Genomic DNA, 115,343 nt, shown 5'->3' on the forward strand with positions numbered 1-115,343 from the left:
AAGACCCCTTGAAGACGACGAGGTAGATAGGCTGGGGGTGGAAGTGCAGCAATGCATGGAGCTGACCAGTACTAATCGGTCGAGGGCTTATCCAAGATATGCAGGTTGTAAGTCGCACATTTCGTTTCGGATCTAGTTTTCAGAGAATAAACTCTGAATATGCGCTGAACCATTCATCCACACAGTCGTGTCGGACCGAATGGAACGCGAATGCATTTGTTACACAAATGCTCGTTTGGTGGCGATGGCGGAGGGGTTCCACACGTACCCATCCCGAACACGACCGTTAAGCCCTCTAGCGCCGATGGTACTTGGACCGCAGGGTCCTGGGAGAGTAGGACGCCGCCAAGCGAACTCTTTCATCATACATAGAAAACAAGCTATGCATGTTAACGTTGTAGGATGAATTGCATTTGCGATGCAAATGCATGATATTCCCTGATAGCTCAGTTGGTAGAGCACTCGACTGTTAATCGAGTTGTCACAGGTTCGAGCCCTGTTCGGGGAGCCATTAAGGCCCGTTGGTCAAGGGGTTAAGACACCTCCCTTTCACGGAGGTAACAGGGGTTCGAATCCCCTACGGGTCATAGCTATATTTATTAGCTTAAAAAAGGGATGAGAATCCCAAAGGTTCGTCGGAGGATAAACTTCGTTAGCAATGGCTTCGCAGTCTCGAACGAAGTGAGAGTATCCCCTACGGGTCATATATGGAGGCTTAGCTCAGCTGGGAGAGCATCTGCCTTACAAGCAGAGGGTCGGGGGTTCGAACCCCTCAGCCTCCACCATATAGATTTTTAAATAACGACGCGGGGTGGAGCAGCCCGGTAGCTCGTCGGGCTCATAACCCGAAGGCCGCAGGTTCAAATCCTGCCCCCGCAATTATACTTTCTTTTTGAGAAAGTGATCTGGAACCGTGGTGTAGTTGGCCTAACATGCCTGCCTGTCACGCAGGAGATCGCGGGTTCGAATCCCGTCGGTTCCGCCATTTTTATCTTATTTACCGCTTGCGGACGTGGCTCAGCGGTAGAGCATCGCCTTGCCAAGGCGAGGGTCGCGGGTTCGATTCCCGTCGTCCGCTCCAATATTATTTGCGCCCTTAGCTCAGCTGGATAGAGCGTTTGACTACGAATCAAAAGGCCGGGAGTTCGAATCTCTCAGGGCGCGCCATTATAACTTTATACGCCGGCGTGGCGGAATGGCAGACGCGCTCGACTCAAAATCGAGTGGGAAACCGTGGAGGTTCGAGTCCTCTCGCCGGTATAGATAACGGGATGTAGCTCAGCTTGGTAGAGCACCTGGTTTGGGACCAGGGGGTCGCATGTTCAAATCGTGTCATCCCGATCTCAAAAAAGACGGACTATCTGTAAATAGATAGTCCGTCTTTTTATTTATGAATTGTGTCCTAAGCAATAATAACCTCTTAATTCATGACAACCTTTAATAAGGAATAGATATAGCTTCATCCTGTTAGTGCTCAGGCGCAGCGCATTGCTGGTGCCTGAGGTTGATTTTGCATAAACCCCAGTTCTTTCGGTCACAATAGGTTTAAAAAGTGATAGAAGGGGTTCATGTGAACACGTTTAACTTCAAAAAACAATTTAAGAGACGCTGGCGCCGGTGGAAACGAACAGTGTGGATGACTGCAGCTTTGGTTGCCGTAGCTATACTGGCTTACAGTGGTTTGCCGATTTCTTCTGCGATCGAGCGTTTACTAACGACCAATTTCAGTGAGGCTGTATCCGTAATGGGACCTGCTACGGGTGAACAAAGGTCTGAGCATGAAATTCAGACTTTGATGGAACAACTCGGGTCTGATCCGGACCGTTTAACGAGTGTTGTATTGGAGACGCAATATATCTGTGGGGTAGAAACGGAACAATTAGGTAAGATGGCGATTCCTCAATTGAAGATGCTGCTCGTTCAACATCCGGATTGGGATGCTCAGGTTGAATCGGCAGAAGTGTTACGCATTAAGCAGCATGTGGATGATCTTTCTCCATTATGTAAAGAGCAGGCGTATATTAGCATAGATGCTGTGGGTAATCTCAACCTTTATGAAGGACGACCCACAGAAGAGAAAGTTATCCGTACTTTTTTTCAAATGGACGTAGGCACGTTGGAGACTTCATTGCCTGAAGGTGTGTTGGAGCAATTGCAGCAGGGTATCCGTATCCAGGACAAGGATGAGTATGACAGTGTAATCTCTACGTTCAGCGATTATGCGGTGCATGAGGCCAATAAAGAAATCCGTTAATGGTGGATAAAAAAACAGGCTGATCTGGATTGAATGTATTTGTTTACATCGCGTAGAGGAGAAGTTCCTGATCGAAGGACATTCACAGATTTACAACATACGAAGTGAAACGAAGGACATCGAAAGATGTCCTTTTTGTCGTTCCATGACCGAAATACCTATATAGGACATAACGATTGTAGGTTATTCATGAATTCAGGCGAGTATATGAAAGGACAAAGTTTTTCCTGCCGTAGGGTCTATCTTTTGTTATAATGAAATGAACGATACATATGTTCGCTTTTGTAAGGGAGAGATGGATTTGCGTTTTTTGGGAATTGACCCGGGGATTGCGATTGTCGGTTTTGGTTTTGTGGATAAAATCGGCAGTAAGGTAACACCTGTACAATATGGCTGTATTCAGACAGAAGCTCATACCCCTGAAGAGGAACGGCTACTTCATGTATATGAGGGCATGGTACAGCTGATTGATAAATATAAACCGGACGCGGTAGCGCTGGAGAAACTTTTTTTCAATCGTAACGTCACAACAGCGATGTCTGTCAGTCAGGCTAGAGGTGTCATGGTACTGGCTGCTGCCCAGAAGGGACTGCCTATTGCCGAATATACGCCGATGCAGATTAAGCAGGCGATTGTTGGATACGGAAAAGCGGAGAAGCGGCAAGTGCAGGAGATGGTCAAAATGTTTTTGCGTTTGCAGGTGATTCCGAAGCCGGATGACGTAGCGGATGCTTTGGCTGTAGCAGTGTGTCATGCACACTCATATACATTAAATTCCAAGTTGAATGAGGTATTGCGAAAATGATTGATTTTCTAAGAGGACAGTTCGTACATCTGGAGAATGAATATATTGTGCTTGATGTGCATGGGGTTGGTTATCGTGTATTCTGTCCGAATCCTTTTGCATTTGCGAAGCAAGAAGGCGAAATTATGGTGTATACCCATCACCATGTACGTGAAGATGCAATGTTGCTGTTTGGTTTTGCCACTCGTGAAGAACAGAAGTTATTTCGCAAGCTGATCGAGGTATCAGGTATTGGACCCAAAGTTGCTCTGGGTATACTTGCTGGCGGTACGCCGGACCATGTCGTGACTGCAATTTATCAAGAGAATTTGACGTTCCTGACCAAACTGCCTGGGATTGGTAAGAAAACAGCGCAGCGCATGATACTGGACCTTAAGGACAAATTGGATGGTTTCGGTGCTGCCACGTATGCAACAGGTTTGTTTGCCCCTCCTTCGGAAGAAGCAGGAAGCGGCTCTGCCTGGGATGAGGCACGTGAAGGTCTTAAGGCGCTGGGTTATACCGACAGTGAATTGGATAAAGTATGGCTCAAACTGAAGAAAGGTGTTACTTCGGCCGATTCTGTTGATGTGTTGATGAAACGGGCACTGCAAATGCTGTTTACGGGATAATTAATTTTGCCTCTATAATAGAGCAGTAAGCCGCATAAAAAAGGTAGGGATGAACATGGATGACCGGATTATTTCCGCGAACCTGATGATGGAGGATCAAGCTGTGGAGCTGAGCCTTCGTCCCCGGTATTTGAATGAATATATCGGGCAGAACCAGGTTAAGGAGAATTTGAAAATATACATTGAAGCCGCCAAAATGCGTAATGAGGCGCTTGATCATGTGTTGTTATATGGGCCGCCTGGACTTGGTAAAACAACACTTGCCAATATCATTGCCAATGAATTGGGTGTTAACTTGCGCACAACATCGGGACCAGCGATTGAACGCCCAGGTGATCTGGCTGCGTTGCTCACAAACCTGCAAGAAGGGGATGTCCTGTTTATTGACGAGATTCATCGTCTTCATCGGACGGTAGAAGAAGTGATGTATCCCGCAATGGAAGACTTCGCGTTGGATATCATGATCGGAAAAGGCCCAAGTGCCCGCTCCGTACGTCTTGATTTGCCATCGTTTACGCTGATTGGTGCTACAACCCGTGCAGGCTTGCTGTCTGCGCCTCTCAGAGACCGGTTTGGTGTCATCAGTCGGCTGGAGTTCTACACGGTGGATGAGCTGGCCTACATCGTCTCACGGGCATCAGAGATTCTAGGAGTGGAGATTGTTGGTAATGCCGCCGAAGAGATCGCATTGCGCTCCCGTGGGACACCGAGGATTGCCAACCGACTGCTAAAAAGAGTGCGTGACTTCGCCCAGGTACGGGGGGATGGTATCATCACACAGGCTCTGGCGGAAGAAGCGCTGCAACGTCTTCAGATTGATCCGCGCGGTCTGGACGAGATCGATCACAAGATGCTCAAATCAATGATTAACAGTTTCCGGGGAGGCCCGGTGGGTCTGGATACGATTGCCGCTACGATTGGTGAAGAGAGTCAGACCATTGAGGATGTCTACGAGCCCTATCTGTTGCAGATTGGCATGCTTCAACGTACACCGAGGGGCAGAATTGTAACGGACCTGGCCTATCATCATCTGGGTTTGCCAGTTCCACCGAGAGACGCCAAATAATTGTGATTATATATCAATGAGATTCATCTTAATATACAACTTGGGACAAACATGAGAGGAGACTGATTGTGGGGAAAGCAATACAAACAAAGAAGTGGAGTCGGCGTTTGAAGGTATTGGCCGCAGCTTTGTTGACGGTAGGATGCCTGCAAGTGCCTGTGTATGCCGCTGAAAGTGATGGACAGATGATCCGGGTAGCCATGTTTGCGAACCTGGGAAGTACCTATAAATCGACTACACCACTGATTACGCTTGAGTCGAGTGGGAAATGGAATATCGGTTCGGCAAGCGGGGCAAGTATAACTCTTCCAGCAGGACAAATCCGTTTCAGTGCGGATGGATTCCGCGTCAAAGTGTTGGAAACAGCAGATTTCAAAACGGCGGCAGCAGCCGCAAAATTGTTGCAGGCCACTAGTGATAAACCGTTGTTGTTTACAACGTCTCTGAATGGTAAGGCGACCTATCAGCTCTACACCGGAAACTATGCAACAGAAGCGTTGGCTGGACAAGCGGTAGCACGTGTACAAAAAGTGGCTGAAACCCAACTAGGTGGGCAAAAACCAGCGGTGACGGGCAGCAAGCGTCTGTCTGCAGGAGTCTACAGTTCACTTCAAGAGGCAGAAGCGGCACAAGCATCCCTTTCATCGGCAGGAGTTAGTTCTTATACGGCTCTTCAACTGGATGGAGGGAGTCAAGGGTACGCCGTATGGGTGGGTGAAGCGTCATCAGATGCTGATCTGTCTGCATTCAAAAAGAGTGTGGAAGCCAGTGTTCCAGGGGTAAGCCTATCTCCCGTAAACAGTAATAGTGCTGCGCTTATCATCCGCCAGGATGCGGGGTTAAGCACGGATACACTTAAAACAGCCCCTCATTACACCATTGCTGGAAGTGAAGCCATAGCCTTTGTGCAAGGAGACGGCAGTGGAATCAAAGTGGTGGAGCGTTCCGGGCGGACGTATCGCGGTGACATGGAAATTAGCATTGTAAGCGGCGATTTGGCTTTGGTTAATGTAGTTCCACTGGAGCAATATTTATACTCTGTTGTTGGTGCAGAAGTTTATTCATCCTGGCCAGCAGAGGCGCTGAAAGTACAGGCTGTCGCTGCACGGTCTTATGCGCTTCAACAGGGAGACCGTTTCAAAATTGCTAATGTCGTGGATACCACGCTGAGTCAGGCATACAACGGAATGGGTTCAGAAAATGATAAAGTCTCCAGCGCGGTTGATGCCACCTCTGGAGAAGTCATCAAGAGCGGTGGTAAAATCGTGGAAGCTGTATTCTCTTCCAATGCAGGCGGACAGACTGCACATCCTTCCGAGGTATGGAACGGAGGCGCGGGGGTGTTCAATAATGTGGATAGTCCTGGAGATACATCGGCCCAAGCTGGATTACAGACATGGTATCATGTGCTGTTGAGTACAGGAGTCAGCGGATATATCCGCGAAGATAATGTAAAAGAATTAACGACCAAAACGGATGCGGGTTTAGCCAAAGTGACGGTTACTGCCCAAAATACCAATGTGCGTCCCGTTCCGTTAATTCAATCCAATGTTGAACCGGTAGCGAAAATGAATCCAGGCAACGAAGCTGTTGTTCTGGCCAAAGTACCGCAATCCAATGATTATGCTTGGGTAAGAGGACCGTTCACGTCAGCCCAGTTGGTTAAAACCCTGCAGGGTAAAACGACTTCTACTGTTCCATCCTCGATCTCAACGCTGGAAGTGACCAAGCGCGGGCCTTCAGGAAGAACACTTGAAGTTACAGCCAACGGCCAGCCTATGACGGTCAAATATGCAGATACATACCGCTCTGCTTTAGGTGGATTACCGAGTACTTTATTTGATATTGCAGGGACCGGAAGTTATACTGTATTAGGCGCTGACGGCAAAACAGCAAGCAAAACCGGCTCACAGGGGGCTACTGTACTATCTGCTTCGGGCACAGGAACTTCATCCAGTAATGCTCTTGTGGTTATGAGTGGTGATGGTCAAGCCCGAGCTGTAACTCAGGGCCAAAGCTTCATGTTCATCGGTCAGGGCAACGGGCACGGATTGGGCTTGTCCCAATGGGGTGCCAAAGGCATGGCAGATGAAGGGTATGATTACCAGGCAATATTGAAACACTATTATCAAAATGCGACTATTGTTAAGGAATGAATCTAATATGAATGTGAACTTATATGATTTTGAATTGCCGGAGCAATTGATTGCACAGACGCCACTGCTTGACCGCACGGCGTCCCGGTTGCTTACCTTGAACAAGGAGAGCGGTGAGGTTAACCATCACACGTTCCCTGATATTATCGACTTCCTTCAGCCAGGAGATACACTGGTTCTGAATGATACACGTGTGATTCCAGCGCGTTTGTTCGGAACCAAAGAGGACACGGGGGCAAAGGCGGAAGTACTCCTGCTCAAAAACGTGGAGGGCGATCGTTGGGAAGCTCTGGTTAAACCAGGCAAGAAGCTGAAAGCTGGTTCGGTCATCATTTTTAGTGACGAGCTTAGGGCAGTCATTGATGAAGAAGGCGAAATGGGCGCGCGTTTGCTTACATTCTCCTATGATGGGATCTTTCAAGAGATTCTGGATCGTCTGGGTGAAATGCCGCTGCCTCCTTATATCAGAGAGACACTGGATGACCGCGAAAGGTATCAAACGGTATATGCGAAGCATGAAGGATCGGCCGCTGCGCCGACAGCAGGATTGCATTTTACAGATGAACTGCTGAACCGGATTCGGGATAAAGGGGTTAATGTAGCTTTCATCACGCTTCACGTTGGACTCGGAACATTTCGGCCCATGTCGGTTGACAATGTTGAAGAGCATGTCATGCATGAAGAATACTACTCTTTGTCTCAAGAGACGGCAGATCTGATTAATGAAACGAAAAAACGTGGCAACCGTATATTTGCTGTAGGAACGACAAGTTGTCGAACACTTGAAACGGTGGGGAGCAAGTTTGAAGACGGGCAGTTGCAAGAGAGCAGCGGCTGGACCAAAATCTTTATCTATCCGGGATATACGTTCAAAGTGATTGACGGGATGCTTACGAATTTTCATCTCCCCAAATCCACGTTGGTCATGCTGGTTAGTGCGCTTGCGGGAAGAGAACAAATCATGCATGCATACGAGGAAGCGATTAAAGAACAATACCGTTTCTTCAGCTTTGGCGATGCCATGTTGATTTATTAAGATGTGAAGGTATTACGATTAATTTTTAGAGGATGATTAAAACCAATGGCAGCAATTACGTACGAACATATCAAAACCTGTAAACAATCCGGAGCCCGTTTGGGACGTGTACATACACCTCACGGTATTATTGAGACACCAACCTTCATGCCTGTAGGAACACAGGCGACGGTGAAGACGATGAGTCCCGAAGAGCTGAAAGAGATGGATGCACAGATCATTCTGAGCAATACCTATCACCTGTTCCTGAGACCTGGACATGAAATTATTCGTCAGGCAGGCGGCCTGCACAAATTTATGAACTGGGATCGTCCGATTTTGACTGATAGCGGCGGGTTCCAAGTGTTTTCCCTTAGTGAGATGCGCAAAATTACGGAGGAAGGCGTTAACTTCCGCTCCCATCTAAACGGAGACAAAAAATTCCTTTCGCCTGAAGTGGCAATGGAAATCCAGAATGCACTGGGCTCCGATATTATGATGGCATTTGATGAGTGCCCGCCGTATCCGGCTGAGTATGAATATGTGAAAAAATCACTCGAAAGAACGAGCCGCTGGGCAGAACGTTGTCTGGAAAGTCATGCTCGTCCGAATGATCAAGGGTTGTTTGCCATCGTACAGGGAGGCATGCATGAAGATCTTCGTCGCCAGAGCGCGGCAGATTTGACTTCCATGGATTTCCCGGGTTATGCTATTGGTGGACTGAGTGTTGGAGAACCGAAACACTTGATGTATGGAGTATTGGATTACACAGTTCCTTTGTTGCCATCCAATAAACCACGCTATCTAATGGGGGTTGGTTCACCCGATGCATTGATTGAGGGATCGATTCGCGGAGTGGACATGTTCGATTGTGTTCTGCCTACCCGAATTGCCCGTAACGGAACAACGATGACCAGCCAAGGACGTCTGGTAGTTCGTAATGCCAAGTTTGCAACCGATTTTGGGCCACTAGACCCTGAATGTGATTGCTATACTTGTCGTAACTATTCAAGAGCCTATCTGCGTCATTTAATCAAAGCGGATGAAACGTTTGGCTTGCGTTTGACGACCATCCACAATCTTCATTTCTTGCAGAATTTGATGCGCAATGTGCGTAAAGCCATAATGGAAGATCGTTTGCTTGATTTCCGGGATGAATTTTTCGATCAATATGGTCTTCATGACAATGACAAAGGTTTCTGATCAGGTTTTTGCGGAACCGCAGTAACAAGTATGATCTGTACGTATAGTCGATAAGGGGGAATTTTACATGTTTCAGGCAATGACTGCATCAGCAACTCCAGCTGGCGGTGGAATTGTATCTTTGATTGTACCTTTGGTACTCATGGTTGCAATTTTTTACTTCTTGATGATTCGTCCACAGAACAAAAAGCAGAAGCAACGTAATTCGATGTTAGGTCAATTGAAAAAAGGCGATAAAATTGTTACAATCGGCGGTCTTCACGGAACGATTGCTGAAATCACGGATGATGTGGTTGTATTGCGTGTAAACGATGTAACTAAACTGACATTCGATCGTAATGCGATTAGCAGTGCAGTTGCACGTGAAACGGCTGAATAAATCATAGATGTTCAAAAGCCTGTAAGGCTATGAGTACGTTTGCAGCGTATTCTTCATTATCAGAGAACTGGATCTCCATGGAGACCCGGTTCTCTTTTTCTTTTTCTCAAATAACCGTTACACCCCGATCTTTTATGATCTTCGTGTGTTGACTCCAAATATTCCGCCTAGTGCAGAAATCAGGAATGCACTTGCAAGTTGCAGGCTGTCTTTCCAATTGAACGAGGCGTCGAGTGCAAGAAACCCAATCAGCAATACAATTAGTCCGTAGACGATTCCGGTAATACCTCCGTGGTACCAGCCTCGCTCACCTGACCTCTTGCCAGATACAAATCCACCAACCAGCAAGGACAAGCCATGAACAACGTACGTATACATGGAAAGATCCTGTTCCCGCATTCCGGTCATCCAGAGAAAGAAGGATAGAATCAGTGCGCCTAACATCATCCACACAAAAGCATGACAGAGGCCCGAAAGAATCGGGTTAGACATTCGAAATGAAACCATTCGGCGAATCAACTGCATGAAGCAACCCCCTTGTACAAGTTTGAAATTAATACAGTGTATGGTCAAGCCTTCCGACTTATGAACTGAATTTTCCATTAAATGAACGGATTATATTTGCATGAGCATGTAAGCATCAGGTCAAAATAGGGATTACGCTTCAGGTACCTGTATAAAATTCAGATCCGAAGGAGGAACCCTGTTGTGAATTTCTCAGATGTCGGAGCACATATCTTTCGAACCATACTCATGTACTTTATTGTCTATGGCTCTATTCGGATAATGGGTAAACGTGAGATCGGAAAGCTGTCCATGTTTGATCTGGTCGTATCCATTATGCTTGCAGAAATTGCGGCATTTGTCATCGAAGATATCAATAAGCCGTTATTCCATGGTATTGTACCAATGCTGACGGTACTTGTAGTGCAGATTGCCATGGCTTTTCTCAGTCTTAAAAGCCGTAAGCTTCGGTTGATGATTGATGGCAAGCCGACCGTGTTAATCTCCAAAGGTAAGTTACATCGAGATGAAATGCGCAAGCAGCGTTACAACCTGGATGATCTGCTACTTCAGCTTCGCGAACAGAATGTAGACAGTATTGGTGAAGTGGAATTTGCCATATTGGAGACCACAGGCAAGCTGACTGTTTTTCCGAAAGGTCAGAGTTCTTCAGGCGGCAACAGCCGCTCATCAGGTTCTGGTTCGACAGGATCTAATTCCAATCAAAAAGGGCGGAAAAACAAAATAGATGGGTTTGAAAATATCAAATATGAAGGGCTGCCATTGCCATTGATTATGGATGGCAAAGTTCAGGATCAGAACCTTGAACTGATTCAGAAAACCAGATTTTGGCTTAAAAATCAGATTCAGAACAAAGGTATTATGGACTTCAAAGACGTGTTTATCTGTTCCATCGATCATAACGAGAAAATTTATGTAAGTTCCAAAGATGATAAAGATAACTGATGTCTAAGAACGCCGTTTAAACCAGGAACCAATAATGGGAGCACGGGAAAGATCGTGAAAATCAATCATTTTGGTCCAGCCCATAACAATGAAATAAACGATCAGTCCAACAAGGGGCGCGAGAAGCATTCTGAGCCAAAACGGAAGCAAGGATCCAGTCTGTTCATAAATGACTAGAGTAGCGGCGCCCATGATGACCATACCAGTGCCTGTTTTGACCCAATCCATCAGCTTGAAACGGAACTGTAGCAGGCTGCGCACACTTCTTGCATGTAAAAGGGTAACGACCGTTGAATTCACACAAATGGCAATCACCGCTCCAAAAATACCGTATTCCGGCCGGGAGGCGAGTACCAAAATCAATGTAATTTTGATGACAGCACCAATAAATGTATTGAGCAGTGCCTTTCCCGGACGATCAAGTGCTTGAAGAGCAGCTTGAAGAGGAGCTTGAATGTAGATAAACAAAGCAAAAGGAGCCATGAGCTTAAGCATGCTTCCAATCGATGCATCATTATACAGGACAAGACACATCGGTTCGGCAAGCACATACATAAACACAGAAAATGGAGCACCTGTTACAAGTGCTAGCCGCAAAGCCTGATGCATCCGTTTATGAATGAGCGCACGATCGCCTTGAGCCGAAGCCTCAGACAATGAAGGGACAAGTGACGTGGCTAACGAGGACGTTAATGCTCCCGGTAATAGAAGTAGCGGGATAATCATGCCTTGTAATGCTCCATACTGGGCCGTGGCGAGCCCTTTGGAGATACCTGCAATAGCCAGACTCTGTGCGGTTACAATTGTCTCAGCGAGATAGGATAGGGAACCAACTAACCGCCCGGCAGTTACGGGTACGGAAATCGCGAGTAAACGACGAAGAAGTCCAGGCTCTGATCCGGTTGAGTTTTTTGAAATAGCAGGTTTGGGTTTGATTGGAGATTCGAGTATGGGCTGATGTTGATCCATATATTTCTTCTGTCTAGCATAGTTCCACAATAATACGAGCATACCGACGAATTCACCGACAAGTGCTCCCAGCATGGCTCCTGCTGCAGCTTGAGCAATTCCTCGGGGCAAGAGCAGCCAGGAAAACCAGATCACACAGATAATGCGAATGACCGTTTCTACGATTGATGAAACAGCCGTAGGCATCATGTTTTGTTTTCCCTGAAAATAACCTCTGTAGACTGCAGATACGGCGATGATGGCAATCATAGGGCTCATGCTGACAAACGTGTGATAGACCCTCTCATCAGTCAGAACATAACGGGTGACCCATGGAGCGAAGATAATGCACAGAAACATAAACACAACGCCAAGGGTCAGTGTGAAGCTCAGGCTGATTTGCAGAATCCGTTGGGGTGAATAACGGTTGGCACCTGTATCCGCTTCGGCTACAAGCTTGGCTACGGCCAATGGAATACCGCCAGTGATTAATGTGACGAGTACGATGAAAAAGGGATAGCTCAGTTGATAGATGCCAACACCTTCTGCACCGATGACCCGTGGCAGCGCAATGCGCGGGATGAACCCGAGAATCCGATTAATAATGCCTGCGGCGAGCAGGATCATGGCTCCCTGGATAAATGTCTGTTTCTTCAAGACTACCCCTCTTTCCCGGTTGGAGTACAGATATTCATAAACGGGACAAAGCCGTCGTTCTTCATCCTATGCCAGTCCAATATCTTCTCATGACAACTTGGACACGATTAACAAAAAGATCCATCACCAGCAAGAAGGAATATGATCGGGTAAAGTCGAATGATGTAATATTGATGCCGCATAAAGGCTTGGATGTATGAAGGGAGGCTCCCCGTTGGAAGAAATGAATGATGTGGAGTTGGAACAGTCTATAGAGATGCTCTGCCGCAGCAAAGCAGAGGAATTAAGGCTTGTCGGTTACGAATATGTCACCAGCAAAGATGTCTGGAATTGCATCAGTCATAAATATGAAAAGCAGGGCATTCCACCGCTTCACCAACTGGTGAACGACATATTGTCACTGAAAGCAACAAGCTTTATGAACTTTATGACCGTGTCTGCATACCGGGGGTCCTCTTTCTAACGAAAGGGATCTTTTTTGTTGGAAATTGACTGCTTTTTACGGCATCGCTATAATAGGAATATTGAGAACGAAAGGGGATCTAGGAACGGCATGAAAAGAATCGTCAGTTTCATTTTGGTCGTGCTTGTGACCGCAGGAGTTATGTTGGGCACAAGTCCAGGGCTGCTCAAAAATATACGCTTGGGCCTTGATTTAAAAGGAGGCTACGAGATCTTATATGAAGCAGAGCCGCTGGAACAAGGACAACAAGTCACCAAAGCATCTTTGGTGCAAACAGCAAAAAGTCTGGAGAGCCGTGCCAATGCGCTCGGAACAAGCGAGCCGGAAGTAACAACCGAAGGAACGAACCGGATCCGCTTGAAGCTGGCCGGGGTTACCGACGAGGCTGAAGTCAGAGCCAAAATGAAAGAACCTGCTGTCATGACCTTCCGCAGTAAAGCTGAGAATGACAAAGAAGGCGAATACACCAAAATCGAGCTTCGGGGAAATGAGTTCGTGGAGAATGGTGCCAAAGTGGTATTCAACCAGTTGAACGCACCGATGATCGATATTCAGGTTAAAGACAAAGCCAAATTTGCTGAAATCACCAAACGTTTGATTGGACAACCTTTGGCGATCTACCTGGATGATCAACTGCTATCCGCTCCAACCGTGCAGCAGCAACTGAGTGACGGCTCTGCGCAAATCACGGGTAACTACTCACGTGAGGAAGCCAATCAGCTTCGCGATACCATTAATTTGGGTGCGTTGCCGTTGAAACTGACAGAGAAGTACTCCCAAAGCGTTGGTGCAACGCTTGGTAAACTATCTTTGGACCAGACGATTAAAGCGGGATTAATTGGTTCCGTAATTATCTTGGTGTTCATGATTGGTTTGTACCGTATTCCGGGGATTATTGCGAGCTTTGCCCTGATTACACATACGTGGTTGGTACTTGCAATCTTCTATATGGGAGAATTCGTACTTACCCTTCCGGGGATCGCGGCATTTATCCTGGGTATAGGGATGGCCGTGGATGCCAACATCATCACGTACGAGCGGATCAAGGAAGAAATGCGCAGTGGCAAGTCGATATTGTCTTCGGTCAAAGCAGGAGGTAAACATTCCTTCCGTACGATCATTGACTCTAACATTACAACAATCATTGCCGCCGCTGTTATGTTCTTCATGGGTACAGGTGCGGTTAAAGGTTTCGCACTGGTACTGATTTTTGACATCGTGACCAGCATTATCACGAATATTTTCTTCTCCCGCTTCCTGTTGACCCTGCTTGTGCGGGCTAACGTGTTGAAGAAGCCTAAGTACTTCGGAGTGAAGGAGAGTGAAATTCGTGCGCTTTAATTGGAATTTTGATTATGTTAAAGGCAGTAAAATTGCCTATGCCTTTTCCATCATTTTGACGATTGCAGGTATCATCAGTATTTTGGCTCTGGGATTGAATTATGCGGTAGATTTCCGTTCGGGTTCTAATGTGGATATTACGGTATCTAAAGCGATCACAACGGAACAAATCAAGCCCATTGTTAGTGACCTTGGTGTTGACACAAAAGATGTTCATATTACACCTGGTGCTGATCGGGTTAACGTTCGTTTCTCGAACGTACTGGATGAAAATCAGGAAAGCAAGTTTAAGCAAGAGTTCACCAAGCTGGATTCAACCGCTTCTTATGAAGTCAACACGGTTGACCCGGAGATGGCTAAAGAACTTGAACGCAATGCCATATACGCGGTTCTTATCGCAAGTATCGGGATTATGATCTATGTAGCCATCCGATTTGAATGGCGGTTTGGTTTGGCTGCTGTAATTGCGCTCTTCCATGATGCATTTGTAGTGATTAGTGTGTTCTCGATCTTCCGACTGGAAGTGAATCTCACCTTTATTACGGCTGTACTGACCATTGTCGGGTTCTCGATCAATGATACAATCGTTATCTTCGACCGGATTCGTGAGAATATGCGGTTTGCTAAAAAGACTACGAAAGCCGATTTGCGTGAAGTAGTCAACCACAGTTTGGCGCAAACGATGACACGTTCCCTGAATACAACATTCACCGTGTTTGTCGCATCGCTCTGCTTGTTTATTTTTGGTGGAGAATCCATTCGCATGTTCTCACTTGCTATGGTCATCGGAACATTGTTCGGTGCATATTCTTCTATCTACATCGCCGCTCCATTGTGGCTGGTGCTCAAAGGTAAACAAACAGAGAAGCCTAAAGCAGCTGTCAAAGCATCCAACTAAACATTGTATTGTGAAGCCGCGTCTGCAAGGCGCGGTTTTGCAACTTTAGGTATAGTATTAAGGGGGCATTGTCATGACCAGAGAACGTTTCCCTTCTGTTCACGCTGCCACGTGGAGCGGGATCGCCGGGAATTTGACACTTGCAGTAATCAAGGCTGGGTTCGGTTATATGGCAAACAGCAAATCGTTGCTTGCGGACGGCCTGCACTCTGCTTCAGAAGCTGCTTCTTCATTGTCCGGCCTCTTTCCCTCGAAGTCTGTACAAACAAAAAGAAAGGCTCGTAGGGAGCGGTCAAAGGAACATTCACGTATTGCGAGACCTGGAATTTCGGTATTATTATCTGTGCTCATCCTTATGGGAGGCTTGCAGATCGCCATCTCCGCTTTGGGTAGTCTGTCTGGAGATGAACCAGAATCGCTAGAGAAGTATACCCATGCACTTGTGGTAGCTTTTGCAGCACTGGCTGTGAAAGAAGCAATCTTTCAATATCAATACCGATATTTCCGTAAACGAAATCAATCGCAGGCTCTGGCGTATGCACAGCAACATCGCCGGGCACTCTACTGTTCACTTATCGTCTTGGTCGGCATCGTAGGTTCCATGACAGGAGAAACGACAGGGTGGAGCATTCTTCGATATATGGACCCCGCAGCTGCATTGATAGCTTCCTGTTTTGTGCTTCACAAAGGGTACAGAATGATTGTGGATACCGTATATGGTTCACTTGTTCAGGAATTGGAACAGGAAGAAGCACTTGACTTCAAAGAGACGGTGCAGCGTGTATATGGCATTATTACGATTGAACATCTGGTAGCACGTGAACAGGAACATGATGTTACGATTGAACTGGTCATTAGTGTGAACCCTAGAATTTCCGTGCTCGAGGCACAGGAGATTGCGAATCGGGCGAAGACACTTCTCTTAACTCGTTTCAGTCATGTTAAAGAAGTACAGATCCAGGCTGTACCTTATGATCCTGGATATCCTTATAAATCCAATCATGAACTGCCAGATCCTGAAGCGACATTAATTCAGTAATGAAGCTTGGTCCAGTAGATCAGGAAAGGAGCGTTATCATTGCTTTATTCGCAATACCGGTGGAACACACCGAATATCGATCTGGAGGCGGCTGCGGGACTCTCGCAGGCGCTTTCCGTTTCATCACTTGTTGGACGTTTGCTGGTCAGTCGGGGGGTTCATAATGAATCAGAGGCAGAACAATTTCTGCATCCTGATCTGAATCAGATGCATGATCCTTATCTGCTTCTAGGCATGAAAGAAGCTGTGCCCCGAATCCAGCAGGCCATTGAGCGTGAAGAACATATTTTAATATATGGGGACTACGACGCGGACGGAGTATCCAGTACATCCCTGATGATCCATCTGATGCGCTATCTCGGTGCTTCTTATGATATCTATATCCCTCATCGTTCCAATGAAGGCTACGGGTTACACAATCATGCGTTGGATTGGGCTCATCAACAAGGAGTCTCGCTGGTAATTACGGTAGATACCGGAATTAGTGCGGTAGAGCAGATTGCTTATGCTGCAACACTGGGAATGGAAGTCATTGTGACGGATCACCATGAACCACCTGAAGTTTTGCCTGAGGCCTATACGCTCATTAATCCAAAGCTCCCGGACTGTCCTTACCCCTTTAAAGGGTTAGCTGGTGCGGGTGTAGCGTTGAAGCTGGCTCAGGCATTAATCGGAGAAGTGCCTGGAGAATGGATGGAAATTGCCGCTATTGGTACGGTTGCCGATTTGATGCCTTTGGAAGGCGAGAACCGGGTTATCGTCAGTTATGGTGTTGAGTCCATGCGAGGTACACGTCTGCCTGGTGTAAGTGCTCTGCTTGAAATTAGTGGCGTGGATCAAAGTCAGGTCACTTCAATCAATATTGCCTTTGCAATGGCTCCGCGTATTAATGCAAGCGGACGTCTGGATCATGCTGGCCGAGCCGTATCGCTGCTTACAACCGAGGATCTGGATGAGGCACATACGTTGGCGGGCCAATTGGATTTGCTAAATCGTGAAAGGCAGCAGGTTGTTGAGGGCATACTTTTGGAAGCGACAGCCCAGTTGGAGCAGAAAATCCAGCTTAACTCTGGAGCAGTGCCGGACGTCATCGTTTTGGCCGGAGAAGGCTGGAATGTTGGCGTTGTAGGTATTGTAGCTTCCAAGTTACTTGAACGATACTATCGACCAACGTTGATCCTGGGCATCGACCCGGAGAGCGGTGCTTGTAAAGGCTCAGCACGCTCCATAGAGGGGTTGGACATCTATGAGGCGTTAACGGCTTGCAAACACACGATGGACCATTATGGTGGTCATCCGGCTGCAGCAGGCATGAGCCTTCATCGTGATCAGCTAAAAGAACTGGAAGCCGGACTGAATGAGTTTGCTGCTTCCGTGCTGACGGAGGAAGACTTTGTTCCCCATCGTCTTGCAGATGACGAATGCAGAATCAGTGATGTGCCACTGCAGGTCATTCAAGAGATCGATAGACTCCAGCCGTTTGGCATGAGTAATCCTTCTCCTCGTTTTGTATTGCGCAATGTGACTGTAAAAGAAACACGAACGATGGGACGCGAAAAACGTCATCTGAAATTGGTTTTGGAGCAGGATGGTCAGCAACTTGAGACGGTCGCTTTTGGTAAGGGAGCATTGGCTGAGTTTCTGCCTCCAGGCTCCATCATTGATGTTATGGGCGAGTTGTCCGTTAATGAGTGGAACGGGATGAGGAAACCACAATTGATGCTGCAGGACATTCAAGTCCCACATGCGCAAGTTTTTGATTTGCGAGGAAGTACGGAGCCTCTGAACGCAATGAAGCAGTTCTTGAGTTCGCTTGAATTACATTTACGATACAAGTCAGGCTCTATCGGTGCCATCGTTCGGAAAGAAACGAATGTTTCCGAGGGAAATTCATTGTATGAACCGTGCCTTTGGGTATATGATAGAAAGGTCGGGTTGTTTCCATGCAATGCTGCCGCGCAGCATTATGGTCAGGAACAGGTCCGGACGTTATTTGTGTTTGATACGCCGGAAACCCCGGAACAACTTGATGCAATGCTGGCCTTATTCAGCGGAGCCGAGAATATCATCCTTCTGCACGGATCAGGCAACCGCCGAGATCGCCTTCAGATGCCCTCCAGAGAACTCTTCAAGCGTATTTATATGCTGGTGTCCAAATGGAGAGCTGAACCCGTGGAGGAACAAGAGATCACTCCTGTGCTCAGTCGTCAGTGTGGCTGCTCGCCGCGCATGATTACCATGATGCTGGATGTTTTTGAGGAATTATCGTTCATAACCCGAGAAGCTGGAAAGATTGTGTTTGTGGATAACCCACCCAAGCGTGAGCTAACCGCTTCGCGTCATTATCAGGCGCTTGAAAGCATGGCCGAGACAGAGCAGGTGATGCTGGATGCATCGACCCCTCAGCTGACACAATGGATGATATCCCGGATGAAGGGCGTATCTTAGATAGAAGTTGTGCTATTTATTTTAGGAGGAGATTATTTTGGATTTTAAAGATTATATTCGTGTCATTCCTGACTTTCCACAACCGGGAATCAGCTTCAAAGACATTACGACATTGTTGAAGGATGGAGAAATGTACCGCAAGGCGATCAATGAGCTGAAAGTAATGGTTTCGGATCTCAAAATTGACGTTATTGCAGGACCTGAAGCACGTGGATTCGTTGTGGGCGCTCCTCTGGCGTACGCTCTGGGTGTCGGTTTTGCTCCGATCCGTAAAAGTGGAAAATTGCCTGGAGAGACGATCGAAGTCGGTTATGATCTTGAATATGGCAAAGATACGCTTGCTATGCATACAGATGCGATCGAAAAAGGACAAAATGTCCTAATTGCGGATGATCTGCTGGCGACAGGCGGAACTATTGCTACCTCCATTAACCTGATTGAACAATTGGGTGGCAAGATTGTAGGTGCAGCATTCCTGATTGAGCTGTCTGATTTGAATGGACGTGCAAAATTGCCGGGAATTGATGTATTTACATTGATGAACTACTAGAATTCCGGCATTCGTTGCTGTTAATTCACGTGAACTGGATCTCCCGTTTCCCGGGAAATAATATACAGCATTAACTATTTGCAAAAAGAGCCTGTCCCTCAACCCATAAAGGTTAGAGAGCAGGCTTTTTGCGTTGTACGATGTATAAGATGAAGAATGAATAAACATTGTTCTCAGACCAGTCGGCAAGAAATCAATCCGGAGTTTTCTCGGTTAAAGGCTGTTTCTCCGTCTGATCATTCGACCAACTCAGTACTTCAAATAATTTAAACAACAAACTCAGCAGAATTCCGACGATGGTTGCCAGAGCCATTCCCTTGAGATGAACACCATAAAACGTGATCTCAGTACCACTGAGTCCGATGACAAGTACAAGGGTAGTGAGTAACAGGTTGGTCGGTTTGGCAAAATCAACTTTCTGTTCGACCAGAATACGCAAACCGGATGCCGCAATCACTCCGAACAGAAGCAGGGATACACCACCCATGACCGGGACGGGAATGTTAGCTACTAAAGCCGAGAAGGTTCCAGAGAACGAAAGCACAATCGCAATGACAGCTGCTCCGCCAATAACATAGGTGGAATAAACTCTTGTTAGAGCCATAACACCAATATTCTCACCATAAGTTGTATTCGGTGTGGACCCAACGATACCGGAAAGAATGGTTGAAACTCCGTTTCCGAGCAGGGAGCGATGCAGACCAGGGTCTTTGGATAAATCTTTGCCCACAATGCTGCTTGTTACAAGTAGATGTCCGATGTGCTCGACAATGACAACAAGTGCAACAGGCAAAATAGTGAAGATAACAGACCAGTCAAATGTCGGTGTCGTTACGGTAGGCAGCGAGATAAAGTCAGCGTTCGCTATATTCTCGGTCTTTACTTCACCCATAAAGTATCCAAGCACGTAACCGGATACAATCCCGATCAGAATGTGAATGATTTTGGGGAACCCACGAAAGGTTACTGCACCAATAACAGTGATACCGAGAGTAACCATGGCTAAAATAATCGGTTTGGCATGAGGCACCCAGTCGGGGTTTTCAGCAGGGTTTGAATTGATCAGACCAGCCATTCCGGCTGCCACAGGTACAAGCTCAAGACCGATTAGGGCAACAATGGCGCCCATAACCGCTGGCGGGAAAACAACATTAATCCAGCCTGTCCCCGCATACTTGACAATAAGAGCCACAATGCTGAAAACAACTCCTGTTACGATGAATGCTCCAAGTGCCATGGAGTAGCCATTACCCGGATGAGTAAGCAATACGGATTGTACAGGTGCGATAAAAGCAAAGCTTGACCCAAGATAGGCGGGAATCTTTCCTTTACAAATGAGTATGTACAACAATGTTCCAATACCGTTCATAAGCAAGATCATACTTGGGTCGACACCGAACAGGTTCGGCACGAGTACCGTGCTGCCAAACATGGCGAACAAATGCTGGAGACTCAGCAGTGAGCCTGAGCCAAGCGGCATTTTTTGATTAACCTGAATTTCACGTTGCAATGAATGTTCATCTCCTTTTTTCCGAAACACAAATCTTCAATATAGTACAGAGTTTCTCTTCATTTAGCAATAACATTTTTCCTCTAAGTATGGCGAAACCATTTTTATTTTGAGAGTTGATCCTTCTATTTCGGCAAATAACGGTAATAATACATAGTAAATGAGGACGATTTCCAACCCCTGATGAATATTGGGCAACATCTTTCGAGAATGACACAAAACGTATAAAAAAATTGGATATATGCTCTTATTCGTCAGTAGTTGACGGGAAACGGGCGAAGCGTCATAATTATAGGAAATTACTTTTACGGGGAACCTGTGTTGATATCATGTCACGGGTTCCATTTTGTATAGAAAGGACACGGAACAGATCAGAATGGGCATAGAGCAATTACTCGAGAAGGCCGGGGCATATATCAAAGAACCCGATCTGGTGCGCATACGTGAAGCTTACGAATTTGCTGATCAGGCCCACCATGGACAGACGCGAAAATCGGGAGAACCGTATATTCTGCATCCGCTTGCGGTTGCCGATATTGTTGTAAACATGCAGATGGACACCATCTCCATAATTGCAGCGCTTCTTCATGATGTAGTAGAGGATACTACGGTTTCACTTGAAGAAATCCGCAATCATTTCGGCAATACGTGTGCCATGCTTGTTGACGGCTTGACGAAGCTGGAACGTATTCAGTTCCGCTCCAAGGAAGAACAGCAGAACGAGAACTACCGCAAAATGTTCATCGCCATGGCGCAGGACATCCGTGTCATCGTGATCAAATTGGCTGACCGTCTGCATAATATGCGGACACTCAAGTTTCAGTCGGAAGAAAGCCAACGCCGGATTTCATATGAAACGTTGGAGATTTTCTGTCCGATTGCAAATCGTCTGGGTATCTCTGCGATCAAATGGGAAATGGAGGACATCGCCCTTCGTTATTTGAATCCGCAGCAATATTACCGAATTGCAAACCTGATGCACAAAAAGCGTGCGGAACGTGAGCAATATATTGATACGGTTATGGACGGTATTACGAGCAAGCTGGATGAGATGGGAATTCAGGCAGATCTGTCGGGTCGTCCTAAGCACATCTACAGCGTGTTCAAAAAAATGACAACGAAAAACAAACAGTTTAACGAGATTTATGATCTGCTTGCGATTCGTATTATTGTGGATAACATCAAGGATTGTTATGCTACCCTCGGAATTATACACACGTTATGGAAACCGATGCCTGGACGTTTCAAGGACTATATCGCGATGCCAAAGGCGAACATGTATCAATCTCTGCATACCACGGTCGTAGGTCCGAATGGTGAACCGACCGAGGTCCAAATCCGGACATGGGATATGCACCGCACCGCTGAATTCGGTATTGCTGCCCACTGGGCCTACAAGGAAGGCGCTGCGAACGGGAACAATTTTGAAGATAAAATTACGTTCTTCCGCGAGATCCTTGAACTTCAAAATGAAGCGCAGGATGCGTCTGAGTTTGTAGAATCCCTTAAAATGGATTTCTTCTCGGATCTGGTGTTTGTATTCACGCCAAAAGGTGAAGTTATCGAACTGCCTACTGGATCTGTTCCATTGGATTTTGCATATAGAATCCATACAGAGGTGGGTAATCGGACGATTGGTGCCAAAGTAAATGGTCGTATCGTTCCGCTCGATTATCATCTCAAAACAGGCGATATCATTGAAATTTTGACGTCCAAACATTCTTACGGACCGAGCCAGGACTGGCTTAAAATCGCAAAATCCTCTCACGCACGAGCGAAGATTAAGCAATGGTTCAAGAAGGAACGGCGCGAAGAAAACGTTGAAAAAGGACGCGACAGTTGTGAACGTGAACTCAAGCGCATGGGACTTGATCCATCTGCTTGGATGACTGACGATAAGTTGCAGGAAGCAGCCAAAAAGTATGCCTTCAATGATATTGAGGATATGCTCGCAGCCGTTGGATTCGGTGGCATTACGGCTGCACAGATCGTGACCAAAGCAACGGAGAAACTTCGCAAGGAGCAAGAAGAATCCAGCTTGCTTGAACTGAACTCCGAAATGCGTGAGCTGAAGCCTGCACCTGAACGCAAAAACCGTCCGACGAATGGCATCCGTGTCAAAGGCATAGACAATTTGCTTGTTCGTTTTGCGCGCTGTTGTAATCCTGTACCAGGGGATGATATTATCGGGTATGTTACACGTGGGCGCGGGGTTTCCGTGCACCGCAGTGACTGTCCAAATATTCCGTCCAGTACGGATGGGGAAGAAGCAGCTCGTGTCATTGAAGTAGAGTGGGAAGAGAATATTGAAGCCAACTACAGTGTGGATATTGAGATTACGGGCCATGATCGCAACGGCTTGCTCAATGAAGTGCTTCAGGCTGTTTCCGAAAGTAAAACCAATATATCTGCCGTCACAGGACGTACAGATAAAAATAAATTAGCATTGGTGCACGTCACAATTCTGATTCGCAATACGGAGCATCTGCATTCGGTTGTGGAACGGATCAAACGGGTGAAAGATGTCTATTCTGTGCATCGGATTATGCAGTAAGGAGCCTGTAAGATGAGGGTGCTTGTACAACGCTGTAAAGAGGCTCAGGTGACCGTTGGAGACGAGCTGACGGGGAGAATTGAATCCGGATTGATGTTGCTCGTGGGAATTACACATGAGGACACGGAGAAGGATGCCATCTATTTGGCAGACAAAATCGCTGGACTTCGAATCTTTGAGGATGAGCAGGAAAAGATGAATCTCAGTCTGATCGATGTGGGCGGGGCAGTATTATCAGTCTCACAATTTACATTGTACGGAGATTGTCGCAAAGGAAAACGCCCAAGCTTTGCAGCCGCAGCCAGACCTGAAGCGGCAGAATTGTTGTATGAAACGTTTAATCAGCTGTTACGGGATAGAGGAATTCTGGTTGAAACCGGACGTTTCGGAGCAATGATGGATGTGACTTTCACGAATTGGGGACCGGTGACTTTAATGCTCGAAAGCCCTGTTCGTCAAGAAACACATGCATAATTGATTGGGGAACAGGCCATAATGAGGGATAATTCAGTTCATTAACATAAAGATGATCAAAGGAGTATCCCACCCATTATGCGCCAATCCGTCAAGGAAACACGTTCCCGAATAGAACCTTTGCTTCTGCCTGGAAACCTGTATGAGTCCCTGAAGCTTGCCCGCGCTGCTGCCGAGTGTGCAACAACGATTTGGGCTCTTCAGGATTCGGACAAAGGGGAGCAGAGCCGTCTTCCGCGTGACTGAGTGCTGACCATTTGGAATGAATGAAAAGTCTTGATTCAATCATTGAATCAGGGCTTTTTTTGTTATGGAGCTTAACTGTTGCTGAATCGGATCGCCTGATCAAAGTCAAAATAATACAGGCTCGTCATGTTATAAACGGCTCTGGTTAGGGTAATAACAGAACGAGGCACGATGGCGTGCCAGGTTCTGTATTTATTACGGGCAATGAACAAGAAAAGTACACCATAAATTTCTGCGAATACCCGATTTCAAGAAATTTCGAACACGGAAAGGAGAACATACGTTATGAGTAAAGTTGCTTTTTTATTGGCGAATGATTTTGAAGATTCGGAAATGCAGGTTCCATATGATGAGGTGAAAAAAGCCGGACACGACGTGGAAATTATCGGCTTGAAGGCAGGAGAGACGCTGAAAGGTAAAGGTGGTAAAGCCTCCTATACTTCGGACAAAGCGATCGCTGAGGTCTCGGCTTCGGATTACGACGCAGTTGTCATTCCTGGTGGATCTTCTCCTGAAAATTTGCGTACAGACGCACATATCCTGAAATTCGTAACGGAGATCAACAGTGCGAAGAAACCAATCGCTGCGATCTGCCACGGTCCGCAAATTCTGGCAAGTGCGAATCTGTTGAAAGGTCGTACGATCACATCTTATCCACCGCTCAAGGATGATATGGTGAACGCAGGAGCAGAATTCAAGGATCATGAGGCTGTTGTAGATGGCAATTATATTACATCCCGGACGCCTGCCGATGAACCGGCATTTGTCCGCGAGTTGCTAAAAGTCATTTAAGGTACGGGCATACGTAAGTATGATCAGGTTGTAGGGTGAAGCTGGGAAGCTGGAACTTTCGATGCTTCGTATCACAATAGCGTTTATTCAGATAAAGGAGGGTTTGACATGACAAAACATATTCAGGCGTATTTTCGGACCGAGGACGAGGCGGAGGGAGCAAGAACTTCCCTTCAGACGTTCCGTACAGAGCATTTGGAAGTAGGGCAACTGGACAGTGCGGTTGGCAGAGACAAACGTATTTTGGTACCTCTGGTGCCTTATAACACAGCAGGTGGCGTAGGAACCAATGGGGCCATGGGTGTGGGCGCAGCTCCTGGGGTTCCCGCCAGTGAAAATGTAATCCCGATTGTCAGCAATGTGGATCGTGATACCGAGCGAGGTACCCGAGACAATGTTAATGAGGATGGCGATCTGCTGGATGCTGCGGATGTGTCCTCGGCTGATTATGATAATCTGCATTATGTTTTGTCTGCCAAAGTAAGGGATGAGGATTATGAGGAAATCATTCATAAACTTCGTTCCAACCAAGCTTATGTGGAAGAATTGAATTAATATGTAGTATGAAGCCCTTGCAGGGTCTGACTTTCATGTCAGGGCCATCTGCAGGGGCTTTTATAATGGAGAAAACAACAAATTATAAAGCGCTATCATTTTTGTAATATTACTGTAATATTAGTTACATAAGCCTTTAACATAGCCCGTTTATAATAACACACATGACCCCCTTTTTTTATATATCCTTTGAGCCTGCACACCGTGTGCAGGTTTTTTTTTGAGATGAGAATTTATATGTTTTGGGCGTAGCTTACCCCGTATTTAAATTTTTGCTAGAATAGAGAAATGGATTTAAATATTTTAAAGCGAATTGTTTTCATAGTTGGGCTACATTGGACGGTAAATCAAGCTTCCAGCGATTGGGCTCAGGCGAATCCGATCCTATGATTGAGAGTGTGAGGAATTCATCGCCAGAGTGTCCGTCATATTCCAGATGAACATATACTCGCTGAAACGGCCCCGCCCTTATATAAGAGCGGGGCAGCCGTTTCTGCTTATGGAAATTGTCAGTTATATAGAATGCCTCGTTTGAGAAGTGACACCTATAATGCTAATGCAACAGTATTCTCATGCGAATGGCTAGTGACAGATTTAAGGGGGAATTAGTTTTGAGTAAGGTTGGAAGAAATGATTTATGCCCATGCGGAAGCGGGAAAAAATATAAGAAATGCTGTCTGGGCAAGGAGTCCTCTGCGGTAGAATCCGTACTGCGGCTGATATCAACGGAGCAGCCTGTCCAGGAAGCCTCGATTCAGCCTGAGAGCAAACTGACCTTGACCAAGCTGAAAAAGATGGTGGCGCGCGAACTGAAATGGGAGCATCCGGCTCACGAACAGCTAGCCCTGCAGCTTATTGAGAACATGAGGAACCAATACGAGCGGGAGCTGATTTTGGAAGCTCTGGTGCTATGGAATGGCTATTCCCGTCAGACCCGCCCTACTGTGAAGAAGACAGGCTCGTTCTGTGCCGCAATCGAGTATTTGCTGTCCGAGGAATACGGCTTCAATGTTTCGAAGGCTGAGCTGGCCGTTAAATATGAGGTAACGACAGCAACGATCTCCCGAAAGGTTAAGGAAATGTTCAATTACATCGAAGAATACGGCATGGGCGGCGAAACGGACGAGCTGATGATTCTGAACAGCCCAGGCACATCGAAGGACAAAGCGCAGGCTCTGCTGTATAAGGCGATGGAAGCCAGTTCTTCCAAACGCAGAATACAGCTGGCGGAAACGGCACTGGAGATGTATTCTGACAGCTCTGATGCGTATCTTATTCTGGCTGAGGAATCGGACGTTGAGACTGATGCACGAGCTTACTTCAAGGCCGGAATCGCTGCTGGCGAACGCGAACTGGGCGAACTGTTTTTTGAGAAGAACAAGGGGGACTTCTGGGGGCTTCATGAGACTCGTCCATATATCCGGATATGCAAAAGCTACGCCGAATCCTGCTGGTTTGGCGGAGATGCCAAAGAAGCGGCACAAATCCTGGAGCATGTTTTGGAGCTTAATACGGAAGACAATACCGGAGCGCGTTACCTGCTCGCTGCTGTGTATTTGTACAGCAACCAATTGAAGCAGGCAGAGCATCTGCTGGAGAAGTATGGGGAAGGTGACGCCGCAGCCGCCTTTGCCTATGACCAGATCATTCTGGAGTATAAGAAGAACGGAATCACCTCCCAGCTCAAAATGCTGTACCGTGTGGCCCGGGGTGTGAACAAGCATGTGCCTGATTACCTGCTGGGTTTGAAGCGGCTGCCGCATAACCTCCCTGATTTTGTCGGAATGGGCGATTCCGACGAAGCGATTGAATATGTCATTATGCACTCCCGTCTATGGGCGAGTGTGCCGGATCTGCTGAAGTGGATGCTGAAACAATAGAGATAGAAGAAGGCAATAGAAGTTGGAATTCATTTGATGAATCCAGCTTCTATTAGCCTTGATTTTTGTGGACTCCGCATCCCGTACGGCGTGTGAGAATTTTTTTTAGTGCTATCTTTTTGTGTTAGCCCTTGACTTTAGCACTGCGGTTCATTACAATCAGAAAATAAATTAACTTTAAACGTTATATAATAACTTTAAACGATATAACTTGATGATTTGATGACGGGACCAAGTACTCCGTGCCCACATGACCAGAGAGGAATCCCCAGGCTGTAAGGATTCTCTTGATGAGCGGACGAATGACTTCCCCGAGAACAGACGGCGAACACATTGGATTTATATCTGATGGTCATTAGCTGGCCTGCGCAGGGCGTGCGTTATACGTAGAGCGGAATGATCTGTTTGATCGGATTGCCTGAAGCAATCTTGGATCATCAAATGATCACCTGAACGGCGAAAGTGTCAGGAATTCCGGAATGTGGGTGGTACCACGGGTGAATGTGTAAACACAATCCCTCGTCCCTTTGTTTGCTGTGTATACAGCGACAGGGCGAGGGATTTTTTTGTTATACAGAGAAAAATAGATGCTGGAGGGATGAAAGATGGCTTTTCAAAAACCGACTGGAACGCAGGACTTGTTGCCTGGTGTTGTGGAAAAGTGGCAGTTCGTAGAGGAAAAAGCGCGTGATCTGTGTCGCCGTTTTAATTACCGCGAGATTCGCACACCGATCTTCGAACAGACTTCTTTATTTGTACGTGGCGTTGGTGAGACAACCGATATTGTTGAAAAAGAAATGTACACCTTCAATGATAAAGGGGACCGCAGCATGACCCTTCGTCCGGAGGGTACAGCGGGTGTTGTCCGCGCTTATGTGGAAAATAAAATCTATGGCGAACCGGATGTGAGCAAGCTCTATTACATCGGTCCGATGTTCCGTTATGAACGTCCGCAAGCAGGTCGCCAGCGTCAGTTCCACCAGTTCGGCGTAGAAGCCATCGGAGCTCTTGATCCAGCGATCGATGCTGAAGTCATTGCACTTGGATATCAACTGTGTGTGGAATTGGGATTGAAGGATGTCAAAGTCGAGATTAACTCCGTGGGTAATCCAACCAGCCGTGCAGAATATCGCGAAAAATTGCTTGGATTCCTCAGACCGATGAAGGACAGCCTGTGCAAGGACTGTCAATCCCGAATGGAACGCAACCCGCTGCGCGTGCTCGACTGCAAAGTTGATCAGGACAAATTCGTAGGGGCACCGTCCATACTGGATAGCCTGGATGAAGAGTCATTGAGCCACTTTGCCAAGCTGAAAGAGTATCTGGATGATTTTGGCGTAGATTACGCGGTGAACAATCGTCTGGTACGCGGCTTGGATTACTACACATTGACTGCTTTTGAACTGAAAGCCCAAGGTATTGGCGCAATTGATACAGTCGGTGGCGGCGGCAGATACAACGGCCTCGTTGGAGATATCGGTGGACCGGATCAGCCTGGTATTGGTTTCGGTATCGGTCTGGAGCGTATTCAACTGATTCTGGAACACCAGAACATTGATGTTAGTTCCCTTGCCCCACTGGATGTATATTTTGTTGCTCTCGGTGAAGCAGCCGATCGTGAAGTCAACCGTCAGCTGTTCAAGCTCCGTCAATCTGGTCTGTCCGGTGAACGCGACTATCTCGGTCGCAAGATGAAAGCCCAGATGAAATCAGCCGACCGATTCAAAGCCCGTTACACTGCCATTCTGGGTGATGATGAGCTGGAGCGCGGGGAGATTGCCCTGAAGTCCATGGATACAGGTGAACAACAAACCGTGAAGCTCGATGATCTGGTAGCAGCTATACGCGGAAGTAAATAAGCACGAGTTTGAAACTGTAAAATAGCAACAATTGATCCGGCAAAATTACTGAGGTTCACCAATGTTTCCGATTAAACGGAAGTTGGCGAGCCAGAGGTAACATGCCTTTTCGAATAAAATCGTCTTCACGCAACCGCACTGTTGAAAAGCGGGCTCTGCCCGCCCATACAGAACGGAAATTCACATATGAGGAGTTTGGTTATGAAAAGAAGTCATCATTGCGGCGCATTAACACCCGCACACATCGGTGAGACCGTAACATTGAACGGCTGGGTACAGACCCGCCGTGACCTGGGGGGCGTACTGTTTATCGATCTGCGTGACCGCAGCGGAATTGTACAAGTTGTTTTCAACCCGGCTTACTCTGGCGAAGCATTGCAAATCGCTGACAGAGTGCGGAGTGAGTATGTTATCGCAGTAACGGGTAAAGTTGTTAAACGTGACGAAGAGACCGTAAACAAAAACCTGCCTACAGGCGAAATCGAAGTGCAAATTACGGAGATTGAAGTGCTGAACGCGGCAAAAACACCTCCATTCTTCATCGAAGATGGTGTGGAAGTCGACGAGTCGCTTCGTTTGAAATATCGTTACTTGGATCTGCGTCGTCCGGAAATGTTTGAAACATTGAAATTGCGTTCCAAAGCATCCAAAGTGTTCCGTGATTATCTGGATGGAGAAGAATTCGTTGAAGTAGAAACACCGATCCTGACCAAGAGCTCCCCGGAAGGTGCGCGTGACTATCTCGTACCAAGCCGTGTGCACGAAGGTGAATTCTTCGCCCTGCCGCAATCACCGCAAATTTATAAACAATTGCTGATGGTCGGGGGACTTGAGCGTTACTATCAGATCGCTCGCTGTTTCCGTGATGAAGATTTGCGTGCGGACCGTCAACCGGAATTCACACAAGTCGACATCGAAACTTCCTTCCTGCAACAGGATGACCTGCTGCCAATGATGGAAGAACTGATGGCCAAATTGCTGCGTGAAACGAAAGGTATTGAGCTGGAACTGCCTTTCCAACGGATTACGTATGCAGATGCAATGGGTAAATACGGTTCAGACAAACCAGATCTGCGTTTTGGCATGGAACTAGTTGAAATGAACGATATCGTAGCAAACAGTGGTGTGAAAGTATTTGCTTCTGTCATCGAAAAAGGTGGAGAAGTGAAAGTGCTGAACGCCAAAGGCTGTGGTACATGGAGCCGTAAAGAAATCGATGACCTCGGACCATTCGCAGCGCGTTACGGTGCAAAAGGATTGGCATGGATTCAAGTCAAAGATGGCGAGTTCAAAGGACCAATCGTGAAGTTCTTTACGCCAGAAGAGATCGAAGCAGTCAAAGAACGTACTGGCGCTGAAGAAGGTGACTTGTTGCTCTTCTCTGCTGACACCAAAAAAGTGGTTGCTGACGTACTGGGCGCACTTCGTCTGAAAATCGGCCGTCAATTAGGTCTAATTGATGACAGCAAATTCAAATTTGCATGGGTTGTGGACTTCCCGCTCCTTGGATATGATGAAGATGCCAAACGTTATGTCGCAGAGCACCATCCGTTCACACGTCCTAAAGACGAAGATGTACATCTGTTTGACACAGATCCGGGTGCCATTCGTGCTCAAGCCTATGACCTTGTTCTGAATGGTTATGAAGTGGGCGGCGGTTCAATGCGTATTTACAAACGTGATGTTCAGGAAAAAATGTTCGCTGCTCTAGGACTCTCTCCAGAAGTAGCCAACGAGAAATTCGGATATCTTCTCGAAGCATTCGAATACGGAACGCCACCACACGGCGGAATCGCTTTTGGTCTCGACCGTCTGGTGATGCTGCTGGCTGGCCGCACGAATCTGCGTGAAACGATTGCCTTCCCGAAAACGGCAAGTGCAACGGATCTGCTCATGAATGCACCTTCAGAAGTGGATAACTCCCAATTGGAACAACTTCACATCCGCGTAGCCCGTAAACCGGTGGCGGAAAAGAAATAAAGGAGGCATCGATTCTCAATGCTCCATCAATTTTCAAGAACAGAATTGGCAATCGGACCTGAAGGTCTGGACGCCTTGAAAAATAGTACAGTAGCTGTGCTCGGCATCGGCGGCGTGGGTGGTATTGCAGTGGAAGCTCTCGCCCGCAGCGGTGTTGGACGTATCATTCTGATTGATAAAGACGTAGTGGACATCACCAACATCAATCGTCAGATTCATGCTTTGACAACGACCGTTGGTCAGAAAAAAGCAGATCTGATGGTGGAGCGGGTGAAGCTCATCAATCCGGAGTGCGACGCGATTGCACTGAATATGTTTTACACGGAAGAAACGTATGAGGAATTGTTCAAGTATGAGCTGGATTATGTGTTGGATGCTTCCGACACGATCATTTACAAAATCCACCTCATCAAGGAATGCTTGAAACGGAAGATTCCGGTCATTTCCAGCATGGGTGCGGCGAACAAAATGGACCCGACGAAATTCCAGGTTGCGGATATTTCGAAAACGACCATGGACCCGATTGCTCGTGTTGTCCGTACGACACTTCGCAAAGACGGTATTAAAAAAGGCGTGAAAGTGGTCTTTTCAACCGAAAAGCCGCTCAAACCACGCGAAGATGTAACACAGAAAATCGTTCCCGAGAATGCGCCGGAAATTCGCAAGGCCAAACAGCCACCAGCGAGTAACGCCTTTGTTCCTCCGGTAGCCGGACTGATTATGGTCAGTGTGGCTGTCAAGGAACTGATCGAAATTGCAGAGAACAAGCAGCAGTAATCTGTTGTAAATGGAAAAGCGTAGGTACCGACAAGGTACCTGCGCTTTTTTGCATGGTCATCACATGCGGACAGAGATAGGGGGCAAAAGGATAATTAAAGCCGCAATAAAAAGAGGCGCAAAACCTTAACAAATGTCAGGGTTACGTGATGTACTTCAATCCCAAAACCGTGTATGATATGTGGTGCTGCGCGAAATGATGATAACTACATAGAGAAACGGCAGCTATATAAGATGAATATAAGATTTACACTAGAACGAAGAGGACAGAAAAAACCTGGAGAAGCGAAGCTAAAAGCTTTCTGAAAGAAAGCTGCTACGGAAGCATATACTTAGCCTTTATCAACGGATTGTTACCTTTTAATAATAAATTAATAAATCTGGGGATAACAGCGATCGAAAGGTTGTTCTGTCTGCGCAGTGGTAGAGTGTAAATACATTTGTTCGGCTTATATAGAGAGAGGGGAACGGAACGAATGAAACAAGGATGGATGACCAGACGCCTTGGCCTGGAGCCGGGAGACCAATGGAAGAAGGAAATTGTGGCGGGGGCCATTTCCTATTTTGCCGTGGTGTATATCATAATGGTCAATGCAACAATTCTGGCCGATGCCGGAATGCCGCTGCAGGCGGCTATGGTGGGTACACTGCTGACGTCCATTGCAGGTTGTTTGCTGATGGCATTTGGCGGTAAGTCGCCGATTATCGTTGTACCTGGCATGGGCATCAATGCATTTTTCACGTATACACTTGTGCACTCGATGAAATTGAGCTGGCAGGAAGCCTTGGCGGTTGTATCCGTCACCGGTGTGCTGTTTGCGGTCGTAGCCTTTACATCGTTATATAAAATGATTAGTGAGGCCATTCCGAAAAACCTGCAGCATGGCATTACGGTGGGAATTGGTCTGTTCCTGACGTTCATTGGTTTGCAAAAAAGCGGAATCGTCATCGCACATCAGACCACATTTGTGGCGATCGGACATTTTAATGATCCTGGAGTGATCACCGCCTGTGTTACTCTTGTGATCGCCTTGATTTTATTTATACGCAATGTACAGGGCGGGCTTCTGATCAGCATTCTGGCGGGAACAGGACTAGCTTATGTGCTTGGCGCAGTGAAGCCGGGTGATCCTGTGTCTGCCACAGAAGCATTGCATCAATACGGCGGTTTGTTTGCCCAGCTGTCATTCGCGAATCTGGTGGATCTATCGTTCTGGATTGCAGTATTTCTGTTGCTGCTGATTGTTGTATTTGAAAATATCGGCCTGATTACAGCTCAAACCCATCTCATTGGTCGCCCCCAAAGGTTTAAGGGCAGTTTGCGGGCGCTGTCAATCTCGAATATTTTTGCCGGAATTTTTGGCAGTAGCCCTACTGTAGCTGCAGCTGAGACAACAGCGGGCATAGCAGCAGGCGGGCGTACAGGTTTGACTCCGCTGGTTACCGCAGTGCTGTTTGGTGCAACGTTTTTCTTTATTCCACTGTTGGGTTATATTCCGGACAGTGCTATTGCACCGATTTTGATCATTATTGGCGGCTTGATGGTACAAAGTGTGAAGGATATGGATTTCAGTGATTTCACGGAGGCTTTTCCGGCTTTTCTGATCATGGTCATGATTCCATTTACGTATAGCATCGTGGACGGTATGGCATTTGGATTCATTGCGTATCCGGTAGCGAAGCTCGCGGCGGGTCAGGGCAAACAGGTGCCTAAAGTCATGTACGGCATTGCCATCCTGTTTTTGGCCAATTTCGTGCTGCATGGGATATTGTAAAAGACAGGAAACGTAATGTAAGTTCATACGTATGATCTCTGGTGAACAAAGGGGAGAACGGGGGAACGGAAATGGAAGAGCAACAACAGGCAGGTCAAGCTGAATCGAAAATAGGAAAAAAAGGATTCAAGGATTTTGTGAAGCTGATTGCTGCTACAAATCCACCAAAGCTTATTCTGATTATAGCGTTGATCCTGACACTCATTCAGACGACAGCCGGACTGATTGTCCCGCTGATGACCAAAGGCCTGATTGATGGGCTGACGATGTCTGCGCTGAACAAGTCCGTTATTTTCCTGCTGCTGGGGGCATTCGTTATTCAGGCCATCGCTTCAGGCATCAGCATCTATATGTTGAATTATGCAGGTCAACGAGTGGTTGCGACATTGCGAACGAAGCTGTGGAATAAGGTGTTATCCTTGCCGATGCCATATTTCGACCGGAATCGTACGGGTGATACGATGAGTCGAATCACGAATGATACAAGTCAGATTATGACGCTAATTGCGGATTATCTCGTTTCTTTTGTATCCAATATCGTTGCGGTTGTGGGCGGGGTAGCGTTGCTTTTCTATCTGGATTGGGTCATGTCACTCATTATTCTGAGTCTGGTGCCGCTAACGCTGCTGATCCTGTTGCCTGTTGGACGTAAAATGTACAAAATCTCCAAAAAGCAGCAGGACGAAATGGCAGGTCTTACTTCGGTGCTCAGCCAAGTCATTGGCGAGATTCGTTTGGTGAAAGCTTATGGAACGGAGAAACAGGAGGCGGAAGCAGGCGATTCCCGTATTGGGAAGATGTTTGCTTTTGGACTACAGGAAGCTCGGATTTTGGCGTTGATTGGTCCACTCTTTACGTTTGTCATGACGGCTGTACTGGTTGTTATTTTGGGTGTTGGCGGCATGCGGGTAGCTTCTGGATTGCTGTCTCCGGGTGAACTGGTCGCCTTCATTCTGTTGTTGTTCCAGGTGATTATGCCGATGGGGCAATTTACGACACTGTATTCACGTCTGCAAAAGGTTGTTGGTGCGACAGAACGCATTCAGGCTATTCTGGCACATGAAGAAGAACCGCGTCATAGCACAGCAATTGCTCCCAAGGGCAATGAGACGATTACATTCAACAACATGCATTTCTCTTATGTAACAGGGGAAGAGGTACTGCATGGGATCAATCTGACCGTTCCGGCCCGTAAAGTGACAGCCATTGTTGGGCCAAGCGGCAGCGGGAAATCAACCTTGTTCTCCCTGTTGGAGCAGTTCTATCTTCCGGGGTCGGGCAGTATATCGTATGGTGGACAAGCCATAACGGATTATTCATTAGCCTCCTGGCGAAGCAAGATTGGATATGTATCACAGGAGAGCCCTCTGATGGCAGGCACGATTAAGGAAAACATGACATACGGACTGGGCCGTGAGGCAAGTATGGACGAAATTAGACAGGCGGCAGATATGGCGTATTCCTCAGCTTTTATTGATAAACTGCCACAGGGCTACGATACGGAAGTGGGAGAACGCGGCATCAAGCTCTCCGGTGGCCAACGCCAACGGATCGCTATTGCTCGTGCACTGCTGCGCAGCCCGGACATTCTGATGCTGGATGAAGCGACGTCCAGTCTGGACAGCACCTCGGAACATGAAGTGCAGCAAGCCCTTTCCAATCTGATGGAAGGACGAACAACGGTTGTCATTGCACACCGATTGTCCACCGTCGTCGACTCTGATCAGATTGTTGTTCTGGAACAGGGCCACGTGACGGGAAACGGAACACATGCGGAGCTGATCAGTACACATCAAGTGTACCGTGAGCTGGCCCAGAAACAGTTTGTGGCACAGGATGGGAAGCCGGATTCTGAGCCGGAGTGATGAAAAGGATGACCGTTGTTCATCTGTTCTTTAACGAACAGGAACAGCGGTTTCTTTCACTTCTCTATCCGGGTTACTGTAGCTTTTTGTACATCAATATGATATAGTGGGTATCCTTTTGTGTCGTCAGTGATTGACTATGCAGAAAAACATATTCTTAGGAGGTAACTGAAACATGTCAGACAGCTTTCAAAGTGCCTATCAAGAAGAAGAGTACAGGTTAGAGCGAACGATGAAGGAAGTGGACAGTCAGCTGGAACGGCTGCAGAACATTCAGGTATACACCGGCCACGACTTCACAGAACAAGTGCTGGAGGCCGGACGTGAAGAGCGCCGCACCGCCTTGTCCAAGAGCGCGCAGCAACCCTATTTCGGACGCTTGGATTTCGAAGAACAGGGCAGTGGCGCACGGAAACCGTTGTATATTGGCAAAATCGGCGTAGACCGCGAAGAGGTGGGAGAGCATCCGCTCGTCATCGATTGGCGTGCTCCTGTCGCAAGCCTGTTTTACTCATTTACCGGAGGGGAAGCCTCCGCAACGTATGAAGCCCCGGAGGGACTCATCGAGGGTCTGGTTTATCTGAAACGAAACGTTGTTATTCGGCAGCGTATATTGGAACGTGTGGCGGATACGTACAATCGGGACAGTGACCAGCCAGCCGTATCGGATGAATTCCTGGTGTATCGACTGGGAGAGAACAAAGACAACAAGCTCCGTGATATCGTATCCACCATTCAGGCGGAGCAGGATCAGATCATTCGTGCGGCAAGAAACACCGCATTGATCATTCAGGGTGTGGCCGGTTCGGGTAAAACAACCGTCGCACTGCATCGCCTTGCCTTCTTGCTGTATCAGTACAAGGAGCAGGTATCTGCGGAGAAAATGGTTATTTTCGCACCCAACCATATGTTCCTGGATTACATATCGGATGTACTCCCGGAGCTCGGTGTAGGGGACATTCAGCAGCGTACATTCCCGGATTGGGCGATGAACCTGCTGGGGCTGGACCTGCCTTTGGCAGACACGTCGGAGACATTGAACACCTGGTTTGAAACGCCGGATGCACGTCCTGAGCTCAATGATGATGTGCCAGGGCGTTACAAAGGCTCGATCCGCTTCATGGAACTGATCCGGGAGTGGCTGTCCGGGATGGAAGAGGAATCCGTACCTGATATGGACTTCAGTCCATGGGATGGTGCAGTGCTCAGCAAAGCCGAGATTGAGAACTGGTTCGGGGAAGAGTACAAACATTATCCGCTGGCAAAACGCAAAGAGCGGGTTATGGCGCGTATTCACCGCTGGATTGAGATGGAGCTCAAGAAACCGTCCCCTGAAGCCGTTCGCAAAGAGCGTAAGAAGAAAGCGGCAACCCGTGAGAAGGCCTACGCCAAAAAATGGCCTCAATATGAACCGCTTACGCTGTACAAACAGCTGTTCAAGGTTGTTAAAGGCGGTTCGGTACCTGCCTCGCTCAGCGGGCTTATTCCCAAATTGGTGATGAAGCAAACGGCAGCAGATCTGAAGCAGGATATCATCCGTGAAGAGGATTTGCCTGCGTTGGTGTACATTCATACCTTGGTTCATGATATTGAAGGTTCGGAGCGGTTCGATCACATCGTTATTGATGAAGCGCAGGACTTTTCTCCTTTTCATGTGGCGTTATTGGATCAGTTTGTCAAAGGGCATTCTTTCACCATACTGGGCGATCTGTCCCAAGGTATTCATGAGTACCGTGGTGTTCATGCATGGGAAGAGATGAGTTCTTTGTTTCCAGAGGAACAGAATGCATACTTTGCATTGACCCGAAGTTATCGCTCGACAATGGAAATTATCGATTATGCCAATACGATTCTGGAGCGGGGCGTCAAGAGCGGGATTACGGCGATTCCTGTATTCCGGAGTGGTGATCCCGTACGGACATTGTCCTATGGGGGAGAAGGGCGCACAGCAAGCCTCGAACAGGCTCTGAAGCTCTTAACGGTCAAAGACTATCGCACAGTCTCTATTCTGACCCGTACCCTGCATGAGGCAAAGGAGCTTCACCATGAACTCCAGGCGGCAGGCTGGGATCTGAACTTGATTGACGGCGGTAAAAAACAGTACACAGGCGGTCACTCCGTTTTACCTGTCTATTTGTCGAAAGGCTTGGAGTTTGATGCAGTGATCGTAGCGGACGCGGATGAGAAACACTATTTGTCCAATGCGGGTGATGCGAAGCTGTTATACGTTGGCTGTACACGGGCATTACACGAACTGTGGTTATTCCACGATGGCCAATTGCCAGACTATGCTGCTGCAACCTACAATTCGGAAGGCGAGTCTGTTACCATTCAGGGTTGGCCTGATAGCGAGGCAGAGTGAACCCTTGTTGTTGAACATAGCATCAAAATTGAAAGAGCATGGTGCGGTTAAAGCACCATGCTCTTTTTGTTCATTCTCAGCAGATGTGTGTTAGTCCCGAAAGGAAAGTTGCAGTTTGGTTGCTGATCGTCTGCTGGTCAACTTGCAGGTGTGCGTTGGGTCAAACCCGGTTTATCTAAAACTGACTTATGACTGGCGGGATGGCGGTTAACCAGGAAAATGCCCAGACAGATCATTACCCCACCTGCACCCACAATCCAGCCGACATGCTCTTCCAACAAGATGAAGCTCGATAGCAGTCCAAACAGCGGCGCCAGAAAAAGAAAGGAACTGGTTTTGGCTGGATCCGTGTTTTGCAGTAAATAAAACCAGAGTGTGAACTGAATGATGGAACAGAAAATCGTCAGCCATACAAGGACAACAATGGACGTTGCATTGACGATAAAATGAGTCTGCTCTGTAAAGACGCTCAGTAGAAGCAGTACGGCGCCTCCAGCGAGCATTTGATAAGCGGTAAGCACAAATGTATCATAAGCAGCTCCCCAGCGTTTAATGAGCAACGTGGATACAGCAAAAGAGACAGCGCCGCCAAACCCAATCCACGTCCCAGGACTCAAGCTCAGATGGAATCCAAAGGTTAACGCCACTCCGACGAATCCAAGAATCACACCGGTCCATTGGCTAAAACGATAGGAAACACCATATAGAGCAGCACTCAGGATGATGACAAGCAACGGATTCGTAAAGGTGATAATGGCGGACTCTCCCGAACTGATCCAGTTCATGCTGTAGTAGGCACAGCCCATCACTCCCGCCGACTGGAACAGACCGATTACGGCGATTTGTATCCAATGTTTCCAGCCCACTGGCATGGAACGTTTTCTGATGATCCACGCTAGTAATGCTCCTGCCAATACATAGCGAAGTCCCATTAACAAAAAGGGAGGAGCATACATCATACCGATTTTGCCTACGGGAAACGAAGTTCCCATGATGAGTGTCGTAACAAGGATCAGAAACGTATATTTTAAAGGCTTCATCAGGATTCCTCCCTTTTACTTGCCGTGCTCATAACGTCTGACCACTATCAACTGTAATCAGTTGTCCGGTCATGGATGGTTGCTCCAACGCGGCGCACACCATATGTGCAATGTCTTCGCTTGTCGCTATTCGCTGCAATAATAACTCACCGCCCAGAAGATGCATCTGTTCTTCTTTTCCTGCCCACCAACGGGTCGCGACTGCACCCGGAATGATGGCGTTAACCCGAATATCGGGGGATAGCGCATGTGCCAATGACTTCGTCAAACCGTGTACTGCTGCTTTGGAAACGGCGTAAGGAAGGGAGGACCCTGATCCTGTGCTACCAGCTATACTGCCAAGGTTAACGATTGCGCCTTGGCCTGCCTGCTGCATTCCTTTCGCTACAGCTCGTGCGCAGTAGAACATGCCTTTAACATTGACGTCATATAGTTCATTCCATATTTCATCGGTTACGGCTTCCAGATCCTTCATTGGGATATGATGCGTAATGCTGGCGTTATTTACGAGTGCGGTCACAGGGCCAACTTTGTCAGTGATAAAGGATACCATTTGACGAACCTCGACATCGGAAGCAACATTGGCTCGAATTGCAAAAGCATGACCTCCCGCATCCAGAATATATTGTACAGTCTCTTCGGCCTCATCCTGGGAACGGGAGTAATTCACAGCGACGGTGGCTCCACGATTAGCTAGCAATATACTGGTAGCTCGACCTATGCCCGTACCGCCTCCGGTTACCAAAGCTACGGTGTTCGTCCAGTTCATCATCATTAACACTCCTTAAGTGAACTCAGCGAATAGGAAGTTGCTGTGTTCTGATCTACCCCGATTGTAGCTCGAAGCAGCTATACTGTATAATGATTGTTAATGGATTGGATATCATTTTAAATGATGTCTGAATGGATATAGTCATAGTTGGGAGGTTTACAATGGAGAGTGGGGATTTAAGGATATTTCAATGTGTCGCACAAGAAGGAAATCTGACCCGAGCTGCGGAGCGCCTCGGTTACGTGCAGTCCAATGTAACAGCAAGGATAAGACATCTGGAATCCGAAGTAGGGACACTGCTGTTTATCCGTCATAATCGGGGGATGACGTTATCTCCAGCAGGGGAGATGCTGCTGACCTATGCGGATAAAATTGTAGGCCTGCTCGATGAGGCTGGTAAAGCGTTGAGCTCTACAATTGAACCTTCCGGACCACTACGCATAGGCTCCACGCAGACCGCCGCAGCGGTACGTTTACCTGAGCTTTTTGCGAAATATTATAAACAGCATCCGGCTGTCTCCTTATCTTTGACTACAGGTAACTCCCAGGTGCTTATGGATCAGGTTATTGGGTATGAATTGGAAGGGGCGTTTATCGGTTGTTCATGTGATCACCCTGATATTGCTTCTACTCCCGTATTCGATGAAGAACTATTCGTTGTCTCCTCCGGTATGGGACCGGAAGACGAAGAACTCACCAGTAAACCGATTCTGGTCTACAGCATGGGATGTTCGTATCGTCAGATTTTGGAGGAATGGTTATCGGTTAGCGGTGTAACCCGTCCGGTTATTATGGAATTTGGGACCCTCGAAGCGATTATTAGCGGGGTGACATCCGGCATGGGAATTTCACTTTTACCCGAAATCGTCATTCGGAATCAGATCGAAAATGGATTACTGCGTAAGCACACACTCCCGGTAGGCATGAATCGGATGATGACTCATTTTATTACGCGCAAGGATGCCTTTGTCAGCAGTGCGCTTGGGGCATTTATGGGGATGCTGCCGCGGGAGTATGATATGATAGAGAATAGCGATTTATCAAGATTTCGTAAGGCTCAAGTAAAGGCAATCCGTTAAGGAAGTGATGAGCAATGGATTTATTTTCGTTTCAGCAAGATTCAGAACCTCAAGCAAGACTGCTCGCTGACCGCATGCGGCCAGAGCGGCTTGATGAATATATTGGGCAAGAGCACATTATTGGACCAGGAAAATTGCTTCGGCGCGCCATTGAAGCGGATCAGATCTCGTCTATCTTGCTTTACGGTCCTCCGGGATGTGGCAAGACGACACTGGCACATATTATTTCCCAGCATACCCAAGGGCAGTTTGTCCGTCTGAATGCGGTGGATGCTTCCGTCAAAGATGTACGTGAAGTCATCGAGCAGGCGCAAACGAACAAGCAGTTGTACGGAACAAAAACCATTTTGTTCCTCGATGAAGTACACCGCTTTAATAGTTCCCGTCAGGATGCGCTGCTGCCTGCAGTAGAGAAGGGCACGATCATTTTTATCGGTGCTACGACAGAGAATCCCTTTCATTATGTGAATGGGGCCTTGATGAGCCGTTCCACGCTGTTTCAGCTGGAGTCTTTGAACAAAGAGCATTCCCTGATTGCGATGCGCCGGGCACTGGCGGATGCGGATAAAGGTTTGGGATTCATGGATCTGCAGGCAGACAACGAGGCATTGGAGCATATTGCGACGATGGCGAATGGCGATATTCGGCGTGCGCTGAATGCCTTGGAACTTGCTGCACTGACCACACCGCCAGAGAAGGATGGCTCGATTCACATTACGCTTGATGTAGCAGAAGAATCTATTCGTCGTCCGATTGTGAAGGCAGATGAATCGACACAATATGATGTATTGTCGGCATTTCATAAAAGCATCCGGGGTTCCAGTGATGCAGCACTGTTCTGGTTTTTGTATGCGGTAGAGAAGCTGGGCATGGACCCGATGACGTTTATACGTCGTCTGATTGCAGCGAGCAGTGAAGATATCGGACTTGCGAATCCGCAAGCGATGACCCAGGCGATCGGGGCGCTGGATGCTTATCGCAATAATGGCTGGCCTGAAGCCAAGCTGAACATCGCCCAAGCAATCCTGTTTGCTGTTGAAAGTCCGAAATCCAATGCGGTGTACACTGCAATCTCAAAAGCGATGAATGCCATTGATGAGGTGAAATCGGCTGAGGTGCCTCTTCATCTGAGGGATACCCATTATTCCGGTGCAGTGAAGCTGGGACATGAAGGCTACCAATACCCGCATAATTATCCGGGCCATTACGTGAAGCAGGAATATTTACCGAAACAGCTCTCACGCCGTATTTTCTATGAAGCAACGGAACAAGGCAATGAATCCAAGATTCGTCTAAACCAGCAGCGGCGCAGAGAGCTGTAAGATCCATGACCCGGGAGATGCTTGAACGATGAAAGAAATATTCTATATTGGAATCGGTGGAATTTTGGGCACATTATGCCGATATGGGATACAGTTATGGATGCCAGCAGCCAATGAGGGCTTCCCTTGGGCAGTGCTGCTGATCAATGCCATCGGGAGCCTGTTTTTGGGTTGGTTCTTCACCATAGCTGTTCCCGGTAAAATAACGCCTCAACTTCGTCTGGCAATTGGTACGGGGTTTACTGGTGCATTCACCACATTCTCCACCTTTACTCTCGATATGGTCCGTTTATCCGAGGGAGGAATGTGGGGTAAGGCTGTTATATACCTCGTTGTGAGTGTACTCGCAGGGTTATTACTGTGTGCATTGGGGATTAAGGCTGGACAGCGAATGCTGGGTAAACCGACGCAGGATGGTGTTGCACCATGATCATCTGGATTGGTCTTGCAGGAATGCTGGGTGCGGTGCTTCGCTACAGTTTGGGTCGATGGATATCCGGTTCGCTCGGAACGGCCTTCCCATGGGGGACATGGGTCATTAATATCAGTGGTTCTCTGGTACTTGGATTACTCTATGGCTGGCATCAGTCAGCTTCAATCCCGGACGAAGTCTGGATGATTTGGGGGACTGGATTTTGCGGAGCGTATACCACATTCTCTACATTTGGATATGAGACCCTCGGTCTGATGGGACAGGAACGTTACTTAAGAGCAATTTTGTACGTTACCAGTTCGGTACTGTTGGGAGTTGCAGCTTCTTTTGCTGGAGTGTGGCTGGCTGCATAAGTGAAAATAATTATTTTTTTTGCAGGAAAAAGAAGGAAAAAAGCCATCCGTCATGGTATACATGAAAGATGGCTTTTGTTATAGGAATACAGGGTATTGTACAAAATCCATATGGGGATGGATTCATTTCGGTTATTGAATCTATTACAGCGCCGGTACAGGCACTTTTTGAACCTGATCAATCGTGCCGCCGCCGAGACACACATCTCCATCATAAAACACAACGGCTTGACCAGGCGTGATCGCTTTTTGCTGTTGGTCAAACTGTACATCCACGCTGCCATCTTCCTGCCATGTCAGGGTTACACCCTGATCTGGCTGACGATAGCGGAATTTGGCGGTACAACGGAATGGTACGTTAGGCATGTGTGCTGCACCTGCGATCCAGTTTACACCTGTTGCAGTCAGACCGGTTGAATACAGGCTTGCATGTGCATCGCCTTGAACGACAAGCAGTTGATTTTTCTCCAGATTCTTGTCTGCCACGAACCAGGGTTCACCATTACCGGAACCGCCAATGCCGAGACCTTGACGTTGTCCAAGCGTATAGTACATCAGACCGTCATGACGGCCCTTCACTTCTCCAGTTGCAATATCAACCATGTCTCCGCCTTTGGCCGGTAGATAGTTGCTCAGGAACTCTTTGAAGTTGCGCTCGCCGATGAAGCAGACACCTGTGCTATCTTTTTTCTTCGCGGTGTACAGGCCAGCCGCTTCTGCAATCTTGCGTACTTCCGGTTTTGGAAGATGACCAATCGGGAACATGGCTTTGGACAGCTGGTTCTGATTCAGTGCATTGAGGAAGTACGTTTGGTCTTTGTTACTGTCCACACCGCGCAGCAGTTTGAACGTTCCATCTTCTTCAATGAGGCGAGCATAGTGGCCTGTAGCCACATAGTCAGCGCCGAGATCCAGTGCTTTGTTCAGGAATTCGCCGAATTTGATCTCACGATTACACATGACATCAGGATTCGGAGTCCGACCCGACTTATATTCATCAAGGAAATAGGAAAATACTTTATCAAAGTACTCTTTCTCGAAGTTGACAGTGTAGTAAGGAATGCCGATCTGTTCGCAAACCCGGCGTACGTCCTCTGAATCTTCTTCAGCGGTACAGTGGCCGAACTCGTCCGTGTCATCCCAGTTTTTCATGAAAATGCCGATGACATCGTAACCCTGCTCTTTCAGCAGCAGTGCGGTGACGGAAGAATCGACACCTCCGGACATGCCAACGACGACCCGTGTATTTTCAATTGTTTTGGACATCGTTATCACCATTTCTCTATATAAATGTGTTTCGTTTCTATTCTAGCATAACCGGACTCAAGTTACGATACACCCGGCCAACTTTGGATAGTGTCCACCACAGGCGCACATTTTGGAATTTCGTCAATCTTTCTTTTCCATAAAGCATGCAGATATGTTAACATTAGCTGAGGGTTATGATCGGAATACGGAGGATTAGAGAGACTAGGCCTGTATTTTTCATATCCCGCTGTGGCGGATCCTGGAAAGACGGTCTTGGACCACATCCTGTTATTTTATGTTTCACAACTTGTTTTTTCGAAAATTGAAAGAGGTGACTCCTTTGAAAATATCGACAAAGGGCCGTTATGGGCTCACAATCATGATGGAGCTGGCAGCCAGAACAGGCGAAGGCCCTACATCTTTGAAAAGTATTGCCGAGCGCAACCAGCTCTCGGAGCATTATCTCGAGCAATTGATTGCTCCCCTGCGTAATGCAGGACTGGTCAAAAGTATCCGTGGCGCCTACGGCGGTTACATTCTGGCAGGCGATCCTGCTACCGTAACGGCAGGGGATGTTATTCGTGTACTGGAAGGTCCAATCTCTCCAGTGGATTTCACCGAGGAAGATGATCCGGCGAAGCGCGACTTGTGGTTGCGCATCCGTGATAGCATTGCAGAAGTATTGGATTCAACAACGCTGAAGGATCTGATTACATTCCAGGATCAGGAACAAAAAGATAGCTACATGTTCTATATCTAACATAGTTGATGATGAGCATCACAGACGACACACTAAAGCCCCCATATTGGGGGCTTTAGCCGTGCAACAAGCTACATTGTGATTCTTCCAATTCTACGATAGCCTGTGATAAACAGGATTTATGTAATCATGTGCTGAAGAAGGCACCGTTCTTGAGGCTGCCCTTCCGAAACGATGTAGTCAGAAGTTCTAGCGACGCTTGAGTGCTTCTATATCTGCTTCCATACGCAATTGACGACGGTTCAATATATCAATGCTGTGCTGATGGGTGTTTAATTCGGCGGATACTTTACGTTCAAACGTGATTTGAGAAACTTCGAGACGTTTGGTAACTTCCAGTGTCTCCAGAACGGCATGCTGAAGCAGAGGAATTTTTTTGGTTTGTTCCTCGATGGCGTCAAGTCTGCCATCCATGGTATCGAGTCTGCTATCCATTGTATCAAGCCTGTCTTCGATCTTTTCAAGACGTCCATCAATGTTGTCGAAACGCTTGTCCATTTGTTGAAGCTGATTCAGAATTTGACTGAGAACCTGATCACTCATGCCGATCTCTCCTTTTTGAATGGATATTAAACATTATACACGAAGATATGACACAATAGCATTTGTTTAAATTTTCAATTTTGCATCATAAAAATATGGAAGTCCAACCTATAACGGGGTGAAATCAATGAACAGAATATATTTGGATCACGCCGCATCGACACCTATGCACCCACAAGTCGCGGAAGCGATGATGAAAGTGATGACAGGGCAATATGGCAATGCATCAAGTATCCATGCCTTTGGGCGTGAAGCCAAACGGACCGTCAGTGGAGCAAGGGATGTCATTGCGGCGTCTTTGGGTTGTTTCCCAGACGAACTTGTATTTACCGGAGGCGGCACGGAAAGTGACAATCTGGCGATATTTGGCGCAGTTTCAGCGAGACAAGAACGAGGACGTCACATCATTACAACCGCCATTGAACATCATGCGGTACTGCATACTTGTCAGGAGCTGGAGCGACAAGGCTATGACGTGACCTATTTGCCTGTAGATGAATACGGAAGAATACATCTGGAAGAGCTGAAAGATGCCATCCGGCCAGATACTGTGCTGATCACCATGATGTATGCCAACAATGAAGTTGGCACAATTCAGCCTATCCGCGAAATTGGTGAACTGGCTCGTCAACATGATATTTTGTTCCATACCGATGCAGTTCAGGCTCTTGGCACCCAGGATATTTCCTGCAAGGAACTGCCGGTGGATCTGATCAGCTTTTCTGCTCATAAAATTAATGGCCCCCAAGGTGTGGGTGCACTCTACGTAAGACGCGGAATTGTGCTGGAAGCGAGAACTCATGGTGGCCTTCAGGAACGGCAACGACGGGCAGGTACCGAGAATATAGCGGGTATCACTGGCTTTGCGGAGGCGTTGAAAATATCAGAAGAACAAGCCGAGGCACGCCGTGAACATGATCTGGCATTGCGATTATTGCTGCTGGAACAATTGGAGCAGCATGTAGGGTCGGAGCATTTCCACGTCAACGGACATCCGGAATATACGCTGCCCAATATCCTGAACATCAGCTTTCCGGAAGTATCCACAGAGACGATGCTCATGAATCTGGATATGGAAGGCATCGCAGTTGCGAGCGGTTCGGCATGTACTTCCGGTTCCCTCGAAGTATCCCATGTGCTGAAAGCGATGAAGTTGCCAGAGACTTTTTTGCATTCCGCGATTCGTTTTAGCTGGGGAGTGGGTAATACTACGGAAGAAATCATGATAACCACCGAAAAAATTGGAACCATTCTTGGGCGACTGCGTAATAGAGCCTAAGGGGCTTTTTGCACATGGAACAGAAGGAGGGAAGAAGTTCCATTTCATCGGTTGGATAGAAGCGGTTTTGATGATCGGCGTCTGATTGCCACTCATCAACTTTGGGCATACCTAGCAATAGCGCCGCGACTATTTAATGATAAGAAGATGAGGGGGACCCTGCGATGAAGCTTCAGGAAATGATCGGACTTGCCGTTTTTGATGTTGAGGACGGGAAGCAGGTCGGTAAGATCCAGGATTTCATTGTGAATGACGATTGGAAAATTGAAGGCATTGAACTTGAAAACAAAGGCCTGTTTACCAGTCATGTCAAAATCGTGCAGTGGCAAGATATCGTTGCCTACGGCGAAGATGCCGTCATGATCCGTAATCAACAGGCTGTCCGCAAAACGGGAGCCGACGACATAAAACACACGTACCTCCTCGGCCAGTCTAAATTGAAGGAGATGTCCGTGCTCACCGAAGAAGGTTTGCTGCTTGGACGTGTCTCTGATGTTTATTTTGACCAGGAGTTGGGAAATACAATAATAGGGATTGAAATTACGGACGGTTTTGTGTCCGATTTGATTGAGGGCCGCAAATGGCTGCCATGTACAAGCGATATGTCTATTGGGGAAAGTGCCATTATGGTGCCGCCGCTGAGTGAACAGCGCTTGGAAAATGCCATTCATTCTGTTAATGGATAGGTGAATGAATATGAAATGTCCAAACTGTAGTTCCAAAGATATTGGGAAAATCGGTTCCCACCAGTTTTATTGCTGGGGATGCTTTATCGAATTAACAGTGAACGGTGAGAAAATGTCTGTATACCAAGTGGAAGAAGACGGCACGCTCAGTTCCCTTGATGATCTGTTCTTTGGGGAAGAGCTGCCGCAAGACTTCCCACATCTTCATGCTTCTTCTTAATAAGCAGCATAACTTCTTCTATATGCGGTTTCATGACAAAGACTGTCATTGAACGCTGTCATGAAATGATGACAGATGTATATAGCTGCGGTTACATAGTGGTTCAAGGGAACTTGTATGAATATATGCTACCCCGGATCACAAGATGCGTCTCCTTCATCATGAAGGGGGCGTTTTTTTTGTGCGTTAATAAATATTCCCTTCCTTACATATACTGACTTTCAGAGCCAGTCCAAAAGGGAGAGATGCAAGTGGAGCAATTAACCAAAAACAAGCTGTTCCGTTATGCCATCTGGCTGCTACTCGGATTGATTATCCTGTATTTTATCTGGCTGCTGCGGCCATTACTGCTTCATATATATGGATTTCTGAAAACAGTGCTGGCACCATTTATCGTAGCTCTCATCATATCCTATGTACTCAATCCGATTGTAAGCATGCTAGGAGGGCGTAAAGTCCCTCGAACCATTGCCGTGCTGTTAATCTATGCTTTTTTCCTCACCTGTATCGGCGTTATCCTGATGAATGTCATTCCGGTGTTGATTGAACAGTTGGAGGAACTGAACGAGCATATGCCGGAGCTGTCGATGCGTGCCCAGAGTCTGATGAACAATATGGATCACAAATTAATGCCGCCAAGTGTGCGCACAGGCATGAACAGCTGGTTTTTCCAGATGGAGGATCGGCTGACCCAGGGCATAACGAAGCTGATGGATAATATCGGGACAACCATTAATGTATTGTTCAACGTGTTTATCGTGCCATTTCTCATTTTCTATATGTTAAAAGATTTTGAGGTGTTTGAGCGTACGGTTGTAGCGTATCTGCCTCGCTCACGGCGCAAAGCCATTGTGTCGGTTATGAAAGAGATTGACACGGCTTTGGGAAACTATATTCGCGGACAGTTTATCGTCTGTGTGATTGTGGGCATCTTTGCCTACATCGGTTACATCGTCATTGATATGCCTTATGCACTGCTGCTCGCCAGCATTGTCGCTGTATTTAACATCGTGCCTTATCTCGGCCCGTTTCTTGGAGCTGCTCCTGCCGTGGTTATGGCGTCTACGGTATCGTTCAAAATGGTGCTCTTCGTTGTCATTGTGAACACATTGTGCCAAGTGCTGGAGAGCAACGTCATCTCCCCTCAGGTGGTGGGGCGGACGCTGCATTTGCATCCGTTGTCGATTATCTTCGCGCTCCTTGTGGGAGGCGAACTGGCGGGCATAGTGGGTCTCATTCTGGCGGTGCCGGTCTTTGCTGTTCTGAAAGTCATTGTGCAGCACTTTTTTGCATATTACATCAAACGAAGAACGGACTGACCGTAGCAAAGGTCTGCTCCTAAGGGGTGCGTTGACACCATATAGGCATATCGATATAATGGAGGGGTAAGTTTAGAACAAGAAATCGATGATGAAATGAAGTACGCCGAGGGTTCCTTTCCTCAGAGAATAGACTTCTTCGGATCAGATGTAATCTGAGCCCGATGGCTGGAAGAGTCTTGAAAGTTGAAGCGGCGGAAAGCTGATTTCGGAGTGCAGGACAACCCTGCCGGGAGCGACCGTTATTTCGCATCAACGAGGAGATTGTTTGTTTCATCTGCGGATGAACAGCAATAACCAGGGTGGTACCGCGATTACAATCGTCCCTGACTATCAGGGGCGTTTTTTGTGTTTATTTTTACTTGTTAACAACCCGGAGCGAATATGCACCGGACTATTATAATTAATTGGGGGCACTCCGTATGAAAGCCAGTGAAATCCGGTCCAAATGGATAGAGTTTTTTGCAAGTAAAGGTCACAAAATCGAGCCAAGCGCATCGCTTGTGCCTCATAATGATCCATCCCTTCTGTGGATCAATGCGGGCATGGCACCGTTGAAACCGTATTTTGACGGTCGGGAAAAACCGGAGAATCCGCGTCTGGCCAACTCCCAAAAATGTATTCGTACGAACGATATTGAAAATGTCGGTAAAACTCGCCGTCACCATACGTTCTTCGAAATGCTCGGTAACTTCTCCATTGGAGACTATTTCAAAGAAGAGACGATTACTTGGGCATGGGAATTTCTCACAAGCAAAGAATGGATCGGTTTCGATCCGGAACGTCTCTCCGTAACGGTATACCCTGAAGACGAAGAGGCCTTCAAATTGTGGAATGAAAAAGTAGGCTTGCCTGCTGAACGAATCATCAAACTGGATGAAAACTTCTGGGATATCGGCGAAGGCCCGTGTGGACCTTGTACCGAAATTTTCTATGATCGCGGCGAAGCTTATGGCAATGATATGAATGATCCCGAGATGTATCCAGGCGGGGAAAATGAACGTTACCTGGAAGTATGGAACCTTGTATTCTCTCAGTTCAATCACAACAAGGACGGTAGCTACACACCCCTTCCGAACAAAAATATTGATACAGGTGCAGGTCTGGAACGCTTTGCATCCATTCTGCAAAATGTGGATTCCAACTTTGACACAGATCTGTTCCAACCGATGATTCAAAGAACAGCGGCTCTTGCCGGTGTGAAATATAATGACAGCGTAGAGATTGACGTTGCATTGAAAGTCATTGCCGACCACATTCGGACAGTTGCCTTTGCTGTAGGCGATGGCGTTCTGCCAAGCAATGAAGGACGCGGATATGTAATTCGCCGTTTGCTCCGTCGTGCCGTACGTTACGGAAAAGTACTGGGACTCGATCGTCCATTTCTGTATGAACTGACAACGACTGTTGGTGAAGTGATGGGGATGTACTACCCGGAAGTAGTGGACAAGCAGGAGTTTATCGCCAAAGTGATCAAAACCGAGGAAGAGCGTTTCCACGAAACACTAACGGATGGTCTGGCTATTCTTGCGGAAATCAGCGGTACAGCCAAGTCCGAAGGGCGTACGGTTATTAGCGGACCTGAAGCGTTCAAACTGTATGATACGTACGGTTTCCCGTTTGACCTGACAGAAGATTATGCAGCAGAGCATGGTCTGACGGTAGATCGTGAAGGTTTCGATGCTTCCATGCAAAAGCAGCGTGAGCTTGGACGTGCAGGACGCCAGGAAAACGAGAGCATGAAGGTTCAAGGCGGACCGCTTGCTGATCTGGAGGTTAAAAGCGAGTTTGTTGGTTATAATGACCTGTTGACGGAAGCAAAAGTGGTAGCCATCGTTGCTGGTGACGCACTCGTAGACTCCGTAAGCGAAGGACAGACATGCCAGGTCATCCTTGACAAGACTCCGTTCTATGCGGAAAGTGGCGGACAAGTGAGTGACCAGGGCTTGCTGCGCGGAGCCAGTGTAACAGCGAAAGTGCAAGGCCTGTTCAAAGCTCCGCTGGGACAACACGTACATCTGGTGACTGTAGAGTCCGGTGAACTGCGTGTAGGTGAAGTGATTAAAGCTGAAGTGGATGCGTCCAAACGTGGCGATATTATCAAAAACCATACCGCAACCCATTTGCTGCACAAAGCGCTCAAAGATGTGCTCGGAACGCATGTCAATCAGGCAGGATCACTCGTAGAGCCTCAGCGTCTGCGCTTTGACTTCTCACATTTCGGCAGCATTACGCCGGAAGAATTAACGGAGATCGAGCGTCAGGTGAATGAACAGATCTGGAATCGTCTGAACGTAAACATTGAACTGAAAGCTATTGATGAAGCCAAAGAAATGGGCGCGATGGCACTTTTCGGTGAAAAATACGGCGATATCGTACGAGTGGTACAAGTCGGAGACTACAGTTTGGAACTTTGTGGCGGCTGTCACGTAAATAATACATCAGAGATCGGTATCTTCAAGCTGGTGAGCGAGAGCGGAATCGGCTCCGGCGTACGTCGGATCGAAGCTGTGACTGGCCGTGGCGCGTATCTGTATGTAGAAAGTCAGCTTGAATTGCTTAAACAATCAGCATCCTTGCTCAAAGCAAATGTGACTGATGTGCCTAAACGCATTGAAGGTCTGAATCAGCAATTGAAAGAAGCTGCCAGAGAGACTGAATCACTGCAAAGCAAGCTGAGTGCCATGGAAGCAGGCGCATTGACAGATCAAGTGGTACAAGCAGGAAATACACAATTGCTTGCAGCCCGTGTGGATGCTCCGAATATGGATGCACTGCGCACAGTCGCTGATGAATTGAAAGTAAAACTGCCTAATGCCGTACTCGTACTGGGTGCTCCAGCTGACGGCAAAGTGAATTTCGTTGTAGCTGTCCCTGCTGAACAGGTAAAACAAGGGCTGCATGCAGGTAAAATCGTCAAGGAAGTTGCGGCAGTGTGCGGCGGCGGCGGTGGCGGACGTCCTGATATGGCGCAAGCCGGAGGCAAGGATGCAAGCAAGCTGGATGAAGCGTTGAAATTGGCGGTTTCACTGGTTAGCGGGCATATTGCATAAATCCATTGAGCTGCTTTCAATCGTCAAAATATAAATCGAAATGGTTTTGTTCGTTTATATTTTATACCCGAGAGCGAGTGGAATCGAATGATGCAATATGCTAAAGCCAGTAAAGGACAAGCAAAAAACACAATTGGCTTATCCTTTGTTTACTTGTGGCAGTCAGAATATGTTATTATATAAGCAGAAATCAATTCGGCAGGACATGGTCCCCATGTTCATGCAGGAGCGAGGTGTCATCAATGGACTCCATGGATAAGACGGTTAAATTTAATGTGAAAGCCGACGAGCAGGAAGCATCCTCCAAAGAGATTCTTCTCACGGTATATGATGCACTGGTGGATAAGGAGTATAATCCTATTAACCAGATTGTCGGGTATCTGATTTCTGGAGACCCCGCATACATCCCTCGTCACAACAATGCACGCAGTCTGGTCCGTAAAAAAGAACGCGATGAGCTGATTGAAGAGCTTGTTCGTTCTTATCTGGCCAATCACCGGTAATGTACATCGCTTCCGCTGTGATGCAGCTATGCAGGCAGCGGGAAATGAACCGACAGAAGACAGCCTGAAGCTTGAGAAGGCGAATATTGTTCGACCTGAGCAGGCTTGAGGATGGGAGAGCATGGATGAAAATATTAGGTTTGGACTATGGGGACCGAAGAATCGGAGTTGCCGCTAGTGACGCCTTCGGTTGGACTGCCCAGGGATTGGAAGTACTTGAACGCCGCCGGGATGAAGGTGAGTTCGCTCGGATTGCTGAGCTTGTGCGTGAGCATGAGATCGGCGAGATTGTTGTCGGACTTCCCAAAAACATGAACGGCACCGTAGGGCCGCGTGGTGAAATATGCATTGCTTTTGCCGAACGCCTGCGGGGCGAACTGAATTTACCTGTTCACCTTTGGGATGAACGGCTGACAACCATGGCAGCAGAACGAACGTTGCTTGAAGCGGATGTCAGTCGCAAAAAACGCAAGCAGGTTGTGGACAAAATGGCCGCAAGCTTGATTTTGCAAAATTATTTGGATGCCAATAGTAAAAGGTGAGGGGGATCAACAATGGCTGAAGATCAACTGGGTATGGAAGAAGAATCGGAGATTATTTACATTGCGGATGACGAGGGTAATGAAGAGGAATTCGAAGTCATCATGAAATTCGAAGTGGACGGTTCGGAGGCCAAGTACATGATGGTTGCTCCGGTTGAACCCGAAGATGGAGAGACGGATGTTTATGCATTCCGTTATGAAGAAGAGGGCGACGATATTAAACTTTTCGTCATCCAAGATGATGCCGAATGGGATATCGTCGAGGAGACGTTTAATACATTTCTTGCAGAAGATGAAGAGGAAGCGAACTAAATGACAGAATACAGCCGCGAAGACTTGAAATGGACAGATTCGCTGCGTCTGGCTTTTGGTGCTCATGTTGAGCTGGAAGAAGAGAACGGTAAATCGCATCCGTATGACCTGCTGGCTGAGTTTGAGGTGAAGGGCCAACAGTATGCGGTGCTCCGCAGTTCATTACGTCCTTATGACGAAGTTGAACTTCTGCGGGTTTTACCGGGAAGTGAAGGCCAGATCATGCCGGAATTAGTTACGATTGACGATGATGATGAGTGGGAGAACATCTCTGAACTGTATGATGAGTGTACACTCCCCATTGACGAAGATTGATTAATCAGCTTCAAATTGAAGATACCGGAAGGGCGGAGAAGTCCGCTCTTTTTGGTTGTGTAAAGGAGTTGTGTCTTTTTTGAAAGGAAAAGCGATTTTAGTCTTTCTGCTTGTCATCGTGGTTGTTGCCGGAGGCGCAGGCGTATATGTCTGGAACATGATGCGTCCGGTGCAAGCATCCACAGAACCGATCGTATTCGAGATCAAGAGCGGGTCAGGAACTTCAAAAATTGCGGACCAGTTGGAGCAGGAAGGTCTGATTCGAAGTGGTTTAGCCTTTAAGGGATATCTGAAATGGAAGAAACAAGGATCGAATTTTATGGCAGGTACATATTCCTTAAATCCAGGCGTGTCATACGATGAGATTATTAATAAGCTGAATAACGGTGAAGTTGTGCCTGAATCTATGGTCAAGTTTACTATTCCTGAGGGGTATACCGTATTGCAAATGGCAGACAAACTATCTGCTGAGGGAATTGTGGATCGTGAGGAATTTATCAAGCTTGCGAATGATCCGTCTGCTTTTGATATCGACATCATCAAGGACATTCCAGTGGATGAAGAACTGCGATATGTGCTGGAGGGATATTTGTTCCCGGAGACATATGAGTTGAAAGAGGGAAGTTCTACTCAAGAGGTCATGCAGCGAATGATTGAGGAATTCCAGACCAAGGTTGATTCTATTCCTGATTTGGAGTCCAAACTCAAGGAGAGAAATCTGTCTTTGCATGAAGTGTTAACGATCGCATCACTTGTGGAGAGAGAAGTTGTGGTGGATCAGGAACGCGCGCTTGTGGCAGGCGTAATCTATAATCGGATTAAGCAGGATATGAAACTGGAGATCGACGCTACAGTACAGTATTTACTGGATAAGCCGAAGGCCAGATTGCTTTTCAAGGATCTGAAGGTACAGAGTCCCTATAATACGTATCTGAACAAAGGCCTGCCACCAGGACCGATTGCAAGTCCAAGTCTGGCATCCATTGAGGCAGTTTTGGAACCGGAAGCTTCGGATTACCTGTTCTATGTGACCAAGAAGGACGGTACATTCGGACATCTGTTTGCCAAAACGTATAAGGAACATCAGCAAAATATAGCCAAAAGTAAGGCTGCGCAATAAGCGGAGGGGATGTATATGAGTACGAAACATGAACTGCTCGTTACGGCGGCAAATGTGAAAGAGGCAGAGGTGCTGCTCCAAGCAGGGGCAGATGCTTTGTTAATTGGGGATGATCGCTTCGGCATGCGTCTTCCCGGAAGCTTCAGTGTGGAAGAAACAGCAGAAGTGGTTGCCATTGCAGTGAAACATCAGGCTCGTGTATACATGTCCATGAACAATCTGATGTCCAACGAGTTGCTAAAGGAATTACCTGAATATGTTCAAGCACTGGGTAAAATCGGCGTTCATGGGGTGGAGTTCAACGACCCATCTGTGCTCGCCGCTATTAAGGAGCATGCTCCGCATATCCAGATGCACTGGAACGCTGAGATGACATCGACCAACTATGCAACAGCCAACTATTGGGGAACCAAAGGCGCGAGTCGTGTCGTGCTTGCTCGGGAGCTGAATATGGACGAGCTGACAGAGATGGTTCCATTTCTGAAGGTGGAAGCTCAGGTTCAGGTGCATGGCATGACGAACATTTATCATTCCAAACGGAGTCTGGTGCAAAGTTATATGTCCCATCAGGGGCGTCCTGTAGAGGGGCATTTGGGTAAAGAGCGTGGTTTATTTCTGATCGAGGCTGAACGCCGGGATGAGAAGTTCCCGATCTATGAAGATGTGAACGGAACTCACATTATGAGTTCGGAGGATATCTGTATTCTTGAGGATCTTCATCTGTTGATGGAGGCCGGGGTACACAGCTTCAAAATCGAAGGCATGTTAAAACCGCTTGCGTATAATGAAGCTGTTGTACGTGCATACCGTATAGCTCTGGATAGCTATGCGGCAGATGCCGGAGCTTATGCATTTTGTGAAGAATGGCTGGACGAGGTTCGTCAATTGCAGGACCCTGAGCGAGAGTTGTCGTTTGGATTTTTCTATAAAGAACAGGTGTATTAATAGACGAGGTGAACAACATGGAAACAGTGGCGGTACAGCGGAAGTTCTCGGGTAAACGTAACCGTCTGGACAAACCGGAGTTGCTTGCTCCGGCGGGCAATCTGGAAAAACTTAAATTTGCAATCCATTACGGTGCAGATGCTGTGTATATCGGTGGACAGGCATACGGATTGCGTTCCAACGCGGATAACTTTAGCTTTGAAGAAATGCGTGAAGGTGTGGAATTTGCCAAAAAATATGGAGCCAAAGTTTTCGTGGCAACCAATATTTATGCGCATAATGAAGATATCGAAGGCATTCAAGCGTATTTGCAAAACTTGTATGATGCAGGAATTGCAGCTATTATCGTAGCAGATCCAGCAATTATTGAAGTGGCTCAGCGTGCCGTACCGGGTCTGGAAGTGCATTTGAGTACACAACAATCGACCCTGAACTGGCAAGCTGTGAAGTTCTGGAAAGATGAAGGTCTTCCACGCGTCGTTCTCGGACGTGAGACAAGCTTTGAGGAAATTGAAGAAATCAAGGCCAATGTGGATATTGAGATCGAAGCCTTTATTCATGGAGCTATGTGCTCGTCCTATTCCGGACGTTGTGTATTGTCCAACCATTTTACAGATCGGGATTCCAACCGGGGTGGCTGCTGCCAATCCTGCCGCTGGAAGTATGATCTGTTTGAGGATGCTCGGGAGGATACGGTATGGGTTAGCGAAGAAGAGATGCAAATGAAGGCTCCTGCGCCTTTCAGGCTTGGAGAGAATCAGTTGCCCCTGTTCGAGGAGCAGGATAATTCTTTTTCCATGGGTTCCAAGGATTTGTGCATGATTGGGCATATTCCAGAGCTGATTGATGTCGGTGTGGATAGTTTCAAAATCGAGGGACGCATGAAGTCGATTCACTATGTGGCTACCGTGGTTAACGTGTATCGTCAGGCCATTGATTCTTATATGGCTGACCCGGAGAACTATGTATTGAAGCCTGAGTGGGTAGAGGAAATGAACAAGGCAGCGAATCGTCCACTGAATACCGGATTTTTCTATGATACACCGGATCATGAGGATCACATCTATGAACCGGAAGAAAAAGCGGTACCTTTTGACTTTGCCGGATTGGTTATGGACTATGATGCGACTACAGGAATGGCGATCATTCAACAGCGCAATCATTTCAAACCAGGACAGGAGATCGAATTTTTCGGTCCGGGAGGCCACTTTTTCAAACAGGTGGTTGGGGAACTGCAGGATGAAGAAGGCAATGTGCTCGATGCAGCTCGTCACCCGTTACAGCGTGTAAAAATGAAGGTGGATCAACCTGTTTCCTACTTTGATATGATGAGAAAAAAGAAGTAGGTTCAAATGCCTAGTTTTTAACAAAATAATATTATGTTTTAACAATATAGTGTTATAAAATGAAGAATTTTGGCCTCCGTATATCGGCATATGGGGGTCTTTTTATTATAGAAAAATAGGAAAAAAGTTGTAATAAATTTCGAAAAAACGAAAGGGGAAAGGAGAAAGTTGTCGAATACTACATATTTATAGGGGAGAGAAAGAAAAATCCAACAAGTAAATTACTGGCAGGTGAATGGGATTGGTTCAAAAGAAGCAGAAGGACAGTGGAGAAGAGTTGACAATACCCGAGAAGGTTAAGCCCGAGAAGGTTCAGAAAGTGAAGAAAGAAAAAGTAGTTAAAAGTAAGACAGGGGATGCTCCAAGCAAAAAGTCTTTTACATTGGACTCAGGTAAGCTGAAGTCGGGGTGGAACAAGACAAAAAACCAGTTGAACAAGCAAAACTGGAGAAATGTTGGGGGAACAACGTTAGCGCAGATTAAGAAGGCCAATCCGATTAAATCGGTAGGCGTTAAACTGTTTTTGATCTTTTTTGCGGGCATCATGATCTTTGTGGTTAGTTTGGGTCTATTATCCTATGCTAAAGCCAAAGATACGATTGAGAAGAATGCATCCCGATCAAATCAGGAAACGATTGAACAAACCAAACAAAAAATGGACATTATTCTGGAGCGGTTTGTAGATACATCCACACAAATTTTCTTCGACCCGGAAATGCAGTCCTTGCTTCAGAAGATGTCTGATAAGAATTTGTCTGCATATGATACGTTTGTGAATTCAAGCTCCATCAACAAACAATTGTCGAATATTGCTTTTACGAATAAATCTATGGAAGCGATTTATCTTGTGCCGACAGACGAAACAAAGTCCACCATGGGTACAGGCAGCAGCAGTTCTTCCATGGGTGACATCCGTAATGAGAGCTGGTACGACGAGTTGGTTCAAGCAGGTGGATATCGCTGGCTTCCAACAGAAGTCAAAGAGGACGGCAGCACACCAACGTTCCGAATTGCACGCTCAATGAAAAACCTGCAAGGGACAACCCAGTCCTATGTGTTAATCATTGAATTGAAATTGGAAGTTCTGGAGCAGCAATTGAAATCTCTTGACCTGGGTGAAGGTTCAGTTCTCCAGCTCATTGCTCCGGACAATAAGGTTGTAGCTTCAACGATTGCTGATGGTACAGGGAAAGATACGGATTTGGCTTTTGTAAAAGATTTGAAAGAAAAATCCGGCAGCATGAATACAGAGTATACCGTGGATGGAAATTCAACCAATATGCTGGCGTCATTTAGTACTATGGATATATCCGACTGGAAGCTGATCGGGATGGTTCCAACATCTATCCTGGTGAAAGATGCCAAGGGTATTCTGACGTTGACCTTGTGGATGGCATTGGTTGATGCCGCTATTGCGGTACTGATCGGTATTTGGATGGTTCGCATGATTGCCCGCCCAATGGGCAAATTGAAAGATCTGATGCAAGAAGGAGCAAAAGGGAATCTTAAAGTGCGTACACCATTTACCTCCAAGGATGAGATTGGCCAATTGTCGGCTGCATTCAATCTCATGATGGAGCAAATTACGAAACTCGTTGAGCAAACCAACCGTTCTGCACAGGAAGTTCTGGATACCGCTTCTGAGCTGAGCAGTGCTTCCAAGAAAACAGCAGTCTCCGCTTCCGAGATTGCGGTGGCTACAGAAGAAATTGCTGGTGGTGCGAGCAGTTTGGCAACAGAGGCGGAGCGTGGAAATGAATTGACCGACAATATCTCCCGTCAGATGGAGAGTGTGGTCGCCGCAAATGAGCAAATGGGGGATTCAGCCCGTCACGTAGAGAAATCCAGTCAGACAGGTACACAGCATCTGAATCAGTTGATGACCAAAACGCAGAAGACAGAAGAAATGATCGGTGCGTTGGTAAACAAGGTAGATTCCTTGAAAGAGAGTACTTCCTCTGTTCTGAAGGTGCTTGATGTCATGCAGAATATTACCAAACAAACGAACATTCTCTCCTTGAATGCAACAATTGAAGCCGCTCGTGCCGGTACAGCTGGACGCGGATTCATGGTGGTAGCTAATGAGGTTCGTCAGTTGGCCGAACAATCCAGACAGTCCATTGATATGGTCGGCGACATTACCGACAAGATTATGACCGAAATGAATGAGACGGTGGATCAATTGTCGGCAGCTTATCCGTTATTCAAGGAACAGATGGATGCCGTGAAAGATACCAATGTGATATTTGCTTCAGTACAGCAACAAATGGGTGCATTTGTTGAGAGTCTGAGCATGGCCACCGGTTCAATCGGAGATTTGAATCAATCTCAAGGTACGTTGTCCGAAGCGATGAGTAATGTCAGTGCAGTAGCTGAACAATCTTCTGCAACATCCCAGGAAGTTGCCTCCTTGAGCAGTGAACAGCAAAATATCAGTAATCAACTGGTGAATTTGTCTGCCAAACTGGAGAATGTATCAACAGAATTGAAAGATACATTGTCTCGCTTTACGGTCTAAACCAAACTTATCTGATCCATTAGAGAAACCTGTCCCTTGTTGGGACGGGTTTTCTTGTCATTACCGGATAATTCCATTTTGAATGTAGAATACTATGCCAAAACGCTGAACGGGGTGGCCTGATGCATATACAACTGAAGCGGCGCATTTATATTGCATGTATTGTTCTTACGGGTTTATTTATTTTGCTTATGATTCGTTTGGCTTGGGTTCAGGGCGTTCAAATCAACCGCACGATGCCCGGATTTCAACGTACCGTTCGTGAGATGTCCGTATTGCAGCGGGAGCGAGGGGTTGTACTGGATACGGGACGAGGACAGTTTACCGATTATAAGGGGCAGCCCCTAACAGGCAAGCTGGAATGGGGTTTGGTCCTTTTTCCGCATCCAGATCAAACAAGTCATTCATATCCAGCCACAATGGCGAATGCGGGAGTTAAGGAATTGGCAGCTCTATTACATACCGATGTGAAGTCGTTACAAAAGGAATGGAATCAAGGGAACGCACCCCATTTTTGGACAGCAGGTGCCGACCAGCCGATCGCATTGACCGATTCTCAGGTTGCCCAACTACGTGAATTGAAGGCAGACGGAACGAGTGTGTATCCCCTGATGACACGTTATGGACAAGCCGCTACGGGCATGCAATGGCTGGGTTATCTTGCTGAACAGCCTGGATTCCCGAATGCTCAGTCGGGTCATAAGAATGAGGTGAAGCAGCCTTTTGCCATGAAATCTGGAGCAGCTGGGCTGGAAAGAACAATGGAACCTTTATTGATGGGCATTGGGCCTACCCTGATAACACGTATGGTTACAGGTTCAGGAGAGGTTATTCCGGATATACAGCCGCGCGTGATTGCCCCCTCCAATACACACTATCCATTGCGTGCGGAGACGACAATCAATATTGATTTGCAGCAAGGGATAGAGCAGATAGTGAAGAAGTCCGGAATGAAGGAAGGGGCTATCGTTGTGCTGGATGCGGCCAATGCAGACGTGCGTGCCATGGTTTCGGCACCATTCTATAATCCGCAGCATGTAGACCCCAAACAAACGGATTGGGCAAATCGTGCCGTGCAGGGAGCTGTACCGGGTTCCATATTCAAAATCGTTACAGCAGCGGCCGCGCTGGAATATCACGCTGTATCCAAAGGGGAAACTTTCCATTGTGGTGGCGAGTGGGGGAAATATGGTCTGTCCTGCTGGAAGGAGCATGGGCATGGGACATTGAATCTGGAGCAAGGGTTTGCGGAGTCCTGCAATATTGTATTTGCTGAAACTGCTCGTCGGCTTAGTATGGAGCAGCTGGAACGTACGGCGGATGCTTTGGGATTGGCACGTCCGATTGGCTGGGAGGGGAAGCAGGTCGCAGGAATGCCGCTGCTGCATCATTTCGATCACGAGGACGCAGGAAGAGTGAGATTGCCATCCGTCTCTCCTCAGGATAAAGGAGCCAAGGTACAGACGGCTATCGGTCAGCGGGACGTTCTGGTGACTCCATTGCAAGCGGCCAATCTGATCGTTACGCTCCTGCATGATGGCAAGGTGAGTGCTCCACGCCTCGTTCAACGTATCCGATATGCCGATGGTGATACGATGCTGGATATGCCGATGCATGATTCACCATCTTCAGCAGGACGAATCTCTCCGGCTACGGCACATCAGTTGTTGTCCTGGATGAAGAAGGTTGTTCGCGACGGAACAGGAAAATCCCTGCAACATGCACGGTGGCAGGTGGCAGGGAAGTCAGGTACAGCACAGGTACAGCAACACGGAGAAAAACGTAACCATCAATGGTTTATTGGGTATGGTCCTACGGAACAACCCCAATATGCTGTAGCGGTCCTTGTTCAAAACGTTGCTCCAAGCAGTCGTCATCAAGCAACGGCGATATTCAGAAAAGTGATGGACTATTTGGCTGAATCCTCATGATTGCCGGGAGGAGCAGGTTCTTGCACCGAAGGCTCAGCATTCATACCAGGGGCGGTGCTACCCGGTGTGTCCATCACTAATGGGGAGGATTCGAATTCATCCTTCGGCAAATGAATCCATTGCTGGAGATATCCTTGTTGCAGCAGTTCTTTCAGTAGGATCAGCAGCACTGGAGACAATACCACACCAGCCAGACCAAAGACAGAGAGTGAGATCAGCATAAAAGAAAGCATCAAGTAAGCGGAAGAGACCCCGATCGAATTACCCGATATTTTTGGCTCCAGCAGTTGGCGTGTCAGCATGGTTACAGCAAGGACTACAATTAAGCCAATGGCAAGGCTGCTATTCCCCACAATGAACAGATACACAATCCATGGAATGAATATAACAGGTACACCCAGCAAAGGCACAAGGTCAAAAACGGCGCAGATGGCTGCGATGGTGAAGGCATTGGCAGTTCCCAGAATCAACAAGCCTGCATAAATCAATACAAAAGTAATCAGCATCATAATCATCTGGGCCTTCAAATACGAACGAATCGTCTTGAACACATGATTACGCATAAATTCAAGAGCCAGCTTCAACGTTTTTGGTGTTTTGGCCCGGGCAAATTTCCGCCAGGATTCAATCTCGATACTGAGAAAGAACGCAAGAATAATGGCAATCCCGAAGTTGGTAATAAAGGAAGAAAATGAACTGAGAAAACCGATGACGATTTGTGCACCGCTGGTCACCCATTTGGACAGGAATCCGGTCAGTGTAGCAAAATAGTCATTAACCTTATCGGTTATTCCGTCAGGTAAAGCATCAGACTTGTCCTGAATGAAATAAACCAGATTAGTGAATTCACGCTGAATCATCTCGATATAATAAGGGAAATTATCCTGCAAATTAGAAATTTGGGATACGATAATTAATCCCAATCCAAAAAAGGCAGCAACAATAACCGCAAGAAACAATAAAACCGAAATGGCGGCACCCAGGGTTTTGGGCAATCCTTTGCGATGCAGAAATCTTGCCAGAGGTTCGATCATCCAATACACTATAAATGAAAGAAAAACTGGCGCAGCCAATTGATATAATCGACTGAAACCGTACATGATAAAGTACACGGTTAATACGAGCAGCGCAATGTCAAAGACGGTGCGTCCGTATTTTTTGTAAAGCGGCAGCATGGGCATGGCTCCTTTATACGTCATTAAGGTAAAAATTAGGATGCATTTATTGTACACGATAGCTATCTTTTTGGGAAAAGAGGATTCAAGAAAAGGCTGAATTATGATAAAATTAAAGGCGGTTTATTTTGGTTAGTGCTAAATTATGGCACGGTAATTCAGCAAGAGAAGCGGGGAGTTTGTAGCATGACAAATTTACTTCAGAGCATATTACTGTGGTTATTGTACATTTCATCGTTTTACGCCTTTATTCCGAGTTTGGTTAGCAGACTTTTTGGTTTTCGTGTGTTCAGGCGCGGGAGAAGTGAGACGGAGTTTTCCTTAACCTTTGATGATGGGCCAGACCCGGAATACACACCCAGATTGCTTGATTTACTGCGTCAGTATGAGGCGAAGGCAACGTTTTTTGTAGTCGGGGAGCATGCAGCCCGTCATCCCGAGCTCATTCAGCGCATACATGAGGAAGGTCATCTTCTCGGAATTCATAATTATATTCACAAAACCAATTGGTTAATGCGGCCGCGTACGGTTCGAGATCAGATTCAACGAACAGGTCAGATTATTCAGGAGGTTACGGGGGTAAGAACTTGTTATTATCGTCCACCATGGGGCATTATGAATTTGTTTGATTTTTTCAGTAAAAAAGATCGCCGGATTATTTTGTGGTCGTCCATGTTTGAGGACTGGAGAAGCAGTGTGGGCGTTGAGAAATTGACGGAACGAATGTTGAAGGAGCTAAGGGGCGGAGAGGTCATGTTACTGCATGATCGAGGCACTACCCTCGGCGCTGATGCACGCGCGCCGGAGCAGATGCTCCAGGCGCTCGAAGTCGTATTGCAGGAGGCAAACAGGCAGCAGTTGCACAGTGTACGCATCGATACGTTGATGGGAGGCGTTACGGTGAGCGAACCTGAAATTACAAGTCAACCACAAACACATTTATCACCTTGGAAACGGATGGTTGTTGCGTTATGGCTAGGCTGGGAGAAGTTGTTTCATTGGGTATACCACCTGCATACAGCGTCACCGGAGGACCCATTGCTGCATTACCGCTCCCGCGTATATCATGGAGCATTGGTCGAAATGAATGATGGTCATGTGATTCGTAACGGAGATCCGGTTATTGAACTTCATTTTGATAATAAAAAGCTTTTCGATCTGGGTATGACTTCACGTTCAAGCATGCATCTGGCCATTCGAATGATTCGGGCTATGGAACAGCAACTTCCTGATTTGGCGCGGCAGGTCGCACTTGAACCTGAACTCCGTTCAGCCAAGGCTCTATACGGTGTGAGCATGATTAACCGGGGACCGGAGAAATTCGGGTTTACGGTTCGGGAGCTGGCTCCTGGACCGTTCAGTTCTGCATCCAAAGTGTATCTGAAGCTTCTGCTGAGTGTCATTCATCCGGCAGGAACGAAACGTCTGAAGCAGCGATCTGAACAATTGGTTCCAAAAATGATTGCGATGCCGCTTGACGTGTTACTGGATCGATATGGTCAGCATGTATTGGTAGCAGCGACGGCAGAACAGTCCTCTGAGGAATTGATGGTTCCTGAACAGGAGCTTGTACCTGAACGAAACTAAGCGCGAAACGAATAAAGAAAAGGGTTGCCCTTCGCCGGATTCGGCTGAAGAGCAACCCTTTATTTATGTTTCCGATAAGGCAATTCATCGGATATCTTACACTTGAATTAGATACTCAGCACGCCGCCGTTGCTTGCATTCGTTACCAGTTTGGAATAACGAGCGAGGTAACCGGTTTTTACTTTCGGTTCAAACCCTTTCCAGCCTGCGCGACGACGTTCGAATTCCTCGTCACTGATGTGCAATTCGATGATACGGTTGTTCAGATCAAGTTCAATGATGTCTCCTTCTTCAACAAAAGCGATTGGACCGCCTTCAGCAGCTTCGGGAGAGATATGTCCGATACTGATTCCGCGGGATGCGCCAGAGAAGCGTCCGTCGGTGATCAGACCTACTTTGGCACCAAGGCCCATACCTACGATCTGGGAAGTAGGAGCGAGCATCTCAGGCATACCTGGTCCGCCTTTTGGTCCTTCATAACGGATAACGACAACATGTCCTTCTTTTACTTTGCCGTTCGCAATGCCTTCGAGCGCTTGTTCCTGCGAGTCGAAGCAAATAGCAGGACCTTTGTGGTATCCGCCAACCGATGGGTCAACAGCACCGACTTTGATGATAGCTCCTTGTGGTGCAAGGTTACCAAACAATACAGCCAAGCCGCCTTTTTCGGAATGCGGATTATCCAGATGGTGTATGACATTGGTATCTTGGATTTCTTGTCCTTCAACGTTCTCACGGATCGTTTTACCCGTTACAGTAATACAGTCACCGTGAATCGCACCTGGTTTCTTGAGCAATTCGTTCAGAACTGCACTTACGCCACCTGCATTGTGCACGTCTTCGATGTGAAGATCGGAAGCAGGTGCCAATTTTGCTAAGTGAGGAACGCGGTTAGCAACTTCATTGATACGCTCAATTGGATACTCGATGCCTGCTTCATGAGCCAGTGCCAGCGTATGAAGTACCGTATTCGTGGAACCGCCCATAGCCATATCCAGTGCAAAAGCGTTGTCGATAGCTTCTACAGTAACGATATCGCGTGGTTTCAAGTCCATTTTGATGAGTTCCATCAGTTGTTTAGCGGATTGTTTAACAAACTCACGACGCTCAGGAGCAACAGCCAGGATAGTTCCGTTGCCTGGCATAGCCAGTCCCATCGCTTCAGCCAGACAGTTCATGGAGTTTGCAGTGAACATACCGGAACATGATCCACATGTTGGACAGCCGAACTGTTCAAGCTCAAGAAGACTCTTGTCATCGATTTTACCTGCCTGGTAGGCACCCACACCTTCAAATACGGAGGTCAGGGACAATGCTTTACCGTTGCTGTCACGACCTGCCTTCATTGGACCGCCGCTGACAAACACGGTAGGAATATTACAGCGGAGTGCGCCCATCATCATGCCTGGTGTGATTTTGTCACAGTTCGGGATACATACCATGCCGTCGAACCAGTGTGCAGATACAACGGTTTCCACGGAATCCGCGATAATGTCACGGCTTGGCAGCGAGTAACGCATACCAATGTGTCCCATGGCAATTCCGTCGTCAACTCCGATGGTGTTGAATTCGAATGGAACGCCACCGGCTTCACGAATAGCTTCCTTTACAATTTTACCGAATTCCTGCAGGTGAACATGGCCGGGCACGATATCGATGTAAGAGTTACATACGGCAATAAATGGTTTGCCAAAGTCCTCTTCTTTAACGCCCGCTGCGCGGAGCAAACTGCGGTGCGGTGCACGGTCAAAACCTTTTTTGATCATATCGGAACGCATCTTCTTGGCTGACATGGTGTATTTCCCCCCAAATTTATAATATTGAGCAACATGAATGGAAATATAAATGGCAGTGCATCTGTCGTTTAATTTCATCCGTACTCTAAAAAAATAGACCAGTGATACTGGCTTCGAGCTTCCCGTAGTTTGTGAAATTCTTTGCTGCTTTAAACCCGTGAACGACCCGGTTTTTCTATAGAGTCTATCACAACCGTCGTCATATTTCTACAATTCAATAGAAAGAAGCTTCAATCCATTAGTGGAATGAAGCTTTCTTGATTTGATGCATTGCATCAGGTGATCTTTCACCACTACCCTTGGGGATAGGCTAACTGCTCCCGCCTTTGCGACCAATCTCCCGATAGAATTCTCTATTATGAGTTTCGGAAGTTGCTGCTCCACCCTTGCGTCCAATTTCCTTATAGAACTGAGAATCATGCGCATCTGAAGTCGCTTCTCCACCTTTTTTACCTATCATTTGGTAGAAGCTCCGATCATGCTTTTTGGATGTGGCCTTACCACCTAATCTACCCGCTTCCTCGCGACTCATTTTGTGTTCAGACGTTTGTGGACGTGCCATTACAAATCACTCCTTATATCATAAGTAGATTGTTGTAGCGCGTATTCCTACTTACCACAACATTTCCAGCCTGAAACAAGTCGATTCCGATGGAAAGGAGCAGGATTTCAGTTCATCTGAACCAGGATGCTGAACGTTTTAATATCCCCTGACGATTGAAGTGAACGCGGGAAATATCGGGCTCAATAAGAGGCCGAAAGGCATGACGGACGGCTGGGTGGGCTAGCGTTATAGCGAACAGTAGTGCTATGGAAACAATTACAGGAATGTACAAGCTGGTCTCCATATAGTTGTAAACCCCGGACCAGATCGCCAGACGAACGAGAAATCCATGTAAAAGGAACACATACAGAGTACGTCGTCCAAGATCAGTCAATCGGGATGTTAATGAAGGGACCCAGGCGAGAAATAACGCTCCCGATCCGATTTCAAGTGCGTAGATTCCGATTCGGTAAAGTCCTGCAAACCACTCATGGTGTCCAAGCTCCGCATAAGTCATACTACCCAGTAACCAGCCTGGTGCAATGTTGAGTCCGCCCAGTCCGATCCAACCAAGAAGAGCAGCAGACAACGTAGCGGCAATGCTACGACCCCAGCCGGATCGCAGACGGGAGCGGATAGACGCTCCGTAGTCATACCCGATAACAAAGAAAGGAAGAAATACAAACGTACGGCTGAAGCTCAACCAGAAACCGTCAATGGGTAGATAACCAGCAAATACCCCCAGCATCACGGCACCGAGTAGTCTGTATATCGGTTTCCAGGAGAGTGTGAGACGAAGCAACAGCCGCCAGCAGAAATGACTTGCCAGAAACCAGAGCAATAAATAAGGTGCAAAGAAAGACAAACGCATATGCGGTGTGTGGAATACGGTGAAATCCATTACTGCATACAGGGACTGGAATAGAAGGTACTGTAATGCAATCTGCTTAAGCACACTGCGGCCAGATGTACCTTTGAGTGAATGTCTGGCAAAATAGCCGGTTACCCATACAAATAGCGGCATGTGAAACGTATATATCCACAGAAACAGAGCCTCTGCTCCTGCAAAACGTGTAATGATTGGTTCGAGAGCATTGCCCGCTAACACACAGACAATGAGCATAAAGCGCAAGTTGTAAAAAAAGGAATCCTGATCGTTGTGAATGATGGTCGGTTTGTTCATGTTGTAGCCCCCCTGATAACCCTTGGCGATTGCAATCTGGTTCTGTAATAAGGGTAATATGGATGTGTATCATTCATTGTGATATATTTCACAATAGAAAGCGCTATCCTTTCTCAAAGCTGTGACAACAAAATGAACGCTCCGGGATTGACAACGGTTGCATAGAGGCTGACAATGGGGAAAGAAGATGAGAAATTGTAAATATAAGGAGGGGAGAATTCATGTCGACGAATACCCGCCCTAGCCCTGAAATTGTTACGTTTGGCGAAAGCATGGGTTTGCTGACAGCAAAGGATACAAGAGGTCTCGAATATGCGGCGACATTAGACAAATCATTTGGCGGCGCAGAGAGTAATCTGGCCATTGGTGTATCCCGGCTTGGGCATACCAGCGGCTGGTTTGGCCGCCTGGGTAATGATCCGATGGGTAACATGATCATGAAGGCTATTCGTGGTGAAGGTGTAGATGTATCCAGAGCAAGGATGAGCGACAAAGAACCCACCGGTTTGATGATTCGTGAGAACGCTTCCGGGAAAGCCTCGGTACACTATTATAGGAAGCTGTCCGCTGCAAGTGCGATTACTCCTGAAGATCTGGACACAGATTATATTGCGGGTGCGCAAATCCTTCACGTTACAGGCATCACCGCAGCAATAAGCGCGTCAGGACTTGCTACTGTTGAAGCTGCTATACATATAGCCAAGCAGTCTGGTGTGAAAGTGAGTTTTGATCCGAATCTGCGTCTTAAACTGTGGTCAGCTGAAGAAGCACGTCCTGTTCTGCTTCGTCTCGCTGAGCAGGCGGACTATTTCCTGCCAGGTCTGGATGAGATGAAACTTCTGTATAACGAAGAAGATGATCAAAAAGTACTTGAACGATTGTCCGCCATGAACGCAGTCTGTATCGTGAAGGGCGGCCCTGATTTGACCTACGTATTGGTGAATGGTACCCTAACGGAAGTTCCGTACTTCAAGGCAGATCATGTTCTGGATACGGTTGGGGCAGGAGATGGATTCTGTGCGGGCTTTTTGTCCGGGCTTATTAAAGGATATTCCCCGCAGGAGGCAACCCGTCTCGGGAATTTGACCGGTTCCATGGTTATACAGGCTGTTGGCGATTGGGAGGCGCTCCCGACGTGGGAGCAGGTCGAGGCCAAGCTGAACAATGTAGCTCATGTTGAGCGCTAGTCGCTGCTGAGATCATATATGTCTCATCTTCGTTCATTAATGTAAGGCTTGTAATACACAACCACATTGACAAGGGGGAGAATGAAATGAAGAAGCTTCAGCTGCTGCAAAAAATAACGGACAGTGGGGTTGTAGCGGTTCTGCGTGCAGATTCTGCTGATCAGGTTATCGCCATGGCCGAGCAAGCCATCGCGGGTGGCATCAAAATTATCGAGATTACGATGACGGTGCCTAGTGCCCTCAAAGCCATCGAGAAATTAAGCCGTGTATACCATTGGAACACACAAGATCCAGAGAAATTTGCCATTATTGGAGCTGGGACCGTGCTTGAACCCCAGACAGCGCGTGCCGCGATCATGTCAGGGGCCGAGTTTGTTGTGGGTCCTTCCCTGAACCCGGACACTGTGAAAATCTGCAACCTGTACCGGATTCCGATTCTCCCAGGCGTGATGACCATTGCGGATGTACAACGTGCATTGGAACTTGGCGTGGATATTGTGAAGTTGTTCCCCGGTAATCTCTACGATCCGTCCATTATCAAAACGATGAAGGGACCTATGCCACAAGCGAATTTCATGCCGACCGGTGGGGTTTCCTTGTCCAATCTGGGTGACTGGATCAAGGGAGGCGCCGTTGCTGTAGGTATTGGCTCGGACCTTACAACGGAAGCAGTGAAGACGGGGGACTTGAGTCATGTTCGCCGCAAAGCTGAACAATACATGGATGCTTACCGCAAGGCCAAGGCTGAATAGCGATGCATGATGGAGAAGGGGAGCCTCAGGAATGAAGGCTCCCGTTCTGCAAGCCGCGGCACCTGCGGAAGTGCAGAAAGGTGATGAAAGTTGAGAAATCGATATAATACAGGGCGCAAGAAGAGGGGCATCGGGAAATTCCTGCTCGTTCTTCTGGCGCTCATTGTCATTGGGTGTGGGTTTGTGGCTTGGAAGCTGTTTACGCCTTATGGACCACAGGAGATGGCGCAGACAGCTATGGAAACTGCAAATCAGGTGACTGTAACTGAAAAAGACAGCTGGATTGATTTTGTGCCGGACAAATCTGTTGGGGTGAGTGTTATTTTTTATCCAGGTGGATTGGTTAAACCGGAAAGTTATGCACCTCTTGCCCATGAACTTGCGGCAGCAGGACATCATACCATTATTGCAAAAATGCCGGTTAATCTGGCGGTACTTAAGCAGAATCTTGCAGATGATATTATTAAAGCCTATCCGGATGAACAATTTGTTATGGGAGGGCATTCTCTTGGTGGATCAATGGCGGCACGTTACGCGGCTTCCCATCCGGATGCACTTCAGGGCATCTTTTTCCTCGCATCCTATCCGGATGAAAAAGGCGATGTGAAGTCACTGGGGATACCAGCGTTATCCATACTGGGTACTAATGATGAAGTAGTGAATGCCACAAAGTATCAGAATGGTCGGGCATATTTGCCAGAAGATACGGTATATTACACCATTGAAGGTGGTAACCATTCGCAGTTCGGTGACTATGGCCACCAGAGCGGTGACGGCGAAGCTGGGGTCAGTGAAGAGGAACAACTGTCCCAAACGGTTAGAACGACTGTGGGCTGGCTGGATACAATCAAGTAAGCTGCCGGTTCAACGGTGATGGTACTAATCCATAACAGACGGGAACTGGAGGTGATATGTATGTCGATGCTTCAAATCCATGGCAAGCAAGTTACCTGCCGAGGCATTCTATTTGATAAAGATGGAACGCTGCTGGATTTCTTACAGCTATGGGGGCCATGGGCGGAGTCTTTGCTGAATCAGCTGGAATCACAACTGTCAGAGCTTGGTTCCTCGTTTACGGTGGAGCGTGAGCAAGTTCTGGGTACGGTCCGCAATCGTGAAGGTCATCTGATCGGATATGATCTTCAAGGGCCATTGGCTATTGCCACGGTGGACGAGAGCAACGGTTTGCTTGCTGGGCAGTTGTATGCAGCAGGCATGCCATGGAATGAAGCGATCACGATGATTCGCCGTTTTTCCAGTGTCGCCATGAGTGAGGTAAGGCAGAGAAGAATGGCTGAACCGGTGCCTGGATTAATTGCATTTTTGCAGAGCTGCCAGGAAGCATCTGTTCCCATGGCAGTTGTCACTTCGGACAGCACAGCTGCTGCAGAGGAACATATGGAGTGGATGGGAATCCGGTCGTATTTTACATCAATTGTAGGCAGTGACCGAGTGACTCGGGGCAAACCGGATGGAGAGGCTGCGGTTCTGGCTTGCCGCGAATTACATATTCTTCCTGAGGAAGCTGTTGTAATTGGTGACAGCAATGGGGATATGCAGATGGGACGTAACGCAGGGGTGTCCTGTAGAATTGGTTTCTGTCCAGAAGTCGAGGGAAGCCACTATTTATATGACGCCGATGCCATTATCCAAAGGTATGATGAGTTAAAAATCATCTCTGAACGTTCCTCACAGGGGTGATCTCGTAAAGGAGGAGAGAGGATGAACGCAACAGAACAACTGGCTGCCTGGATTAAGGAAAGTTCAAATATTGTTTTTTTCGGAGGGGCCGGAACTTCAACGGAAAGCGGGATTCCCGACTTCCGCTCTGCCGCTGGTTTATACCAGACAGAGCAGCATTCACCCTATCCACCGGAAGAGCTGCTGAGTCGACATTTTTTTGACCAGCATGCTGATATTTTTTATGATTTTTATCGAGGCAAAATGCTTCATCCTGATGCGGTGCCCAACGGCTGCCATCGACTTCTCTCCAGATTGGAGCAGGAAGGAAAACTTCAGGCGGTTATAACGCAAAATATCGACGGGTTGCACCAGAAGGCTGGCAGCAGCAATGTCCTGGAGCTTCATGGTTCGATCCATCGGAACGCTTGTATGGATTGCAAGAGGTTTTATGGGTTGGATGATATTATTGCCGCAAAAGATACGGTTCCTCGTTGCACAGCGTGTGGTGGCGTGATCAAGCCGGATGTTGTGCTGTATGAAGAAGAACTGGACCAGACGATATTATATCGTTCGGTTGAGGCACTGTCCTCGGCGGATTTGCTGCTGGTAGGCGGAACTTCACTAACCGTCTATCCTGCCGCACAATTGATTACGTATTTTCAAGGTAAACACACGGTCTTGCTTAACGCTACACCTACGGCTTACGACAGGCAGGCTGATTTGCTGATTACAGATCCTATTGGTGAGGTAATGAATAAGGTGGACCAGCTTCTAGGTTAAACGTAAGTCAACATTGTCCGAATAACCGCATTCTCCGGCATACGGACCGGGTACTAGAGGCGGAACCTGGGGAAAGAAGGGATTCATGATGGTCTACGTAGCCAGCGATGCACGCTACGAAACAATGAAATACAACCGCGTTGGACGTTCAGGTTTGAAACTGCCAGCGATTTCACTTGGGTTATGGCATAATTTTGGTGGCATTAATAATGCGGAGAATGGCCGAAATATGATTACCCGTTCGTTTGATCTGGGCATTACGCATTTTGACCTTGCCAACAATTATGGTCCGCCGGCAGGTTCGGCAGAGCAGTTATTCGGTCAGGTATTGGCACAGGACCTGAAGCCATATCGAGATGAACTCGTCATCTCCACCAAAGCCGGGTACTATATGTGGCCTGGACCTTACGGTGAATGGGGTTCTCGTAAAAACCTTGTGTCTAGTCTCAATCAGAGCTTGAAGCGCATGGGTCTCGATTACGTAGACATCTTCTATTCTCATCGTTATGATCCCGAAACACCTCTGGAAGAAACGATGATGGCGCTGGACCATATTGTTCGTTCCGGCAAAGCATTATATGTCGGCATCTCCAATTATCCTGCAGAACAGACGAAGCAGGCAGCCGAGATTCTCAAAGGCCTGGGTACACCTCTGTTGATTCATCAACCTAGATATTCAATGCTGGATCGCTGGATTGAGGATGGGCTACAGGATGTACTTGATGAGTATGGAACAGGCAGCATCGCTTTTTGTCCATTGGCACAAGGCGTGCTCACCAACAAGTATCTGAACGGTATTCCAGAAGATTCACGTGCCAAGGGCCCGTCTGTATTCTTGAATGAAAACAACATCTCGCCAGAGACATTGCGCAAAGTGCGTGCTCTGAACCAGATTGCAGCATCGCGTGGTCAGAGTCTGGCCCAATTTGCGCTGGCTTGGGTATTGCGTGATGGCAAGGTAACTTCTGCCTTGATTGGTGCAAGTCGTCCTTCGCAGATTGAAGAGAATGTGGCTGCTCTCAGCCAATTGGAATTCTCCACAGAGGAATTGGAGCGCATTGAATCGATTCTTCGTCCGGAGCCGGATCATAAATAAAGTTCAAAAGGTGCATCTTAGCCATAATGGCGGGATGCACCTTTTTTGTTCCTTAATTATGCAGACCTACGGAATTTAAGATCCTACTTTTGATTACAGGGTTATCGATGGTTCGGCGGTGTTTGGCGTGTCCCTTGAGGCAAGGGCCTGTTAAGAATGTTTTCCCGATACAGACTAGGGGCTTCCCCGTGGAATCGCTTGAACTGTTTGGAGAAATACAGCGCATCTGGCAAACCCACGGAGGCCGATACCTGTTCGATGGACAGATCCGGACGTTCGCGCAGCAGCTGGCGCGATTTGTCGATCCTCAGTTTAAGCAGGTAGGTAACTGGCGATAGTCCGGTTTCCTGTTTGAAAATGCGGGACAGATACGCACGGTTATAGCTAAGACTGGCCGACATTTGCTCAATCGAGACAGGATAGGCATATTGGGTAGACATGTATTGAATCATCTGTTTTACCGTTCGTCGTATGGAAGATTCACCTGGTATTAAGGTTTGGCCCTGAGAAAGGTGATTTTGTGCCTCGGCTAGAATCATATATAACGTACCCAGCGATGTAAAATGAGAGCTTTCTTTCCGCTCGGCAAAAGCCGTCTGCATCACGGATAACCAGTCTGAAATACCACAGGAAGGTCCGGCATGAAAGACGGATTTCTCCGGACGGAAGCCTGCTTCCTCTGTATGCTTCGCAGCCTGGCTGCCGGTAAAGGCCATCCAGCGGTATTGCCAGGGATGCCGGGCATGGGATTGGTAGCTTACAAGCTGCCCTGGTTGAATGAGGAAACAATCTCCTGCGGATAGTTCGTAGGTATGTAGTTCAGTACGGAACGTACCGGCTCCTTTTTCTACATAATGCAATAGATAATAATCGTATAGCTTCGGTCCAAGGGCGTGACCGGGAAGGGTCTGGCTTGCGCCTGCAAAGAGGACATGCAATGCCCCTTTTTCATAATAGACAGGATTGGAGGCAACCGAGTAGCTGAGTGCTCCACTTTTGCCGGAGGTTTCCGGAATTTGTTTTATCAGATCCCCCGTTGCTCCTGTTGGACCTTCCTTACGTTGTTCAGTCATGATGACATTCCTTTCCTTCCTGGATGTTCCATTCATTATACGTCGAAGGGTCACATTTATCCATATGGAACACACATGGTTGCATTTCAAGGGGAACCGCCTTCTTGTATAATAACATTAAGAAAACCAACAACATTGAGATGGGGTGCAGCAGCAATGAACATAAATGAATTGAAACAAAAGTTTATTGACAAGTACGGAGAGAGTGGAGCGGACATCCGTGTGTTCCATGCCCCTGGGCGGGTGAATCTGATCGGTGAGCACATTGACTACAACGGGGGATACGTGCTTCCGGCAGCGCTTGAATTCGGTACCACATTGATTATCCGTGAGCGTGAGGACAACAAGTTGCAGTTGGCTTCCACGAATATGTCCTATGAAGGAACGCTGGATACGTCCTCTATTGGTAAGGAGAAAACAGGGGAATGGACGGATTACCCGGTAGGCGTCATGGTAGAACTGCAAGGCAAAGGCGTAAAAGTAACCAAAGGTTATGACTTCCTCTATCATGGAGAAATTCCGAACGGCGCAGGACTTTCCTCTTCCGCATCGCTGGAGGTTCTTACCGGGTTTGCTATCCAGTCGCTTGAAGGTGTTAAGGATATTGATACGGTACAACTGGCGCTGCTGTCCCAAAAGGCAGAGAACGAATTCGTTGGCGTCAACTGTGGCATCATGGATCAGTTCGCTGTAGCTAATGGAGCAGAGGATCATGCGATCCTGCTGATGTGTGACACCCTTGAATATGAAAAAGTGCCATTCCGTACCGGCGCCTACAAGCTGGTCATTGGTAACACGAACAAACGTCGGGGGTTGGTGGACTCGGCTTACAACGAACGTCGCTCCCAATGTGAGCAGGCACTTGCCATTTTGAAAGAACAACTGCCTGCACTGAACTATCTGGCGCAACTTACACCTGAACAATTCGTTACACTGCAGGATCACATCAAGGATGAGAAGGTAAGACAGCGTGCCCAGCACGTCGTGGAAGAGAATGCACGTGTACTTGCATCGGTGGATGCACTGCGTGATAACGATCTGGAAACCTTCGGCAAGCTGATGAATGCTTCTCATGAATCCCTTCGTTATCTATATGAAGTGAGCTGTGAAGAGCTGGACGTGATGGTTGAAGAAGCTCGACGAATTCCAGGTACTCTGGGTGCACGCATGACCGGAGCAGGATTCGGCGGATGTACGGTATCCCTCGTCCATGAGGACGATGTAGAGCGTTTTGTAAACGAAGTTGGAGCGGCATATGAAGCACGTACCAGTCTTAAGGGTGATTTCTATGTGTGCGGAGTAGGCGACGGCGTTAAAGAATTGAAGGAGGCGAAGTAAGATGGCAATTTTGGTGACAGGTGGAGCAGGATATATTGGTTCTCATACGGTAGCGGCTTTGTTGGAGCGTGGCGAAGAGGTCGTTGTACTGGATAACTTGCAGACAGGGCATCGTGAAGCTCTGCTGGGCGGAAAATTGTATGAAGGTGATCTGCGTGACAAGGAACTTCTGGCGAAGCTGTTCGCTGAGAATTCCATTGATGCAGTCATCCACTTTGCAGCTAACTCACTGGTTGGCGAGAGCATGAAAGATCCTGTTAAATACTATGATAACAACGTGTTTGGTACATTGTGCCTGCTGGAAGCGATGAATGCAGCGAATGTACGTCGCATCGTCTTCTCTTCCACGGCTGCTACTTACGGCGAGCCGGAGAAAGTGCCGATTGAAGAGAGCGACCGCACAGAGCCTACGAACGTATACGGTGAAACCAAGCTGATGATGGAGCGCATGATGTCTTGGTTCGATAAAGTACAGGAAATCAAATACGTCTCCCTGCGTTACTTCAATGCAGCCGGAGCCCATGATAGCGGCAAAATCGGTGAAGATCACCAGCCGGAGAGCCATCTTATTCCACTCGTGCTGCAAACGGCGTTAAAACAACGTCCACATATCGCCGTGTTCGGTGACGACTACGCGACAGAAGACGGAACCTGTGTACGTGATTACATCCACGTAAGTGATCTGGCGGATGCGCATCTGCGGGCTGTAGACTATCTCCGCAAAGGGGAGAACAGCAACGTGTTCAACCTGGGCAACGGTCAAGGCTTCTCGGTTAAACAGGTTATTGAGACGGCTAAGAAAGTAACCGGACTGGACATTCCGGTTGTCCAGGAACCACGTCGTGCGGGTGATCCGGCTGTACTGGTGGCCTCGTCTGCCAAAGCAAGATCCGTACTGGGCTGGAATCCAAAATGGACGAATCTCGAAGATGTCATTCAAAGCGCATGGAGCTGGCATCAGTCTCACCCTGACGGCTACGGCAAAAACTAGGAGGCGAACATCGATATGTCACAGACTCATATTGCAGCAGGTGCCACAGAGCGGACACCGGAGCAGCAGGAAGCACTGCATGCCATTGAACGTCTGGTAGCATTTGCCTTGCAGAACAAACTGATTGAAGAAGCGGATCGCGATTACAGCCGTAATCTACTGCTGGAACAGTTCGGGTTCTCCGAGCCGTATGCAGGAGTATTGAACGAGACAGTTTTGGACGGACCCCAATCATTGCTGGATACGCTGATTGACTATGGATTTGAAATTGGACTTATCCCTGAAAATACCGATACGTACCGTGATTTACTCGATGCAAAAATTATGGGTCAATTGATGGCCCGTCCATCCGAGGTGGTGCGCGCATTTCGTCATACAGAACAGACCGAAGGCATTGAAGCGGCTACCTCCCAATTTTATGAGCTTTCGATTCATTCCAACTACATTCGGATGGACCGCATCTCCAAGAATGTGTATTGGACACAGGATACAGCTTATGGCGACATGGAGATTACGATCAACCTGTCCAAGCCGGAGAAAAGTCCGAAGGAAATCGCGATGGCCAAGCTGCTTCCGCCTCCGGTATATCCGAAATGCCAACTCTGTCGTGAAAATGTGGGCTATGCCGGTCGGGTCAACCACCCGGCCCGTCAAAACCTGCGTGTCATTCCATTGGAATTGAACGGCGAACCTTGGTTCTTCCAATACTCGCCATACGTGTACTACAACGAGCACTGCATTATTTTCCATCACGATCATGTGCCGATGAAATTGACCAAGGATACGCTGCGTAGGCTGCTGGCCTTCGTGGGGGAGTATCCGCATTACTTTATTGGTTCCAATGCCGATCTGCCCATCGTTGGCGGCTCCATCCTGACCCATGATCATTTTCAGGGTGGACGTCATACCTTTGCCATTCAAAATGCGAAGCCAGAGGCGGTATTCCGCCACGCTGGTTCACCGGGACTTACGCTCAGTCTTGTGAAATGGCCAATGTCCGTACTGCGACTGGTATCACAGGATCCGGCTGAGTTGCTCGAAGCGGGCAATGCCGTTTATGAAGCGTGGAAGGTTTACAGCGATTCTACGGTGGAGATCGAGGCATTCAGTGAGGTTGACGGAGAACAGATTCCACACAATACAGTGACTCCAATCGTTCGTCGCAGTGCAGACGGTGGATATGAGATGGACCTTGTTCTGCGGAACAATCGCACGAATGACGAACATCCCGAAGGAATTTTCCACCCGCACCGCGAAATGCATCATCTGAAGAAGGAGAACATTGGACTCATCGAAGTGATGGGGCTTGCAATCCTGCCAGGCCGTTTGAAAGAAGAGCTGGACAGCATCGCGGATATTCTCGCTGGGGATACCAAGCTTGCGGAGACGGCCAAAGATTCCGAACATGTGTTGAATAAACATCTGGGCTGGGCAGAAGAACTGATCGAACGTTTCGGTCCCAACCTAAACAAAGAGCAAGCTGTTGCGCTTGTACAACAGGAAGTAGGCTTGAAATTCGCCGAGATTCTGGAACATGCAGGTGTATACAAATATGATGAGGCAGGTCGCCAAGCTTTCCGTCGTTTTGTAAGCAGCATGGGATACACCGAATAAACATGTATAACGAGGAACACCGGCCCATTCAAGGGCTGGTGTTTTGGTTTGTTTGACAATGTGAAATTGAAAGGGAGTCCTGTATAAGTCGTTTTATGTGAAATGTTACGTGCACACTTGCAAATCAACGGGTTGGTATAAAGTGAGTGGCTATCGATTTGTTTTTGTATAATCGGGGTACTATAATGGGAGTTGCACTAAAATATGAATCTCCATTGGAGGCGACATAGATATGAGATCTTTTCAATTTTATAATCCAACCCGATTGATTTTCGGTAAAGGTCAGCTGGAAGCACTGAAAACCGAAGTACCGAAATACGGCAAACGGGTTCTGCTTGTATATGGTGGCGGCAGTATCAAACGCAGCGGTTTGTACGATCAGGTGATCGGATTGCTCAAGGAAGTTGGAGCTGAAGTTACGGAGCTGGCTGGTGTAGAACCGAACCCGCGTCTCTCGACTGTGCACAAAGGTGTAGACCTCTGCAAAACGAACAACATCGACCTGATCCTCGCTGTAGGCGGCGGCAGTGTACTGGATTGTGCCAAGGCAATTGCCGTAGGTGCCAAGTATGATGGCGACATGTGGGACTTTGCTCAGCGCAAAGCCGTTGCACAGGATGCTCTTCCGCTCGGTACCGTGCTGACCATGGCTGCAACCGGTTCGGAAATGAACTCCGGTTCGGTTATTACAAATCAGGATACACAGGAGAAGTTAGGCTGGGGGAGTGCGTATTCATTCCCTGCGTTCTCAATCCTTGATCCGGTAAATACATATACCGTTCCTCTGGACCAAACGGTTTACGGCATGGTGGATATGATGTCCCACGTACTGGAGCATTACTTCCACTTGGATGCCAACACACCGGTTCAGCTCGGGTTCTGTGAGACAATTCTGCGCACAGTTATGGATGCAGCCCCTCGTCTGGTCGAAGACCTGGAGAACTATGAACTGCGTGAAACGATTCTGTACTGCGGAACGATGGCATTGAACGGCGTACTGAACATGGGTCTGGCTGGTGACTGGGCTACTCACAATATCGAACACGCGGTATCCGCAGTGTATGATATTCCGCATGGCGGAGGGCTCGCAATTCTGTTCCCGCACTGGATGAAGCATAATGTGGACGTCAATGTGGATCGTTTCAAACGTCTGGCAATCAATGTGTTCGAAGTTAACCCTGAAGGTAAATCGGACAAACAGATTGCTGAAGAAGGCATTGAAGCGTTGAGCAAATTCTGGACATCCATTGGTGCGCCTAACCGTCTGGCTGATTATGATATCGATGACAGCCAAATCGAAGTTATGGCTGACAAAGCCATGCTCTTCGGCCCGTTCGGTAACTTCAAAAAATTGCAGCGTGAAGATGTTGTATCCATCTACAAGGCTTCTCTGTAAAAACAAAACACATCGTCGCAGAAATGTGTTCTGGAACCGCACGTCTCCTTTAACGGAGATTTGCGGTTTTTTTGTTGTGAATAAGAGCGAATCGGAGAATGTTCCAGCAACGGGGACATATGGCGATGAGAATAACCATTATCGGGTCTGTAATACAAATGAGGAAAGATTTTGAAACATTTTGACGTTAGCTACGTATTTATTTACATGTGGAATGCTCAGTTAGGATGAACTTGCGGCAGAGGAGAGGAGGAACGGGGAATGGAGTCAATCTATTGGGGGTGTCTAATTGGAGGAGCCATATTTGCAGTCGTCAGCCTTGTGCTAGGTGACTTGATTGATGGCTTGCTGGACGGGGCCCTTGAATTGCCTGGTCTTGATTTTTTCAAACCTGTTGTGCTGGCCGGTTCCATAACAACCTTTGGCGGGGCCGGTATTATGCTGACACGTTATAGCTCGATAAGTGCGATTTCAGCACTGATACTATCCCTGCTTATAGGTATTGCTGCAGCCATGCTGGTATTCTTTGCATATATCAAGCCGATGCGTAACAGTGACGTCTCCATTGCGTTTTCAATGAAAGAGCTATCTGGGAAAATTGGAGAAATTACCATTCCGGTACCGGAAAAAGGCTTTGGTGAAGTCATGATCAAAATTGCCTCCGGTAATACGATTCACACGGCATCCAGCTTTGAACATCGTCCCATTGCGGCGGGAGCGCGTGTTGTAGTGGTGGATGTTGTAGACGGCGTACTGCGTGTGTCGGAATGGGATGAGGATGTACTTAAAGATTTATAAAGTAGTCTAATCACCTAAGTAGTTTAAGCACTCATGAATGAATAAGGGGAGAGATGTGGAATGGAAAGTTTGAATTTGAATTGGGATGTGTTGTTGATTCCTGCAGTTGTGGTTGGTGTCATTCTGATTCTTGGATTGGCTTTCTGGGCGAGGTACAAAACGGTTGGGCCGGATGAGGCCATGATCGTTACGGGTTCATTCCTTGGCAGCAAAAACATTTCCGATGATGACTCCGGTCGCAAGATTAAAATTGTTCGTGGAGGCGGCGCATTTATCTTGCCAGTGTTCCAGCAATCGGAGTTTATCTCGCTGTTGTCCCATAAGCTCGACGTCTCCACACCGGAAGTATACACGGAACAGGGTGTACCGGTCATTGCCGATGGTGTCGCCATTATCAAAGTGGGAAGCGCTGTAGAAGACGTGGCCACCGCAGCCGAGCAATTCATTGGCAAACCCGTAGAATCGTTAAGAGGCGAAGCACAGGAGGTTCTGGAGGGGCATTTGCGGGCCATCCTCGGAACAATGACGGTGGAAGAAGTATACCGTAACCGCGATCGCTTCGCCCAAGAGGTCCAAGGTGTAGCTGCCAGAGATCTGAAAAAAATGGGACTGCAGATTGTTTCGTTTACGATCAAAGACGTTCGTGACAAACAAGGTTATCTGGATGCCCTCGGTAAACCAAGAATAGCAGCCGTCAAGCGGGATGCTGAAATTGCGGAAGCGGAAGCGATGCGGGATGCGCGTATTCAGAAGGCCAATGCGGAAGAGCAGGGGCAAAAAGCCGAGTTGCTGCGTGATACGAATATCGCTGAAGCTGCAAAAGAGAAGGAACTGAAAGTAGCGACGTTTAAGCGGGATCAGGATACAGCTAAAGCGGAAGCGGATCAGGCGTATCATATCCACGAAGCGCGTGCGAGACAAACCGTGGTGGAAGAAGAGATGAAGGTTGAACTCGTTCGTAAGGAACGTGAGATTGATCTGCAAGAGAAAGAAATTATCGTACGTGAGAAGCAGTATGATGCTGAAGTTAAGAAAAAGGCAGAAGCAGATCGTTATGCGGTCGAGCAGGCTGCCGAAGCGGATAAAGCCAAAAGAATGCGTGAAGCCGATGCGGTACAATACTCCATTGAAACGCATGCGAAGGCAACAGCCGAGCAGAAGCGTCTTGAAGGTCAGGCGATGGCGGATGCTGAACGCGCCAAAGGTACAGCGGATGCAGAGGTAATTCGTCTCCGGGGTCTGGCAGAAGCAGAAGCGAAGGAAAAACTGGCCGAAGCGTTCCAAAAGTTTGGCGAAGCTGCCGTGCTCGATATCATCGTCAAAATGCTGCCTGAACTTGCTGGTAAAATTGCGGAGCCGATCTCCGCGATTGATAAGCTGACCGTTGTGGATACAGGGAAGGGCGAAGGCGCCACTCGTGTAAGCAATTATGTAACTGAGCTCATGGCGACGGCTCCCGAGATGCTCAAAAGTGTCTCCGGCATCGATGTGGAGCAGTTAATTAAAGGTCTCACCAAACCTAAAACAACAGCACCGGTTGCTATTCAACAGAGTGAACCTGTAACGACCCCCTCTATAATCGATAAGATTGTGGAAAAAGCTGGAGTTGACGAGTAAGACAATGATCCATAAAGCACACATGCTCTATTGACCTTAAGGCGAATTTTTGTTACTTTTTAAGCGAGACGTCCGGCGCGGTTTGCCCGCTTCCGGATGTCTTTTCTTTCTTACTAGGGTGTGACTGAATCACACCTAAGATGGTGCGAAAAAGAGGTGCAAACATTGAGTAGCCTGCAAGTAGCCAAAGCGCTAAATAATAATGTAATTATTGCACAGCATCCTGAACATGGAGAAGTTGTCGTGATTGGTAAAGGCATCGGCTTCAATCGGAAAACGAATGACATTATTCCACTGATGGCTGTGGAGAAAATGTTCATTTTGAGAAACCAGCAGGAGCAAGAGCAGTATAAACAGCTTCTTCCACAAGTGGATGAAGCATTGATCGAAATTATCAACGAAGTCATTACGTATATTGCAGAACATACGGACGTACCTTTAAACGAACATATTCATATCGCATTAACTGATCATATTTCATTTGCGCTAAAACGGAAAGAACAAGGGATTGTCATACAGAATCCTTTTCTTTATGAGACCCGTGAAATTTATCCTGACGAATATCGCATGGGGGAATATGCGGTACGTTTGATAAAAGAAAAATTGGGTGTAGATCTGGGAATGGATGAAATCGGTTTTATTGCACTCCATATCTACAGTGCCATGACCAACCAAAATATTTCTCAAGTTCGCGAGCATTCGCAATTGATTACTGATTTGGTGAGCCTGGTGTCCACTCAACTGGATTATTCGTTTGAGACTCAGTCCCTGGATTACTCCAGGTTACTAACTCATCTTCGGTTTGCCTTGGAGCGAGTCCGTCGGGGAGATAAAGTGGAAGAAATTCATAAATTGGATTCCTTGTTGAAGTTGGAATATCCAGAAATGTACTCGCTTGCATGGAAGCTAACGAAGGTGATGGAAAAAAGGTTGAATCTGCCTGTATATCCTGCGGAAGTAGGGTATCTGACCATTCATTTACAGCGCTTGAATCAAAGGAAAGAAGAAGAGAGCAAGTGAAATATTTTCCCCAAGTGGAACTCTAATTTGAGAAATTTCGTGTAAAGGCTTGCATCGTTTTTGAAGTGGTGCTACAATGGTCTCCGTAATCAAGCAACTGAATAAACACAAACGACGTGTTACTGATTCGATCAGGCATGAGTTATCTAGAGCGTGATTGTTCTTACCTTATACCGGGTATGCTATACCCAAAGGTTGGACCAATTTGCTTTATTAACTCATGCCTTTTTTGTTTTCCCTTGCTTGCATCACAACATAAAAATTTAAAAGAAAGGTGGATACGATGCAATGTTTAAAAAGCTTTTTGGTGTATTGCAAAGAGTAGGTAAAGCTCTTATGCTACCTGTAGCAATCTTGCCAGCGGCAGGTTTATTGCTAGGGATCGGTAACATGCTTGTGAATCCGGATTTTCTGCAATATGCTACAGTGCTAGATACCCCATGGGTAAGCTCAATTGCGACGATTATGATGAATGCGGGTCAAATCGTATTTGATAATCTGGCATTGCTGTTCGCTGTCGGGGTAGCCGTCGGGCTGGCCGGAGGAGAAGGTGTCGCAGGTCTTGCGGCCATCATCGGTTACTTGGTCATGAACGTGACTCTGGGTACGGCTGTTGGTGTTACGCCAGCCATGATCGGTGAAGTACCGGGTTATGCCAGCATCTTGGGTATCCCTACTTTGAGTACAGGCGTGTTCGGAGGTATTATCATCGGTATTACCGCCGCGCTATGTTACAATCGATTTTTCAGAATCGAACTGCCGTCTTACCTCGGCTTCTTTGCAGGTAAACGCTTTGTCCCAATTATCACTTCAGTCGTTTCCCTCTTAATCGGGTTGCTTCTGGTGATCATCTGGCCTCCGATTCAAAATGGGCTGAATGCTGTATCTCATTTCATGGTAGATACAAGTCCGACATTATCGGCATTCATTTTCGGAGTGGTAGAACGGTCACTTATTCCGTTCGGTCTGCATCACATTTTCTACTCGCCATTCTGGTTTGAGTTCGGCGAATATGTGAATAAAGCTGGAGATGTCATTCGTGGAGACCAGCAAATCTTCTTCAATCAACTGCGAGATGGTGTGAACCTTACAGCGGGGACGTTCCAAGTCGGTAAATTCCCTTTCATGATGTTCGGTTTGCCAGCTGCGGCGCTTGCGATGTACCATGAAGCAAGACCGGAGCACAAAAAGTATGTTGCAGGGATCATGGGATCAGCTGCGCTGACTTCGTTCCTCACAGGCATTACAGAGCCGCTTGAGTTCTCATTCCTGTTTGTAGCGCCAATCCTGTTTGCAGTACACTGTATCTTTGCAGGTTTGTCTTTCATGACGATGCAAATTCTTGGAGTCAAAATCGGGATGACGTTCTCCGGTGGATTCATTGACTTCCTGATCTTCGGAATTATCCCGAATCGCACGCCTTGGTGGGATGTTATTATCGTAGGCTTGATTCTTGCAGTGATTTACTATTTCGGATTCCGATTCATCATTCGCAAATTCAATCTGAAAACACCAGGACGTGAAGAGGCTACTCCTGAAACAGTTTCGGGCGGCGGAAGCTCAGGTTCAACCGATGATTTGCCTCACAATATTCTTGCAGCCTTCGGTGGGCAGCAGAATATCAAACATCTGGATGCATGCATAACTCGTTTGCGGATTGAAGTAAATGAGAAATCCAGTGTAAATAAAGATCGTTTGAAACAATTGGGTGCATCTGGCGTCCTTGAAGTGGGTAATAATGTACAGGCCATCTTCGGTACACGTTCAGATACGATTAAATCCCAAATGCAGGATATTATTGCAGGACGGACACCGGCACCAGCAGCTAATGTTAAACCTGCTCCTGAACAGGAAAAGGCGCAAGGTGAAGACGGCGAACGTATTATTTCGGAAGACATCGTTATGCCAGTTAACGGCGAATTGATGGATATCACAAACGTTCCTGATCCGGTCTTTGCTGAGAAAATGACAGGTGATGGCTTTGCTGTTCTGCCTCATGATGGCAAGATTGCTTCTCCTGTATATGGTAAGGTGTTTAACGTATTTCCAAGCAAACATGCCGTGGGCATTATGTCTGACGGAGGCAAGGAAGTGCTTGTTCATATAGGTGTCAACACGGTGAAGCTGAAAGGTCAGGGCTTTAACGTGCTTGTGCAGGAAGGCGACCTGGTATCGGCAGGACAGCCGATTATGGAAGTGGATCTGGAGTATGTGAAAGCTAATGCTCCGTCGATCATCTCTCCGGTCATTTTCACCAACCTGCCAGAAGGCTCGACAGTAACACTAACGAAAAGTGGGTTACTGAAAATTGGCGATCAGCCGATTATTGAGATAAAATAAGAAGTGTTACGACGATGGCAAGCAAGTGTAAATATATGCAATGCCTAAACTAAATTATTGAAAGTGAGATGATTGTAATGCAACAAACATTCAGAATTACAGACGAAGATGGTATCCACGCACGTCCGGCGACAGCCCTGGTTAATACAGCAAACAAATTCAAAGGTGCAGAATCCTTTGCAGAAGCTAACGGTAAAAAAGTAACTTTGAAATCCATCCTGGGTGTACTTTCCCTGGGCCTGGAACAAGGCGATACCATCAACATCATCGTTGAAGGCGAAGGAGAAGCTGAAGCTCTTCAAGCTCTGACAGACGTTATGGTTAACGAAGGGCTGGGCGAAATTAATGCTTAATGTTTCTGGGATCGCGGCTTCGGCGGGTATTGCTATCGCCAAGGCGTTTATCTTGGAGCATCCCAACTACTCTGTAGAAAAACGCGAAATCAACGACGTTGACGCAGAGATCGCGAAACTCGACTCGGCTCTGGGCAAGTCCCAGGCTGAGCTTGAGGCGATCAAAGAGCGTACCTTACAAGAGCTTGGCGAGAAAAAAGCTGAGATTTTTGCTTCGCATTTGCTCATTCTGAATGACCCGGAACTGATTGATCCGGTTAAAGCGAAAATTGCAGATGATAAGGTTAATGCGGAATTCGCATTGAACGAAACAGCAACGCAATTTATCGAAATGTTCGAAAACATGAAGAGTGCTTACCTGCAGGAACGTGCTGCGGATATGCGTGATGTAACCAAACGTGTGCTAAATCACTTGCTTGGTATCGAATTCATGAGTCCGGCTGAGATCAGTGAAGAAGTGATCGTGCTTGCGGAGGATCTTACGCCTTCCGACACGGCTCAACTGAACCGTCAATATGTTAAAGGTTTCGCAACGAATATTGGTGGACGTACTTCTCACTCCGCGATCATGGCTCGTTCGCTTGAAATCCCGGCTGTCGTTGGGACGAAGGACATTCTGGCTCAAGCGAAACAAGGCGATATGATTATCGTTGACGGTTTGGACGGTCACGTACTGGTTAATCCGACGGATGATGTTATTGCTGAGTATCGTGCCAAACAGGAGCAATACGATGCACAACGTGCGGAGTGGAGAAAACTGCGTGATGAGCCAACGGTAACGGTGGACAACGTTCATGTGGAACTGGCAGCCAACATCGGTACACCGAATGATGTTGCCGGTGTTCTGGAGAACGGCGGCGAGGCTGTAGGCCTGTACCGTACCGAGTTCCTGTATATGGGCAGAGACAAACTTCCTTCCGAGGACATTCAGTATAATGCTTACAAGGCTGTACTGGAAAAAATGGAAGGCAAACCTGTTGTTGTTCGTACACTCGACATCGGTGGAGACAAAGAGCTTCCATATCTGGATCTGCCAAAAGAAATGAATCCATTCCTCGGTTTCCGCGCAGTTCGTCTGTGTCTGGACCGTCTGGATATTTTCCGTACTCAATTGCGTGCATTGCTGCGTGCAAGCGTACATGGTAACCTGCGTGTTATGTTCCCAATGATCGCAACACTGGGTGAATTCCGTGAAGCCAAAGCTGTCCTGCTCGAAGAGAAGGAAAAGCTAGTTGCTGAAGGTATTGCTGTTTCAGACAGCATCCAACTGGGAATCATGGTCGAAATTCCTTCGACTGCGGTTCTGGCGGATCAATTCGCCAAAGAAGTGGATTTCTTCAGTATCGGAACGAACGATCTGATTCAATACACCATGGCTGCTGACCGTATGAACGAGCGTGTGGCGTATCTGTATCAACCATACAACCCTGCCATCTTGCGTTTGGTTAAAATGGTAATCGATGCAGCACACCGTGAAGGCAAATGGGTTGGCATGTGTGGAGAGATGGCCGGAGACGAAACAGCAATTCCATTGCTGCTCGGTCTCGGACTGGATGAGTTCAGCATGAGCGCAACATCCATTCTGCCAGCTCGCAGTCAGATCACCAAGCTGTCCCGTGCAGACATGCAAGAGCTTGCTGCCAAAGCACTGGATATGCAAACGGCTGAGCAAGTCGTTGAATTGGTTCAAAGCATTCAAGCGTAATGTAATTTTATGGGGTTTCCACCCGATTTTAAGGGTTTCTTTTTCCGATGAAAGAGCTGCAGTCGTGCAGCGATTTTGCCGGTATCTGTTGTTACAGCAGATACCGGCTTTTTTTGTTTGAGCCGATATTTCTATTCTGCAGAGAAGTTACATTTTTCCGTTTGTATCTTGGTTGAAAATCATTATCATTAAGGTAATCAAATATTCCAATCAATGGACATCATGCTGAGGGAGAAAGTAGGGTTACCATGAAGCTCAATAAAAAGAAGGCAGGCAAGGTGCTTAAATATAGCAGTATCGATTCGTTTGAAGTGTCCTGAAATGGAGAAATGGTTCATGCTGCGACAGCAGAACATTCCGCTGTTCTTTGTACAAGTGGCTCCGGAACTTTGGTATCAAACGAACACATATCTCGATTAAACGAAGGAGAGGTCTATTTGCTGACTCCTGGGCAGAGGGTCAAGGCTGGCGGCGGATGAACAGGCGTTAAAAGGATGTTTGGTCCGTTTCGAAGTATACGAAAATGGCGGGGAAGAGCAGATGATTGCTACCAATGCTTTCACGGAAGGGTTATTTTGGTGTAAAGACCTGCAACAACTCGCTCACTCTTGCGAACGTTTGCTTCAAATGGAGGTCGCTGGTGACGAGGAACACTTCAATAGACAGGCCCTATTATACGGTCTGATGACTTTACTTGTTCAAGCGCAGGCCAAGCCGGAAAGCGTTGAGCCAACCGCTTCTGCGATTGCTCGTGTTGCCGATTATATGAATGATCATCTGGATCATGAGTTAAAACAAGATGAATTGGCCAAGCTCGCTGGCCTCAGCCCGGGATATTTTTTCGTGGGCGTTTCAACAATATACAGGAAAGACTCCAACAGCCTATGATACGTATCCAGACGATGAAGCTCTCTTGCGTCAGTTTGCCGCTGACGAACAGGTGGAGCAAAATGGTCTGGAAGCTGATGTATTTGGTCTAGCCAAGAATCCGCTTCGCGTCAGGGTTCGATTGATTGATCATCCGCTGGAGCCTTCGAAGAGACTTGCGATCAAAAATGTCTGTTGCCTGCAATATTTACGACAAGCTCGCTCCTATTGTTACACTTGCCCGCGATTGGGCAAGAAGGAACGAGCCAATTGGAAGCCTTAGAACGACAAAGATAAAATAAAGCTGACAGGTTAAAAAGCTATTAGAAAAAACAGCCGCGCAGAAAGCAGAAAGCGGCTGTTTTTGGCATTTATTAATGAGTATCAACGACTGAATATGTTTCCATTGTAATGATCGTGTCCAAACCTGGGATGAGAACATAGTTCGGATGTGGTTGCAGGCATGATCATATGCAAGTTTATTAGGTTAGCTTTTAACTACAAGCGCAGTTCAATACAGGTTTACGAGCTGCTGTTGTTTCATCCAGACGGGTAACCGGTGTGCCATAAGGGGCATTGAGTACCAGTTCAGGTGTCTCTTCTGCTTCCTTGGCAATGCGAATCATCGTATCAATGAATCCATCAAGTGTTTCTTTGCTCTCCGTTTCCGTCGGCTCAATCATGATGCACTCCTCCACGTTCAGCGGGAAGTACACGGTTGGCGGGTGATACCCAAAATCAAGCAATCGTTTGGCAACATCCAGTGTACGTACACCGTACTGTTTCAACCCCCGGCCAGACATCACAAATTCATGTTTGCACACGCCTGGATACGGAATCTCGTAGTAAGGTGCGAGACGGGCCATCATGTAGTTGGCGTTGAGCACGGCACATTCAGATACCCGGCGCAAGCCTTCAGGTCCATAGGTACGAATGTAGGCATAGGCACGGACCAGAATACCGAAGTTGCCGTAATACGCTTTGACCCGGCCAATGGATTGATCACCTTCGCGATCCAATGCATATAAGCCCTCATCATTTTTGATGACCAGCGGTTTCGGTAGAAACGGAATCAAGCGGCTCTTCACGCCAACCGGGCCGGCACCAGGTCCACCCCCGCCGTGCGGAGTGCTCATCGTTTTATGCAAGTTCAGATGCACCACGTCGAAGCCCATATCGCCAGGCCGGGTGATGCCCATGATGGCATTGGAGTTGGCTCCATCGTAATACAGCAAGCCACCTGCCTGGTGCACAATGGAAGCAATCTCCTGAATGTCTTTCTCAAAAAGTCCGAGTGTGTTCGGGTTGGTCAGCATCAGTGCTGCGGTATCCGAACCAACAGCTGCGCGAAGTGCATCCAGATCTACCAGACCGTCTGCGCGGGAAGGGATTGTTACCGTTTCGAAACCTGCTACGGTTGCACTTGCCGGGTTGGTCCCGTGAGAAGAGTCCGGTACGATAACCTTCGTGCGCTGTTCACCACGACCTTCGTGGTAGGCACGGATCATCATGAGCCCAGTCCATTCGCCATGTGCACCAGCGGCCGGTTGCAGCGTAACGGCGTCCATACCGGTTAGTCCGGCAAGGTCATTTTGCAACGTGTAGAGCAGTTCAAGTGCACCTTGGATGCTGGATTCGTGCTGATATGGATGAATTTTGGCGAACCCGTTGTAACGGGCCACATCCTCATTAATCTTCGGATTATATTTCATCGTACAAGAGCCGAGTGGATAGAATCCGTTATCTACCCCAAAATTACGACGGGACAGGGCAGTGTAGTGGCGAATGACGTCCACTTCAAAAACCTCAGGCAATGCCGCTGCTTCCGACCGAAGCATTTCCCGGGGAATCAGGGAATCGACAGCTTGACGGGGAACGTCGCACTCAGGCAAGGAATACGCCACCCGACCCGGACTGCTGAGTTCAAAAATCAACGATTGCTCCGGTGCTGGAGAGACAGCCTGGTTAGTGACTGTTGTGATGGTTTCAGGTTGGCCCGAAGTAGAGAAAGAGGTTACTGTTTCCGATTGTCCTTGTGCTGATGTCGTCGTTGTCTTTGTTGTCGTTTTCTGAGTCACAGCGATCCCTCCAATACACGTGCGAATTCGTCTATCTCTTCCTTGCTGCGCCGTTCAGTAACCGCAATCAGCATATGTCCGGCGAGCTCAGGATAATCACGTCCAAGCTCATAGCCACCAATGAAACCTGCATCGAGCAATTTCAGTTGCAGTGATTCCACATTTATTCCTTCAGGCAGTTGGATAACAAACTCATTGAAAGTTGGTGCGGTAAACGTAAGAGAGACCCCTCGAATAGCGGTAAGCGTGTTAAGGGCATAATGGCTCTTTTGCAAATTCAAATCAGCGACGTCAATCATACCTTGTTTACCCATGATGGACATATAAACAGAGGCGCTCAGTGCGAGCAAAGCCTGATTGGAACAGATGTTGGACGTCGCCTTTTCACGGCGGATATGCTGTTCCCGTGCTTGCAGCGTGAGTACAAAACCACGCTTGCCGTTGCGGTCCGTTGTCTGGCCTACAATTCGGCCAGGAATCCGGCGCATATGAGCCTGGGATACGGCGAAGTATCCGCATGTTGGACCGCCGAGTGAAGCGGCGATACCAAGGGGCTGTGCGTCGCCAACGACGATGTCAGCACCCAGCTTGCCTGGGGCTTCCAGCAGACCCAGCGATAGCGGGTTGGCGCTGACTACGAGCAGACTTTTATGCGAATGCGCAAGATCTGCGGCCTGTTTTACATTTTCCACGGCGCCGAAGAAGTTCGGGCTTTGGATCATGACGGCTGCGGTGTCATCGGACACGGCGGCTTGCAGGGCATCCCAGTCTGTTACACCATTTTGATATCCAATCTCAACAATCTCCAAATTGAGGCCATGTGCATAAGCTTGCAATACCTGACGGGATTCAGGGTGCACGGTACGTGACACAATCAGCTGTTTGCGGCGGGTTGCCGCTGCGGCCAGATTGCCTGCTTCCGCGAATGCAGTCGCACCATCGTACATGCTGGCATTGGCTACAGCCATGCCTGTTAACTCACAGATGTAGGATTGAAACTCGAAAATCGCCTGCAATTCTCCCTGGCTGATCTCGGGTTGATAAGGTGTATAGGCGGTATAGAACTCGGAACGGGAGATGACATGATTAATGACGGAAGGAACGTGGTGATCATAAATGCCTGCACCCAGGAAACTGGCGTGTGTCTCGAAGTTGGCATTCGCTCCCGCTTGCTTCGACATATGACGTGTCAGTGCATATTCATCGAGTTTGGAGGAAACAGGCAGTTCACCCTGATAGCGAATCTCCTGTGGAATGTCATGGAACAGATCCTCAATCGTTTCCACACCGATGGTTGCCAGCATGGCACTCTGATCCTGCTCGGTCATGGGAATGTAGCGATGCTTGCTCATGCTTGATCAGCTCCTTGAGTAGGTGTCTTTGGCGCACGTGTCCGTTTATGAAAAGGGGTTTTTACGACCTCGGCTTTCAGTTTCTTGCCACGAATCTCAATCTCCAGCGGGGTACCCAGCGCAGCATATTTGCTGTCAATCAGGGCCAGCCCCAGATTGCGTTTCAGCGTAGGGGATTGGGTGCCTGTGGTCACTTCACCAATCTGAACACCTTCGGCGTAAATCGGATAATGGGGGCGGGGAATACCGCGCTCGAGCACTTCGATGCCGACCAGCTTGCGGGCAGGCCCATCATTTTTTTGCTGCAACAAGGCTTCATGTCCGATAAACGGCCCGGCATTTAGCTTCACAAACATGCCAACGCCAGCCTCCAGCGGTGAGATGGTTGCAGACAATTCCTGTCCATACAGGGGCAGCTTGGCTTCAAAGCGCAGCGTATCCCGGGCACCCAGTCCTGTCGGAACGAGTCCGTGACCTTCTCCCGCTTGCATCAATCCGTTCCAGACCGCAGCAGCTTGTTCCGCAGGAACATAGAGTTCAAAGCCATCTTCACCTGTATATCCGGTGCGGGATAACAGCAATGTAACGCCACAGACCGTCGCATTTGCCACAAAGCGGAAAGGCTCAATCGAAGACACATCAGTGTCTGTCACCGTTCCGAGAATATCCACTGCCAGCGGACCTTGCAGAGCAAGCAGCGCCGTTTGATCCGAATCATTGGTCATCGTTACGCCTGGCGTCATGTGCTGTTGCAGCCATGCCCAGTCCTTGTCGATGTTGGAGGCATTAACCACCAGCATATAATGCTGGTCTTTCAGTTTATAGATCAGCAGATCATCGACCACGCCGCCATCCGGATAACACATTAACGTGTATTGGGCCTGACCGGGAACGAGTGTTGTTACATCATTGGTGGTCATGTGCTGTAAAAAAGCTTCTGCGTGTTCACCTTGTACAGTGAATTCGCCCATGTGGGATACATCAAATAATCCGGCACGTTCTCGCACCGCTTCATGCTCTTTCTGAATTCCGCTGAATTGTACCGGGAGCTCCCAGCCACCAAAATCAATGCATCGTACGCCTTCATATTGCTGATAGAGTGGAAAGAGTGGGGTTCTAAGCAAATCGGACATCCAATCACCTCGTCATGGGCCGTCAACCGGCCGAGTGTATAACCATGGATCAATGAATCTGGGATCATATTTTATGATAAAAGTAAGGTAAGGACGCTATAGGCTGCGCCGCTCTATAACCTGTTTTCGTTTTTTTGGGAAAAAGGAAAAGGACAGGCCAAAGAACCGGCATGCCAGAAGCACGCTGTATTCTTAGGCTCTGTCCTTGGTACCTGAGAGTTACCCCGCCGCCTGATGCAGCAGGTTTCCCCTTGGGTGATCATAACGCCCACACAGGGCGAATAGATGCTCTCCAGAGTTGCGTCCCGTAAAAGTCCTTTTGCCTGAGAGATTCACCTCCGCTTGTCGGTGGCTTACTCCTTCGGCGTTACCGCATGTACACCCTGATTCGGGTGTCAAGGGTAATCTCTCCCTTTACATTCATCCGCGGGTATTGCATAGACCAATAAACACATTTACTACTCTCATTAAAGCCTGAATCGACTATTGATGTCAAGAACGATATCATAGAAAACAATAAAAAATCCGAATGAAATTTTTAATTAATATCATAATGTTCGTCTATTTATAAAGAGCGCGCTTACTTTTCTAATATTCCCCATTATATGTAGGGAGAGTCCAAATGAGTTACAGGCATATAAGGAAGAAAATCAAATAAATTGTAAGGTATCTTGACATTTGATTCAAAAATATCATACGCTATGTTCTGGGAAAAAGGTTTAGGTCAAAGAAACGCATGCACTCATTAATGAAAAGCGAGGCGGATATCGATGAGCGAATTGAAAAGTGATTTCCTGTACAGTGAAGAGCACGAATGGGTGCAGACCGTAGGGGAGGATACCGTACGTATTGGCATTACCGAGTTCGCACAGCATCAGCTGGGTGACATTGTGTTTGTGGAATTGCCTGACCTGGAATCGGATGTAAAAGCGGAAGATAGTATTGGAACGATTGAATCCGTCAAAACCGTTTCGGATCTGTTTTCTCCTGTCAGTGGAACGATTATTGCTGTAAATGATGCATTGCAGGATTCTCCGGAGCTGGTTAACAACTCTCCATATGACGAAGGCTGGATGATCGAGATTCGTGTTGAGGGCGACCTGACAGCAGCACTGTCCACGTTGATGAATGCGGATGCGTATCGTCAACATACGGAATAATATTAATGTTCGATTCTCTGGCTAACAGGGAGTTTCAGCTTGATGTAAAAGTTCGTTTAACGAAAAAAAATGAATGGATTGATTATAGATCCGGATAGTGATACTGCTCATTCGGAGAATGCTTAGGCGCAATGGCCTCATCTGACACAGGATGAGCAATTGCGCCTTTTGTCGTTGTTAACGGATAAATCGGACGGGATGATTATCACTCTAACGTGTTTCATCATCATCCCTAAATGAGTTGGAAACAGATTGTCAAAATAGAATAAATTCACAATTTTATTTGTCATTAAAATGGTGCAATTCGTGGGAATGATACATGAAAGGGAATAACAGGTTCCGATGCATATACAGGTTTAAATATGGAAGAATCCTTTAAATTTAAATCTTGTCATCAACGTTCATGACGGAAGTAGGTTTTCATTTCGTTGTAGAAGATACCGTTTTCATTTACGATATGGTTGTAAATTAAGATTTATTGCAGAGTTGTACCTTCGTTCGTCTGGATCATTGTAGTCCAAATTCAGGGGAATAAAGGTTTAATATGTTGAGGAGGTTTTCAATATGAGTTCAGTGGACGCAAAGTCCGAAAAAAGCGGAGGAATACGGGTCGGCGTTCAGAAGTTTGGACGTTTCCTAAGCGGTATGGTTATGCCGAATATGGGTGCATTTATCGCCTGGGGTTTGATTACGGCATTGTTCATTCCAAAAGGATGGTTCCCTAACGCAGATTTTGCATTGCTGGTTGATCCAATGATCAAATATTTGCTACCTTTGCTTATCGGTTACACAGGCGGTACCATGGTACACGGCCAACGTGGTGGTGTAGTCGGCGCAATCATGACCATCGGGGTTATTGTCGGCAGTGACATTCCAATGTTTCTTGGCGCCATGATTGCCGGTCCATTGGGAGCCTGGGTCATTAAGAAATTTGACAAGGCTGTCGATGGCAAAATCAAATCAGGGTTTGAGATGCTGGTTAACAACTTTTCCGCTGGTATTATTGGTGGGATTTTGGCCCTTCTAGCCCTTAAAGGCATCGGGCCTTTTGTTGAAGCAATTAGCAAGGTGTTATCGGCCGGGGTAGAAACGTTGATGAATGCTGGTCTTCTCCCACTGGTCAATCTGATCATTGAGCCAGGAAAAGTATTGTTCCTGAACAATGCCATCAACCATGGGATCCTGACACCGATTGGTACGGATCAAGCAAGAGAACTGGGTCAATCCGTATTATTCATGCTTGAATCCAATCCAGGACCTGGACTCGGCATTTTGCTGGCATACTGCTTCTTCGGTCGGGGATCAGCCAAATCTTCCGCTCCAGGTGCAGTAATCATCCATTTCTTTGGCGGGATTCATGAGATTTATTTCCCTTACATTCTGATGAGACCGATACTGATTCTGGCTGCGATGGCTGGTGGCGTAGCGGGTACATTGACTTTCATGCTGACAGGAGCTGGTTTGGTTTCAGCACCGTCACCGGGAAGTATCATTGCCTACTCGTTGTTAACACCTAAGGGTGGATATCTTGGCATGTTTGCAGGGGTAGCCGTAGCTGCGATCATCTCCTTCCTTGTGGCGTCTGTGCTGCTCAAAACAGGCAAACAGAAGGATGACGAAGATCTGGATAGTGCTTCCAACCGTATGAAGGATATGAAAAATCAGGGCAAAACGGGCAACCTCACCGTTGATAAAGATAATCGGGAAGCTGACCGTGCGGCTGATATTGCTTCTTCGGCAGTAAAAACGGATATCAATAAAATAGTATTCTCCTGTGATGCAGGTATGGGTTCAAGTGCCATGGGGGCCTCGATACTGCGGAAGAAAATGAAGGCAGCTGGTGTGGATGTCGCTGTAACTAACACGGCGATCAGTGAGATTCCACAAGATGCCGACATCGTCATCACACAGAAAACATTGACAGACCGGGCCAAATCCGTGGCTCCAAATGCAGAACATATTTCCATCGATAACTTCCTGAAGAGTCCTGAATATGAGGCACTGGTGGAGCGCCTCAAATCTGACTCCTGATGAGTAATATTACAAGGAGACAGCGTGAGATCGTGGAGTTCCTGCTGGAGCATCCGCATGAGGTAACTGCTGGCGATATAGCTGTTGCGGTCAAAGTAAGCACTCGCACCGTACATCGGGAGTTGCAGATGATTGAACAATGGCTTGAGCCCCTTGGCATGAGATTGGAAAAAAAATCGGGAACCGGGGTTCGAATTGATCCCGGTTCCGATGATTTGGCCGTATTGCGCCAACAACTTGAGCTTAACGAATATGTGGAGTTTACGCCCGAAGAGCGTAAACTCTTCATGCTTTGTATTTTGCTGGATGAATCCGAGCCTGTGAAGCTGCTTGCCCTGGCCTCAGATCTGAAGGTTACCGTATCTACGGCAAGCAACGATCTGGACGATCTGGAGCCACGCATTCATCTGGCGGGATTGAAACTGGTTCGCAGGCGTGGATATGGGGTCAAGATCAATGGAAGCGAGCTGGCTCATCGCATGGCTATTTCGGCGCTCGCTCTTGAATATCTGGATGAATCCGATTTGTTCGGTAGACAAGCGGATCAGGGAGTTTCCAAAGTAAACAGCAAACTTCTGGAAATGATAGGACATGAGGACGTACTTACGGTCGAAAATGCGTTATGGCAGCCAGATATTGAGTGGTTGGAAAACATCCCGGAGCGTCAATACATGAAGCTACTGATTCAATTATCTGTAGCTGTTGTGCGGATTCGCAAAGGCTTTGGCATAGGTAGGGGCACACAACAGGACAAAAAAGACGTTGGAACTCCTCTGCAAGACGAGCGGAAGGTGCCGGAATATTTGGCTTCCCGATTGTGCGGAGTTCTATCTGCCCAGCTTGGGCTGGAGTTTGTGGGCGAGGAGCAGGCTTATTTTCACAGGCTGTTGATTGAAATCGAGCAATCAATTCATTCCTCACGTTTGCTGCCCATAGATGATCTGGTCCTACTCGACATGGTTCGTTCCCTCACAGATCGGATGCAGGAGAAAACTCATTATTCGTTCCATGAGGATCGTCTGCTCCGTGAAGGTCTGATTGCCCATATGGAGCCGGTGCTGGAACGAATGGATGGGCGACAGCTTATCCGTAATCCGTTACTTCAGCAGATCCGCAAGGATTATGAATCACTATTTGAGGATGTAAAGTTAGCAGTGCGAGAGGCCTGGCCCCATACGGATGTGCCGGATGAGGAGATCGGATTTTTGGTGATGCACTTCGGTGCTTCCATAGAACGGTTGCGGGTGCTCAAGCGTGAAATCAGGGCTGTCGTCGTCTGTACGAGCGGGATTGGATCTTCACGGATGTTATCAAGCCGCCTGTCCAAGGAAATTCCCGAAATTCGAATTGTGGACAGTGTATCCTGGTATGAAGCCGCACGTATACCGAAGACGGAATATGATCTCGTTCTCTCTACCGTTGATCTTCCAATGGATAAACATCAATACTACAAGGTGAGCCCACTGCTGACGGCAGAAGAAAGTGAACGGTTAAGGCACTTTATCAGGACAACGACGCTTCAGCGGGAACATAGTCCCCCAACTGAAGCAGATTCAAGGACAACAGGACGGATTTCCGATCCAGTTGGACTGGAAGCCACCCTGATTGAAATCGTACAGATTATCGGCAAGTTTCAGGTGTTCCCGCTGGATAATCAGGATATCGGATTTTTTGAAACGGCCTACGCCATGTGCAACGTTTTACATCAATCCGGTGTATTGAATAATCCAGAAGAGATTGCCAGGCTGCTGGAGGAGCGTGAAGCGGTTGGAAGCCAGAAGATTCCCGGGACTTCCCTCGCGCTGTTTCATACACGCAGTGATGGCATTCACAGTCCTTCAATTACGCTGTTCCAATTGACAAAGCCGCTTCTGCGCACGCCGGAAGACCCGGCAGGTGTTAGTCATGTGCTCTTGATGCTTGGACCGAGACAGTTATCGAAGGAAAGTTTGGAGGTACTGAGTGAGATCAGTGCGCTATTGTTGCAGGAAGAAATGATTGCATTACTTGAAAAAGGCAACCGGGATGATCTTATTCATTACTTGTCCCAAGAACTTGCGGGATTTTACCGCAGCAAAACCGAAATTGGAGGTATTCAAACATGAGTGTGTTAACTAAAGATAAAGTCATCATGAATGCAACGGCTCAGGACAAATACGAAGCGATTCGTATGGCAGGTCAAATTTTGAAAGACGCGGGACATATCACCGCTGAATACATTGACAAAATGCTTGAGCGTGAAGAGATTGTCTCCACGTATGTCGGCAACGGACTTGCAATTCCACACGGCACGAAGGAATCCAAATCATTCATCCTGTCCACAGGCATATCGGTCATTCAGTTCCCGCAAGGTGTTGATTTTGGGGAAGAAAAAGCGTATATGGTGATTGGTATCGCCGCTCAGGGTGGAGAACATATGGAGATCCTGACCAGCATCGCAGTCATCTGCGCCGAGGAAGAGAACATGGAAGCTTTGCGTCATGCTCAAACCGCTGAGGAAGTCATCACTATTTTGGAAAGTGAAATGGAACTATGAAGGCCCTTCACTTTGGAGCAGGTAATATTGGACGTGGCTTTATCGGTTTGATTTTGTCCCGTGCAGGCTACAATGTCGTTTTCTCGGACGTTAACCAGGAGCTGGTTACGGCTCTAGAGCAGCGTGGAGAGTACACGGTTGAACTGGCTAACGAGGCCAAGGACCTGGAGACAGTTACCGGTGTGAGTGCAATCGATGGAACCAATCTGGATACCGTTGCCCAGAACGTTGCAGAAGCTGAACTGATCACAACCGCAGTAGGTGTGGGTATTCTGAAACATATTGCTCCCGGTATTGCCAAAGGACTTACGTCCAGACTGGGAACGGGTGATGTCTTCCAGCCCCTTCACATTATTGCCTGTGAAAATGCAATTGGAGCCAGCACTCAGTTGAAAGAACATATATATGGTCTGCTGGATGAGCGTACCCGCCTGCTTGCGGATCAGTATGTGTATTTCCCGGATTCTGCCGTAGATCGGATTGTGCCAATTCAGCATCATGAAGATCCATTGCATGTACAGGTAGAGCCTTTCTATGAATGGGTTGTTGACCGTTCACAAATGGCTTCTGCATTCAAACCGGTTGAAGGTGTAATGTATGTGGATGATCTGGAGCCGTATATCGAACGGAAGCTGTTTACCGTTAATACCGGACACTGTATTGCCGCTTATATTGGATATGTGAACGGGTTTGATACGATTCAGAAGGCTATTGCCGATGAAAAAGTCAAATCCATCGTATATGGGGCCCTGCAGGAAACCGGAGCAGTTTTGGTGAAGCGTTTTGGGTTCAATGCCGATGATCATCAGTTGTACATTGCCAAAATATTGGAACGGTTCGTTAACCCGCATCTGACGGACGAAGTAACTCGTGTAGGACGTTCACCGCTGCGGAAACTGTCCCCGAATGACCGTTTGGTACGCCCGGCTCTCCAGGCTTATGAGTATGGCACGGAGACAACACATTTGGCGATGGGCATGGCGGCTGCCTGCAAATTTGATATTTCCGAAGACCCGGAAGCGGTGGAACTCCAGACTGCGATCCAGCAAAAAGGGGTTGAAGCAGCACTCAGCCAGTATACGTCCATGGACGAGAGCCATCCTGTACTGAAACAGGCTGTAGCGCATTATCAACAATTGCAGAAGTAACGATCTTCATTTCCATACAAAATTAATATCAATAGAAGAAGAGCCTCACAGGGTTAACTGTGGGGCTCTTTATTTTGCTCTGCGTTCTTTTTATACGTATCCAGACAAGCCTCGCATATACAAGACTTCCTGCTCTGTTCTGCCGGAATGGGGTCAAATACACCTTCCGGGAACACAGCCTGGTTACACCAGCATTCTGAATGAGGACGGCCAGCGGCATAAGAGCAGCCATTGGCCTCACCGCATAAAGGACATACAAGAACTTCTGGAGTAAACTTCTTTGTATCCTGTTCAACAGACATACGAGTCTTCCTTCCCCGATGAATTTCTAACCACGAACGATCGATAGGTTCATTAAAGTATACCAACTCAACTCATTATATCAATCCTCAATCCCGTGGTTATTCTTCAGGAGGCAATTCAATCTTCAGTCCTTCCACATGCTTGCGACTCATCAGTTTGCGTTTCTTGCGGTTTTCTTTGGTCTCCAGCACAATGTCGAGGTCATAGTCACCCGGATAAAGTTCATCTGCGGAGATATACAAGGTCAGGCGTTTTTTGTGAATTTTGACTTTGCGTCCACGCAGCATGACTCCGATATTTCCGCGACTGTCCTCCAGATCACAGACGATGCCTGACTGGTTCAGATAGGCTGCATAGACGCGATCCCCTTTTCGGAATACTTTGGCAGGGGAGATGGGTTCTAATGTTTCAGGCCCACCGGACTGCTTTCTTGTTCCAGTTTGTACGGACGGGCTGACAGGTTGAACTGTCTTCCTTGCTTTATGCAAGTGTTTTTGTTCAGCCGTGCTGTTTGTTTGCGATGACGACGAATTTACGTTAGGTACGGATGGAGTGAAGCTGGAAGAGACACTTTGCGAGACACCCTGATCCGAAATGAGCTTGGATCGCTCAATAATGCGCTGTGGCATGCCCAGTTTCAGTGCAATGGAATAGGCATAGCTGTCCCCGGCTTCTCCGATCCGCAATCGATAAAGAGGTTGAAGAGAGACCGTATCGAATTCCATTCGTGCATTCTCAAAGCCAGGCGTGGCTGCTGCAAAATGTTTGATTTCCCCAAAATGGGTAGTGGCGATAACGGTAGCTCCGCGACTGTGCAGTTCCTCCAGCATGGCGATGGAGAGTCCCACTCCCTCACCGGGATCGGTACCAGAGGCCATCTCATCAATAAGCACAAGCGTCGATGAATCGGCTTGATCCAGGATGCCAATCATGTTGCGAATATGTGCAGAAAAGGTACTGAGTGCTTGCTCCAGGCTCTGTCCATCGCCGATATCAACAGCGATTTCATGATACACGGCCATCTCGCCATCTTCAGCGACAGGGACAAGCAGACCGGATTGCATCATCAATGTGAGCAGACCCAATGTTTTGAGCGCAACCGTTTTGCCACCCGTATTCGGCCCTGTAATGATTAGTGAGGAATACGTTTGACCAATTGCAAAATCAAGCGGAACCATGGATGCACCCATAGACGGATGGCGGGCATTCTGAAGCCGAACCCGTCCATTGGCATTGACACGTACAGTCCGTCCGTCCATGGTCGCCGCATATTTTGCTTTGGCGAACAAGAAATCCAGAATCCCTACCGTTTCCGTATTTAGCGCAATTTCACGATTATAAGACTCTGCCAAGGAGGTTAAGTCACCAAGAATTTTCATTTCTTCCCGTGATTCCTCGGCTTGCAACGAAGCCATCTCCATTTGCAGACCTACTAATTCAGCAGGTTCAATATATACGGTTTGGCCACTACCCGATTCATCCAGCACACTGCCTTTAACGTGTTTGCGGAATTCTTTCTTAATGGGCAGCACTGTTCTTCCACCACGCTGACTAATCACATTTTCCTGCATGATGGAGCGATGTTTGCTTATAAGAGAATCCAGCTTGCGCTTCATGCGTTCCTCATTCACTGTCATTTTTTTGCGAATACGTATCAGTTCCTTGCTCGCCTGATCCTGAATGCGTCCACTATGGATACAGCGTTCAATCTCACTCAGCAGGGATTCCATCCATATCATGGATGAAGCGTAGCGACTAACTGTGGGGGCAACTTCGGCTTTGCCCTCCATGTATTTCATAAGCTGTGCGCAGCTGCGCAGAAACTGGGCGAGATGGCTGAAATCTCGTTCCGAAAATAAATAACCGGTGCCTAGCAGATCCATAATGGTCTCCATGCCATCCAGTGAAGGAATAGGCACACTTGCGCCGTTACGAATCAAAGCAGCCGCTTCAGCGGTCTCTTCCAGCCGAATTTGAATCAGAGGAGCGTCCACCATTGGTTTCATGTCTCTTGCATAACGTTTGCCCAAATAAGATAGGGCACAGGCTGCAACGTTTTTTTGGATTTGGGGATAACCCAGACTGGTTATTGTGTTTTCATTCATACTTGATCTCTCCTTGGTTATAAAATGGAATTTCGGTTTAAGCGATGGAACATATTCCCGAAAAACGCAAAAAGGGCGGAGAATGAACAAACGTCATTCTCCGCCCTTAACGTAGGGGAAAGTAGGGTCCGTTATAGGTCTATACAAAAAAATCCACGCTGAACACAGCGCGGAAATAGACCCGGACACGTACAATCCCGGAGGCGATTTATGATATCCGCTGTTCTTAACTAAGTACAGGGTAATGGCGCATCATGAAATACACGTATGCCACAAGGCACAAGTGAATCGAAGGCCAAACTCCTGAATATGAAACTTGTTAGTTAAGAACGCTCACCGACATCAAAATCTCTCCTTTGATTGAGGAATATGCAACTAATATAAACTGGAAATTGCCTTGAAGTCAACCTTAAATAATAAATAGTGGACTTGAATAACAATGGGTTTTAAAATAACAATAGTAAATTAATCCAATGAAAGCGATATTATACATACGTTTTGCATTAGATCGGGAAGCGATTCCGAAATCGTTCTCGTTCAAAACAACGCAAAATGCACAAAGGAGGATGCTCTTTTTGCCTAAATACCTGCTGCGTTTGCTCTGTTTTACCATGATTCTCGGAGCCCTTCCGGTCATTGTTATTGGTTCAGTCTCCTATTCGATTGCTTCACGTGACATTGAGCAGAAGGTGCGGGAAAGTAATTTGCAGATTCTGCATCAGACTCAAATGCGGGTAGAGCAAGTATTACGCAGCCTGCAATTATCGTCCATCCAATATGTGAATTCTCCACTGGTATTACAAGCGATGAAAAAACCGCTGGACAGCAGCGAATTTCAGGAAATTCGTGATCTAACTTCCGGATTTAATAATTTGCAATCGGTTACAAATATTGACCAGGCCTATCTTGTGAATCTCGATGAAGACTGGGTTGTATCGATGCGATCCTTTGGAAAATTGGATGATTTCAGTATTCGGGACCGGATTGGTTCCTATTTGAAATATACAAACAGCCTGTTTTGGGTGACGCAAAATGTGAGTTCATCCAAAGAAAGTATACCGGTATCGGCCGGAGTCGGTGAAGCGGCACAAGAACCCGCGCCTACCCTTATTTCATCCGACAATGTGGTCAGCATGGTATTCAAGATTCCGATGATACCAACGAATGTGAAACCAAAGGGGTTTCTGGTTATAGACATAGCTGATACAGAGTTAAGTACATTTCTAAGCCGAAATCCGAATTCAGGGGATATGTACGTCCTTGATCGGGAGCAGAAATATTTTCTCAACGATACAGAACAAGACGGGAAATACGACACGTTGAATCAGGAAATTCATGAAAAGGTACAAACGACGGGACAATCGGAGGGTTTCTTCAGCGCAGAGGTGGAAGGAAGCCAGGTGGCGGTTAGCTACAGGCAGTCCCCACTCAATGGCTGGTTGTATGTCTCCGTTGTATCGCTGAGTCAGATAACCGCTCAGTCACAGAAAATTGCATTGGTTACGGGAGTGGCTACACTCGTCATGTTATGTTTGACGGGACTAGTAGCCATCTATGGCAGTCGCAAGATGTATTCTCCCATTTCCAGACTTCTGCAGTTTACGAAAGGACTGGATTCTCCATTGGCTCCGTCGGGACGCCGTCAGGATGAATTCATATACATCGAAGAGCGATTATCGACCTTGTTCAGCTCGGAGAAAACGATGCGTGAGCAGATGAAGGGCCAGCATGTTCATTTGCAGGAATTTTTTATGACCAAACTGCTTACAGGCAAAATATCGGAAGATGACTTCCGATATCAGGGTCAGTTGTACGATTTTCCGACCACATGGTCCAGACTTGGGTTACTTACACTTCAGATCGATACCCTTGAAGGGACAAGGTATGAAGAGCAGGACCGGGATCTGCTGCTGTTCGCGTTAAACAATATGGTCGGTGAGCTGCTACCCTCTGAGATTCGGTTTGCACCTGTCATGATTGATGACGCCCAGGTTACGGTACTGGCATCCGTGCTGGATGATGAAGTACAGCTAAAAGAGTGGATGCACACTCAAGCTGAATTGATCCGTGAGCGGGTCGTGACCTATCTGAATCTGCCTGTAAGTATCGGTATTAGTCGCTCCTATTCTGCAATAGGTGATTCACCAAGGGCTTACCAGGAGAGTCGTGAGGCTCTGCAAGGCAGGGTAAGTCTGGGGAGCCGTATTATTTTGCATTATGAAGATATTCAGCCGCGCGGTCAGACGGAGGCAGCGTTATATACACAGCTCAGGATGATTGAAGACCAGTTGGCATCTGCGCTCAAGCAAGGGGACGAGGAGAAAACCGATGCGTACTTTAAGCAATACCTCGGTCTGCTTGCGGACAAGAAGCTGCACTTCAGCGAATATCCCGTTATCATGGTTCAACTGTTGTCCCGTGTGTATCAGCTTGTGCAGGAGCAGGGTGGAAATGTGGCGGAAGTGTTGGGCGAAAAGGCCTCTATGGCTCGACTGCTCAAGTTGTCCACATTGGATGAAATGACGAACTGGTTCCGCAAATGTTTATTTCAACCTGTGATTCGATTCTGGCGCGAACAGGAAGAGTCTCAATATTTGAATATTGCCCGGCGCATGATTCGGCTGATCGAGGAGCGATATGATCGTGAATTGTCGCTGGAAGCTTGCGCAGAAGAACTGAATTTTCATCCAGTTTATCTGAGCCGTGTGTTCAAGAAGGAGGCTGGTGTGAACTTTACGGAATACCTTGCCGAATACCGGATGGAAAAAGCCAAAATCTGGCTGCAGACGACCAACCTGAAAATATCGGAGATTGCCGAGAAACTCAATTACACGAACCCTACCGCTTTTATCCGCACGTTTCGTAAAATTACTGGAACCACCCCCGGAAAATACCGGGAGCAGCAGCGATAAATGCAACCTGCTCTGCCTGCCATGGCAGGCAGGTTTTTCTTTGTTTCAGGGTCAGCCTTTATTCTGTGATTGGAGCAGAGTTAAGACAGGAATATCGGAGGTTAAATGTGGTTCATTGAGGGGCGAAGCCCTGTGTTACAAATGCTTTAAACCCTTGCAGCATAAGGGAAAACAAGAAGCTAAAACGAGACGATAGCCAGTTACCCGTTTATCCTCCACAATGAAGACATGAATTCAGGAAGTGATATTTTGTAATCGTTTCCAATGTGGGGAGGAAGACACTATGAAAGCCGAAACGGCGGCTCGGACACGACCCGCTACCCGCAGTGACAAAAACCTGCTGTGGAGGGACATCATCAAAAACCGGTGGCTCTATATTATGTTGATACCGGGCGTGCTTTACTTTGTTATTTTCAAATACATACCCATGTACGGCATTACGATGGCTTTTCAGGATTACACGCCTTACAAGGGCATTCTGGGCAGTGACTGGGTAGGCTTCAAGCACTTTCAGCGTTTCTTCGGGGAACCGCAGTTCTGGACTTTGTTCCGGAATACGTTTTTGCTAGCGATTTATAATATGGTGTTCTTCTTCCCACTGCCCATTGTATTGGCACTCATGATGAATGAAGTTCGCCGTGAACGGTTCAAACGATTTGTACAGACGCTGGTATATGTTCCGCACTTTGTTTCCTGGGTTGTTGTGGTTGGTGTATTCTACATGCTGTTCACAACCGAGGGTGGCGCTATTAACGAATTACTTTATAACCTGACGGGACAAAAAGTGGCTTTCCTGCTTGAGCCCGGCTGGTTTCGAACGATGATTGTTGGACAATCCATCTGGAAAGAGGTAGGCTGGGGCACAATTATTTTCCTGGCGGCACTCTCCGGTGTAGATACACAGCTCTATGAAGCTGCACGGATGGATGGTGCCAATCGCTGGCGCCAGACATGGCATATTACGCTGCCTGCCATCCGCAGTACAATCATTATTTTGCTCATTCTGCGTCTGGGCAACTTCCTGGATACAGGCTTTGAACAGATCTTCCTGATGCTGACGCCGACGAACCGGGATGTGGGTGAGGTATTTGATACCTACGTCTACACCAAAGGTCTAACACAGGCACAGTACAGTTATAGTGCTGCTGTCGGTTTGTTCAAGTCGGTGGTCGGGCTGGCGCTTGTACTAGGTGCCAACACGATGGCCAAAAAATTCGGGGAGGAAGGCGTCTACTAACGCTTGGCAGCAGACGTTCTTCACCAGACAGGAGTGAACATTAAGATGCAACAGGATAAAACGTGGGGCAACCGGATCTTTGATATCCTCAATCATGGCTTTCTATTATTGATCGGAATCGTGACCGTTATCCCGTTCATTTATATTTTGGCCGTCTCGTTTACCAGTCCGCATGAAGTGGCCAAGGGAGGATTTATTCTTTTTCCGAAAGAATTCTCTCTCGCCGCTTACCGTTACATCTTCTCTACTGACACATTGATTCGCAGTCTGGGTGTATCCATCTATATCACCGTAATCGGAACACTGCTTAACCTGTTGTTCACGTCGCTTATGGCGTATCCGCTCTCCAGAAAATACTTGCGTGGACGTCAGCCGATCTTGCTGGGTGTACTGTTCACCATGCTGTTCAGCGGCGGGATGATTCCAACCTACTTTGTCGTAAAATCATTGCACCTGACCGATACATTATGGTCTTTGATGCTGCCTACCGCGATTAGTGCGTTCAACCTAATCGTACTTAAGAACTTCTTCCAAGCCATACCGGACGAACTGGAGGATGCCGCTAAAATCGATGGATGTAACGATGTGGGCGTATTGTTCCGTATTGTTCTGCCTTTGTCGATGCCGGCAATGGCTACATTCTCACTCTTTTACGCGGTGGCTCACTGGAACAGCTTCTTCAACGCTGTTATTTATATCAACGATAGTGAAAAGTGGCCCGTACAAGTGTGGCTGCGTGAAATTGTCATCCTGGCCCAAAGCCGGATCGGGGATACCAGTATCGAAGAGACCGAGATTCAGCCGCTTACCATTCGCATGGCCGTTATCGTGTTCTCCACGATTCCAATCATGCTGGTGTATCCGTTCCTGCAAAAGCACTTTGCCAAAGGAGTGATGCTGGGATCGGTAAAAGGTTGAAGTTGACACGTTTGAATATCAGAACTGGTTCATGACTGTATAAAAAGGGGAGGTTTTCGTTTGATGAAAGCAACAAAAAAGAAAGCCGTAGCTGTCTTGAGCACACTGGCACTGGTGACAGGTCTGCTGGCAGGATGCGGATCGGATGAAGGTCAGGCTGCCGAGGGCGGCGTACAGAACGTGTCCATTGCAATAGCACAGGTGGGTGACGTACCGAGCAAAGGTAATGAGGTCCAGCAAAAGATTGAGGCGTATACGAACACCAAACTGGACATTCAGTGGATTCCGGCTTCGGCTTACAATGACAAAATTAATGTCATGATTGCATCCAGTGATATGCCCAAAATTGTGAAAGTACAGTATAACCCAACCGTGACCAGTGCGATGCGTAACGATGTATTCTGGGAAGTTGGACCTTTGCTGAAGGATTATAAAAATCTGTCTGCACAGAACGAGCGTTTCTTTGACAATATCAAGGTGGAAGGCAAAATCTACGGGGTACCCGTATTCTCTGATATTGCCCGTGCAACGGTGATTTACCGTAAAGACTGGTTCGATAAGTTGAACCTCAAGGTACCAACGACACCGGATGAATGGTATGAAACGATCAAGACGCTGGCAACCTCCGATCCGGATGGAGACGGTCAGGAGAATACGTTTGGACTAATGCTTTTCAAAAAGTATAACGAGGATCAATACTCGTTCACTACGCGCCTTGGCGTAAGCTTTGGTGCTCCAAACAAGTGGAAGGTAGAAGATGACGGCAGTTTTACGCCGGAATTCATGACACCGGAATATATGCAGGTGTTGGATTTGCTGAAACGTTTGTATAGCGAGAAACTGCTGAATCAGGACTTTGCCGTATTTGACTCCACAGAAGCGGAGAAGAAATATGATACAGGTGTTGTCGGCATGCGTATCGGTGTCGCTCAGAACGGAAAGAGCCAGCAAGAGCGTTTGTCCAAGAACGATCCGGATGGCGTAGTAGACATTGCCGGTTTGCTTGGTGTAAGTGGCGACCGTGTGGCAGGGCAGACGGGTAACTCCGGTATTCTGGCCTTCCCAAAAGCGACGGTGAAATCGGAAGAAGAGCTGAAAAACCTGTTGTCTTTCCTGGATAAACTGATGGACCCGGAGATGGCGACACTGCTGATGCGTGGTATTGAAGACAAACATTATAAGAAGGCTGGCGAAGACCAAGTGGAGATGAGCGACTTCGATGCATTCCAGCGTGAAGTGAAGCCTTATCGTGATAACTTGCCTTACGTAGAAGGATACAATGTACCGAAATTGAAAGATACCGAACTGGGTGAAAAGGGTACGGAACTTGCCAAAGAACTGGCGGAACATGCTGTGCCTAACCCTGCATTAACCTTGTATTCGTCTACTTATGGCGACCGTGGGGCAGATCTGGATCAGATGATTGCAGATGCGCAGACCAAATATATTATGGGCAAAATCGATGAAAATGGCTGGAAACAGGAAATCGAGAATTGGGGCAATGCGGGCGGTACCAAAATTCGTGAGGAATATGCCGAAGACTACAAAAAACAGGCTAAATAAAAAGCCGGAAGCGGAGGAACTCCATGAAAGAAACCCTGCAATTCACACCGGTACGGATGGCCGAACAGTTCATGGAAAGTTATCGCAATCATGAGTTGTATCCTACCTGGCATTATGAAAATGGTTGTCTGCTGAAAGCGCTGGAAGAGCTTTACACCCATACCGGAGAACAGAAATATTTCGATTACATTCGTAAACTTATGGATAACTTTATTCAAGAAGATGGCTCAATTCGCTCCTATGCAGTCGAGGAATATAACCTGGACCAGATTAATCAAGGGAAATCGCTGTTCCTATTGTTGGACAAAACGGGCAAAGAAAAGTACCGTAAAGCCGCGGATTTGCTCATGGTACAGCTTAAGGGACAGCCACGTACGAATGAAGGCGGATTCTGGCATAAGAAGGTCTATCCGTTCCAGATGTGGCTGGATGGGCTCTATATGGCCACTCCGTTCCTAACGCAGTATGGTGCCGTTACAGGCGAGGAGAAGTGGTTTGATAAGGCGGCATTACAGCTGCTGTTGGTGGAGAAACGTACACGTGATCCACGCAGCGGTCTGCTGTACCATGCCTGGGATGAGAGCAAGGAACAGCGCTGGAGCTCGGGTGAAACCGGATGTTCTCCGCATGTATGGAGCCGGGCGATGGGCTGGTATGTGATGGCGGTAGTGGATACACTGGATCATCTGCCTGTAGATCATGAGCAGCGCGGTCAGATTGTGGGGATCTTCGAACGTGTAGCGAATGCGCTTGTACATGTACAGGACCAACAGTCCGGGTTATGGCCTCATTTGCTCGATCAGCCGGGGCGTGAGCGTAATTACTTGGAGGCTTCGGGAAGCTCAATGTTTGTTTACGCACTGGCTAAGGGAGTACGTAAGGGTTACCTGAGTGGCAAGTTCAAAGCGATCGCAGAAAAGGGTTATCAGGGTCTGCTGCTGCATCTGCTGCAAACAGACCGTGAAGGTGTATTGTCCCTGACTCAGTGTAACGGCGGGGCAGGTCTGGGCGGTACCCCGTATCGTGACGGGTCATACGAGTATTATGTGACTGAATCCATTCGGATCAATGATCCGAAATCGGTTGCTCCATTTATTTTGGCAGGAGTGGAGATGGAACTTTACAAGTTCAACTAACATGTATATGAGAACGGAGAGGACAGAAATAACCTGAAGAAGTGGAGCGTTCGCCTAAAAGCTTTCTGAAAGAAAGCTGCATCGGAAGCATACGCTTATCCCCGGATTTTCCCTTTTCAGAAGGGGATCAAAAAATCTGGGGATAACAGCGATCGGAAGGTTGTTCTGTCATTGGAGTGGTTTGTGTACATAACCTTATCCAAAGGAGAGATGGTTCATGAGTCCAAAAGGTCGGATGTCCCGTTTAGGCGGATTGGTCGTGGTGGGTGCAATGTCCGCCGGACTGCTTGCAGGCTGTGGGGGAGAAAAAGCGCCTGCGGCAGGGGAGGGCAAGCTGCCCATTTCGATTTCTTTGATGCAGGTTGGTGATGTGCCAGCCAAGGAGAACGGGATTGAACAAAAGATTGAGGAATATACCAATACGGATGTCAGTGTACAGTGGATTCCGCAGTCTGCTTTTGATGATAAAGTGAACGTTATGGTTGCTTCGGGCGAGATGCCGACCATCATGCGCGTGAATTATGTACCCACAACATTTAACGCAGCCAAAACGGGGCTATTCTGGGAAATTGGACCCTACCTGAAGGATTATAAAAACCTGTCTGCCCAATCCGAGGCGTATTTTGACAATATCAAGATCGAAGGAAAGGTCTACGGGGTACCCAACTTCCGCGATATCGGGCGTACAGCCATCGTGTACCGCAAGGACTGGTTCGACAAGCTGAAGCTGGAAGTACCGAAAACGCTGGATGACTGGTACGAAGTGATGCGTTCCATTCGCAAGGATGATCCTGATGGTAATGGCAAGGAAGATACGTATGGAACGGTACTGTTCAAAAAGTACAATGAAGGTGTATCCTCTCCGCTGACACGGATCGCCGTAAGTATTGGTGGGGTGAACAAGTGGGGTGTGGACGATGCGGGCAAACTGACCCCTGAATTCCTGACCACAGAATATGTGGACACGATGAAGCTGTTCAAGCGTTTGTTCAGTGAGGGATTAATCAACGGTGATTTCCCTGCGCTGGACCCTTCCGATGCGGACAAAAAAATTGACTCTGGTCTCGTAGCTATGAAGCTGAACGGTGTTGCTCAAAACGGAAAGTCGTTTCAGCAGCGGTTGACACCAAACGTGCCTGATGGCGAGATTGATGTGGCTCCGTTCCAGGGACCGGATGGCATTCGAATTGCCGGAGAACCGGGGAACTATGGCATGCTTGTCATTCCCAAAGCTTCCGTACCAGACGAAGAACAGTTAAAACAGGTGCTGACATTCCTGGATCAACTGATGGACGAACCGCTGAGTACGCTTCAGCTGCGAGGTCTGGAAGATGTGCACTATACGAAGACTTCGGATGGCAAAACCGAGTTCAAGGACTTCGATGGGTATCAGCGTGAAGTGAAGCCTTATCGTGACAATCTGCTAAGCGTTGAGGGTTATAACGTGCCTGAGCTTGTCGATGTACCGATCGGTATGAAGGGCACGAAGATGGCACGTGAGAATGAGCAGTATGCCATTCCGAATCCTGCTCTGACACTATCCTCTGCCATCTATACTGAGCGCGGCCAGGAGCTGGACCAGATGATCTGGGATGCACAGACGAAGTATATTATGGGCAAAGTCGATGATGCTGGATGGGAGCAGGAAGTGGCGAACTGGAGAAAATCCGGTGGTGACCAGCTTATCAAGGAGCTGGAAGCATCTTATGCAGAACTGAATGGGAAGTAGTAGAACAGGTTAGAAAAAAAGAATGGTCAAATGGCATAAAATCGTTTATTCTATGAAGGAGTACATTTTTACAAAATTAAACAGGAATGACACCTTAAAGTATAAGGCTATGAATCTACGGATTCGTGGCCTTTTTTTGTGCTTTAAGAGATGAGATAGGTCTTAAGGAGGAGGGGTGTCTAAAAAAAACAATACCAATCGCCTAGATCGACATGGTAGAATATTGATTATTATGACAAATTTAGGTTTTGGTTTGAAAAGAAATACGAATACTGAACAAGCAGAATTAAGCAGAAGTATACCCATATTAAGGTACATAGGAGGAGGAAACGAAAATGAAAAAAGTATTATTAACAGGAGTGGCTGCACTTACTCTAATTTCTGCACAAGCATCTATCGGCCCACAACCCGTAAAGGCTGCAATTACCGATGACATCAAGGTTGTACAAAAATTCAAAGACATTACTGGCCATTGGGCAGAATCCAGTATCCTTCAGGCTATTCAGCGAGGATATGTCGATGGTTTCCCAGACGGGAAATTCCTTCCGAACAATATAGTTACCAGGGCAGAATTCGTGAAAATGACGGTATCTGCTTTAGATCTGGAGGTCGGCTCTACATCTGGGAGTTGGTATACCTCGTACGTCAACGCTGCCCAAACAGCAGGGATCTATAAAGCAGGCGACTTTTCAAATTCGGATTGGACAAAGCCAATGTCTCGGGAGGAAATGTCAAAAGTAGCTGTTCGAGCACTTGGAGTTACCGACGTAAAAGACAAACAATGGATGTACTTGGCCACCAAGAACGGTATTATCACAGGCACGGCACCGGGGGAAATCTCGCCAGAGGGAACTACAACTCGCGCTCAAGCAATTGCTGTTATTGAACGGGTTTTGTCGATAAAGGATGGTAAAACATTGGCATCTGATAAGTATGCTGTCGCGGCTGCGGAACTGTACTGGCACAAGACCAATATTTTCACTGTTGCAGAAGAAATCTTTAATAGTCCGAAAAACTCCAATCACAGATTTGGTATTAAATCGTGGAAACAATCTAATCTTACCATTTCAGCCCCTAACGGTTCTGTTCAGGGTCGCGTAAACAGTCTGATTGCAATTGATTGGAATGACCCGAAAGACCCTAATCGAAAACTGCTCCCATCCAAAGATAAGTTCTTCTGGCTCTACGGGGGACAAGAAATGAAATTCGCTGATAATGCTGAGTGTTATATCTTGTTACTTGACTCCGAACTGACAGTTAATAAGAATCCACAAGGATATAGAACGAACCGACTTGCCCTTTCTGTTCTGGGCTATGACGGAACACCTAGTAAAGACAAAATTAATCAAGCAATGCCTATTCGCTCTAACGATCCCAAAAAAGAAGTATACGGCTTAGTGATCCCTAAAAAAGCTCTTTATTATGATGGCTCGTTGCAAGTTCTAGTAGAAACAATTACTACCCCTGGAGTTACTGTCTATCAAAAAAAATTAGCACAATCCGAGCTTTAAGAAGTTAGGAAGTGGTTCTTTGAAGAACAGAATTCTTCCCCTTGTGTTGTTAATGGTTCTCCTTTCACAGTTACTACCAACTAGCATTTTTTTGAATACTGTATCAGCTGCAGGAGAAATTACAGAAATCATAGCGTACGAGATGAAAGGGGACGCTGACGATTATCTTTATGGAGGGCTTTATTTCTCGGATAAGCCTACCTTGCCAACCGTCCCAATCGTAGTGCCCTCAAAGCCTGGCAAAATCATTAAAAAGATGGAGTGGACAGACAAGGACGGTAAGGTACTCCGTTCAATTTCCATCCCTGCAGGTAAAACTGAATTTAAAGCATCTGATAATTTGAAAGATACTTTAAACGGCACGAGGTATACTGTGCGTTCTAAAAATAACTCTAATTACGGTGGAATTTACTATTGGGACAGATGGACAGCTGGTGATTCTGGAAACTTTAATGGTAAGTATTGGCGCGCCGGGGGCGGACAGGTAAGTGTTTATACCAGCGAACCTGGCCCTAACTGTCCAGGTGGTGTGCCAACTGAAAACAAAAACCCTAACACGGGGCAAAGTTTCAATGGGAATCTGCCACGTTATCCTGGGTGTACAGACCCTAACTTGGCTGCCAATATTCCACGAACGGAAGCATTCTATATCGTTGCTAATGGAGATTCTCTACATGATTTATGGATTAGGGATGGAGGGATTTCTAAGACTGATGTAAAAGCATCACGCACCATAATTGACTCCACTACTCCAATTAATGATGTACATGGAACTCAAGGTTATACTGATCCAAGTACAGTTGCAGGTCAAGTAATCGACGTACCAAACTTGAACTTGATTACGATCAGCTTTAAACAAACATTTAACAATGATACGTATAGTAAATACTGGGCCAATCCAGGTGCAAAACAAGTATGGTATTTCTCCAAATTTAGAGCTGACTTTGATTCCTACACCTACGTATACAAGGATAAGAAATTGAAAGTTACGTATGCAGATGGAACATCCGGACTCGAGATCAGCGGTAACACTTGCGTAGCTCCAAACGGAACAACTCAGTTAACAGCAACTTTGACAAAGATAGATGGAAGTGTTTGGCCCCTACAGAGCCATGGCAAACTCACGTGGTCAAGTTCTAACACATCTACAATGACGGTTAATAGTTCTGGATTAGTAACAGCGGTTGCCCCGACTGGCACAGCAACGATTACTGCACACTTTGTTGACGCTACCCAAGCGCTTGATGAAAAGGATACCTTTGAGATGACAGTTGGCTCGGGGGCTTCATGCACCGACACTGGCGGAGGAGGCAATCAACCTGAAATTCCTGAAGGTAATGGATCGGGACAATGCAGTTGGACGATTGGAAGTCCTTCTCCAGGAACCGTTATGAGGCAAAGTGACATGGACCCAGGTGCCAATGGAGTTATTCGGGCTGACGATAGGGATTCCGAAAAATTCGATGTTCTGAAAGGGATTCCAACATCAGAATCTCTTTATACCAACGCGTTAGCTGATGAATATTTGTTCAAACAGGATTGGGGAAAAATGTCTGGAAAGACCACATATGACTGTACCGTTGAAGTTACGTATGCACGTCAATGGACAGTACCCGGTCCTCAAGTATGTACTGAAACTGGTTGTACTCCAGGACCTCCGGTGACAAAAACGGATACTCAGTCCAAAACATATACATTCCAATTATTCAGGGATTACTCGTACTGGCAAATTAATAATTTGGAAGTATACAAGATAAATCAGGCTGAAATGAGTAACTATGCCTTGCCTGGTGGGAAGGTCACCATGACACCTTCAGGGTATACGCCTCCAGCACTTGATTCGAGTAATGATACGGATGTTAATAGTCACGTTAGACCAGCTAATACATCGTCAATCACTTTTTCTCCACCACTTCTAACAGGGGGATTGAACTCTCCGCCATCTCTTCCAGATCACACATCCACGCTTAAAGGGATGGCTGAAAGCAATACGCCCCAAAGTAAAGTGAATAACGATATGGTCAA

The 115,343-nt window shown here is 47.4% G+C and carries 95 protein-coding genes, 9 tRNA genes, 2 rRNA genes and 2 riboswitches (1 of these 108 running past the window's edge); of the genes, 89 read left to right on the plus strand and 17 right to left on the minus strand.

The window, feature by feature from the left end; all coding sequences use genetic code 11:
- The 19 genes from ACFVQB_RS27880 to yajC form a co-directional block, all read left to right on the plus strand.
- A 23S ribosomal RNA gene (locus ACFVQB_RS27880) occupies positions 1–95 on the plus strand; the annotation flags it as partial.
- A gap of 139 nt (positions 96–234) precedes the next feature.
- Positions 235–351 (plus strand): 5S ribosomal RNA (rrf, locus tag ACFVQB_RS27885).
- A gap of 84 nt (positions 352–435) precedes the next feature.
- A tRNA-Asn gene (locus tag ACFVQB_RS27890) sits at positions 436–511 on the plus strand.
- 4 nt (positions 512–515) lie between these two features.
- Positions 516–587 (plus strand) — tRNA-Glu (locus ACFVQB_RS27895).
- Between the two features lie 122 nt (positions 588–709).
- A tRNA-Val gene (locus ACFVQB_RS27900) sits at positions 710–785 on the plus strand.
- Positions 786–805: 20 nt separating this feature from the next.
- Positions 806–879 (plus strand) — tRNA-Met (locus ACFVQB_RS27905).
- A gap of 28 nt (positions 880–907) precedes the next feature.
- A tRNA-Asp gene (locus tag ACFVQB_RS27910) sits at positions 908–985 on the plus strand.
- Positions 986–1,006: 21 nt separating this feature from the next.
- Positions 1,007–1,081, plus strand: a tRNA-Gly gene (locus ACFVQB_RS27915).
- 9 nt (positions 1,082–1,090) lie between these two features.
- A tRNA-Arg gene (locus ACFVQB_RS27920) sits at positions 1,091–1,167 on the plus strand.
- 14 nt (positions 1,168–1,181) lie between these two features.
- A tRNA-Leu gene (locus ACFVQB_RS27925) sits at positions 1,182–1,260 on the plus strand.
- Between the two features lie 7 nt (positions 1,261–1,267).
- Positions 1,268–1,341, plus strand: a tRNA-Pro gene (locus ACFVQB_RS27930).
- A 229-nt stretch (positions 1,342–1,570) separates the two neighbouring features.
- On the plus strand, positions 1,571–2,254 hold the full coding sequence (locus tag ACFVQB_RS27935; RefSeq protein WP_379447148.1) for a BofC C-terminal domain-containing protein: 684 nt from the start codon (positions 1,571–1,573) through the stop codon (positions 2,252–2,254).
- Between the two features lie 301 nt (positions 2,255–2,555).
- On the plus strand, positions 2,556–3,059 hold the full coding sequence (gene ruvC / locus ACFVQB_RS27940; RefSeq protein WP_053779097.1) for a crossover junction endodeoxyribonuclease RuvC: 504 nt from the start codon (positions 2,556–2,558) through the stop codon (positions 3,057–3,059).
- Positions 3,056–3,670, plus strand: coding sequence for a Holliday junction branch migration protein RuvA (ruvA, locus tag ACFVQB_RS27945; protein WP_379447149.1), 615 nt, complete (start codon positions 3,056–3,058; stop codon positions 3,668–3,670). Before ruvC ends, ruvA begins: the two co-directional genes overlap by 4 nt.
- A gap of 55 nt (positions 3,671–3,725) precedes the next feature.
- A complete protein-coding gene (ruvB, locus tag ACFVQB_RS27950; RefSeq protein ID WP_053779099.1) occupies positions 3,726–4,736 on the plus strand; it encodes a Holliday junction branch migration DNA helicase RuvB in 1,011 nt (336 codons plus the stop codon).
- Positions 4,737–4,804: 68 nt separating this feature from the next.
- On the plus strand, positions 4,805–6,892 hold the full coding sequence (locus ACFVQB_RS27955) for a SpoIID/LytB domain-containing protein (protein ID WP_379447150.1): 2,088 nt from the start codon (positions 4,805–4,807) through the stop codon (positions 6,890–6,892).
- A 7-nt stretch (positions 6,893–6,899) separates the two neighbouring features.
- Positions 6,900–7,928 (plus strand): tRNA preQ1(34) S-adenosylmethionine ribosyltransferase-isomerase QueA, encoded by a 1,029-nt coding sequence (queA, locus tag ACFVQB_RS27960; RefSeq protein ID WP_379447151.1) that lies wholly within the window; start codon positions 6,900–6,902, stop codon positions 7,926–7,928.
- Positions 7,929–7,973: 45 nt separating this feature from the next.
- Positions 7,974–9,110 carry a tRNA guanosine(34) transglycosylase Tgt gene (gene tgt, locus ACFVQB_RS27965; protein ID WP_062325081.1) on the plus strand — a complete coding sequence of 379 codons (1,137 nt, stop codon included), beginning with the start codon at positions 7,974–7,976 and terminating at the stop codon, positions 9,108–9,110.
- 67 nt (positions 9,111–9,177) lie between these two features.
- Positions 9,178–9,489 carry a preprotein translocase subunit YajC gene (yajC, locus tag ACFVQB_RS27970; RefSeq protein WP_072734772.1) on the plus strand — a complete coding sequence of 104 codons (312 nt, stop codon included), beginning with the start codon at positions 9,178–9,180 and terminating at the stop codon, positions 9,487–9,489.
- Between the two features lie 132 nt (positions 9,490–9,621).
- Here the strand turns inward: yajC and ACFVQB_RS27975 are convergent, their stop codons facing one another.
- Positions 9,622–10,014: a TIGR04086 family membrane protein gene (locus ACFVQB_RS27975; protein WP_379447152.1), complete on the minus strand. Its 393-nt coding sequence runs from the start codon at positions 10,012–10,014 to the stop codon at positions 9,622–9,624.
- 228 nt (positions 10,015–10,242) lie between these two features.
- Here ACFVQB_RS27975 and ACFVQB_RS27980 point away from each other — a divergent pair, with 228 nt between their 5' ends.
- On the plus strand, positions 10,243–10,959 hold the full coding sequence (locus tag ACFVQB_RS27980; protein ID WP_483874966.1) for a YetF domain-containing protein: 717 nt from the start codon (positions 10,243–10,245) through the stop codon (positions 10,957–10,959).
- A gap of 3 nt (positions 10,960–10,962) precedes the next feature.
- Here the strand turns inward: ACFVQB_RS27980 and spoVB are convergent, their stop codons facing one another.
- On the minus strand, positions 10,963–12,564 hold the full coding sequence (gene spoVB / locus ACFVQB_RS27985; protein ID WP_379447154.1) for a stage V sporulation protein B: 1,602 nt from the start codon (positions 12,562–12,564) through the stop codon (positions 10,963–10,965).
- A 223-nt stretch (positions 12,565–12,787) separates the two neighbouring features.
- Between spoVB and ACFVQB_RS27990 the strand changes: the two genes are divergently transcribed.
- The 6 genes from ACFVQB_RS27990 to ACFVQB_RS28015 all read left to right on the plus strand — a co-directional run bounded on the left by ACFVQB_RS27990 (position 12,788) and on the right by ACFVQB_RS28015 (position 19,303).
- Positions 12,788–13,027 (plus strand): post-transcriptional regulator, encoded by a 240-nt coding sequence (locus ACFVQB_RS27990; RefSeq protein ID WP_175383441.1) that lies wholly within the window; start codon positions 12,788–12,790, stop codon positions 13,025–13,027.
- Between the two features lie 90 nt (positions 13,028–13,117).
- A complete protein-coding gene (gene secD, locus ACFVQB_RS27995) occupies positions 13,118–14,368 on the plus strand; it encodes a protein translocase subunit SecD (protein WP_379447155.1) in 1,251 nt (416 codons plus the stop codon).
- Positions 14,358–15,266 (plus strand): protein translocase subunit SecF, encoded by a 909-nt coding sequence (gene secF / locus ACFVQB_RS28000; protein ID WP_379447156.1) that lies wholly within the window; start codon positions 14,358–14,360, stop codon positions 15,264–15,266. Before secD ends, secF begins: the two co-directional genes overlap by 11 nt.
- Positions 15,267–15,339: 73 nt before the next feature.
- Complete coding sequence (locus tag ACFVQB_RS28005) at positions 15,340–16,305, plus strand: cation diffusion facilitator family transporter (RefSeq protein WP_053779108.1); 966 nt, start codon at positions 15,340–15,342, stop codon at positions 16,303–16,305.
- A 39-nt stretch (positions 16,306–16,344) separates the two neighbouring features.
- A complete protein-coding gene (recJ, locus tag ACFVQB_RS28010) occupies positions 16,345–18,753 on the plus strand; it encodes a single-stranded-DNA-specific exonuclease RecJ (RefSeq protein ID WP_379447157.1) in 2,409 nt (802 codons plus the stop codon).
- A 37-nt stretch (positions 18,754–18,790) separates the two neighbouring features.
- Entirely contained in the window at positions 18,791–19,303 is a 513-nt protein-coding gene (locus tag ACFVQB_RS28015) for an adenine phosphoribosyltransferase (RefSeq protein WP_024633046.1), read from the plus strand.
- Positions 19,304–19,496: 193 nt separating this feature from the next.
- On the opposite strand, the gene uraA is transcribed toward ACFVQB_RS28015, so the two are convergent.
- Positions 19,497–20,813, minus strand: a complete 1,317-nt coding sequence (uraA, locus tag ACFVQB_RS28020) for a uracil permease (RefSeq protein WP_379447158.1) — start codon at positions 20,811–20,813, stop codon at positions 19,497–19,499.
- Positions 20,814–21,189: 376 nt separating this feature from the next.
- Here uraA and ACFVQB_RS28025 point away from each other — a divergent pair, with 376 nt between their 5' ends.
- The 12 genes from ACFVQB_RS28025 (at position 21,190) to ACFVQB_RS28080 (ending at position 37,932) form a co-directional block, all read left to right on the plus strand.
- Positions 21,190–23,367, plus strand: coding sequence for a RelA/SpoT family protein (locus tag ACFVQB_RS28025; RefSeq protein WP_379447611.1), 2,178 nt, complete (start codon positions 21,190–21,192; stop codon positions 23,365–23,367).
- 12 nt (positions 23,368–23,379) lie between these two features.
- Positions 23,380–23,841, plus strand: a complete 462-nt coding sequence (gene dtd / locus ACFVQB_RS28030) for a D-aminoacyl-tRNA deacylase (RefSeq protein WP_379447159.1) — start codon at positions 23,380–23,382, stop codon at positions 23,839–23,841.
- Positions 23,842–23,919: 78 nt separating this feature from the next.
- The gene (locus tag ACFVQB_RS28035) at positions 23,920–24,087 is read left to right on the plus strand and encodes a hypothetical protein (protein ID WP_160319650.1); all 168 of its coding nucleotides are present in this window, start codon (positions 23,920–23,922) and stop codon (positions 24,085–24,087) included.
- Between the two features lie 285 nt (positions 24,088–24,372).
- The gene (locus tag ACFVQB_RS28040; RefSeq protein WP_053779112.1) at positions 24,373–24,879 is read left to right on the plus strand and encodes a type 1 glutamine amidotransferase domain-containing protein; all 507 of its coding nucleotides are present in this window, start codon (positions 24,373–24,375) and stop codon (positions 24,877–24,879) included.
- Positions 24,880–24,987: 108 nt separating this feature from the next.
- Positions 24,988–25,434, plus strand: a complete 447-nt coding sequence (locus ACFVQB_RS28045; RefSeq protein ID WP_379447160.1) for a hypothetical protein — start codon at positions 24,988–24,990, stop codon at positions 25,432–25,434.
- A gap of 611 nt (positions 25,435–26,045) precedes the next feature.
- On the plus strand, positions 26,046–27,314 hold the full coding sequence (locus ACFVQB_RS28050) for an SEC-C metal-binding domain-containing protein (RefSeq protein WP_379447161.1): 1,269 nt from the start codon (positions 26,046–26,048) through the stop codon (positions 27,312–27,314).
- A gap of 605 nt (positions 27,315–27,919) precedes the next feature.
- Positions 27,920–29,173 carry a histidine--tRNA ligase gene (hisS, locus tag ACFVQB_RS28055; RefSeq protein ID WP_379447162.1) on the plus strand — a complete coding sequence of 418 codons (1,254 nt, stop codon included), beginning with the start codon at positions 27,920–27,922 and terminating at the stop codon, positions 29,171–29,173.
- Positions 29,174–29,374: 201 nt separating this feature from the next.
- A complete protein-coding gene (gene aspS, locus ACFVQB_RS28060; RefSeq protein WP_063567716.1) occupies positions 29,375–31,153 on the plus strand; it encodes an aspartate--tRNA ligase in 1,779 nt (592 codons plus the stop codon).
- An 18-nt stretch (positions 31,154–31,171) separates the two neighbouring features.
- Positions 31,172–31,930, plus strand: coding sequence for a tRNA threonylcarbamoyladenosine dehydratase (locus tag ACFVQB_RS28065; protein WP_379447163.1), 759 nt, complete (start codon positions 31,172–31,174; stop codon positions 31,928–31,930).
- A gap of 476 nt (positions 31,931–32,406) precedes the next feature.
- Positions 32,407–33,705, plus strand: coding sequence for an NCS2 family permease (locus ACFVQB_RS28070; RefSeq protein WP_379447164.1), 1,299 nt, complete (start codon positions 32,407–32,409; stop codon positions 33,703–33,705).
- Positions 33,706–33,776: 71 nt separating this feature from the next.
- Positions 33,777–35,570, plus strand: coding sequence for an ABC transporter ATP-binding protein (locus ACFVQB_RS28075; RefSeq protein WP_379447165.1), 1,794 nt, complete (start codon positions 33,777–33,779; stop codon positions 35,568–35,570).
- A 175-nt stretch (positions 35,571–35,745) separates the two neighbouring features.
- Positions 35,746–37,932 carry a HelD family protein gene (locus ACFVQB_RS28080; RefSeq protein WP_379447166.1) on the plus strand — a complete coding sequence of 729 codons (2,187 nt, stop codon included), beginning with the start codon at positions 35,746–35,748 and terminating at the stop codon, positions 37,930–37,932.
- 137 nt (positions 37,933–38,069) lie between these two features.
- On the opposite strand, the gene ACFVQB_RS28085 is transcribed toward ACFVQB_RS28080, so the two are convergent.
- Together ACFVQB_RS28085 and ACFVQB_RS28090 are read right to left on the minus strand one after the other, a co-directional pair.
- The gene (locus ACFVQB_RS28085) at positions 38,070–38,972 is read right to left on the minus strand and encodes a DMT family transporter (RefSeq protein WP_379447167.1); all 903 of its coding nucleotides are present in this window, start codon (positions 38,970–38,972) and stop codon (positions 38,070–38,072) included.
- Between the two features lie 28 nt (positions 38,973–39,000).
- Positions 39,001–39,741, minus strand: a complete 741-nt coding sequence (locus tag ACFVQB_RS28090; protein ID WP_379447614.1) for an SDR family NAD(P)-dependent oxidoreductase — start codon at positions 39,739–39,741, stop codon at positions 39,001–39,003.
- Positions 39,742–39,905: 164 nt separating this feature from the next.
- Between ACFVQB_RS28090 and ACFVQB_RS28095 the strand changes: the two genes are divergently transcribed.
- The 4 genes from ACFVQB_RS28095 to crcB (ACFVQB_RS28110) are packed head-to-tail and all read left to right on the plus strand — an operon-like array spanning position 39,906 to position 42,931.
- Positions 39,906–40,823 carry a LysR family transcriptional regulator gene (locus ACFVQB_RS28095; RefSeq protein ID WP_379447168.1) on the plus strand — a complete coding sequence of 306 codons (918 nt, stop codon included), beginning with the start codon at positions 39,906–39,908 and terminating at the stop codon, positions 40,821–40,823.
- Between the two features lie 14 nt (positions 40,824–40,837).
- The gene (locus ACFVQB_RS28100) at positions 40,838–42,145 is read left to right on the plus strand and encodes a replication-associated recombination protein A (RefSeq protein ID WP_379447169.1); all 1,308 of its coding nucleotides are present in this window, start codon (positions 40,838–40,840) and stop codon (positions 42,143–42,145) included.
- A gap of 28 nt (positions 42,146–42,173) precedes the next feature.
- Positions 42,174–42,575, plus strand: a complete 402-nt coding sequence (gene crcB, locus ACFVQB_RS28105) for a fluoride efflux transporter CrcB (protein ID WP_379447170.1) — start codon at positions 42,174–42,176, stop codon at positions 42,573–42,575.
- Positions 42,572–42,931 carry a fluoride efflux transporter CrcB gene (crcB, locus tag ACFVQB_RS28110; protein WP_379447171.1) on the plus strand — a complete coding sequence of 120 codons (360 nt, stop codon included), beginning with the start codon at positions 42,572–42,574 and terminating at the stop codon, positions 42,929–42,931. The genes crcB (ACFVQB_RS28105) and crcB (ACFVQB_RS28110) overlap by 4 nt, the downstream gene beginning before the upstream one ends.
- Positions 42,932–43,075: 144 nt before the next feature.
- Here crcB (ACFVQB_RS28110) and mnmA read toward each other — a convergent pair whose 3' ends face one another.
- On the minus strand, positions 43,076–44,197 hold the full coding sequence (gene mnmA, locus ACFVQB_RS28115; protein ID WP_379447172.1) for a tRNA 2-thiouridine(34) synthase MnmA: 1,122 nt from the start codon (positions 44,195–44,197) through the stop codon (positions 43,076–43,078).
- A gap of 322 nt (positions 44,198–44,519) precedes the next feature.
- Here mnmA and cymR point away from each other — a divergent pair, with 322 nt between their 5' ends.
- Positions 44,520–44,939: a cysteine metabolism transcriptional regulator CymR gene (gene cymR, locus ACFVQB_RS28120; protein WP_076287765.1), complete on the plus strand. Its 420-nt coding sequence runs from the start codon at positions 44,520–44,522 to the stop codon at positions 44,937–44,939.
- Positions 44,940–45,128: 189 nt separating this feature from the next.
- On the opposite strand, the gene ACFVQB_RS28125 is transcribed toward cymR, so the two are convergent.
- Complete coding sequence (locus tag ACFVQB_RS28125; protein WP_379447173.1) at positions 45,129–45,482, minus strand: hypothetical protein; 354 nt, start codon at positions 45,480–45,482, stop codon at positions 45,129–45,131.
- A gap of 127 nt (positions 45,483–45,609) precedes the next feature.
- Here ACFVQB_RS28125 and ACFVQB_RS28130 point away from each other — a divergent pair, with 127 nt between their 5' ends.
- From ACFVQB_RS28130 to ACFVQB_RS28195, 14 genes are all read left to right on the plus strand, one after another.
- On the plus strand, positions 45,610–46,761 hold the full coding sequence (locus ACFVQB_RS28130) for a cysteine desulfurase family protein (RefSeq protein ID WP_379447174.1): 1,152 nt from the start codon (positions 45,610–45,612) through the stop codon (positions 46,759–46,761).
- A gap of 164 nt (positions 46,762–46,925) precedes the next feature.
- Positions 46,926–47,447: a PRC-barrel domain-containing protein gene (locus tag ACFVQB_RS28135; RefSeq protein WP_024633069.1), complete on the plus strand. Its 522-nt coding sequence runs from the start codon at positions 46,926–46,928 to the stop codon at positions 47,445–47,447.
- A gap of 10 nt (positions 47,448–47,457) precedes the next feature.
- Positions 47,458–47,667, plus strand: coding sequence for a hypothetical protein (locus tag ACFVQB_RS28140; RefSeq protein ID WP_024633070.1), 210 nt, complete (start codon positions 47,458–47,460; stop codon positions 47,665–47,667).
- A 251-nt stretch (positions 47,668–47,918) separates the two neighbouring features.
- Positions 47,919–48,986: an AI-2E family transporter gene (locus tag ACFVQB_RS28145; protein ID WP_379447175.1), complete on the plus strand. Its 1,068-nt coding sequence runs from the start codon at positions 47,919–47,921 to the stop codon at positions 48,984–48,986.
- A gap of 422 nt (positions 48,987–49,408) precedes the next feature.
- Positions 49,409–52,039 carry an alanine--tRNA ligase gene (gene alaS, locus ACFVQB_RS28150; protein ID WP_379447176.1) on the plus strand — a complete coding sequence of 877 codons (2,631 nt, stop codon included), beginning with the start codon at positions 49,409–49,411 and terminating at the stop codon, positions 52,037–52,039.
- A gap of 242 nt (positions 52,040–52,281) precedes the next feature.
- The gene (locus ACFVQB_RS28155) at positions 52,282–52,542 is read left to right on the plus strand and encodes an IreB family regulatory phosphoprotein (RefSeq protein ID WP_024633073.1); all 261 of its coding nucleotides are present in this window, start codon (positions 52,282–52,284) and stop codon (positions 52,540–52,542) included.
- 125 nt (positions 52,543–52,667) lie between these two features.
- The gene (ruvX, locus tag ACFVQB_RS28160; RefSeq protein WP_076287768.1) at positions 52,668–53,084 is read left to right on the plus strand and encodes a Holliday junction resolvase RuvX; all 417 of its coding nucleotides are present in this window, start codon (positions 52,668–52,670) and stop codon (positions 53,082–53,084) included.
- Positions 53,085–53,096: 12 nt separating this feature from the next.
- Complete coding sequence (locus ACFVQB_RS28165; protein WP_024633075.1) at positions 53,097–53,396, plus strand: DUF1292 domain-containing protein; 300 nt, start codon at positions 53,097–53,099, stop codon at positions 53,394–53,396.
- The gene (locus ACFVQB_RS28170) at positions 53,397–53,711 is read left to right on the plus strand and encodes a DUF1292 domain-containing protein (protein ID WP_024633076.1); all 315 of its coding nucleotides are present in this window, start codon (positions 53,397–53,399) and stop codon (positions 53,709–53,711) included.
- A gap of 79 nt (positions 53,712–53,790) precedes the next feature.
- Positions 53,791–54,831: an endolytic transglycosylase MltG gene (gene mltG, locus ACFVQB_RS28175; RefSeq protein WP_379447177.1), complete on the plus strand. Its 1,041-nt coding sequence runs from the start codon at positions 53,791–53,793 to the stop codon at positions 54,829–54,831.
- A gap of 15 nt (positions 54,832–54,846) precedes the next feature.
- Positions 54,847–55,776, plus strand: coding sequence for a peptidase U32 family protein (locus ACFVQB_RS28180; RefSeq protein WP_379447178.1), 930 nt, complete (start codon positions 54,847–54,849; stop codon positions 55,774–55,776).
- A 17-nt stretch (positions 55,777–55,793) separates the two neighbouring features.
- Positions 55,794–57,122, plus strand: coding sequence for a peptidase U32 family protein (locus tag ACFVQB_RS28185; protein ID WP_379447179.1), 1,329 nt, complete (start codon positions 55,794–55,796; stop codon positions 57,120–57,122).
- Positions 57,123–57,357: 235 nt separating this feature from the next.
- Positions 57,358–59,640 (plus strand): methyl-accepting chemotaxis protein, encoded by a 2,283-nt coding sequence (locus ACFVQB_RS28190; RefSeq protein WP_379447180.1) that lies wholly within the window; start codon positions 57,358–57,360, stop codon positions 59,638–59,640.
- 122 nt (positions 59,641–59,762) lie between these two features.
- Positions 59,763–61,571 (plus strand): peptidoglycan D,D-transpeptidase FtsI family protein, encoded by a 1,809-nt coding sequence (locus tag ACFVQB_RS28195; protein ID WP_379447181.1) that lies wholly within the window; start codon positions 59,763–59,765, stop codon positions 61,569–61,571.
- Here ACFVQB_RS28195 and ACFVQB_RS28200 read toward each other — a convergent pair.
- Complete coding sequence (locus ACFVQB_RS28200) at positions 61,550–62,746, minus strand: AI-2E family transporter (protein WP_379447182.1); 1,197 nt, start codon at positions 62,744–62,746, stop codon at positions 61,550–61,552. The two genes, ACFVQB_RS28195 and ACFVQB_RS28200, sit on opposite strands and share 22 nt — an antisense overlap.
- 186 nt (positions 62,747–62,932) lie before the next feature.
- Here ACFVQB_RS28200 and ACFVQB_RS28205 point away from each other — a divergent pair, with 186 nt between their 5' ends.
- The gene (locus ACFVQB_RS28205) at positions 62,933–64,333 is read left to right on the plus strand and encodes a polysaccharide deacetylase family protein (RefSeq protein WP_379447183.1); all 1,401 of its coding nucleotides are present in this window, start codon (positions 62,933–62,935) and stop codon (positions 64,331–64,333) included.
- Between the two features lie 107 nt (positions 64,334–64,440).
- Here ACFVQB_RS28205 and ilvD read toward each other — a convergent pair whose 3' ends face one another.
- From ilvD to ACFVQB_RS28220, 3 genes are all read right to left on the minus strand, one after another.
- Positions 64,441–66,126 (minus strand): dihydroxy-acid dehydratase, encoded by a 1,686-nt coding sequence (gene ilvD, locus ACFVQB_RS28210; RefSeq protein WP_113053445.1) that lies wholly within the window; start codon positions 66,124–66,126, stop codon positions 64,441–64,443.
- Between the two features lie 313 nt (positions 66,127–66,439).
- Entirely contained in the window at positions 66,440–66,691 is a 252-nt protein-coding gene (locus tag ACFVQB_RS28215) for a KGG domain-containing protein (protein ID WP_379447184.1), read from the minus strand.
- A gap of 112 nt (positions 66,692–66,803) precedes the next feature.
- Positions 66,804–67,856: an acyltransferase family protein gene (locus ACFVQB_RS28220; protein WP_379447185.1), complete on the minus strand. Its 1,053-nt coding sequence runs from the start codon at positions 67,854–67,856 to the stop codon at positions 66,804–66,806.
- Positions 67,857–68,077: 221 nt separating this feature from the next.
- Between ACFVQB_RS28220 and ACFVQB_RS28225 the strand changes: the two genes are divergently transcribed.
- From ACFVQB_RS28225 to mgrA, 6 genes are all read left to right on the plus strand, one after another.
- Positions 68,078–69,043, plus strand: a complete 966-nt coding sequence (locus ACFVQB_RS28225) for a sugar kinase (RefSeq protein WP_379447186.1) — start codon at positions 68,078–68,080, stop codon at positions 69,041–69,043.
- 86 nt (positions 69,044–69,129) lie between these two features.
- Positions 69,130–69,795: a bifunctional 2-keto-4-hydroxyglutarate aldolase/2-keto-3-deoxy-6-phosphogluconate aldolase gene (locus ACFVQB_RS28230; protein WP_024633088.1), complete on the plus strand. Its 666-nt coding sequence runs from the start codon at positions 69,130–69,132 to the stop codon at positions 69,793–69,795.
- Between the two features lie 90 nt (positions 69,796–69,885).
- A complete protein-coding gene (locus tag ACFVQB_RS28235) occupies positions 69,886–70,650 on the plus strand; it encodes an alpha/beta fold hydrolase (RefSeq protein ID WP_379447187.1) in 765 nt (254 codons plus the stop codon).
- 60 nt (positions 70,651–70,710) lie between these two features.
- A complete protein-coding gene (locus ACFVQB_RS28240; RefSeq protein WP_379447188.1) occupies positions 70,711–71,496 on the plus strand; it encodes an HAD family hydrolase in 786 nt (261 codons plus the stop codon).
- Between the two features lie 21 nt (positions 71,497–71,517).
- On the plus strand, positions 71,518–72,258 hold the full coding sequence (locus tag ACFVQB_RS28245) for an NAD-dependent protein deacylase (protein WP_379447189.1): 741 nt from the start codon (positions 71,518–71,520) through the stop codon (positions 72,256–72,258).
- Between the two features lie 88 nt (positions 72,259–72,346).
- Entirely contained in the window at positions 72,347–73,354 is a 1,008-nt protein-coding gene (mgrA, locus tag ACFVQB_RS28250; RefSeq protein WP_247903278.1) for an L-glyceraldehyde 3-phosphate reductase, read from the plus strand.
- A 101-nt stretch (positions 73,355–73,455) separates the two neighbouring features.
- Here the strand turns inward: mgrA and ACFVQB_RS28255 are convergent, their stop codons facing one another.
- Complete coding sequence (locus ACFVQB_RS28255; protein ID WP_379447190.1) at positions 73,456–74,427, minus strand: AraC family transcriptional regulator; 972 nt, start codon at positions 74,425–74,427, stop codon at positions 73,456–73,458.
- A 156-nt stretch (positions 74,428–74,583) separates the two neighbouring features.
- Between ACFVQB_RS28255 and ACFVQB_RS28260 the strand changes: the two genes are divergently transcribed.
- The 12 genes from ACFVQB_RS28260 (at position 74,584) to ACFVQB_RS28315 (ending at position 88,749) form a co-directional block, all read left to right on the plus strand.
- Positions 74,584–75,765, plus strand: a complete 1,182-nt coding sequence (locus tag ACFVQB_RS28260) for a galactokinase (protein ID WP_379447191.1) — start codon at positions 74,584–74,586, stop codon at positions 75,763–75,765.
- 1 nt (position 75,766) lies between these two features.
- The gene (gene galE, locus ACFVQB_RS28265) at positions 75,767–76,756 is read left to right on the plus strand and encodes a UDP-glucose 4-epimerase GalE (protein WP_064635876.1); all 990 of its coding nucleotides are present in this window, start codon (positions 75,767–75,769) and stop codon (positions 76,754–76,756) included.
- A gap of 15 nt (positions 76,757–76,771) precedes the next feature.
- A complete protein-coding gene (locus tag ACFVQB_RS28270) occupies positions 76,772–78,370 on the plus strand; it encodes a UDP-glucose--hexose-1-phosphate uridylyltransferase (protein ID WP_379447192.1) in 1,599 nt (532 codons plus the stop codon).
- 232 nt (positions 78,371–78,602) lie between these two features.
- Positions 78,603–79,766 carry an iron-containing alcohol dehydrogenase gene (locus ACFVQB_RS28275; protein WP_379447193.1) on the plus strand — a complete coding sequence of 388 codons (1,164 nt, stop codon included), beginning with the start codon at positions 78,603–78,605 and terminating at the stop codon, positions 79,764–79,766.
- Between the two features lie 261 nt (positions 79,767–80,027).
- Positions 80,028–80,564 carry an NfeD family membrane protein gene (locus ACFVQB_RS28280; protein WP_379447194.1) on the plus strand — a complete coding sequence of 179 codons (537 nt, stop codon included), beginning with the start codon at positions 80,028–80,030 and terminating at the stop codon, positions 80,562–80,564.
- Positions 80,565–80,624: 60 nt separating this feature from the next.
- Positions 80,625–82,181 (plus strand): flotillin lipid rafts scaffold protein FloT, encoded by a 1,557-nt coding sequence (locus ACFVQB_RS28285; RefSeq protein WP_379447195.1) that lies wholly within the window; start codon positions 80,625–80,627, stop codon positions 82,179–82,181.
- A gap of 165 nt (positions 82,182–82,346) precedes the next feature.
- Entirely contained in the window at positions 82,347–83,201 is an 855-nt protein-coding gene (gene glcT / locus ACFVQB_RS28290; protein WP_376035533.1) for a glucose PTS transporter transcription antiterminator GlcT, read from the plus strand.
- Between the two features lie 288 nt (positions 83,202–83,489).
- A complete protein-coding gene (gene ptsG, locus ACFVQB_RS28295) occupies positions 83,490–85,541 on the plus strand; it encodes a glucose-specific PTS transporter subunit IIBC (protein ID WP_379447196.1) in 2,052 nt (683 codons plus the stop codon).
- A gap of 77 nt (positions 85,542–85,618) precedes the next feature.
- Entirely contained in the window at positions 85,619–85,894 is a 276-nt protein-coding gene (locus tag ACFVQB_RS28300; protein WP_024633102.1) for an HPr family phosphocarrier protein, read from the plus strand.
- Entirely contained in the window at positions 85,887–87,599 is a 1,713-nt protein-coding gene (ptsP, locus tag ACFVQB_RS28305; RefSeq protein ID WP_379447197.1) for a phosphoenolpyruvate--protein phosphotransferase, read from the plus strand. Before ACFVQB_RS28300 ends, ptsP begins: the two co-directional genes overlap by 8 nt.
- A gap of 498 nt (positions 87,600–88,097) precedes the next feature.
- Entirely contained in the window at positions 88,098–88,487 is a 390-nt protein-coding gene (locus ACFVQB_RS28310; RefSeq protein WP_379447198.1) for a hypothetical protein, read from the plus strand.
- Positions 88,488–88,512: 25 nt separating this feature from the next.
- The gene (locus ACFVQB_RS28315; RefSeq protein ID WP_379447199.1) at positions 88,513–88,749 is read left to right on the plus strand and encodes a hypothetical protein; all 237 of its coding nucleotides are present in this window, start codon (positions 88,513–88,515) and stop codon (positions 88,747–88,749) included.
- Between the two features lie 211 nt (positions 88,750–88,960).
- Here the strand turns inward: ACFVQB_RS28315 and gcvPB are convergent, their stop codons facing one another.
- The 3 genes from gcvPB to gcvT all read right to left on the minus strand — a co-directional run bounded on the left by gcvPB (position 88,961) and on the right by gcvT (position 93,029).
- Positions 88,961–90,448 (minus strand): aminomethyl-transferring glycine dehydrogenase subunit GcvPB, encoded by a 1,488-nt coding sequence (gene gcvPB, locus ACFVQB_RS28320; RefSeq protein WP_379447618.1) that lies wholly within the window; start codon positions 90,446–90,448, stop codon positions 88,961–88,963.
- A 92-nt stretch (positions 90,449–90,540) separates the two neighbouring features.
- Complete coding sequence (gene gcvPA / locus ACFVQB_RS28325) at positions 90,541–91,896, minus strand: aminomethyl-transferring glycine dehydrogenase subunit GcvPA (RefSeq protein ID WP_379447200.1); 1,356 nt, start codon at positions 91,894–91,896, stop codon at positions 90,541–90,543.
- Positions 91,893–93,029, minus strand: coding sequence for a glycine cleavage system aminomethyltransferase GcvT (gene gcvT, locus ACFVQB_RS28330; protein ID WP_379447201.1), 1,137 nt, complete (start codon positions 93,027–93,029; stop codon positions 91,893–91,895). The genes gcvPA and gcvT overlap by 4 nt, the downstream gene beginning before the upstream one ends.
- A 197-nt stretch (positions 93,030–93,226) precedes the next feature.
- Positions 93,227–93,327, minus strand: a riboswitch (glycine riboswitch).
- A gap of 3 nt (positions 93,328–93,330) precedes the next feature.
- A riboswitch (glycine riboswitch) is annotated at positions 93,331–93,453 on the minus strand.
- A 346-nt stretch (positions 93,454–93,799) separates the two neighbouring features.
- Between gcvT and gcvH the strand changes: the two genes are divergently transcribed.
- The 5 genes from gcvH to ACFVQB_RS28355 all read left to right on the plus strand — a co-directional run bounded on the left by gcvH (position 93,800) and on the right by ACFVQB_RS28355 (position 99,904).
- Entirely contained in the window at positions 93,800–94,189 is a 390-nt protein-coding gene (gene gcvH, locus ACFVQB_RS28335; protein ID WP_379447202.1) for a glycine cleavage system protein GcvH, read from the plus strand.
- Between the two features lie 564 nt (positions 94,190–94,753).
- Entirely contained in the window at positions 94,754–96,220 is a 1,467-nt protein-coding gene (locus ACFVQB_RS28340) for a PTS mannitol transporter subunit IIBC (RefSeq protein WP_379447203.1), read from the plus strand.
- The gene (locus ACFVQB_RS28345) at positions 96,220–98,325 is read left to right on the plus strand and encodes a BglG family transcription antiterminator (RefSeq protein ID WP_379447204.1); all 2,106 of its coding nucleotides are present in this window, start codon (positions 96,220–96,222) and stop codon (positions 98,323–98,325) included. Before ACFVQB_RS28340 ends, ACFVQB_RS28345 begins: the two co-directional genes overlap by 1 nt.
- On the plus strand, positions 98,322–98,756 hold the full coding sequence (locus tag ACFVQB_RS28350; protein ID WP_024633110.1) for a PTS mannitol transporter subunit IIA: 435 nt from the start codon (positions 98,322–98,324) through the stop codon (positions 98,754–98,756). Before ACFVQB_RS28345 ends, ACFVQB_RS28350 begins: the two co-directional genes overlap by 4 nt.
- Positions 98,753–99,904, plus strand: a complete 1,152-nt coding sequence (locus ACFVQB_RS28355; protein ID WP_379447205.1) for a mannitol-1-phosphate 5-dehydrogenase — start codon at positions 98,753–98,755, stop codon at positions 99,902–99,904. Before ACFVQB_RS28350 ends, ACFVQB_RS28355 begins: the two co-directional genes overlap by 4 nt.
- Positions 99,905–99,957: 53 nt before the next feature.
- Here the strand turns inward: ACFVQB_RS28355 and ACFVQB_RS28360 are convergent, their stop codons facing one another.
- Positions 99,958–100,206, minus strand: coding sequence for a cysteine-rich CWC family protein (locus tag ACFVQB_RS28360; RefSeq protein ID WP_379447206.1), 249 nt, complete (start codon positions 100,204–100,206; stop codon positions 99,958–99,960).
- A 99-nt stretch (positions 100,207–100,305) separates the two neighbouring features.
- Positions 100,306–102,312, minus strand: a complete 2,007-nt coding sequence (locus ACFVQB_RS28365; protein WP_379447207.1) for an endonuclease MutS2 — start codon at positions 102,310–102,312, stop codon at positions 100,306–100,308.
- A 575-nt stretch (positions 102,313–102,887) separates the two neighbouring features.
- Between ACFVQB_RS28365 and ACFVQB_RS28370 the strand changes: the two genes are divergently transcribed.
- The 8 genes from ACFVQB_RS28370 to ACFVQB_RS28405 all read left to right on the plus strand — a co-directional run.
- Complete coding sequence (locus tag ACFVQB_RS28370) at positions 102,888–105,224, plus strand: helix-turn-helix domain-containing protein (protein WP_379447208.1); 2,337 nt, start codon at positions 102,888–102,890, stop codon at positions 105,222–105,224.
- A gap of 283 nt (positions 105,225–105,507) precedes the next feature.
- Complete coding sequence (locus ACFVQB_RS28375) at positions 105,508–106,461, plus strand: ABC transporter permease (RefSeq protein ID WP_063566889.1); 954 nt, start codon at positions 105,508–105,510, stop codon at positions 106,459–106,461.
- A gap of 45 nt (positions 106,462–106,506) precedes the next feature.
- Positions 106,507–107,379, plus strand: coding sequence for a carbohydrate ABC transporter permease (locus tag ACFVQB_RS28380; RefSeq protein ID WP_379447209.1), 873 nt, complete (start codon positions 106,507–106,509; stop codon positions 107,377–107,379).
- A gap of 63 nt (positions 107,380–107,442) precedes the next feature.
- The gene (locus tag ACFVQB_RS28385; RefSeq protein WP_379447210.1) at positions 107,443–108,942 is read left to right on the plus strand and encodes an extracellular solute-binding protein; all 1,500 of its coding nucleotides are present in this window, start codon (positions 107,443–107,445) and stop codon (positions 108,940–108,942) included.
- 23 nt (positions 108,943–108,965) lie between these two features.
- Entirely contained in the window at positions 108,966–110,078 is a 1,113-nt protein-coding gene (locus ACFVQB_RS28390; RefSeq protein WP_379447211.1) for a glycoside hydrolase family 88/105 protein, read from the plus strand.
- A 217-nt stretch (positions 110,079–110,295) separates the two neighbouring features.
- On the plus strand, positions 110,296–111,807 hold the full coding sequence (locus tag ACFVQB_RS28395) for an extracellular solute-binding protein (protein WP_379447212.1): 1,512 nt from the start codon (positions 110,296–110,298) through the stop codon (positions 111,805–111,807).
- Between the two features lie 335 nt (positions 111,808–112,142).
- Positions 112,143–113,318: an S-layer homology domain-containing protein gene (locus ACFVQB_RS28400; protein ID WP_379447213.1), complete on the plus strand. Its 1,176-nt coding sequence runs from the start codon at positions 112,143–112,145 to the stop codon at positions 113,316–113,318.
- Between the two features lie 19 nt (positions 113,319–113,337).
- Positions 113,338–115,343 carry the 5' portion of a DUF5704 domain-containing protein gene (locus ACFVQB_RS28405; protein WP_379447214.1) on the plus strand. The gene runs 1,735 nt beyond the window's last position, so 2,006 of the gene's 3,741 nt are visible here — the first part of the coding sequence; its start codon is at positions 113,338–113,340; its stop codon lies beyond the right edge, outside the window.

It is taken from the genome of Paenibacillus sp. NPDC057886 (assembly GCF_042796655.1).
GTDB lineage: Bacteria > Bacillota > Bacilli > Paenibacillales > Paenibacillaceae > Paenibacillus.

What these genes read in the sequence shown, in the direction of transcription:
- ACFVQB_RS28350 (WP_024633110.1), top strand. Translation starts at nt 98,322, where the DNA reads ATGAGTGTGTTAACTAAAGATAAAGTCATCATGAATGCAACGGCTCAG.
- ACFVQB_RS28205 (WP_379447183.1), top strand. Translation starts at nt 62,933, where the DNA reads ATGACAAATTTACTTCAGAGCATATTACTGTGGTTATTGTACATTTCA.
- ACFVQB_RS28345 (WP_379447204.1), top strand. Translation starts at nt 96,220, where the DNA reads ATGAGTAATATTACAAGGAGACAGCGTGAGATCGTGGAGTTCCTGCTG.
- crcB (WP_379447170.1), top strand. Translation starts at nt 42,174, where the DNA reads ATGAAAGAAATATTCTATATTGGAATCGGTGGAATTTTGGGCACATTA.
- ACFVQB_RS28005 (WP_053779108.1), top strand. Translation starts at nt 15,340, where the DNA reads ATGACCAGAGAACGTTTCCCTTCTGTTCACGCTGCCACGTGGAGCGGG.
- ACFVQB_RS28200 (WP_379447182.1), bottom strand. Translation starts at nt 62,746, where the DNA reads ATGCTGCCGCTTTACAAAAAATACGGACGCACCGTCTTTGACATTGCG.
- ACFVQB_RS28280 (WP_379447194.1), top strand. Translation starts at nt 80,028, where the DNA reads ATGGAGTCAATCTATTGGGGGTGTCTAATTGGAGGAGCCATATTTGCA.
- ACFVQB_RS28365 (WP_379447207.1), bottom strand. Translation starts at nt 102,312, where the DNA reads ATGAATGAAAACACAATAACCAGTCTGGGTTATCCCCAAATCCAAAAA.
- ACFVQB_RS28155 (WP_024633073.1), top strand. Translation starts at nt 52,282, where the DNA reads ATGGACTCCATGGATAAGACGGTTAAATTTAATGTGAAAGCCGACGAG.
- gcvH (WP_379447202.1), top strand. Translation starts at nt 93,800, where the DNA reads ATGAGCGAATTGAAAAGTGATTTCCTGTACAGTGAAGAGCACGAATGG.
- ACFVQB_RS28245 (WP_379447189.1), top strand. Translation starts at nt 71,518, where the DNA reads ATGAACGCAACAGAACAACTGGCTGCCTGGATTAAGGAAAGTTCAAAT.
- ACFVQB_RS27980 (WP_483874966.1), top strand. Translation starts at nt 10,243, where the DNA reads ATGTACTTTATTGTCTATGGCTCTATTCGGATAATGGGTAAACGTGAG.
- ACFVQB_RS28390 (WP_379447211.1), top strand. Translation starts at nt 108,966, where the DNA reads ATGAAAGAAACCCTGCAATTCACACCGGTACGGATGGCCGAACAGTTC.
- mnmA (WP_379447172.1), bottom strand. Translation starts at nt 44,197, where the DNA reads ATGTCCAAAACAATTGAAAATACACGGGTCGTCGTTGGCATGTCCGGA.
- ACFVQB_RS28285 (WP_379447195.1), top strand. Translation starts at nt 80,625, where the DNA reads ATGGAAAGTTTGAATTTGAATTGGGATGTGTTGTTGATTCCTGCAGTT.
- ACFVQB_RS28040 (WP_053779112.1), top strand. Translation starts at nt 24,373, where the DNA reads ATGAGTAAAGTTGCTTTTTTATTGGCGAATGATTTTGAAGATTCGGAA.
- ACFVQB_RS28260 (WP_379447191.1), top strand. Translation starts at nt 74,584, where the DNA reads ATGAACATAAATGAATTGAAACAAAAGTTTATTGACAAGTACGGAGAG.
- alaS (WP_379447176.1), top strand. Translation starts at nt 49,409, where the DNA reads ATGAAAGCCAGTGAAATCCGGTCCAAATGGATAGAGTTTTTTGCAAGT.
- ruvX (WP_076287768.1), top strand. Translation starts at nt 52,668, where the DNA reads ATGAAAATATTAGGTTTGGACTATGGGGACCGAAGAATCGGAGTTGCC.
- mgrA (WP_247903278.1), top strand. Translation starts at nt 72,347, where the DNA reads ATGGTCTACGTAGCCAGCGATGCACGCTACGAAACAATGAAATACAAC.
- ACFVQB_RS28170 (WP_024633076.1), top strand. Translation starts at nt 53,397, where the DNA reads ATGACAGAATACAGCCGCGAAGACTTGAAATGGACAGATTCGCTGCGT.
- tgt (WP_062325081.1), top strand. Translation starts at nt 7,974, where the DNA reads ATGGCAGCAATTACGTACGAACATATCAAAACCTGTAAACAATCCGGA.
- ruvB (WP_053779099.1), top strand. Translation starts at nt 3,726, where the DNA reads ATGGATGACCGGATTATTTCCGCGAACCTGATGATGGAGGATCAAGCT.
- galE (WP_064635876.1), top strand. Translation starts at nt 75,767, where the DNA reads ATGGCAATTTTGGTGACAGGTGGAGCAGGATATATTGGTTCTCATACG.
- gcvT (WP_379447201.1), bottom strand. Translation starts at nt 93,029, where the DNA reads ATGTCCGATTTGCTTAGAACCCCACTCTTTCCACTCTATCAGCAATAT.
- ACFVQB_RS28190 (WP_379447180.1), top strand. Translation starts at nt 57,358, where the DNA reads ATGGGATTGGTTCAAAAGAAGCAGAAGGACAGTGGAGAAGAGTTGACA.
- ACFVQB_RS28185 (WP_379447179.1), top strand. Translation starts at nt 55,794, where the DNA reads ATGGAAACAGTGGCGGTACAGCGGAAGTTCTCGGGTAAACGTAACCGT.
- ACFVQB_RS28375 (WP_063566889.1), top strand. Translation starts at nt 105,508, where the DNA reads ATGAAAGCCGAAACGGCGGCTCGGACACGACCCGCTACCCGCAGTGAC.
- ruvA (WP_379447149.1), top strand. Translation starts at nt 3,056, where the DNA reads ATGATTGATTTTCTAAGAGGACAGTTCGTACATCTGGAGAATGAATAT.
- ACFVQB_RS28140 (WP_024633070.1), top strand. Translation starts at nt 47,458, where the DNA reads ATGAAATGTCCAAACTGTAGTTCCAAAGATATTGGGAAAATCGGTTCC.
- ilvD (WP_113053445.1), bottom strand. Translation starts at nt 66,126, where the DNA reads ATGTCAGCCAAGAAGATGCGTTCCGATATGATCAAAAAAGGTTTTGAC.
- ACFVQB_RS28385 (WP_379447210.1), top strand. Translation starts at nt 107,443, where the DNA reads ATGAAAGCAACAAAAAAGAAAGCCGTAGCTGTCTTGAGCACACTGGCA.
- ACFVQB_RS28100 (WP_379447169.1), top strand. Translation starts at nt 40,838, where the DNA reads ATGGATTTATTTTCGTTTCAGCAAGATTCAGAACCTCAAGCAAGACTG.
- ACFVQB_RS27975 (WP_379447152.1), bottom strand. Translation starts at nt 10,014, where the DNA reads ATGCAGTTGATTCGCCGAATGGTTTCATTTCGAATGTCTAACCCGATT.
- ACFVQB_RS27990 (WP_175383441.1), top strand. Translation starts at nt 12,788, where the DNA reads ATGAATGATGTGGAGTTGGAACAGTCTATAGAGATGCTCTGCCGCAGC.
- ACFVQB_RS28080 (WP_379447166.1), top strand. Translation starts at nt 35,746, where the DNA reads ATGTCAGACAGCTTTCAAAGTGCCTATCAAGAAGAAGAGTACAGGTTA.
- yajC (WP_072734772.1), top strand. Translation starts at nt 9,178, where the DNA reads ATGTTTCAGGCAATGACTGCATCAGCAACTCCAGCTGGCGGTGGAATT.
- ACFVQB_RS28240 (WP_379447188.1), top strand. Translation starts at nt 70,711, where the DNA reads ATGTCGATGCTTCAAATCCATGGCAAGCAAGTTACCTGCCGAGGCATT.
- ACFVQB_RS28075 (WP_379447165.1), top strand. Translation starts at nt 33,777, where the DNA reads ATGGAAGAGCAACAACAGGCAGGTCAAGCTGAATCGAAAATAGGAAAA.
- gcvPA (WP_379447200.1), bottom strand. Translation starts at nt 91,896, where the DNA reads ATGAGCAAGCATCGCTACATTCCCATGACCGAGCAGGATCAGAGTGCC.
- ACFVQB_RS28085 (WP_379447167.1), bottom strand. Translation starts at nt 38,972, where the DNA reads ATGAAGCCTTTAAAATATACGTTTCTGATCCTTGTTACGACACTCATC.
- ACFVQB_RS28090 (WP_379447614.1), bottom strand. Translation starts at nt 39,741, where the DNA reads ATGAACTGGACGAACACCGTAGCTTTGGTAACCGGAGGCGGTACGGGC.
- ACFVQB_RS28165 (WP_024633075.1), top strand. Translation starts at nt 53,097, where the DNA reads ATGGCTGAAGATCAACTGGGTATGGAAGAAGAATCGGAGATTATTTAC.
- ACFVQB_RS28255 (WP_379447190.1), bottom strand. Translation starts at nt 74,427, where the DNA reads ATGACTGAACAACGTAAGGAAGGTCCAACAGGAGCAACGGGGGATCTG.
- ACFVQB_RS28035 (WP_160319650.1), top strand. Translation starts at nt 23,920, where the DNA reads ATGCGCCAATCCGTCAAGGAAACACGTTCCCGAATAGAACCTTTGCTT.
- ptsG (WP_379447196.1), top strand. Translation starts at nt 83,490, where the DNA reads ATGTTTAAAAAGCTTTTTGGTGTATTGCAAAGAGTAGGTAAAGCTCTT.
- ACFVQB_RS28025 (WP_379447611.1), top strand. Translation starts at nt 21,190, where the DNA reads ATGGGCATAGAGCAATTACTCGAGAAGGCCGGGGCATATATCAAAGAA.
- secD (WP_379447155.1), top strand. Translation starts at nt 13,118, where the DNA reads ATGAAAAGAATCGTCAGTTTCATTTTGGTCGTGCTTGTGACCGCAGGA.
- ACFVQB_RS28070 (WP_379447164.1), top strand. Translation starts at nt 32,407, where the DNA reads ATGAAACAAGGATGGATGACCAGACGCCTTGGCCTGGAGCCGGGAGAC.
- ACFVQB_RS28340 (WP_379447203.1), top strand. Translation starts at nt 94,754, where the DNA reads ATGAGTTCAGTGGACGCAAAGTCCGAAAAAAGCGGAGGAATACGGGTC.
- ACFVQB_RS28195 (WP_379447181.1), top strand. Translation starts at nt 59,763, where the DNA reads ATGCATATACAACTGAAGCGGCGCATTTATATTGCATGTATTGTTCTT.
- ACFVQB_RS28180 (WP_379447178.1), top strand. Translation starts at nt 54,847, where the DNA reads ATGAGTACGAAACATGAACTGCTCGTTACGGCGGCAAATGTGAAAGAG.
- ACFVQB_RS28135 (WP_024633069.1), top strand. Translation starts at nt 46,926, where the DNA reads ATGAAGCTTCAGGAAATGATCGGACTTGCCGTTTTTGATGTTGAGGAC.
- ACFVQB_RS28270 (WP_379447192.1), top strand. Translation starts at nt 76,772, where the DNA reads ATGTCACAGACTCATATTGCAGCAGGTGCCACAGAGCGGACACCGGAG.
- hisS (WP_379447162.1), top strand. Translation starts at nt 27,920, where the DNA reads ATGGCTTTTCAAAAACCGACTGGAACGCAGGACTTGTTGCCTGGTGTT.
- ACFVQB_RS28360 (WP_379447206.1), bottom strand. Translation starts at nt 100,206, where the DNA reads ATGTCTGTTGAACAGGATACAAAGAAGTTTACTCCAGAAGTTCTTGTA.
- ptsP (WP_379447197.1), top strand. Translation starts at nt 85,887, where the DNA reads ATGCTTAATGTTTCTGGGATCGCGGCTTCGGCGGGTATTGCTATCGCC.
- ACFVQB_RS28045 (WP_379447160.1), top strand. Translation starts at nt 24,988, where the DNA reads ATGACAAAACATATTCAGGCGTATTTTCGGACCGAGGACGAGGCGGAG.
- ACFVQB_RS28125 (WP_379447173.1), bottom strand. Translation starts at nt 45,482, where the DNA reads ATGAGTGATCAGGTTCTCAGTCAAATTCTGAATCAGCTTCAACAAATG.
- crcB (WP_379447171.1), top strand. Translation starts at nt 42,572, where the DNA reads ATGATCATCTGGATTGGTCTTGCAGGAATGCTGGGTGCGGTGCTTCGC.
- ACFVQB_RS28275 (WP_379447193.1), top strand. Translation starts at nt 78,603, where the DNA reads ATGAGATCTTTTCAATTTTATAATCCAACCCGATTGATTTTCGGTAAA.
- ACFVQB_RS28380 (WP_379447209.1), top strand. Translation starts at nt 106,507, where the DNA reads ATGCAACAGGATAAAACGTGGGGCAACCGGATCTTTGATATCCTCAAT.
- ACFVQB_RS28400 (WP_379447213.1), top strand. Translation starts at nt 112,143, where the DNA reads ATGAAAAAAGTATTATTAACAGGAGTGGCTGCACTTACTCTAATTTCT.
- ACFVQB_RS28065 (WP_379447163.1), top strand. Translation starts at nt 31,172, where the DNA reads ATGCTCCATCAATTTTCAAGAACAGAATTGGCAATCGGACCTGAAGGT.
- aspS (WP_063567716.1), top strand. Translation starts at nt 29,375, where the DNA reads ATGAAAAGAAGTCATCATTGCGGCGCATTAACACCCGCACACATCGGT.
- ACFVQB_RS28220 (WP_379447185.1), bottom strand. Translation starts at nt 67,856, where the DNA reads ATGAACAAACCGACCATCATTCACAACGATCAGGATTCCTTTTTTTAC.
- ACFVQB_RS28395 (WP_379447212.1), top strand. Translation starts at nt 110,296, where the DNA reads ATGAGTCCAAAAGGTCGGATGTCCCGTTTAGGCGGATTGGTCGTGGTG.
- ACFVQB_RS28215 (WP_379447184.1), bottom strand. Translation starts at nt 66,691, where the DNA reads ATGGCACGTCCACAAACGTCTGAACACAAAATGAGTCGCGAGGAAGCG.
- ACFVQB_RS28355 (WP_379447205.1), top strand. Translation starts at nt 98,753, where the DNA reads ATGAAGGCCCTTCACTTTGGAGCAGGTAATATTGGACGTGGCTTTATC.
- ACFVQB_RS28300 (WP_024633102.1), top strand. Translation starts at nt 85,619, where the DNA reads ATGCAACAAACATTCAGAATTACAGACGAAGATGGTATCCACGCACGT.
- queA (WP_379447151.1), top strand. Translation starts at nt 6,900, where the DNA reads ATGAATGTGAACTTATATGATTTTGAATTGCCGGAGCAATTGATTGCA.
- ACFVQB_RS28095 (WP_379447168.1), top strand. Translation starts at nt 39,906, where the DNA reads ATGGAGAGTGGGGATTTAAGGATATTTCAATGTGTCGCACAAGAAGGA.
- ACFVQB_RS28130 (WP_379447174.1), top strand. Translation starts at nt 45,610, where the DNA reads ATGAACAGAATATATTTGGATCACGCCGCATCGACACCTATGCACCCA.
- ACFVQB_RS28225 (WP_379447186.1), top strand. Translation starts at nt 68,078, where the DNA reads ATGTCGACGAATACCCGCCCTAGCCCTGAAATTGTTACGTTTGGCGAA.
- dtd (WP_379447159.1), top strand. Translation starts at nt 23,380, where the DNA reads ATGAGGGTGCTTGTACAACGCTGTAAAGAGGCTCAGGTGACCGTTGGA.
- ACFVQB_RS28230 (WP_024633088.1), top strand. Translation starts at nt 69,130, where the DNA reads ATGAAGAAGCTTCAGCTGCTGCAAAAAATAACGGACAGTGGGGTTGTA.